This window comes from Jiangella alkaliphila (assembly GCF_900105925.1).
GTDB classification, from domain to species: Bacteria; Actinomycetota; Actinomycetes; order Jiangellales; family Jiangellaceae; genus Jiangella; species Jiangella alkaliphila.
In genome coordinates this window covers 5,296,476-5,410,574 of the sequence record NZ_LT629791.1, presented here as the reverse complement: position 1 = coordinate 5,410,574, position 114,099 = coordinate 5,296,476, and the positions used below count along the sequence as shown (strand labels likewise).

Sequence of the window (114,099 nt, the reverse complement as noted above, 5' to 3'; positions counted from 1 at the left end):
GATGTTCTTCCCGGCCACCTACCAGCTGTACGCGCTGCAGCTGGCCGAGGACGAGATCGTCGTCGTCAAGGGCCGGTTGGACCGCCGCGAAGAGGCGCCGCAGCTGATCGCGGCCGAGCTGAGCATGCCCGACCTCTCCGACGGCCCGTCCGGCCCGGTCGTGGTCACCATGCCGATGACCCGCTGCACCCCGCCGGTGGTCGAGCGGCTCAAGGACATCCTGAGCACGCACCCCGGCGTCACCCCGGTGCACCTGAAGCTCACCGGCACCGGCCGCACCACCGTCATGAAGCTCGACGACCGCCTGCGGGTCACCCCGTCGACGGCGCTCATGGGCGACCTCAAGCAGCTGCTGGGGCCGACGTGTCTGGCGTCGTAGTGACGCGGGCCGAACGGCTGGGCCACAGCGCGCCGAGCACCGTCCGCGTCGTGACCCAGATCGTCGCCGTCTCCGCCGTCGCCGGCGTCCTCATGGGCGTGCTCTGGTGGCTGCTCGCGCCCGACGCCACCGGCGTTGTGGTCAACGGCGGGCTGGGCTTCGACGCACGCGAGGGCCAGCACCTGTTCGGCCGCGACGCCGTGTTCACGCTGGTCGGCGCCGGGTTCGGGCTGGTGCTGTCGATCGTCTTCACGCTGTGGCACCGGCGCAACCCGGTCGCCGTTCTGGTGGCGATGGCCGCCATGGGCGTCGTCGGGTCCCTGATCGCCCAGGTCGTGGGCGAGTTCCTGGGGCCTGAGGGCGACGTGGCGGGGCTCGCCGACGGCGCCGAGCTGCAGATCCCGCTGCGCCTGGAGTCGGACGCGGCGCTGCTCGTGTGGTCCATGGTGGCCGTGGTCGTGGCCGCGGTGGTCGCGTTGTTCCGCGAAGACCGCACCCCCTGGACGCCGCCCGCACCCGGCGCGCCTGGCTCGACGCCCTAGCTGGTCCGCCCGATGGTGGCGGTCTTGGCCCCCGTGAGCCTGACCAGGTCGGCCGGGGTGATCTCGACATCGAGACCCCGGCGGCCGGCCGAGACGAACACCGTCGGGTAGCCGTAGGCCGACTCGTCGACGATGGTGGGCAGCCGGCGCCGCTGCCCGAACGGACTGATCCCCCCGACCACATAGCCGGTGGCCCGCTCCGCCTGCGACGTGGCGGCCATGACCGCACGCTTCCCCGAGGCGGCGCGAGCCAGCGACTTGAGATCCAGTGACCCCGACACCGGCACCACGGCGACGACGAGTTCGTCGTCGATCTCGGCCAGGAGGGTCTTGAAAACGCGCGTCGGCACGACGCCGAGGGCGCGGGCAGCCTCCAGGCCGAACGACGGCGCGGAGGAATCGTGGTGGTACGGGTGCACGGTGAACGGCACCCCCGCTCGCTCCAGCACCAGCGTTGCCGGTGTTCCTGTGCGCTGGCGTGTTGTTGTCCCCATTAGGGCAATCTAGACCCAACCCCCGTCATTCGTCATCGCACGCGCCGCGTTTCGATCTCAGCCGAAGACCTGCACCTCCGCCAGGGACAGCGCTGTGTTTCCGGCGAGTTGCACGCGGACGTACCGCCCGGTGCGCCCGACGTCGACCGGTGTCGGTGTGCCGCCCTGGCCGGCGGTGTGGTAGGACCACACACCGGGCTGGGCCAGAGTTTCGCTCAGCGAACCGGACGTGAAAGGTGTGTCGGACACGAGCACGTAGAAGTTCGTCAGCCGGTCGGCGCAGCAGTCGGTCCGGTTCCAGACGGCGATCTCGCCGATGTCCTCGACGGCGCCGAGGTCGACCTGCCACCACTGCTGCGGCTGGAACTGGGTGTGCGTGACCGAGCCGTTGCCCCAGTTGCCGCTGGTGTTGCCGTCCACCGCCCGGGCCGGCACGCCGCCGGCCTCTGTCGTCGACTGGGTGGCGGGCTTGGCGCGGGCGAGGTTCGGCCGCAGCACCTGTACGCCCAGGCGGACCGGGATGCTCCAGTCGTCCGACGTGACGTGCGCGGTGAGCTGGTAGGAGCCGTCCGGGGTGCCCTCGGGGACGGTGAGCGCCAGCTCCGCCGTCCGCGTGGTGCCGCGGGTGACCGGCGCCATCCGCAGGGTGGACGGCGTGACGGTCCAGCCGTCCGGCGCGTCGAGCGTGATCCGCGTCGACGGGATCGCCCGCTGCTCGGCCGGCGCCAGCGTCACCGTCACCGGGATGGTCGTGCCGGGGCGCTGCGTCCCCTCCGGCACCGTCGCGCCTACCCTGGCCTGCGGCACGATGCGGTACGACTCGCCGGCCTCGGTGACCAGCGTGATCCGGTCGCCGTCGGCCGTCGTGGGCACGACCCGGCCGTCGCCGTCGTAGACCCGGACCGGCCCGGCGAAGGCGGCGTTGCGCAGCACGGTCTCGCCGCCGCGGTCGGCTGTCAGCCGGATCTCGGTGGGCAGCCCGGCCGCCCAGTCGACGCCGACGGTGTACGCGCCGCGTGCACGTAGCCCGTCGAGGCTGCCGGTGGACCACGCCGACGGCAGCGCCGGGAGCACGTCGATGGTGCCGGTGTGGCTCTGCAGCAGCATCTCCGCGACGCCGGCGGTGCCGCCGAAGTTGCCGTCGATCTGGAACGGCGGGTGGGTGTCCCACAGGTTCGGCAGCGTCGAGCTGGACAGCAGCTCGCGCAGCATCAGGTGCGCGTGGTCGCCGTCGAGCAGCCGGGCCCAGAAGTTCACCTTCCACGCCTTGCTCCAGCCGGTGCCGCCGTCGCCGCGGGCCTCCAGCGACACCCGGGCCGCTTCGGTCAGCTCCGGCTCGGTGAGCGGGGCGATCTGCGCGCCCGGGTGCAGCGCGTAGAGCTGCGAGACGTGCCGGTGGTCGTTGTTGGGGTCGTCGATGTCGACCTTCCACTCCTGCAGCTGGCCCCACTCGCCGACCCGCAGGCCCGGGTCGAGCCTGGTCAGCGTGTCCTGCAGCTCGGCCCGGTAGTCTGCGTCGACGCCGAGTTCCTCGGACGCGGCGACGGTGTTCGTCAGCAGGTCCCAGACGACCTGTTGCGACATCGAGGCGCCCGCGGTGTACGGGCCGTGCTCGGGGGAGTAGCTCGGCGAGACCACCAGCGTGCCGTCGCGCGGGTCCTCGACCAGGAAGTCCAGCCAGAACTCGGTCGCCTCGCGCATGATCGGGTACGCCGTGTCGGCCAGGAACTGCTCGTCCTGCGTGAACAGCCAGTGCTCCCACAGGTGCCGTGAGAGCCAGCCGTTGGCCTCCGGGAACCAGAACGACGTCGGCCAGTCGTGCACGCCGGTGTAGCCGAACGGCGTCGTCTCGTTCTGCACCACCCAGCCGTCGGCGTTCCACATCTGCTCCGCGCTGACCCGGCCCGGCGGGCGCAGCGAGTCGATGTAGTCGAACAGCGGCGCCGTCGTCTCGGACAGGTTGGTGACCTCGGCCGGCCAGTAGTTCATCTGCAGGTTGATGTTGACGTGGTAGTCCGCGCCCCACGGGTTGTTGACGCCTTCGGCCCAGACGCCCTGCAGGTTCGCCGGCAGCGACCCCGCCCGCGACGATCCGATGAGCAGGTAGCGGCCGTACTGCGCGTAGAGGACCTCGAGGTAGCGCGCGTGCTCCGGCGGCAGCGTGCCGGCGGCGTAGGCCGTGCGCAGGTCGTCGGTCGGTGTCGACGGGGGCCACTGGCCGAGGTCGAGCGTGAACCGGTCGAACAGCTCGGTGTAGTCGGCGACGTGGGTGCCGCGCAGGTCGCCGTACGGCTTCGCCGCGGCGGCGTCGACGGTCTGGGTGACGCGCTGGTGCGGGTCGTCGCCGCGGTAGGTGGGGTAGACGTCGCTGTAGTTCGTGCCCGCGCCCAGCACGATGGTGACGGCGTCGGCGTCGGTCACCTGGACGGTGTTCGACGTGCCGCCGACGCTGCCGCCGTCCGGGATGACCTGCAGTTGCGACTCGAACCGCATCTGGTTGTCGTTGAGGTTGCCCGCGACGGTGAGCCTTCCGCCGTCGCGCGTGACCTGCGTGTTGGTGCGGCCGCTGGGGATCGTCTGCGAGACGCCGACGTCGATGGCGCCCGGCTGGTCCGCCGTCAGCCGGGTGACCAGGACGCCGTCGGGGTAGCTGGCGAAGTACTCGCGCGTGTACGTGATGCCGCCCCGCTGGTAGCTGACCGAGGCGGTGCCATCGCCGAGGTCGAGGTCGCGCCGGTAGCCGCTGACGCCGTCGCCCGCACCGGCGCCGAAGTCCAGGCGCAGCTCGCCGAACGTCGTGTACGAGCCGAAGTCGTCGCGGCCCTGGCCGAGCAGCCCGGTGATGACCTCGGGCGTCACCTCGGCCTGCTCGTCGATGAGGTCGCGGGCGTCCTGCAGGGCGGTGGGGCGCGGCGTGGTCCAGTTGCCGCCGGTGTACTGCCGGCCGGGCGCCGGGCCGCCGATCCAGAGCGTCTTCTCGTTGAACTGGATCCGCTCGGTGCCGACCTGCCCGAACACGACGCCGCCGAGCGCGCCGTTGCCGATCGGCAGGCCGTGGCTCTCCCAGGACGTCGCCGGCTCGTTGTACCAGAGCACGAGGTCGTCCGCCGCCGCCTGGGGATCCGCCGCCGGTACGGCCGCGTCGGCCGCGGCCGCCGGGTCGGCCGTCGAGGTCGTCGTCGTGAGGGACGCCACCGTGATCACCGCCGTCGCCGTCGCTCCGAGTGCCAGGCCTGCTCGTCTCCGTCGGCTCATGCCGGGCCTCCACGCGCACCGTTGGGGGAGATACGTCGGATGTGTTGGAGGATAGAGGCGGTGATCGTTCGGAATCAAGGGCATGAAGCGGGCAAATCGATCCGATCTCTCGGCGTCGATTAGGGTGGTCCGACCACACTCAACGACGCACGCGGAGGATGCCCGCCATGCCGTTGTTCGACAAGCCCCTCTCTGAGTTGCGCGACTACCGCCCGGAGCGCGACGAGCAGCCCGACTTCGACGAGTTCTGGTCCGGGACCCTGGCCGAGGCCGCGGGGTTCCCGCTCGACGCCCGGTTCATGCCGTACGACGCCGCGCTGCGGCTGGTGGACGTGTTCGACGTGCGGTATTCCGGCTGGGGCGGGCACCGCATCGCCGGCTGGCTGATCGTCCCGGCCGGAGCCACCGAGCCGCTGCCGACCGTCGTCCACTACATCGGCTACGGCGGCGGCCGCGGGTTCCCGCACGACTGGCTGACCACCGCTGTGGCCGGGTTCGCGACGTTCGTGATGGACACCCGCGGTCAGGGCTCCGGCGGCTCGCCGGGTGACACGCCGGACCCGACGGGCGGCCAGAACGCGCAGACGCCGGGGTTCATGACTCGCGGCGTGCTCGACCCGGCCGACTACTACTACCGGCGCGTGTTCACCGACGCCGTCCGCGCCCTGGACGCCGCGGTCGAGCACCCGCTCGTCGACGCGTCGCGGCTGGTGATCGCCGGGGGTAGCCAGGGTGGCGGCATCGCGACCGCGGTGGCCGGGCTGCGGCCCGGCCTGGTGGGCGCGATGATCGACGTGCCGTTCCTGACCGGCTTCCGCCGGGCGACGGAGATCGTCGAGACGCTCCCGTACTACGAGATCGCGCGGTACCTGTCGATCCACCGCGACCACGAGGAGCAGGTGTTCCGGACGCTGTCCTACTTCGACGGCATGAACTTCGCCGCCCGCGCCACCACGCCGGCCCTGTACAGCGTCGCCCTGATGGACACCACCTGCCCGCCGTCGACAGTGTTCGGGTCGTACAACCACTACGCCGGCCCGAAGGACATCAAGGTGTGGCCGTACAACAAGCACGAGGGCGGCCAGACCTTCCAGACACGGGAGCAGCTGACCTGGCTCCGCGACGTCGTCAAGGGCGACTGAGCCGTACGTGACGGGTCGGCTCGGCGTTCTGGCCGGGCCGGCCGTGGCCTTCGGCGGCGGTGGTGAGTAGACTGTGGACACCGGCCCATCGAGGTGGGAACCGGTAGTGAGCCTGGGAAGGTCCCGCTGGTCGGGGTCCCGGGCTCGCGGCATGTCAGGGGTCGATCACGAGCTCGGTGAGTTTGTGCTCCACGACCTTCCGGAAGCGGCCATCGCCGGAGTAGCTGGCCAGGACGGCCCCCGCCACGATGTCGGCGACGGCGAGTGCCGGTTCGGCCGGGCCCGGACGGTGGTCCAGTCGCAGCGTCGCCGGCACCAGGCCTTGCGCACGCAGGCCGTCGAGGAACTGCCGGTCGCGCTGGTTCTGCTTGGCCTCGCGCGCTTCAGCGGTGACCCGGCTGACGCCGAGGTCATGCAGCTCGGGCAGCAGTCGGCCCAGGCAGTGGCGACGACGCCGCTCAGGGCGTTCGGCCGGTCGCGTGGACAGCACTACTGCGACGTGCTCGATGGCGTCGAGGTCGGCGACCAGCTGAACGAGCTGCAGCCTGCGCTCGGTCGTCTCGGCATCGTGCCAGTGCAGTTTGCTGCGGTTGCGTGGCGTCAGCGCCGTCACGGCGTCGCGAACGGTGTCGAGCCGATCGGACGGGATGATGGACGCGGCGAGACTGTACGAGTGGCCCGCCCGGACCGCCTCGCACTCGTCGACCATCGCGGACAGCTCCACGCCGGCTCGCGCTCCCTTCCATGGACCGTCACCGCTCAAGTCTGCCGTCCGGCTCTGACAGTCCACCCGCTATGCTGGACTCGTCTACACAATGCGGTTGTGCAGAGCGCAACAGAAGGTGAGCCGGTGGAGCGGAACAACTCGTCGTCGCTGCGACGGGGGATCGCGCTGCTCGACGCGGTGGCGGAGGCCACGGCGGCGGGCGGGGCGACGCTGACCGAGCTGGCCGCGGCGATCGGGGTGCACAAGAGCTCCGCCCTGCGGCTGCTCGCCCCGCTCGCCGAGGCGGGGCTGGTCCGGGTCGAGGGCGGCCGGCACCTGCTCGGCCCGCGCACGGCGCAGCTCGGCCGCGACTATCTGGACTCCGTCGACCTGCGGGCGCTGGCTCAGCCGGCGCTGCGCCGCCTGGTCGACGAGTCGGGGGAGTCGGTGCATCTGGTGCTGCCCGACCTGCCCGACATGGTCTACATCGACAAGATCGACGGGCCGGGGCGGGTGCGGATGAACTCCTACGTCGGCTCTCGCCAGCCGGCCCACTCGACCGGCGTCGGCCGGGCCTACCTGGCCTTCGCGCCGGCCGAGACGGTCGAGGCCGTCGTCGCGAACGGTCTGACGCCGCGGACGGAGCGGACGGTGACCGACCCCGCCGCGTTCCGGGCCGGCCTGGCGACCATCCGCGGCCAGGGCTACGCCGTCGACGACATCGAGAACGAGCCGGACATCCGTTGCGTCGCCGGGCCGGTGTTCGACCACGACGGCGCCGTGGTCGCCGCCGTCTCCGTCGCCGGGCTGGCCACGCGCATCACCCCCGACCGGTTCGAGCGGCTCGGCGAGCTCGTCGTCGCCGCGGGACGGACGATCTCCGCCCAGCTCGGCGCCCCACCGCCCCAGAGAGGAACCACATGACCGACCGCATCCCCCCGAGTCCGCAACTGCGCGAGACCGGGGTCATGGCGATCCTGCGGGCCCGCTCCGCCGACCGGTTCGGCGAGATCAGCCGCACCCTCGTCGACGCCGGGATCACCTGCCTGGAGATCACGCTGACGTCGCCGGGCGCTGTCGACGCCATTCGGACCATTCGCAAGATGCTGCCCGACACCGTCGACGTCGGCGCGGGCACGGTCGTCGACGCGGAGCAGGCGCGGGCCGTCGTCGAGGCGGGTGCGGGGTTCGTCGTGTCGCCGTCGGTCGAGCCCGACGTCGTCGCCGTCGCGCGCGAGGCCGGCATCCCGGCGTACCCGGGCGCGTTCACGCCGACGGAGGTCCTGACGGCGTGGCGGGCCGGTGCCACGGTGGTCAAGCTGTTCCCCGGCTCGGCGGTCGGGCCGTCCTACATCACGGCGCTGCGCGGGCCGTTCCCGGACATCGCGATCATGCCCACCGGCGGCGTCAGCCTGGACAACATCGGCGAGTGGATCCGTGCCGGCGCGTCCGGCGTCGGGCTCGGCGGACCGCTGCTGGGCGACGCCGCCGACGGTGGCGACCTCGGCGCGCTGGCGGACCGGGCGGCGCGGGCGCTGGCGGCCGTGCGCGACGCGCGGGCCGGCGCATGAGCGCGGCGGGCGGGCGCGCGGGTGGCCTCGTCACGATCGGCGAGGCGATGGCGCTGGTCGCGGCCACCGAGACCGGCGGCTGGGCGCACCACCGCACGGCGCAGCTGTCCGTCGCCGGCGCGGAGCTCAACGTGGCGGTCGGCGTGCGGCGGCTCGGCCGGCCGGCGACGTGGATCAGCCGGGTCGGCGCCGACGGGTTCGGCGAGCTGATGCTGCGTGAGCTGCGCGCCGAGGGGATCACCGCCTTCGCCTCCGTCGACGACACCCGGCCCACCGGGCTGATGGTGAAGGAACGGCCGAACAGCCTGCACACTCGTGTTCGCTACTACCGGGCCGGCAGCGCGGCGTCGGCACTGACGGCGTTCGACCTGCCGCTGGAGCCGATCCAGCAGGCCGGCGTGCTGCACGTCACCGGCATCACCCCGGCGCTCGGCCCCGGCCCGGCGTCGGCCGTGCAGCTGGCCGTCGACACCGCGCGGGCCGCCGGCGTCACCGTCTCGCTGGACGTCAACTACCGATCGGCGCTGTGGAGCCGCGACGACGCGGGCGCCGCCCTCGCGCCGCTGGCCCGGCAGGCCGACGTGCTGTTCGCCGGCCCGGAGGAGGCGTCGCTGATCGTGCCCGAGCGCGACCCGGAGGACATGGCGTACGCGCTGGCCGAGCTCGGCCCGGCGCACGTGGTGATCAAGCTGGGTGCCGACGGCGCGGTGTCACTGGTCGACGGCGAGCTGCGGCGCACGCCGGCCGTCCCGGTCCAGGTGGTCGACACCGTCGGCGCCGGCGACGCGTTCGTGGCCGGCTACCTCACCGAGCTGATGGAGGGCGCCCCGGTCGACCGGCGGCTGGCGACGGCGGTCGCGGCGGGCGCGTTCGCCTGCACCGCCCTCGGCGACTGGGAGGGCCTGCCCACCCGCGCCGACCTCCCGGCGTTGCAGGCCACCGAGGCGGTGCACCGCTGACCGAGCTGGTCGCCGTCCCGGCCGGCTGGGTGGCGCTGTCGGACCGGCGCACGAAGCGGCGCTGGACGGTGGACGTCGCGGCGTTCTCGCTCGGCGCCGTGCCGGTCACGCAGGGGCTGTACGCGGAGGTCACGGGCGCGCGGCCGAGCGCGTCCGACGGCGACTCCCTGCCGGTCGAGTGCGTGTCGTGGTGGGACGCGGTCCGGTTCTGCAATGCGCTGGCACTGCGCGACGGGCTCACGCCTGCCTACGACGTCGACGAGGCGGGCGAGCGGGCCGGGTGGGACGCCGCCGCCGACGGGTACCGGCTGCCCACGGAGGCCGAGTGGGAGTACGCCTGCCGGGCCGGGACGACAGGCCCGCGGTACGGCCCGCTGGACGAGATCGCCTGGCACCGCGGCAACTCCGGCGAGCGGCCGCACGCGGTCGGCACCCGGGCGCCGAACGAGTGGGGGTTGTACGACCTGATCGGCAACGTGTGGGACTGGTGCTGGGACCTCTACGACGCCGAGGTGTACGGCACCTACCGGGTGCTGCGCGGCGGCGGCTGGTTCGACGAGCACTGGAGCTGCCGCGCCTCGGTCCGCCGCCGCAGCCACCCCACCTTCCGGGTCGACGACGTCGGCTTCCGGCTGGCGCGGTCCGGCGTGGCCGCAGGCGGGTAGACGATCGCGATCACCGCTGTGAGGAGGTCGCCACGCTCAGCTGCTCCCACCCCGCGCGCGGAACTCCGCCCGTAGTCCATTGCCGCCGACGCTCGCGTCGTCGAGTACGAACGGTGCCTCGGCGGAGTGCTGCCGGACGACGCCGCGCAGGCCGGTCTCGATGAGCTCTTGCAGCGTCGTCCCCTCACGGCGGGCGAGCTCCCGGGCCTCGCGGAGAAGCTCGTCCGGCAGATTCACCGTGGTCTTCATGCGGTCGATTATCCAGTCGAGCCAGCAGCCCTACGCAGCCTGGCTCTACAGCAGGGCGTCGTCCAGCTCGCTGAGCTGTGCGAAGGTCGCCGCGAGCTGGTCGCGCTCGGGGCCGGTCAGCTCGATGGCGCGGGCGTCGGCGATGGCGGCGCGGGCCGCTGCGGGGTCGTCCACCCGGACCCGCAGCTCGGCCAGGAAGGCCAGCGCCTCGAACCGCTCGACTGCGTCGGCTTCGCCCGCGGCCCGGCCGAGCGCCCCGCCCAGGATCTTCGCCGCCTGCGCGGGGTCGCCGTGGGAGTCGGCCAGCACGACGGCGTTCGCGTGCGCCTGCGCGAGCCGGCTCCCGTCACCGGCAGAAGTCACGGGCCCGACGGCCGCGCCGTCGCTGCCGTCGCGCATCACCCGGATCCAGTTGCCGCTCGGGTCGATGAGGCTGAACCCGCTGAGGTTGCCGGCGTTCTTGCGCCGCCGCGGCCGGGTGATGCGGGGGAAGCCGCTGAGCGGGAGCTTGCCGTAGCTGGCCCGCAGCCCCGCGGCGAAGGCCTCGAACAGCGGCTCGGTGTCCTCGACCAGCACCAGGCACGTGCTGTAGGACTCCTCCGGCACGACGCCGTCCATGCCGAAGTACTGCAGGTCGAGGTCGCCGCGGCGCAGCGCCACGCACGGGTTCGGGCGCTGCTGGTAGTAGGCGACCTCGAAGCCGAGGGGCAGGTAGAAGTCGCGGATCTCGTCGATGGAGGAGCAGGGCAGCAGCGGGACCGTCCGGGTCGGCATGCACTCATTGCACCACGTCCTGCAGGGCGCGATCGGCTGGCCGGCCGGCCGATTCGCGCAGGCCGATGCGGTCGTGCAGCCGGCGCAGCGGGCCGGGCGCCCACCAGTTCGCCCGCCCGGCGAGCCGCATCAGCGCGGGCACGAGGACGCCGCGGATCAGCGTCGCGTCGACGAGGACCGCCAGCGCCATGCCGATGCCGAGTTGCTGCAGGAACACCACCTCGCCGGTCGCGTACACCGCGAACGACACGGCCAGGATCAGCGCCGCGGCGGTGACCAGCGGTGCCGACCGGGCGATGCCGCGCGGCACCGACCCGTACACGTCGCCGGTGCGGTCGTAGTCCTCCTTGATGCGGGCCAGCAGGAACACCTCGTAGTCCATCGACAACCCGTACGCGACGCAGAACATCAGGATCGGGATGCTCGGCTCGATGGTGCCGGTCGGGGTGAAGCCGAGCAGGTCGGCCAGGCCGCCGTCCTGGAAGCCCCACACCAGCACGCCGAACATCACCGACAGGCTGAGCAGGTTGAGCACCGATGCCTTCAGTGGCGCGACCACCGACCCGGTCATGAGGAACAGCACGACGAACGACACGCCGAGGATCAGCACGCCGACCAGCGGTAATCGGTCGACGACGCCGTCGCGGTAGTCGGCCAGCTCGGCCGGGTAGCCGCCGACCAGCACGTCCGTCGGCGCGGGCAGCCCGCGCACGTCGGCGACCAGCCCGGTCGGGTTGTCGGCCAGCCGCTCGCCGGTCGGCACGACGGCGAACCAGGCGCCGGTGCCGTCGGCGTAGCGGCCGGGGTCGGGCTCGGCGGCGTCGGCGAGCCGGGCGCCGCCCGCGAACGCCCCGGCCGCGGAGTCGACCCGCTCGACGCCGTCCAGCTCGGACAGCGCCGCCGCGTACGGCGCGACCTGCGCGTCGTCGAGCACCGGCGCGACCACCTGGACGGCGTCCGCGTCCTCCGTCGCGAAGTCGGACCGGATGGTGTCGTACAGCGCGCGGACCGGCTGGCTGGCGGGGAGAATGCGGTCGTCGGGGGAGCCGAAGTCGATGCCGAGGGCGGGCGCGCCGAGCCCGAGCAGGACGACGAGCGCCGCGCCGCCGCTGACCACCGGACGGCGCATCACCGCGGTCGAGAGCCGGAACCAGAAGCCGGTCTCGTGCCCCGCCTCGACGGGCCTACGACGCGCGGCCCGGTGGCCGAGCAGCGTCAGCGCCGCCGGCAGAATCACCGTCGCACCGAACACCGCCGCCAGTACGACGGCGATGCCCGCGTAGGCGAACGACGACAGGAACGGGAACGGGAACACGAACAGCACGGCCAGCGACGCCGCCACCGTCGCGCCGCTGAACAGCACCGTCCGCCCCGCCCCGGCGACCGCCGCCCGGACTGCCTCGGGGACGGCGAGGCCGCGGGCCAGCTCTTCGCGGAACCGGTAGGTGACGAACAGCCCGTAGTCGACGCCCAGCCCGATGCCCATGACCAACGCGATGTTCGACGCGAACGTGGACACCTCGGTGAACAGCGTGACGATGCGCAGCACCGCCAGCGTCGCGACGACGGCGAACAAGCCCACGCCGAGCGTCACCAACGCCGGGCCGAGCCGCCGGTAGACCAGCCATAGCAGCACGCCGACCAGCGGGATGATGACGATCTCTGCGCGCACGAAGTCGGCCCGGGCCTGCTCGGCCACCACCCGGAACACCTCGTCGCCGCCGCCGACCGCGACCTCGATCGGGCCGTCCGCACCGGCGAACCGCTCGGTCAGGCCGGGCAGGACGTCGCCGCGGACGTGGTCGGCGTCGCCCGGGACCCAGGCCAGCACGAGCGCATGCCGGCCGTCGTCGCTGCGCAGCGTCGCGGCGCCCTCGCTCCAGTAGGACCACGCGTCGCCGACGGCGGGCTCGGCGGCCAATCGCTCGGTCAGCGCGGCGCCCGCGGCCGCGACGGAAGCGTCGTCCACCGAGCCGTCGCCGGTCGCCGTCACCAGGAGCGCGACGTTGGAGGTGCTGGTGCCGAACTGCTCGGCCAGGGCGGCGCGGGCCTGCAGCGACTCCGAACCGTGCGCCTCGTACCGGTTGAGCGCGAGCGCCTCGATGACGCTCGCGGCCAGCACCCCGGCCAGCAGGAACAGCAGGACGGACCCGGCGAGGACGCGGCGTGGCGCGCGGGTGACGTAACGGCCGAGCATGATCGGGCGGCTCCCCTCGTGGTAGCTTGAATGAAAAGGCGAGTCGAAGCTCGTGTTCGAACAATACGAGCAATCGCTCGTATTTGTCGAATCGATCCCAGGGTGGTGGTGTGACGAAACGGCAGGCGCGCGGGGAGGCGCGGATCGAGCAGATCCTCACGGCGGCTGCGGAGGCGTTCGCCGAGTCCGGCTACGAGGCGACCAGCACCAACACCATCGCCGCCAAGGCCGGCATCTCGCCCGGGTCGCTCTACCAGTTCTTCGCCAACAAACAGAACATCGCGTACGCGCTGGCCAAGCGCTACGCCGCGCAGCTGGACGAGTTGCGGACGGCGGCGTTCGACGGCGCCGACCTCGCCACACTGCCGCTGGACCAGGTGATCAGCGCCATCACCGGCCCGCTGGTCGAGTTCAACCTGGCCAACCGCGGGTTCAAGGCGCTGTTCGCCCGGCCGGACCTGCCGCCGTCGCTCACCGCCGCGGTCGCGCCGCTGCACGCCGCGCTGCTCGGGCGGGTGTCGGCGCTGCTGTCGGCGCGCGCGCCGGAGTTGGGGGCCGACGACGTGGCGCGGGCCGCGACGGTGTCGATCCAGCTGGTCCGGGCCATGATGCCGCTGATCGTCGCCGCCGAGGGCGCCGAGCGCGCCGTCCTGGAGGGCGAGCTGCGCGCCGTCCTGCACGGGTATCTCGAGCCGGTGGTCGGATGAGCCGCCGGCGCTGGATCGTCCTGGCCGCCACGGCAGCCGTCGTCGCCCTGGCCGCGCCGACGATCTGGGCGTACTCCGCGAGCGCCGGGCGCATTCTGTCCAACCCCGCCGAAGCGCCGTCGGAGGACGTGACGATGGTGATGGGCGCCGGCGTCCGGGCCGACGGCGTGCCGTCGCGGCTGCTGGCCGGGCGGCTGGACGTCGCGGCCGCGCTCTATCACTTGGGCCGGACGCGGACCCTGCTGGTCAGCGGCGGGACGGCGCCGGGCGGGTACGACGAGCCGGCGGCGATGCGGCGGTACCTCGAGTCGGCCGGGGTGCCGGCGGAGGCGATCGTCGAGGACCCGCTCGGCGTCGACACCTGGGCGTCGTGCGTCCGGGCCCGCGACGAGTTCGGGCTGTCGCGGCTGTTGGTGGTGAGCCAGCGGTTCCACCTGCCGCGCACCGTCGCGCTGTGCCGGTCGCTCGGCCTCGACGCGGTCGGCGTCGCGCACGACTCGAAGGACTCCAACCCGCCCGGGACGCGGCAGGGGTACGTGCGCGAGGTGGCGGCGTCGGTGCCGGCGATGGTGCGGGCCATCTTCGGCTAGGGCGCGTCTGCCGCCTGGGTGAGCTGCTTCGCGAACCAGTGGTGGACGTGCGGGGTGTCGCCGTACGGCTCGACGCCGGCGTAGCCGGCCGACCGATACAGCTGGACCGCCTCGGTGAGGACGGCGTGCGTGCCGAGCTTGAGGGTCGTCAGCCCGAGCGTCGTCGCGTGCGCCTCCAGTTCGCCGAGCAGGCGGCGGCCGAGGCCCTGCCCGCGGGCGTCGGGGTGCACCCACATGTGCCTGAGCTCGCCCGTCGCGGGAGCGATGGTGCGGACGGCGCCGCAGGCCAGCCCCGTCCCGCGGTCCGCGGTGGCGACGAGCAGGACGCCGCCGGGCGGGACCAGCTCGCGGGCGGCGACCAGGTCGCCGTCGTCGAAGCCCTCGGGGAAGCGCACCCGCAGCTCGTCCGCGAACGCCGACAGGCACCGCCGGGCCAGGTCCGACTCGGGGTCGGTCGCTCGGATCTCCATGCGCGATATTGTCTGACTTCGGTCAGGGATTAGCTAGAGGGTTCGAGGACGCGCCGGGTGACCGACTTCGCCATCGCGGCGACCAGTCGCCGCGGCCGCCGCGGGTTGAGGTGTGCGCCGAGCGCGTTGCCCAGGCCCGGGACGACGTAGGCGCGGTCGCGGTCGAGGCCGCGCAGGCCGGCGCGGACCACCGCCTCCGCCGTCATCATCCGGCCGCCGATCGCCGCCCGCTCGCCGGTGGCGTCGAAGAACGCCGTCCGGGTCGGGCCGGGGCAGAGGGCGAGCACGCGGACGCCGCGGCCGCGGTACTCCGCGCGCAGCGCGAGGCTGAAGTTGAGCACGAACGTCTTGCCCGCGGCGTACGTCGCGAAGTACGGCGACGGCTGGAAGCCCGCGGTCGAGCCGACGTTGACGACGGCGCCGCTGCCACGCGCGAGCATGCCCGGGATGACGCCGCGGCACAGGTCGACGAGCGCGACGACGTTGAGCATGAGCTGGTCGTGGTCGCGGCCGGCGGCGATCTGCTCGAACCGGCCGGCCGTGCCGAAGCCGGCGGCGTTCACGAGGAGGTCGACGGTTCCGTGGTGTTCGGCCGCGAGGGCGGCGGCCGCGCCGGGCTCGGCGAGGTCGCGGGCGACGACGGTGGCGGCGATGCCGTGGTCGTGGCGGAGGCCTTCGGCCTGTGCCTCGAGGCGGTCCTTCGAGCGGGCGACGAGGACGACGTCGTGGCCGCGGGCGGCGAGCTGACGGGCGAACTCGGCGCCGATGCCGGAGGACGCTCCGGTGATGAGTGCGGTGGGCATGGTTGCTCCTCTGATGTCGCTGCTCGGTAGTTAACTGCAACATAACTGTAGCAGTTAATGGCGGAGCTGTATCGTGGGGGACGTGAGTGCATCGCTGGAGCGGCCGCTGCGCGCCGACGCCGAACGCAGTGTCCGGACGATCCTCGAGGCCGCCGAGCGGGTGCTGGCCCGCGACCCCGGCGCGTCGCTGGAGCAGGTCGCCCAAGCCGCGGGCGTCGCGCGCACCACCGTCCACCGCCGGTTCGCCACTCGCCAGGCCCTGGTCGACGCGATGTCCGCCGCCGCCGTCGAGCAGTTGGCCGCCGCCATCGAGGCCGGCCGCCCCGAGACCGCGCCTCCGCTCGTCGCGCTGCACGAGATCACCGCGAACGTCCTGCGGGTCAAGGTGAGCTGGCCGTTCGCGCTGGCCAGCTCGATGCGGCCGGACTCGCCGGTGGCCGAGGCGCAGCGCCGCATCTCCCGCCGCTGCGTCGAGCTGCTCGGCAAGGCCCAGGCGGCGGGGGCGATCGACGCCGCGGTTGACCTGGACTGGGCGCGCCGCGTCTACTACGCGTTGATCGGCGAGACCCTCGCCGGCGACGACGCCTCCGACCCCGACGCTCTGGCCGCCCGCGTCGTGGACACGTTGTTGCGGGGGATAGGGCCGCGACCTGCGTAGACGCGGCCTGTGGATAACTTCACGGGCACTCCGGCCGAGCGAGGCAGACTGATCGCCTGTCCCGTGATCGGAGGTCCCTGTGGTGCTGCACGCGTTCGTCGACGAGTCGGTCGCCGGCAGGTACATCATCGCGGTCGTCCTGATTCCCGCGAGTGAGGTCGCCGCCGCTCGGCGGTTCATGCGCGGACTGCTGACCGGTGGGCAGAAGCGCATCCATTTCTCGCATGAGAGCGACCGCCGCCGCGCCAGGATCCTGACCGGCATCGAGAGCCTCGGCGCGGAGCATCGGGTGTACTCGACGAAGAATGCGAGGCCGGCGCGGTTGGCATGCCTCGAGCGGCTGGTCCCGGACCTCGCCGCGGCCGGCGTGCAGCGGCTGGTGATCGAGCGGGACGACTCGCTGGTCGAGGCGGACAGGCGGCTGCTCTACCAGGCGGGGCTCGACTACGCCCCCGAACTGGCCTACACGCATCTGCGGGCGAAGGAGGACCTGCTGCTGTGCGTGCCGGACGCGATCGCCTGGTGCTGGTCGCGCGGCGGGCAGTGGCGGGCGCGGGTGGCGGCCTACACGACGGAGATCGCGCTCTGAACAGCGCGAAGCCCCGCTCACCCACCGTCCGGTAGGCTGCAGGGCTCACTTCCGCAGGCTAGTGCCCTTGGCTGCCTTCAGCTTATCCGCACCGCGCACCGGCCCGCAACGGCAGCGGCACGCCGCAGCATCTTGCGATGCGGGCAATGCGTCCGAGGGGTGAACGCCACACCTAGACTTGGGTGAGTGATACGCCGCATCGACCTGCGGGGGAGGCTCGCCGCCGGCGAGAGCCTCGACTACCGCACGCTCGTCCCACGCGCCCCGATCGACGTCGAGGCGGCGCTCGAGGCCGTGCGGCCGATCTGCGACGACGTGCGGCAGCGGGGGCTGGCGGCGGTCAAGGAGCTGACGCTGCGGTTCGACGGGGTCGAGCTGGAGCAGGTGCGGGTCGCCCAGGGCGACATCGACGACGCGCTCGGCACCCTCGACCCCAGGGTCAGGGCAGCGCTCGAGGAGTCCATCCGCCGCGCCCGCCTCGTCCACGCCGACCAGCGCCGCACCGACACGACCACGACGGTGGTCGCCGGCGGGACGGTCACCGAGCGGTGGATCCCGGTCCGCCGTGTCGGCCTCTACGTGCCCGGCGGCTTGGCGGTCTACCCGAGCAGCGTCGTCATGAACGTCGTCCCGGCGCAGGCCGCGGGGGTGCAGAGCCTCGCCGTCGCGAGCCCGCCCCAAGCACGAGCCGGCGGCCTGCCGCACCCGACCATCCTGGCGGCCTGCGCGCTGCTCGGCGTCACCGAGGTGTACGCGGTCGGCGGCGCCCAGGCGCTCGCGATGCTCGCCTACGGCATCGACGGTGAAGTAGAGCCGGTCGACCTGGTGACGGGGCCCGGCAACGTCTACGTCGCGGCGGCGAAGCGGCTGCTGCGCGGGGTCGTGGGCATCGATGCCGAGGCGGGGCCGACGGAGATCGCCGTGCTGGCCGACGCGACGGCCGACCCCAGGCACGTCGCCGCCGACCTCGTCAGCCAGGCCGAACACGACCCGCTCGCGGCGTCGGTGCTGGTCACCGACAGCGAAGCGCTCGCCGACGCCGTCACCGCCGAGCTCGACCTGCGCGCCAAGAGCACGAAGCACGACGAACGGGTCCGGACGGCGCTGGCCGGCGAGCAGTCCGGCATCGTCCTCGTCGACGACCTCGCGCAGGGCCTGGCCGTCGTCGACGCCTACGCCGCGGAGCACCTGGAGATCCAGACCCGCGACGCGACACTGGTCGCACAACGCGTCCGCAACGCCGGCGCCGTCTTCGTCGGCCCCTGGTCACCGGTCAGCCTCGGCGACTACGCGGCCGGCTCCAACCACGTGCTCCCCACCGGCGGCAGCGCGCGGCACTCGTCCGGCCTGTCGGTGCAGACGTTCCTGCGCGGCGTCCACGTCGTCGAGTACGACGAGACCGCCCTGCGCGCCGTCGCCGACACCGTCCGGACCCTCGCCGACGCCGAGGACCTGCCCGCCCACGGCGAGGCGATCACGGCGCGGTTCGAGGACGAGACATGAGTGAGCTCCCGATCCGCGACGAGCTGCGCGGCGTCGAGCCGTACGGCGCGCCCCAGCTCGACGTGCCGGTCCGCCTGAACGTCAACGAGAACCCGTTCCCGCCGTCGGAGCGGCTGGTCGCCGACGCCGCCCGCGCGGTCGCCGACGCCGTCCGCAACCTCAACCGGTACCCCGACCGCGAGGCGACGACGCTGCGCGAGCGGCTGGCCGCCTACCTGCACAACGAGGCCGGCGTCGCGCTGGACACCGGCCAGGTGTGGGCGGCCAACGGCTCCAACGAGGTCATGCTGCAGATCCTGCAGGCCTTCGGCGGCCCGGGACGGACGGCGCTCAGCTTCGCGCCGACCTACTCGATGTACCCCGAGTACGCCCGCGACACCTCGACCCGCTGGGTGACGGCGCCGCGCGACGAGGCGACCTTCGGCATCGACCCCGACCTCGCCGCGAAGGCCGTGGCCGAGCACCAGCCGACGGTGACGTTCATCGCGTCGCCGAACAACCCGACCGGCACCGCCGTCCCGCTCGACCTGGTCAGCAGCCTGCACGAGGCCACCGACGGCGTCGTCGTGGTCGACGAGGCGTACGCGGAGTTCCGCCGCGACGGCGTCCCCAGCGCGCTCGGCCTGCTGGCCACCCACCCGCGGCTGATCGTCACCCGGACGATGAGCAAGGCGTTCGCGTTCGCCGGCGCCCGCCTCGGCTACGTCGCGGCCAGCCGGCAGATCATCGACGTCCTCCGCGTCGTCCGGCTGCCGTACCACCTGTCGTCGGTCACGCAGGCGGTCGCCGTCGTCGCGCTCGAGCACGCAGCCGAGCTGCAAGCAAGGGTCGCCCAGCTGCGCGACGAACGCGACGCGCTGGCCGCCTGGCTGCGCGACGCCGGCCTCACGACCGCCGAGTCCGACGCGAACTTCGTGCTGTTCGGCGTCTTCGAGGATCGGCACGCCGTCTGGCAAGCTCTGCTGGACCACGGGGTGCTGATCCGCGAGACCGGCCCGGACGGCTGGCTGCGGGTGTCGGTGGGCACCCCCGAGGAGACGACGGCGTTCAAGGTCGCCCTGGTCGACGTGCTGAAGGAGCAACAACGATGAGCCGCACCGCGAAGGTCGAGCGCGCGACCAGCGAGAGCAAGGTCAGCGTCGAACTGGACCTCGACGGCGAGGGCCGCCACGACATCGCCACGACGGTGCCGTTCTACGACCACATGCTGACGGCGCTGGCCCGGCACTCGCTCATCGACCTGACCGTAAGGTCCGAGGGCGACACCCACATCGACGTCCACCACACCGTCGAGGACACCGCGATCGTCATCGGCCAGGCGCTGCGCGAGGCGCTCGGCGACAAGGTCGGCATCGTCCGCTACGGCGAGGCCACCGTCCCGCTGGACGAGGCGCTGGCGCACGCCGTCGTCGACGTGTCGGGGCGCCCGTACTTCGTGCACTCCGGCGAGCCGGCCGGGCAGGAGTACGTGCTGATCGGCGGCCACTTCACCGGGTCGCTGACGGCGCACGTGCTGGAGAGCCTGGCGCACCACGGCGGCCTGACCATGCACGTGCGCGTGCTCGGCGGCCGCGACCCGCACCACATCGCCGAGGCCCAGTTCAAGGCCGTCGCGCGGGCGCTGCGCACCGCCGTCGCCATCGACCCGCGCGAGCGCGGCGTGCCGTCGACGAAGGGCGCGCTGTGACGCCCCTAGACCTGCACGGCGGCGTCGACGCTCCGCGCCGGCAGCCCGGTCAGGAACGCCGTCACCGCGGCTTCGTAGCCGGCCGGGTCCTGGTTCCAGCTGCGGACGTGCTCGGCCTCGGTGCGGACGTAGGTGACGAGGTCGGGCCGGGCCTCGGCGAACCGGTCCGACGACGTCATCGGGACGGTGGTGTCGCCGCTCCCGTGCACCAGCAGCACCGGGACGTCCAGCCGGTCGGCGTGCGCGACCTGGTCCATGGCCCAGACGTTGATGCCGGTGCGGGCCCGCACGACCGACGCCGCGACGGTGGCGCCGAACGACGGCACGCCGCGCAGCCGCGCCTGGTAGACGAGGATGTCCAGCCACGACAGCACCGGCGAGTCGTAGATGACGCCGGCGACGCCGTCGGAGCCCTGCGTGCGCAGGTGGTTGCCGACGATCGCGCCGCCCATCGAGTAGCCGGTCAGGACGAACTCGCGGGCGCCCTGCGCGCGGGCCCAGTCGAGGGCAGCGGCGAGGTCCTCGGACTCCGTCCAGCCCAGCCCGTACTCGCGGTGCGGACCCTCGGGCGCGCCGTCGTCGTTGCGGTAGGCGATGGACAGCTGCGGCAGCCCGAGCCGGTGCACCGTCGGGACCAGCCGGTACGCCTGGCCCCGGGTGGCGCCGCGGCCGTGGACGTGGATGAGCCAGCGGTCGCCGTCGGCCGGGACGTAGGTGGCCGGGTAGCGGCCGAGCGGGCCGTCGAACTCGACCGCCCGGGCGGCGCCGCCGGCGACGCGCGACAGGTCGCGCAGGTCGTCGGGCGCGGCGTAGTAGGCGACGCGGACCTTCGTACCGACGGCGGGCAGCTGCGGGTAGGGCTGGATGCTGCGCAGGACGTACTCGCCGCTGACGTCGATGTCGCGGCCGACGCGGGCGAAGCCGCCGGGCCATTCCAGGCCGACGACGCCGGGCTCGTCGGCGCCCGGGCCGGCCAGCGTGACGGTGGAGCCGACGACGGCGATGACCTCGACCGGGTGGTCCGGCGGCTCGGGGCGCACCTGCAGCAGCTCGTCGGCGTAGTACCAGCCGCCCGCACCGGTGGTCGCCAGGCCGGCCACGGCGACCGCGGCGGAGCCCACGGCGACCCGCAGCGGCCAGCGGCGCCCGAGCGCGGCGCCGGCGCGATCGTCGAGGGTCACGCTGGAAGTGTGACACGGCGAGGTGGACGATGAGTGACGTGCAACCCAACCGCAACGTCGTCGTGCTCGACTACGGATCCGGCAACGTCCGGTCGGCGACCCGCGCGCTGGAGAAGGTCGGCGCCAAGGTGACGCTGACGGCCGATCGCGACGCCGCGGCGAACGCCGACGGTCTCGTCGTCCCCGGTGTCGGCGCGTACGCCGCCTGCATGGCCGGCCTGCGCGCCGTCCGCGGCCACGAGGTGGTCGGACGGCGGCTGGCCGGCGGCCGGCCGGTGCTGGGCATCTGCGTCGGCATGCAGATCCTGTTCGAGCGCGGCGTCGAGCACGGCGTCGAGACCGAGGGCATGGGGGAGTGGCCGGGCACCGTCGAGCGGCTGCAGGCGCACCCGCTGCCGCACATGGGCTGGAACACCGTCGACGTGCCGCCCGGCTCCGTGCTGTTCGACGGCGTGGAGAAGGAACGGTTCTACTTCGTGCACTCCTACGGTGTCCGGCGGTGGGTGATGCCGCCGCCCGATCGGCTGAAACCGCCTCTGGTGACCACTTCGGACCACGGCGGCGACGAGTTCGTCGCCGCTGTCGAGAACGGGCCGCTGAGCGCGACGCAGTTCCACCCGGAGAAGTCCGGTGACGGGGGACTGCACCTACTCGAGAACTGGGTGAGAGGGTTGTGACGGTGACCAACTGGGACGCACGGGCCTACGACCGCGACTTCGCGTTCGTGGCCGCCTACGGTGCGGAACTGCTCGACTGGCTGCAGCCGCAGCCGGGCGAGTCCGTTCTCGACCTCGGCTGCGGCACCGGCGAGCTGACGCAGCGGCTGATCGACGCCGGCGCGCGGGTCATCGGCATCGACGCCGAGCCGGCGATGATCGAGGCCGCCCGCGAGCGACTGGGCGACGCCGCCGAGCTGCGGGTCGCCGACGCGCACGACTTCACCGTCGACGAGCCGGTCGACGCCGTCGTCTCCAACGCCGCGCTGCACTGGATGCCGGCGCAGGTCGAGGTGCTCGGCTGCGTGTCCGACGCGCTGCGCCAGGGCGGCCGGTTCGTCGCCGAGATGGGCGCCACCGGCAACGTCGCCAGCATCACCGCCGCCGTCGACCGCGCCTGCCGCGAGGCCGGGCTGCCCGACCGCACCTGGCCGTGGTTCTTCAACTCGCCGGCCGAGTACGCCGCGATCCTCGAGGACGCCGGGCTGGAGGTCCGCCAGCTCGACTTCTACGACCGGCCGACCAAGCTGACCGGCCCCGACGGCATGACGAAGTGGCTGGAGATGTTCGCGTCGTCGCAGGTCGAGGGGCTGCCGGCCGCGGTGCTGACGCGGGCTGAGGAGATCGCCCGGCCGGCGCTGTGGCACGACGACGCCTGGTGGGCCGACTACCGCCGGCTCCGGTTCCGGGCCGTCAAGCTCTGATGGCCGTCCTCGAACTGCTGCCGGCCGTCGACGTCGCCGACGGGCAGGCCGTACGCCTGGTCCAGGGCGAGGCCGGCTCCGAGACGTCCTACGGCGACCCGCTGGAGGCCGCGCTGGCCTGGCAGAGCGCCGGCGCGCCGTGGGTGCACCTGGTCGACCTCGACGCCGCGTTCGGGCGCGGCTCCAACCGCGAGCTGCTGGCGTCCGTCGTCGGGCGGCTGGACGTCGACGTCGAGCTGTCCGGCGGCATCCGCGACGACGCCTCGCTGGAGGCCGCGCTCGCGACCGGCTGCCGGCGGGTCAACCTGGGCACCGCCGCGCTGGAGGACCCGGAGTGGACGGCGTCGGCCATCGCCCGCCACGGCGACCGCGTGGCCGTCGGGCTGGACGTGCGCGGCACCACGCTGGCCGCCCGCGGCTGGACCCGCGAGGGCGGCGACCTGTGGGAGGTGCTGGAGCGGCTGGACCGCGACGGCTGCGCCCGCTACGTCGTCACCGACGTCACCAAGGACGGCACGCTGCGCGGGCCCAACCTCGACCTGCTCCGCGAGGTCTGCGCGCGGACATCTCGCCCCGTGGTCGCGTCGGGCGGGGTGTCCAGCCTGGACGACGTCGCGGCGCTGCGCTCGCTGGTGCCCATCGGGGTCGAGGGCGCGATCATCGGCAAGGCGTTGTACGCCGGGCAGTTCACGCTGGAGGAAGCCCTGAAGGTGGCGACCTCGTGAGCGTCGCCGTCCGCGTCATCCCCTGCCTGGACGTCGACGCCGGCCGCGTGGTCAAGGGCGTGAACTTCACCGACCTGCGCGACGCCGGCGACCCGGTCGAGCTGGCCGCCGCCTACGGCGCCGAGGGCGCCGACGAGCTGGTGTTCCTCGACATCACCGCGTCGTCGGACGACCGGTCCACCACGCTCGACGTCGTCTCGCGCACGGCCGAGCAGGTGTTCATCCCGCTGACGGTCGGCGGCGGCGTCCGTTCCGTCGACGACGTCGACCGGCTGCTGCGCGCGGGTGCGGACAAGGTCGGCGTCAACACCGCCGCCGTCGCCCGGCCCGAGCTGGTCGAGGAGATCGCGCACCGGTTCGGCAGCCAGGTCCTGGTGCTGTCGGTCGACGCGCGGCGCGGCGGCGGCACCGAGTCGGGGTTCGAGGTCACCACGCACGGCGGCCGCCGCGGCACCGGCATCGACGCCGTCGGCTGGGCGGCGAAGGCGGCCGAGCTGGGCGCCGGCGAGATCCTGCTGAACTCGATGGACGCCGACGGCACCAAGGACGGCTACGACCTCGAGCTGCTGCGCGCCGTGCGGGCCGTCGTCGACGTCCCGGTGATCGCCAGCGGCGGAGCGGGCGCGCTGGCCGACTTCGCGCCCGCCGTCGACGCGGGGGCCGACGCCGTGCTCGCGGCCAGCGTCTTCCACTTCGGCGACCTGCACATCGGCGAGGTCAAGACGGCGCTCGCCGAATCCGGTCATATCGTCCGCTAAGACGTTCTCAACACGTAGCGGGTCGAGTCACCACAAGAGCCGCCGATGCCGCTAAGCTGGCGCGCGTCCGCCGCGCGGCGGACCTGATTCGAATCATTTCCTGTTGTCTTTTTGCGGTGGCGCCTCTGCGCCGCCACGCCTTGAGGGGGCACACCTGTGAGGTCTCTGTCGTCTGCCCGCAGAACGTCCGCGCTGGCCGCGGGCGCCGTTCTGCTGATCGCCGCCGGCGCGCCGGCCGCGCTGGCCGCTGAGGACGCGCGCGGCTCGTCCGCACCGGTCTCGGCCAAGGGGGAGGGCGTCGGCGACCAGACCGTCGCCGACCTCGACACCGGCGGCCTGACCGCCGACGAGATCGTCCAGACGCTGGTCGGCGACGGCGTCACCGTCGACAACGTCGAGTACAACGGTAGCCCGCTGGCGGCCGGGCTGGCCGGCGGCTTCGACGACGTGTTCGGCGTCCCCGGCGGCGTCGCGCTGTCGTCCGGCTCCGTGGGCGGCGAGCGCAGCTCGATCCTCGGCCCGAACGTCGCCGACGACATGACCACCGAGCATGCCCTGCCCGGCGACGCCGACCTCGACCCACTGTCCACGTTCCCGACCACCGACGCCGCCGTGCTGGAGTTCGACTTCGTGCCGGAGACCGAGCAGATCCGGTTCGACTACATCTTCGGCTCCGACGAGTACAACGAGTACGTCGACTCGCAGTACAACGACGTCTTCGGCTTCTTCGTCAACGGTGAGAACTGCGCCGTCGTGGGCGAGGACGCCCAGCCGATCTCGATCAACACGATCAACGCCGGCAGCAACGCCGAGCTGTTCGTGGACAACGAGCTGCCCGGGGACGGCGGCGAGGCCGCCCACGCGACCGAGCTGGACGGGTTCACGACGGTGCTGACCTGCGCCGCCGACGTCACCGCGGGCGAGACCAACCACATCAAGCTGGCCGTCGCCGACGCGTCGGACCTCGCGCTCGACTCCACCGTCATCATCGCGGCCGGGACGTTCGAGGCCAACCACCCGCCGGTCGCCGACGACCAGGCCGTCGAGACCGTCGTCGACACCCCGGTCGACATCACCCTGACCGGCACCGACGAGGACGGCGACGAGCTCACCTACGAGCTGGCGTCCGAGCCCGAGAACGGCACGCTGAGCGGCGAGGCGCCGGACCTCACCTACACCCCGGCCGAGGGCTACACCGGCGACGACGCCTTCACCTTCACCGTCTCCGACGGCACCGCGACGTCCGAGCCGGCCACCGTCACCATCACCGTCGTCGAGGAGCCCACCCCGACCCCGACGCCGACCGAGACGGCCTCGCCGTCGCCGTCGCCGAGCGAGACCGGCGAGCCGCTGCCCGACACCGGCTCCGGCGACCTGGGCCTGCCGCTGGCGGCTGCCGTGCTGCTGGGGATCGTGGGACTCGCGTTCGTTTTGCGCGGACGTCGTACCACGGCCTGACGACGCTCTTCCTGTGCTGCCCGTCCTGCCAGGTTGGTGGGGCGGGCAGTGCCGCGTTCACCGGGGGTGTTGCCGAGTTGGGCGTCCCCCTGCTGCCCATGGTCTTAGCCTCGATCCGTGGACTGGCTGGCTGGTCGTTCGGTGTGGTGACGAAGAAAGTGCCTTCTGTGCAGGGAGGATCTGGATTGTCTAGGTCCTGATCGCCACTGCTGCGGAAGGCACTCTCGGTGCGACTATCTCACGTCTGGTCGAAGGCGATGCCGAGGTTCGATGACGAGAATCTCGTGTCGTGCGCGGGGCTGGTGCCGGTGATGGCCTTGGCCGAGCAGGCTGGCCTGTCCGAGCTGATCTCGTCCAAGGTCGCGGTCGGCTCGGTGAGGGTGAAGTCGGCCGGCGTGAACCCGGCGGGCAAGATCACCTCGATCGTGGCGGGGATGGCTGCCGGCGCGGACTGCATCGACGATCTGGACGTGGTCCGTTCCGGCGGGATGGGCCGGTTGTTCGGCGGCGTGTATGCGCCGGCCACGCTGGGGCAGTTCCTGCGGGAGTTCACCCATGGCCATGCCCTGCAGTTGGCCTCGGTCGCGCGGGCGCATCTGGTCGGCCTCGTCACGACGACGGGGCTGTTGCCCGGGATCGGGACTCGGGCGTTCGTCGACATCGATTCGCTGCTGCGCCCGGTCTACGGGCACGCCAAGCAGGGCGCCAGCTTCGGGCACACCAAGATCGCCGGGCGGCAGGTGCTCCGCAAGGGCCTGTCGCCGCTGGCCACCAGCATCAGTACCGAGCACGGTGCGCCGGTGGTGGCCGGGATCCGGCTACGGGCCGGGCGGGCCGGTTCCGGGAAGGGCGCGGCGACGATGGTCGCCGAGGCGATCCGGACCGCCCGCGCCGCCGGCGCGGCGGGTGAGATCCTGGTCCGCGGTGATTCGGCCTACGGCAACAGCGTCGTCGTCGGCGCCTGCGTGAGGGCGGGGGCCCGGTTCTCCGTGGCGCTGACCAAGAACCGGGCGTGTTGAATCTTTCGTGTAAGGCCGGGTGGGCCAGGATTGGTCCGGGCGTGTTTGCGTCGTGGCCGCGAGAGGATTCTTTGTGTCGGAGCAGGAGAAGGTTGTCGATTCCTCGGATGAGGCAGCTCGTCGGTTGGCGGCGGTGTTGCCGGATGAGGCGATTGATAATCTGTTGGCGGATGCCGAGTCGTCCGGGACACCGGTTGATGGTGTTCATGGGTTGTTGAATCGGTTGACGTCGAGAGTTCTGGAGCGGGCGTTGGAGACCGAGATGACCGATCATCTCGGTTATGAGCCCGGTGATCCGGCTGGGCGCGGATCGGGGAACTCCCGGAATGGGCGTTCGGCCAAAACGGTCGCGACGACGGCCGGCCCGGTGAACGTGACCGTGCCACGAGACCGGAATTCGACATTCGCCCCGCAGATCGTGCCGAAACACTCCCGGCGTGTCGGCGCGATCGAGGACATCATTCTGTCGTTGTATGCGCGCGGGCTATCGACCCGGGAGATCGAGGCGCACCTGAAGGAGATCTACGACATCAACACGTCGCCGGCGCTGATCTCCAAGATCACCGACGTGGTCGTGGACGAGATCACACTGTGGCAGAACCGGCCGGTCGACGAGGTCTACCCGATCGTCTACGTCGACGCCATCCGGATCCGGGTCCGCGACCGCGGCTCGGTCACGCTGAAGTCCGCACACCTGGTCGTGGGCGTCGACGTCGACGGGTTGAAGGACGTGCTGGGGATCTGGATCGCCGCGGAGGAGGGCGCGAAGTTCTGGGCGCACGTGCTCACGCAGCTGCGCAACCGGGGCCTGCGCGACGTCCTCATCCTGTGCTGCGACGGGCTCACCGGGCTGCCTGACGCCGCGCGCAGCGTGTTCGACAAGGTCACCGTGCAAACCTGTGTCGTGCACGTCATCCGCAACACGATGCGATTCATCTCCTACGGCGACCGGAAAAAGGTCGCCACGGCGATGCGTCACATCTACACCGCTCCCGGCGTCGCGGCGGCCGAGATCGCGTTGAAAGAATTCGAGCAGAATTTCGGGCAGCAGTATCCCGGCGCGATCGAGGTGTGGAAGAATGCGTGGAACGAGTTCATCCCGTTCCTGGATTACCCGGCCGAGCTACGCCGAATCGTCTACACGACGAACCTGATCGAATCAATCAACTACCAGCTGCGGAAGATCACCAAGACTCGCGGCCACTTCCCCGACGATGACGCCGCCATGAAGCTGCTCTTTCTCGGGATCCGTAACATCAGCCGGAAACGAGGAGGAGCATCAGGCACCGGAACCCATGGATGGAAGAAAGCACTCAACTTCCTGGTCGTGGAATTCCCAGGACGACTCACCTAGAAAAGTCACATCAAGGTAAAGGTTTGCCCTGTCTTACACGAAAAACTTGACAGGCCCCAAGAACCGTGCGGTGAGCAGGGCGATCGCGACCATCCCCGCCGACGCGTGGACACCGGTGCACTACCCCGGCGCGGTCGTCGACCCGGACACCGGGCAGTTGATCTCCGACGCCCACGTCGCCGAAGTACCGTTCACCGCGTTCGGCTCCAAGGCCAAGAAGCACCAGGTCACCGCCCGGCTGATCGTGCGCCGGGTCCGCGACCGCGCCAAGACCGATGAACTGTTCCCGGTCTGGCGGCACCACCCGTTCTTCACCGACAACACCGAACCGACCGCCGACGCGGACATCACCCACCGCGCGCACGCGATCATCGAGACCGTGTTCGCCGACCTCATCGACGGGCCGCTGGCCCACCTGCCGTCTGGCCGGTTCGCCGCGAACGCCGCCTGGGCGACCTGCGCCGCGATGACCCACAACCTGCTCCGCGCCGCCGGCACCCTGACCAGTCCGCGGCATGCCGTCGCGCGCGGCGCGACACTGCGCCGACAGATCGTCACCGTGCCCGCCCGGCTGGCCCGCCCGCAACGCCGCCGCGTGTTGCACCTGCCCACGCACTGGCCCTGGGCCCAGCAGTGGACCCGCCTCTGGAACCACGTGCTCGCCACCGGGCCACCCGCCGCGGCGGCCTGACCGTCGACCACCGCCCGCACCGGGCCCCGACCGGACACCGACACGTGGAAGAGCTGGGCAGACCAGCCGACCAGCCCTGCCCACGACCCCGATCAAGATCAACAGTCAGGAGCGAAGATCACCCGATAGCCCTTCCACGGATCGAGGCTTAGCCGCGAGGGTGCGCCTCAAGTCCGCGCCTCTGCTGTTCATTGTTCGCTGTGGTTGGGGGCTTGGACTTGACCCGCACCCTCGCGGTCTAAGTACTGGCAGCTATCAGGGGGACGGGGGAGGTGTGGCGACGGGTCGGGCGTCGATGCCGGCGGTCGTCTTCGATAGTGGCGACCGTCTTCGATGGGGCGCGAGGACGGTTTCTGCCATCGAGGACGACTTTCGCTGTGGAGGACGCCGGACGCTCACCAATCTGGGTGTGAGGCGCGTCCTGGGTGTGAGTCGCGGTTTCGGGCGCGAAACGGGTGTTTAGCGCGACTCAGACCCAGGACGCGCCTCAGACCCAGGAAGCCAACCACGCAAAGTCGGGCGAACTGCACGAATCCGGCGGGCTGTGCCCGGTTCTTCCCCGTCCCCCTGATAGCTGCCGGTTCTTAGGCCGCGGGCCCGCGGGTCAAGCGGTCCCGTCGGCGCGAAGCGCCTCCATAGTCCGCTTGAGGCGCGGGTGCGCGGCTGAGAAAATGGGCAGCAGGGGGACGGCCAACTCGGCAAAACCGCCGGCGAACGTCTCATCTCGCGCCCCGCTCGTGACTGGAAACCGATTACAGGTGTGTCGGCGGCTGTTGGTACCGTACAAAGCCGGGCACCCCACGGATTTCGCGCGAGCGGTCGATCACGCCTGCGCTCTGTCGGGGGCAGTCGGAGCGCAGAGAGCGAGTGACGTGAGGGACGAGCGGCAGGCCACCCTGCGCGAGGGGGTCCGGATCCTCGTCCGGGCCATGCGCGACGAGCCGGTCATCCTGGGTATCGCGGTCGCGGGCAGCGCGGTGTACGGGTTCGCGACGGTGGCGGCCGCCGAGGTCATCGGGCGGGTCACCGACCGCGTGGTGGTGCCGGCGTTCCGCGACGGCGAGACGACGACGGGCGCGCTGGTGTTGGCGGCGCTTGCGATCATGGTGACGTCGCTGGTCAAGGCCGGCGGCATCGTGGTGCGCCGGTACTTCGCCGGGCTCGGCCAGTACCGCCTCAACGCAAGGTACCGGCGCCAGGTCAGCCGCCAGTACCTGAAGCTCCCGCTGTCGTGGCACCACCAGCATTCCACCGGCAAGCTGCTGTCCAACGCGAATGCCGACGTCGAGTCGTCGTTCTGGCCCATCGCGCCGCTGCCGTTCGCGCTGGGCGTCATCGTCATGCTGGCGTTCGCGCTGGTGTCGATGTTCCTGGCCGACCCGTTGCTGGCGGTGGTCGGCGCGCTGCTGTTCCCGGCCGTGCTGCTGCTCAACTTCGTCTACCAACGCCGGCTGTCGCCGCTGGCCACGCGCGCGCAGGCGCTGCGGGCCGAGCTGTCCGGGGTGGCGCACGAATCCTTCGACGGCGCCATGGTGGTCAAGGCGCTGGGCCGCGAGGCCGCCGAGACCGCCCGGTTCGCCAAGGTCGCCGGCCAGTTGCGCGACGCCAACGCGGCGGTCGGCCGGGTGCGCGGCGCGTTCGACCCGATGCTCGACGCGCTGCCGAACCTCGGCGTGCTGGCGGTGCTGCTCATCGGCTCGGTCCGGGTGGCCGACGGCTCGCTGGCGGCCGGCACGCTCGTCCAGGTCGCCTACCTGCTCACCATCACCGCGTTCCCGATCCGCGCCATCGGCTTCGTGCTCGGCGAACTGCCGCGCGCCAGCGTCGGCTGGCGGCGGGTGCAGGCGGTGCTCGACGCCAAGGGGGCGCTGCCGCACGGCACCGACCGGCTCACGCCGGCGAACGGCGACGGCGGCAACGGCGCGGCGCACCTCGGCCTCGACGACGTCGGCTACTCCTACGTCGAGGGCACGCCGGTGCTCGACGGCGTCCACCTCGACGTCGAGCCGGGCCGCACGGTCGCCGTCGTCGGCGCGACCGGGTCGGGCAAGTCGACGCTGGCCAGCCTGCTGGTCCGGCTGGTCGACCCGGTCAGCGGGGCGGTGCTGCTCGACGGCATGGACCTGCGCCAGCTCGAACCCGGCCAGGTCGCCGGCGCCGTGTCGCTGGTGTTCCAGCAGCCGTTCATCTTCGAGGACAGCGTCCGCGACAACGTCACGCTCGGCCTGGCGGCGCCTGACGAGGATGTCTGGGCGGCGCTGCGGCTGGCCCAGGGCGACCGCTTCGTGCACGACCTCGACGGTGAGCTCGACGCCCACATCGGCGAGCGCGGCGCGACGCTGTCCGGCGGGCAGCGGCAGCGGCTGGCGCTGGCCCGCGCGCTGGTCCGCAAGCCGCGGCTGCTCGTCCTCGACGACGCCACCAGCGCGGTCGACCCCGAGGTCGAGCGGCGCATCCTGGCCGGGCTGCGCGACGCTGCGCTGCCGTCGACCGTCGTCGTGGTCGCGTACCGGCGTGCCACCATCGCGCTGGCCGACGAGGTCGTCTTCGTCGAGGACGGCCGGGTGTCCGCGCGCGGCACCCACCGGGAGCTGCTGACCACGTCGCCCGGTTACCGCGACCTCATCACCGCCTACGAGCGCGACGCCGCCGAGCGGGCCATGGCCGGCGCCAACCCGAAGGACCAGTCATGAGCCCAGTAGCCGGCCCAGGATCGCGCCTCGGCGAGGTCCGCTCCGGCACCGCATGGTCGACGTTCCGGCGCGGCCTCGCGCTGTCGCCCGAGATCACCCAGGGCCTGCGGGTGACGCTGCTGCTCGCGCTCTTCGCCACCGCCGGGCGCGTCGTGGTGCCGATCGCCGTCCAGCAGACCATCGACGACGGCCTCAACGCCGGCGGCGGCCCCGACCTCGGCTACGTCCGCTGGATGGTCGGGCTGGCCGCGGTAGGCGTCGTCATCACCGTCATCGCCGCCTACCTGATGAACCGGCGCATCTTCCGCGCCAGCGAGGCGGGCCTCGCCACGCTGCGGACCAAGGCGTTCCGGCACGTCCACGATCTCTCCGTGCTGACCCAGGACACCGAGCGGCGCGGGTCGCTGGTTTCGCGGGTCACCAGCGACGTCGACACCATCTCGCAGTTCGTCCAGTGGGGCGGGCTGATCATGCTGGTCAGCATCGGCCAGCTGATCATCGCGACCATCGTCATGGCCGTGTACTCGTGGCAGCTGACGCTGCTGGTCTGGGTCTGCTTCCTGCCGCTGTTCCTGGCGCTGCGGACGTTCCAGCGCATGCTGTCGTCGGCGTACATGGTGGTGCGCGAGCGGGTCGGCGGCATGCTCGGCGCCATTTCCGAGTCCGTCGTCGGCGCCCAGGCGGTCCGGGCGTACGCCGTCGAGGGCCGCACCCAGCAGCGCATCGACGACGCCGTCGAGTCGCACCGGGTCGCGGCCAGCCGGGCGCAGCGGCTCGCGGCGTCGGCGTTCTCCACCGGCGAGGTGGTGGCCGGGCTGACCAACGCCGCCATCGTCGTGGTCGGCGTGCTGCTCGGCGTCGCCGGCGACATCACGATCGGCAAGCTGATCGCGTTCCTGTTCCTCGTCACGCTGTTCGTCGCGCCGGTCCAGGTAGGCACCGAGGTGCTCAGCGAGGCGCAGAACGCCATCGCCGGCTGGCGGCGGGTGCTCGGCATCCTCGACACCCCGGCCGACGTCGCCGACCCGGGTGAGGACGGCGTCCGGCTGCCCCGCGGTCCCATCGACGTCCGGTTCGAGTGCGTGTCCTACGCCTACCCGAGCGGGCCGACGGTGCTGCACGACGTCGACGTCGCGATCGCCCGGCACACCCGGGTCGCGGTGGTGGGCGAGACCGGCTCCGGGAAGACGACGTTCGCCAAGCTGCTCACCCGCCTGATGGACCCGGTACAGGGCAAGGTGATGATCGACGGCACCGACCTGCGCGACGTGCGGTTCGCGTCGCTGCGCGACCGGGTCGTCATGGTGCCGCAGGAGGGGTTCCTGTTCGACGACACCCTCGCGGCCAACCTGCGCTACGGCAAGCCCGAGGCGTCCGACGAGGAGCTGCTGCTCGCCGTCACCGAGCTGGGGCTGGGGGACTGGCTGGACTCGCTGGCCTACGGGCTGGAGACGCCGGTCGGGCAGCGCGGCGAGTCGCTGTCGGCGGGCGAGCGGCAGCTGGTGGCGCTGGCCCGCGCGTACCTCTCCGACCCCGACCTGCTGGTCCTCGACGAGGCCACGAGCGCGGTCGACCCGGCGACGGAGGTGCGGCTGGCGCGGGCGCTCGAGGGCATCTCCCGCGGCCGGACGTCGGTGACCATCGCGCACCGGCTGTCCACCGCCGAGGCCGCCGACGAGGTGTTCGTGTTCGATCGCGGCCGGCTCGTGGAGTCCGGTCCGCACGTGGAGCTGGTCGAGAAGGGCGGCGTGTACGCCGCCCTGCACGCGGCCTGGATCAGCCAGTCGCGCTGATCCAGGCCGCGACGTAACCTCAGCGGTTGGCACCCTCGAGGGTGCCGGTCACCGGGCCGGCCGGGTCGTACACGGTGCAGACGAGCTCGCGGTCGCCCTGCGCCCACGACTCCTCGGTCGGCTCCAGCCACTGGATGTCCAGAACCGACTCGTTGTAGTCCATGCCGACGAACGTCATGAACTCGCCGACGCAGTCGGTCTCGACCTGCGTCTGGAAGGCCTCGCCGCCCGGGAAGTCGCCGTCCGGGACCTCGAAGACCGCGAACACCTCCTGGTCGTGCTCCTCCTCGCAGGGGATGACGGTCAGCTCCTCGACCTGCTCCTCAGCGTTGAAGCTGCTGATGCAGTCGCCCAGGCCGACGTCGAAGACGTTCTGGGTCTCACCCTCGGGGGCCTCGGTCTCGTCCTCCTCAGCCGGGGTGTCCTCCTCGGCCGGGGTGTCGTCCTCGGCGGGGGTGTCCTCCTCAGCAGGAGTCTCCTCGCTGGTGGTGGTCGAGTCGTCGCCGGCGTTGTCGTCCGACGAGTCGTCGCCACAGGCGCTCAGGCTCAGTGCCGCGACGGCGGCCAGCGCCGTGACAGCAGTACGAATCGTGGTCCGCACGATCATTGTCTCCTTCAGGTTGTACACGCCGATGGCACGGCGCATTGCGCCGTCGCCCGCTCGGACGGGCGACGGAGTTCATGGGGGGTCAGCATTCGAGCCTCAGCGGTTCGCGCCCTGCAGCGAACCCGTGACCGGGCCGGCGGGGTCGTTGACGAGGCAGACCAGCTCGCGGTCGCCCTGGTCCCACGATTCGGTGGTGGGCTGCAGCCAGGTGAAGTCGAGCGCCGACTCCGCGTAGGGGAGCCCGACGTAGGTCTCGAACTCGGCGGTGCAGACCTCTTCGGCCTGCGCACGGAGGTCGTCGTCGCTCGGCAGCTCGCCGTCGGGGACCTCGGCCGTCGCGTAGATCTCCTGCGCGTGCTCCTGGTCGCACGGGACGACGGAGACGTCCGTGACCTGCTCGGAGTCGCCGAAGTCACCGAGGCAGTCGCCGGCCCGCACGTCGAACACGTCGGCACCCGCGGATTCGGTGATGTTGCCCGACGGGTCGCGCTGCGGCTCGTCGCCGTCGTCTGAGCAACCGGCCAGCAGCAGGACCGCGGCCACAGCGGCCGACGCCGCCGCGGCAACGCGGGACGTGCGTGCCACGAGAATGCTCCTTCGTCAAGAGGTCGGTACCGTGTGGTACCCAACCACGGCACCTTAATTGGTCATCGTCTCGTCCACGATGCGATACCGAAGATCCGGCCGCGTGTCGTTCCCGCGGGAGCGGTCGGAGACAATGGGGAGATGCCCGGTCTCGACCCCACCGTAGCCGCCCGGTTGAAGCTCACGCCCGACGGCCTGCTGCCCGCCGTCGTCCAGCAGCACGACACCGGCGAGGTGCTCATGCTGGCCTGGATGGACGCCGAGGCGCTGCATCGCACGCTCACCACCGGCCGGGCCACGTACTGGAGCCGCAGCCGCGGCCGTCACTGGGTGAAGGGCGAGACGTCCGGCAACCGGCAGTGGGTGCGCGAGGTGCGCCTCGACTGCGACGGCGACACGCTGCTGCTCCAGGTCGACCAGGAGGGCCCGGCCTGCCACACCGGCACCCGCACCTGCTTCGACGACGGCCTGCTCGACTCCGTCACCGGGACGGCGGCATGACCGGCGGGCTCCCGGTCGAGCCCGACCTCGCGACCTTCCGGGTGCTGGCCAAGGAGCACCGGGTCATCCCCGTCGTGCGGCGGCTGCTGGCCGACGGCGAGACCCCGGTCGGCGTCTACCGCAAGCTGGCCGCCGACCGTCCCGGAACCTTCCTGCTCGAGTCCGCCGAGCACGGCGGTGTGTGGTCGCGCTACTCGTTCGTCGGCGCGCGGTCGGCGGCGGTGCTCAGCGAGCGCGACGGCCAGGCCGTCTGGCACGGCGCCCCGCCCGTGGGGCTGCCGTCCGGCGGCGACCCGTGGGCGGCGCTGCGCGGCACGATGCGCGCGCTGAAGAGCCGGCGGCTGCCCGGCCTGCCGCCGCTCACCGGCGGTCTGGTCGGGTTCGTCTCCTACGACGCGGTGCGGCGGCTGGAGCGGCTGCCGTCGACGACCATCGACGATCTCCAGCTGCCCGACATGTCCTTCCTGCTGGCCACCGACGTCGCCGTCCTCGACCACGACGACGGCACCATCCTGCTGGTCGCCAACGCCGTCAACTGGGACGACAGCGACGAACGGGTCGACCAGGCGTGGACCGACGCCGTCGAGCGGCTGGACCGCATGACCGCCGAGCTGGCCCGGCCGACGCCGTCGTCGGTCGCCTCGTACGACCCCGGCACGCCGCCGCGGCACGACTGCCGCACCACGAAGCCCGACTTCCTCGCCGCGGTCGAGCGGGCCAAGGAGGAGATCCGGGCCGGCGAGGCGTTCCAGATCGTGCTCTCGCAGCGGTTCCAGACCCCGACGACGGCCGACGCCCTCGACGTCTACCGGGTGCTGCGCCGCGACAACCCGAGCCCGTACATGTACCTCGTCCGCCTGCCCGGGCCGGACGGCGACGGCGAGGGCGCCTACTCCGTCGTCGGGTCCAGCCCGGAGGCGCTGGTCAAGGTCAACGGCGACCGCGCCATGACGCACCCGATCGCCGGTACGCGGTGGCGCGGCGAGACCCCGGAGGCCGACGCCGCGCTGGCCGACAAGCTGCTCGCCGACCCCAAGGAGCGGGCCGAGCACCTCATGCTGGTCGACCTGTCCCGCAACGACCTCGGCCGGGTCTGCGCGCCCGGCACCGTCGAGGTGGTCGACTTCATGACGGTGCGCCGCTACAGCCACGTCATGCACATCGAGTCGACGGTGGTCGGCCGGCTGCGCGACGACCAGGAGGCGCTCGACGTGCTGGCCGCGTGCTTCCCGGCCGGCACGCTCTCCGGTGCGCCGAAGGTCCGGGCCATGGAGATCATCGACGACCTCGAGCCGGTCCGCCGCGGGGTCTACGGCGGCGTCGTCGGCTACCTCGACTTCGCCGGCGACCTCGACGTCGCGATCGCCATCCGCACCGCGCTGATCCGCGACGGCGTCGGTTACGTCCAGGCCGGCGCGGGCATCGTCGCCGACTCCGACCCCGAAGCGGAGTGGACCGAGTCGCGCAACAAGGCCGCGGCGGCGCTGCGCGCCATTGCGGTCGCCGAGACGATGCGGCCGGTGCGATGAACCTGGAGGCCCGCCGCGAGTACTTCGGCGCGCTGCTCCTCCTGGCCGCCGGCGGCGTCCTCGGATTGGTGGCGGCGTCGCGTTCGTGGGGGACCGCCGAGCAGTCGTCGTCACTCTCCGTGACGACGGAGCCGGTGTCCGGCTCGGATCTGCTGCCGCTCGCGCCCGCCGTGGCGCTCGTGGCGCTGGCGGCCGTCGTGGCGGTCCCCGCGGTCCGGCGGCTGGGCCGGCGCGTCGTCGGGGGCGTCCTGGCCGTGCTGGGCGCCGTCCAGGCCGTCATGGCCGCCGTCGTGCTGCCGGACCTCGACGGACGGGTGTCCGACTGGCTGGCGACCGGCCCCGAGGCCACCGGCCCGGCCGAGTCCGTCTCCACCTCGCCCGCCTGGGCCGTCGCCGTCGTCCTGGCCGGCCTGCTGGTCACGGTGGCCGGCCTGCTGGTCGCCGTCCGCGGTCCGTCGTGGCCGTCCATGGGCGCCCGGTACGAGCGATCCGGCGGCCGCGGGCGGCGGCCCGCCGCTGAGCCCGCCAAGAAGCCAGCCGAAGGCAACCGCGCCACCTGGGACGCCCTCGACCGCGGCGACGACCCGACGTCCTGACACGGGCAGGCGCCATGCCGTGATCAAGAGGGAGTTGTCCCCGCGCTGGCAGGGAGAACGCCCTCTTGATCAAGGAAACGGGGCGTGAGTTCGGGTGGTGCGTATAGGTGCTCATTGCAAAAGGGCATGGAATGGACCTGCGGGGCGGGCCAGAACCGAGGTCGGCCGACCGGCGACGGCGATCATCCGGCACAATGAGCGGTGAGGACGCCGCGACGACAGGAGACGTGACCGAAGATGGCGCACAACGAGCACGGCCACACCCCGGCGGCCTGGACCACGGTCATCCTGATCCTGGCCGGTTTCGTGGTCGGTTGCATCGCCGTCATCCTGCTCAACTGGCCGCTGTTCTGGTTCGGCGGCGTCGGCCTCGTCGTGGTCGCCGGCATCGTCGGCAAGGTCATGCAGATGATGGGCCTCGGGCAGCGCGACCCGCAGGCCGCCCAGCCCCAGCACCAGCCCGCCACCGTGACGGGCGAGGACAGCATCGGGTAGGCCATGACGCGCGCCGGCAGGACGACGTCGGACCGGACCCGGGCGGGCCCGCCGGTCGTCTCCGTCGCCGGTGTGACGCTGGACGTCGACCATCGCCTGATGGCGACGCCGGGCGGCCGCGAGGTTGTGCTGACGCCGTTGCAGGCCGCGTTGCTGGCCCATCTCATGGACCGGCCGGGCCGCGTCTGCACGCGCGAAGAGCTGATGTGCCAGGCGCTGGGCTACCCCGTGCCGGTCGGCAGCCGCACTGTCGACGTGCACGTCGCGACGCTGCGCGGCAAGCTGGAGGGTGCGTTGACGATCCGCTCCGTCCGTGGCGTCGGGTACGCCCTCGACCCCGTCCCGAGGGTGTGAGCACATGATCGTCGAGCGCCCTTCACCGGGGGTATGTCGAGAGCACTCATCACTCGCCGTTACTCTGGACCATCCGGGTCGGCCGATCCGGTGGGGCGGCACCGGCGAGGGGCGGAGATGAGCGTTCTCGAAGAGATCATCGACGGGGTGCGCGCTGACCTGGCCGAACGAGAGGGCCGTTGCCCTCTCGATCAGCTGAAGGAGATGGCGGCCAAGCAGCCGCCGGCACGTGATCCGCTGCCGTTGCTCCGTTCGCCGGGTGTGTCGGTCATCGCGGAGGTGAAACGGTCGAGCCCGTCGCGCGGTTCCCTGGCCGAGATCGCCGACCCCGCTGCCCTCGCCGTCGACTACGAGTCCGGCGGCGCCGCGGCCATCAGCGTGCTCACCGAGCAGCGCCGGTTCGGCGGCACCCTCGACGACCTCAAGACCGTCCGGGCCGCCGTCGACGTGCCGGTGCTGCGCAAGGACTTCATCGTCACCAGCTACCAGCTGTGGGAGGCGCGGGCCTACGGCGCCGACCTCGCGCTGCTGATCGTCGCCGCGCTCGAGCAGATCGCGCTGGTGAGCCTCATCGAGCGGGCCGAGTCCATCGGGCTGACGCCGCTGGTCGAGGCGCACACGGCCGACGAGGTGGCGCGGGCGGCCGACGGCGGCGCGAAGCTCGTCGGCATCAACGCCCGCGACCTCAAGACCCTCGAGGTCGACACCACGACGTTCGAGCGGCTGGCCCCGCTGGTCCCGGACGGCATCGTGAAGATCGCCGAGTCCGGGGTGAAGTCGCCGCGCGACGTCATCGACCTCGCCCGCGCCGGTGCCGACGCCGTTCTGGTCGGCGAGACCCTGGTGACCGGCAAGGACCCCAGGGCCGCCGTCGCCGACCTCGTCGCCGCCGGCGCCCACCCCGCGCTCAACCGGGGCAGCCGCCAGGGCTGAGTTGAGCTAGGTCCGGACCCGCAGGCCGTCGGTGACCCGCTGGTCGGTCGACACCACGGGCGACTCCGAGCGCACCCAGGGGTCGCCGCCGAAGTACGTCGCGAAGATCTTCTCCGCGGTCCGGGTGGCCAGCGCCTGCGACGTCAGCGTCGGGTTGGGGCCGCCCAGCGCGTTGGCCAGCGCCGAGTTGTCGGCGACGAACAGCCGCTTCACCCAGCGCGCCTCCGCGTTCGCGTCCAGCACGGAGTCGGCCTCCGAGGCGCCCATCCGCATCGACGACTGCACGTGCAGCAGCAGCGGCGGCCAGTCGACGCGGACGACCTTGCGAGCGCCGGCCGCGCGCAGCGCCTCCGCCGCCCGCCGCGCGACGAACTCGCGGTTGCGCAGCGTCCGCGCCGACCGCTTGCGCTGCTTGAACGTCACCTTCGGCACCGGGCCGTGCTCGTCGGCCGGCAATGCGGACAGCGTGACGCGGTTCTGCGCCTCGACGTCGTCGTCGGTGATGACGAGGATGTTCAGCAGCCGGTCGACGCCGTTCATCAGGGCGTCCTTGAGCTCCGGGCCGATCATCCGGCCGGCCGCGCCGTCCCACGGACCCTCCGGCCCGCGGCCGTTGCCGTAGTGGCCGCGGATGCCGCTGTCGGAGAAGACGGCGGCGAACTGCTGCAGGCCAGGCGTGAGCCCGACGTTCTCCATGCCGCCGCGGCCGGGGAACTCCGCCCGCGCCGCCGACGCCGCGCCGCGGCTGGAGCCGGTGTCCTCGTCGAACAGGCCGATGACCCAGTCGAAGAAGTGGTCGGTGTAGCCGCGGCCGACCCAGTCGTTCGGGTTCGGCAGCCGGCTGTTCAGCCACAGCCGCGGGCTCTCGGTGCAGCCGGCGGCCAGCACGACGACGCGGGCGTCCTCGCGGTGCGTCTCGCCGCTCGCACCGTCTCGCCAGGTCACGCCGGACGCGATCGTCTCGCCGCCCTGCTCGGAGGTGTGGATGCGGGTCACGACGGCGTCCGCGATCAGCTCCGCGGGCCGGCCGCCCGTGGCCCACTCGGGCGCCGTCAGCGCCATCGGCACGTAGCTGTTGTCGGTGGACCGCTTGGCCGCCAGGTTCCGCGGCGCGCCGGCCGGCTTGCTGCAGCCCTGCATGCAGTAGCCGCAGAACGTGCAGCCGGTCGCCTGCGGGAACCGCAGCCGCGGGTCGTCGCGGCCCGTCACCTTGCCGGCGAACCCGCCGGGCTGCAGGATCGCGTTCTCCTGCGGCCGGAACGAGTCCTCCGTCGTCGTCTTGGTCGTCTGCACCGGCAGCCCGATGCCCTCGCAGCCGCGGAAGAACACCTGCTCCTTGGTGCCCATGGCCGCGGTCTGCACCGGCAGCGTCGCTTCGACCCACTCGAAGTACGGCACCAGCTCCTCGTAGGGGAACGGGAACAGGTGGCCGGTGTCGTAGGCGTCGCGGTCCGCGCCGTCGTAGCCCTGGAACACGCCGGGGTAGGCGCGCGGGCAGTTGCCGAAGTAGTGCTGCGTCGTGCCGCCGACGCCGGACAGCTGCCAGATGAACGAGTTCTGCGGTGTCTCGCGGTACCACGCCGGGCCCTCGCGGTCGGCGGGGCCGAACCGCAGGAACCCGGTGAGCGGGTTGTTGGCGTCGTTCTCGTAGTGCGTCCACTCGCGGTCCGGGTCGGCGTGCCGCGGCCCGGCCTCCAGGATCAGCACGTCCAGGCCGCGGGCGGCCAGCTCCTTCGCGACGACGGGGCCTCCGCCGCCCGCGCCGATGACGATGACGTCGCGCATCAGGCCTCCACCTCGGTGCGTCCCTCGTAGTAGCCGATGAAGTCGTCCCAGCCGTCGACGACGCCGTCGGGCTGGTAGCCGGACAGCTGCCAGCCGACCGGCCGGTCGGTCAGCTCGCGGGCCGCGCCGTCGTACACGCCCCACTCGTTGTAGGAGCCGAACGTGGAGAACTCGAGCAGCGCGCCGGCTAGGAACCGCAGCAGGCCGCTGATCGACGAGCGCAGCGGCTCGGGCAACCCGGCGTCCAGCAGCGCGACGAGGTCGGCGTCGGGCCCCTCCAGCAGCTCGAACGCCCGGCACTTCTCCTCCAGCGAGAGCCGCGCGAACGGGGACAGGAAGGGCCCGTTCAGCGCCAGCGGGTTCACCTGGGTCGCGACGACGTTCAGCAACAGCGCCACGACCAGCGACAGCGGCAGCGTCTCGTCGTTCTCCAGCAGCTCCTGCAGCACCTGGTCCAGCGTCCACACCGGCGGGAACAGCGGCGGCAGCAGCCCGGGCGGCAGCGGCAGGCCGATGTCGTCGACAGCGGTCGACAGCGCGGCGGCCAGGGGAGTGGCCAGCTGGTCGGGGAACGGCACGAACCCGTCCAGCGAGGCGATCATGAAGTCGTCGCCGCGCGCCTCCAGCGCGCCCGGCTCGTCGCGCGGCGTGCCCTGGGCGCGCGAGTAGGCGTCCGGGCCGGGGCAGACCATGACGACCAGGCCGCGGATGGTGTCGCGGGACAGCTCGGCGAGGACCGGCCGGAGCAGGCCGACCAGCGGGGACAGCGCCGACGGCGACGCGGCCGCGGACGGTGCGGCCAGCGCGGGGATCGCGGCGGCCGCGCCGAGCACCCCCATCCGGGCGAGGAACGCGCGACGGCCGAGGTCGCGGGCGGGCACGGGCATGGGGCCTCTTCACGGTCGACGTTGACGGTTACCCCTGGGTAACGTGCGCTGGAACGTAACGACGGCGCTGACGCAGCGTCAAGCGGTTCGGCAAAACCGAACGCGATTGGGGACGTGTCCACCCGCTGCGATACCGTCTCGGGTGACGGCGCACGTCTGCGCTCTCGTCACCTGTCAGCCATCTGAAGCAACGCAGCGAGGAGCTACTCGGGTGGACACCATGCCCGACCACGGGCACGTCCTTTCCGCCGGTCACGACGACCGGCCCGGCCGGTTCGGTCCCTACGGCGGCCGCTACGTCCCGGAGGCGCTGATCGCGGCGCTCGACGAGCTCGACCGCGAGTACACCGCCGCCAAGCAGGACCCCGCCTTCACCGCCGAGCTCGCCAACCTGCTGACCACGTACACCGGCCGGCCGACCCCGATCACCGAGGCGGCCCGGTTCGGCGCCGAGGCGGCCGGCGGCGCGCGCGTCCTGCTCAAGCGCGAGGACCTCAACCACACCGGCTCGCACAAGATCAACAACGTGCTGGGCCAGGCGCTGCTCACCAAGCGCATCGGCAAGCCGCGGGTCATCGCCGAGACCGGCGCCGGCCAGCACGGCGTCGCCACCGCCACCGCGGCCGCGCTGATGGGCCTCGAGTGCGTCATCTACATGGGCGAAGAGGACACCCGCCGGCAGGCGCTCAACGTCGCCCGCATGCGGCTGCTCGGCGCCACCGTCGTCCCGGTCACGACCGGCTCGCGGACGCTGAAGGACGCCATCAACGAGGCGCTGCGCGACTGGGTCACCAATGTCGCCACCACCAACTACGTGTTCGGCACGGTCGCCGGGCCGCACCCGTTCCCGACGCTGGTGCGCGACCTCCAGCGCATCATCGGCGACGAGGCGCGCCAGCAGGTGCTCGACCTCACTGGCAAGCTGCCCGACGCCGTCGCGGCCTGCGTCGGTGGCGGGTCCAACGCCATCGGCATCTTCCACGCGTTCATCGACGACGCCGACGTCGCCCTGTACGGCTTCGAAGCCGGCGGCGACGGCGTCAGCACCGGGCGGCACGCGGCGACGATCACCGCCGGCTCGCCCGGCGTGCTGCACGGGGCGCGGTCGTACCTGCTGCAGGACGAGATGGGGCAGACCATCGAGTCGCACTCCATCTCGGCCGGCCTCGACTACCCGGGCGTCGGGCCCGAGCACGCGTGGCTGAAGGACTCCGGCCGGGCCGCGTACGAGCCGGTCGACGACGCCGACGCGATGGAGGCGTTCGGGCTGCTCTGCCGCACCGAGGGGATCATCCCGGCCATCGAGAGCGCGCACGCGCTGGCCGGCGCCCGGCGGCTGGGCGAGCGGCTCGGCGCCGACGCCACGATCCTGGTGAACCTGTCCGGGCGCGGCGACAAGGACGTCGACACCGCCGCGAAGTGGTTCGGTCTGATGGACGAGTCCGGGGAGGTGCGGCGGTGAGCACGACGGTCGCGTTCGAGAAGGCGCGCGCCGAGGGCCGCGCCGCGCTGATCGGCTACCTGCCGGCCGGCTATCCCACGGTCGACGGCTCCATCGCGGCGCTCAAGGCCATGGTGGAGGCCGGCGTCGACGCGGTCGAGATCGGGCTGCCCTACAGCGACCCCGTCATCGACGGCCCGACCGTCCAGGCCGCGGTCGAGGCCGCGCTGAAGGCCGGCACCACCACGGCCGACGTGCTGCGCGTCGTGGAGGCGGTGGCCGCCACCGGTGCGCCCGCCGTCGTCATGTCGTATTGGAACCCGCTCCAGCGCTACGGCGCGGCCGCGTTCGCCCGCGACCTCGCCGCGGCCGGCGGGTCCGGCGTCATCACGCCCGACCTCACGCCCGACGCCGACGACTCCTGGATCCCGGCGGCCCGCGAGCACGGCCTCGACACCGTCTTCCTGGTCGCGCCGTCGTCCACCGACGAGCGCATCGCCATGACGACGGCGGCCTGCCGCGGCTTCGTCTACGCGACGTCCGTCATGGGCGTCACCGGCACCCGCGAGCAGGTCGGCGACGCCGCATCCGGGCTGGTGGCGCGGACGAAGGCGACCACGGAGCTGCCCGTCGCGGTCGGGCTGGGCGTCTCCAACGCGGCCCAGGCCGCCGAGATCGCCGCGTTCGCCGACGGCGTCGTCGTCGGGTCCGCGTTCGTCCGCCGCATGCTCGACGCCCCCGACCCCGCGTCCGGAGCGGCGTCCATCGCCGAGCTGGCCGCGGACCTCGCCAGGGGAGTGCGCGAGCGCTGATGACCAGTGACCACGACAATCGGCCGCCGGCCCGAGGCTCGAAAAAAGGACAGGCGAGGGCGCGGGCCGCGGCGTTGCGCGAGGAAGCCGAGGCGCGAGCCCTGGCCGAGCGCCGGCGCGAGCGGTTCATGCGGGCCGGCATCTCCGTCGGCGTCCTGGTCGTGATCGCCGTTATCACGATCGTGCTGGTCAACCGGTCGTCCGACGGCCCTGAGGGCACCGGCGCGATCCCGTCGGGCGCCATCGAGGGCGGCACCGGCGTGGCCGCCGGCGAGGCGTCCGCTCCCGTGACGATCGACTACTGGTTCGACTTCCAGTGCCCGTTCTGCGGCGAGTTCGAGGCCCAGAACGGGCCGGTGCTGGAGGAGCTGGTCGCCGACGGCACCGCCCAGGTGGTCTACCACCCGGCGGCGTTCCTCGGCGAGGAGTCCGATCGCGCCAGCAACGCGTTCGGCTGCGCCATCGACGCCGGCCGGCCGGTCGAGTTCCTCACCGAGCTGTTCGCGAACCAGCCCGCCGAGCGCACCGGCGGCTACACGACGGACGACCTGCTGGCGTCGGGCGAGGCGGTCGGCCTCGACGACGCGGTGTTCGAGTCGTGCGTCCGCGACGGCACCTACGCCGACTGGGGCCGGCACGTCCTCGACGCCTTCCGCGACGAGGGCCTCGAGGCGACCCCGTCGGTCCTGCTGAACGGCCAGCCGCTGGAGAACCCGGCGGCGATGAGCGCCGACGAGTTCCGGGCCGCCGTCGAAACCGCTGTGACGACATCGTGATCAATCGATGCGGAACTCACGCCACGCTCAATGAAGTTGTACCCTCGTCAATCCCCGTGAACTCACTCGTGTCGAAGGAAGCCCATCGATGAGCAGCAAGAAGGCCGAGGCCCGCGAGCGCATCAAGGCGATGCGCGAGGAGCAGGCGCGCCAGGAGAAGCGGCGCGAGCGCATGATGCGCTACGGCGTGGCGGTGGCCGTCGTGGCCGCGGTCGCGATCATCGCGGTGGCCGTAGCGGCCAGCCGCGGCGGCAGCGACGGCCCGGTCGAGGTGCCTGACGCCGTCGGGTCCGGGAACGGCCAGGCCATCGAGGGCGACGGCGGCGGCATCCTCGTCGGCGAGGCCAGCGCGCCGGTCACCATCGACTACTGGATGGACTTCCTCTGCCCGCACTGCGCGGAGTTCGAGGCGACCAACAGCACGGCGATCCAGTCGCTGGTCGACTCCGGCCAGGCGAACATCGTCTACCACCCGCTCGACTTCACCGGCGCCGTCTACTCCCGCCGCGCCAACAACGCGTTCGCCTGCGCCGCGCAGGAGGACCAGGCGTTGGAGTTCAAGGGCGCCGCGTTCGCCGCGGCCGGCACCCAGTGGTCCACCAGCTCGCTGGTCGACCTCGGTGAGCAGGTCGGCATCGGCGGCGACTACGAGAGCTGCGTCCGCGACGACGACTTCGAGGACTGGGCGGCCGCGGTGCCCGAGACGGCCCGCGACAACGAGATCACCGGCACGCCGACGGTGTTCGTCAACGGTGAGGTGCTCGACGCCGCCCAGTGGACGCCCGAGGGCCTCAACGCCGCCGTCGCGACCGTCGCCGCTGGTGGCAGCCTCGCCACCCCGGCGCCCGACGCCACGGGCACGGCGCCGGCCACCCCGCCGGTCACGCCGCCCGCGGGCGAGACGCCCGACCCGTCCGCCACCCAGTGATCTGGAGCACACCGCGATGATGACCCGGATCGACCGGTCCGGTACGGTTCGCCTGTGATCGCGACGCCGGCCGTGGTGCCCACCTCCATTCCCAGCCCGGACAGCAACGCCATCGACATCTTCGGGTTCGATCTGAGGGCGTACGCCCTGTGCATCATGGCCGGCATCGTGCTGGCGATCTGGCTCGGCAACCGGCGCTGGCTGGCCCGTGGCGGCGAGCCCGGCGTCGTCGCCGACATCGCGGTGTGGGCGGTGCCGTTCGGCATCATCGGCGGCCGCATCTACCACGTCATCACCGACAACCAGCTCTACTTCCGCGAGGGGCGCGACCCCTGGCAGGCGCTGCAGATCTGGGAGGGCGGCCTGGGCATCTGGGGCGCCATCGCCATGGGCGCCCTGGGCGTCTGGATCGCCTGCCGCCGCCGCGGCGTCCCGTTCGCGGCGATGGCCGACACCATGGCGCCGGGCATCCTGTTCGCCCAGGCCATCGGCCGGGTCGGCAACTGGTTCAACCAGGAGCTGTTCGGCCGGCCCACCGACCTGCCGTGGGGCCTGGAGATCGACCCCGCGCACCGGCCGGAGGGCTACGCCGACTTCACCACCTTCCACCCGACGTTCCTGTACGAGGCGTTGTGGGCGGTCGGGGTGGCGTTCCTGCTGCTGTGGCTGGACAAGCGCTACACCATCGGTTACGGCCGGCTGTTCGCGCTGTACGTGGCCGGCTACACGCTGGGTCGCGGCTTCTGGGAGTACCTGCGCATCGACAGCGCCAACGAGATCTTCGGCGTCCGGGTGAACCTGTGGGTGACCGGTCTGATCTTCGTGGCGGCGGTCGGCTTCTTCTTCTGGTCGCTCAAGCGGAACCCGGGGCGCGAGGACCCGGAGTCGCTGCGCGGCTTCTACGACCAGCCCGACCCGTTCGACGACAAGGGCAAGTCCGAGGACGACACCCCGATCACCCTTCCGGACGACGAGCCCGAGGACGGCGCGAAGGAACCCGCCGACGGCAAGGATCCGGCCGAGACGAAGGCCGCCGACGCCGAGAAGGTCGACGCCGAGGCGAAGCCGGCTGAAGAGAAGCCCGCTGAGGAGAAGCCGGCGGGCGAGAAGCCGGCGGACGAGAAGGTCGCGGAGCCGGCGGCTGCGGCGTCGGCGAAGACCAGCGCTGCCGCGGGCACCGCCTCGGCGACGACGGCGAAGACCACGGCCGCGAAGAAGGCGTCGACGGCCAAGAAGGCGCCCGCGAAGAAGGCCGCGACCGAGACCGCGGCGGCGAAGAAGACGGCAGCGGCGAAGAAGGCCACGACCGCCAAGAAGGCCACGGCCGCCAAGAAGGCGCCGGCGAAGAAGGCCGCAGCCGAGAAGCCGGCCGAGACGCCGGCCGGCGAGTCGACCAGTACGCCGACCGCCGGCGATTGAATCGTCGCCGGTTCTGTCGTCGGCGGGGTTCGCGTGGGCCAGATCGCCGAGTTGGCCTGCCCCCTGCTGCTTTCGATGGTCGGGGGCGCGGGAGGCCGCCTCAAGCGGACTATTGGCGCTTCGCGCGGCGATGACCGCTTGACCCGGCCTCCCGCGCGCCCGTAACAGCAGCGTCAGGGGGCTGGCCGGAAGATGGGCCTGGCCTCCAAGGCTCGCTGGGCTTCTGTCCGCTGGCCGCCTCTGGCCGTGGGTTGCGTTCTCGGCTACCGACTCCGCTCGGCTTGCCGTTCGCTGGCCGCCTCTGGCCGTGCCCACCCGGCCACCGCCCACTTCGATGATCATCCAAGAAACGGTGCGTCATGGAGCCTGTTGCTTTTTGTCTCGGCGTGGCGTCTGGCCTGGTTGATCATGGTTTGGAATGGTGCGGGTCATGGCGAAGGGATACCGGCCGGTCGATCGTGACCAGGCGTTTCTGTTGCCGCCGTCGATGACGGACTGGCTGCCCGGTGATCATCTGGTGTGGTTCGTGATCGCGGCGGTGAAGCGGATGGACACGACCGCGTTCCACGCCCGGGCCAGGCTCGGCTCGGTGGGCCGGCGGGGCTTCGACCCGGACATGCTGCTCACCTTGTTCATCTACGCGATGGCGCACGGGGTGTCCTCGTCGCGGCAGATCGAACGGTTGTGCGGCACCGATGTGGCGTTCCGGATCATCTGCGCCTCCGATGTGCCCGACCACACGGTGCTGGCCCGGTTCCGCCGCGACCACGGGCAGGCGCTGGAAGACCTGCTGACCGCGTCGCTGCTGCTGGCCACGGAACTGGGCATGGTCCGGCTCGGGACGGTGGGCCTGTCAAGTTTTTCGTGTAAGACAGGGCAAACCTTTACCTTGATGTGACTTTTCTAGGTGAGTCTTCCGGGGAATTCCACGACCAGGAAGTTTAGTGCTTTCTTCCATCCGTGGGTTCCGGTGCCTGATGCTCCTCCTCGTTTCCGGCTGATGTTACGGATCCCGAGAAAGAGCAGCTTCATGGCGGCGTCATCGTCGGGGAAGTGGCCGCGGGTCTTGGTGATCTTCCGTAGCTGGTAGTTGATTGATTCGATCAGGTTCGTCGTGTAGACGATTCGGCGTAGCTCGGCCGGGTAATCCAGGAACGGGATGAACTCGTTCCACGCATTCTTCCACACCTCGACGGCACCGGGATACTGCTGCCCGAAATTCTGCTCGAATTCTTTCAACGCGATCTCGGCCGCGGCGACGCCGGGAGCGGTGTAGAGGGCCTGTCAAGTTTTTCGTGTAAGACAGGGCAAACCTTTACCTTGATGTGACTTTTCTAGGTGAGTCGTCCTGGGAATTCCACGACCAGGAAGTTGAGTGCTTTCTTCCATCCATGGGTTCCGGTGCCTGATGCTCCTCCTCGTTTCCGGCTGATGTTACGGATCCCGAGAAAGAGCAGCTTCATGGCGGCGTCATCGTCGGGGAAGTGGCCGCGAGTCTTGGTGATCTTCCGCAGCTGGTAGTTGATTGATTCGATCAGGTTCGTCGTGTAGACGATTCGGCGTAGCTCGGCCGGGTAATCCAGGAACGGGATGAACTCGTTCCACGCATTCTTCCACACCTCGATCGCGCCGGGATACTGCTGCCCGAAATTCTGCTCGAATTCTTTCAACGCGATCTCGGCCGCCGCGACGCCGGGAGCGGTGTAGATGTGACGCATCGCCGTGGCGACCTTTTTCCGGTCGCCGTAGGAGATGAATCGCATCGTGTTGCGGATGACGTGCACGACACAGGTTTGCACGGTGACCTTGTCGAACACGCTGCGCGCGGCGTCAGGCAGCCCGGTGAGCCCGTCGCAGCACAGGATGAGGACGTCGCGCAGGCCCCGGTTGCGCAGCTGCGTGAGCACGTGCGCCCAGAACTTCGCGCCCTCCTCCGCGGCGATCCAGATCCCCAGCACGTCCTTCAACCCGTCGACGTCGACGCCCACGACCAGGTGTGCGGACTTCAGCGTGACCGAGCCGCGGTCGCGGACCCGGATCCGGATGGCGTCGACGTAGACGATCGGGTAGACCTCGTCGACCGGCCGGTTCTGCCACAGTGTGATCTCGTCCACGACCACGTCGGTGATCTTGGAGATCAGCGCCGGCGACGTGTTGATGTCGTAGATCTCCTTCAGGTGCGCCTCGATCTCCCGGGTCGATAGCCCGCGCGCATACAACGACAGAATGATGTCCTCGATCGCGCCGACACGCCGGGAGTGTTTCGGCACGATCTGCGGGGCGAATGTCGAATTCCGGTCTCGTGGCACGGTCACGTTCACCGGGCCGGCCGTCGTCGCGACCGTTTTGGCCGAACGCCCATTCCGGGAGTTCCCCGATCCGCGCCCAGCCGGATCACCGGGCTCATAACCGAGATGATCGGTCATCTCGGTCTCCAACGCCCGCTCCAGAACTCTCGACGTCAACCGATTCAACAACCCATGAACACCATCAACCGGTGTCCCGGACGACTCGGCATCCGCCAACAGATTATCAATCGCCTCATCCGGCAACACCGCCGCCAACCGACGAGCTGCCTCATCCGAGGAATCGACAACCTTCTCCTGCTCCGACACAAAGAATCCTCTCGCGGCCACGACGCAAACACGCCCGGACCAATCCTGGCCCACCCGGCCTTACACGAAAGATTCAACACGCCCGGTGTAGATGTGACGCATCGCCGTGGCGACCTTTTTCCGGTCGCCGTAGGAGATGAACCGCATCGTATTGCGGATCACGTGCACCACACAGGTTTGCACGGTGACCTTGTCGAACACGCTGCGCGCGGCGTCAGGCAGCCCGGTCAGCCCGTCGCAGCACAGGATGAGGACGTCGCGCAGGCCCCGGTTGCGCAGCTGCGTGAGCACGTGCGCCCAGAACTTCGCGCCCTCCTCCGCGGCGATCCAGATCCCCAGCACGTCCTTCAACCCGTCGACGTCGACGCCCACGACCAGGTGTGCGGACTTCAGCGTGACCGAGCCGCGGTCGCGGACCCGGATCCGGATGGCGTCGACGTAGACGATCGGGTAGACCTCGTCGACCGGCCGGTTCTGCCACAGTGTGATCTCGTCCACGACCACGTCGGTGATCTTGGAGATCAGCGCCGGCGACGTGTTGATGTCGTAGATCTCCTTCAGGTGCGCCTCGATCTCCCGGGTCGATAGCCCGCGCGCATACAACGACAGAATGATGTCCTCGATCGCGCCGACACGCCGGGAGTGTTTCGGCACGATCTGCGGGGCGAATGTCGAATTCCGGTCTCGTGGCACGGTCACGTTCACCGGGCCGGCCGTCGTCGCGACCGTCTTGGCCGAACGCCCATTCCGGGAGTTCCCCGATCCGCGCCCAGCCGGATCACCGGGCTCATAACCGAGATGATCGGTCATCTCGGTCTCCAACGCCCGCTCCAGAACTCTCGACGTCAACCGATTCAACAACCCATGAACACCATCAACCGGTGTCCCGGACGACTCGGCATCCGCCAACAGATTATCAATCGCCTCATCCGACAACACCGCCGCCAACCGACGAGCTGCCTCATCCGAGGAATCGACAACCTTCTCCTGCTCCGACACAAAGAATCCTCTCGCGGCCACGACGCAAACACGCCCGGACCAATCCTGGCCCACCCGGCCTTACACGAAAGATTCAACACGCCCGGGACGGTGGCCTTCGACGGCACCAAGATCGCCGCGAACGCGTCGATGGGAGCGAACCGGTCCGAGGCGCACCTGCGCAAACTCGCCCGGCAGTATCTGGGTCGGGCCGCGGCCACCGATGACGCCGAAGATGAGCTGTTCGGCGAGGACCAGCGCGGGGACGAGCTGCCCGAGGACCTGACCGACCACACCCGCCGCGGTGAGCGGATCAGCCAGGCGCTGGCCGAGATCGAACGACGCCGGGCCGCCGAGCAGGCCGGGACCGAGGCCGAGCGGGCCGCGGCGGCGGAATACGTCGCGAAGGCCGGTGACCCGGCCGGCCGGGCTCCGACGGGGCAGGCACCGAAGGCCGCGGACCCGGTGGCGGTGGCTCGGGCCCGCTGGCAGCGTGAACACGACCGCGCCCAGGCCCGCTTCGACGCCTACCAGGTCAAGGCCGCCGCTGCGGCCGCACGAGGACACCGGCTGCCCGGCACCCCGGCCGCGGCACCGGACGACCACCCCACGGTGATGCGGCTGCGAGCGGCCTACGACCAGGCACGCACCGCCGCCGAGCACCCCGACACCAGCAGCGGCCCGGACACCACCACCAGCGCTCACCGGGCGAACCTGACCGACCCGGACTCCCGGCTGCTCAAGACCCGCAACGGCTGGATGCAGGGCTACAACTGCCAGACCGCGACCAGCGCCGACGGGTTCATCATCTCCGCCCGCGCGACCCAGGACGCCAACGACGTGCACCAGTTCGTCCCGACCATGAACGACGTCACCGCCACCGCCGGCATGCTGGCCGAGCACACCGGCCGTGACGACCTCGCCGTGGGCACCATGATCGGCGACGCCGGCTACGACAGCCACGCCAACCTGACCGCGCCCGGCCCGGACCGGCTCATCGCCAACGCCACCCGACGCGACCTGAACCAGGCCGCCGCCACCGACCCGGCCACCGGCCCACCACCACCCGACGCCACCACCCGCGAACAGATGGACCACCGGCTGCGCACCGACGACGGGCACGCCCTCTACGCCCGCCGCGCCCCGATGGTCGAAGCCCCCAACGGCTGGCTCAAAGACCGCCGCGGACTACGACGTGGCTTCGCCCGCCGCGGCATCGACGCCGTCCAAGCCGAACTCTCCCTCGCCGCAGCCGTCACCAACCTGCTCAAGATCGCCACCAACGGCATCACCACCGCCCAGCTTGCCACCGCCTGACAGGCCACCAGCACCGACCCGACACGCCCACGAAGCCGCGCCCATCAGCCAGAACCACGCCCGCCACCCACAACCCGCAAAGAGCAACGGGCTCCATGACACACCGAAACGTTGATGATCATGGACTTCTCCATGATCAACGCGCGTCGACGGGGCCTGCCACCAGGGCGGCGCGCAACAAAGCGCCGTGTTACGTCACGAAACGGCCACGAACCGCGCCCGCCACGCCGGATGCGGCGCCGGCGTCAACTACATGGACGTCAACGTAGTTGTACGGTCCGACAGTCCGCTGACCTGACGATCTGCGGCAACGGACGGTCATCGGTGGAGAATCCGATGATCAACAGCGGGTTCGTGCCTGTGCCGACCGGCACGGTCGTCGATATCATGGAGAGACGCGACAACACACGACGGCCGAAGTGTTGTAATCTCCACGAAACTTCACGCACGGGCCATCGCCGTCCCTGCACCCGCCGCCAGTCTGACGACGACGGGAGTGCCATGCGCCTCACGCCTCACCCCCCGGGCTTTCCCAGCCAGGGTCTGTACGACCCACGGTTCGAGCACGACGCCTGCGGCGTGGCCTTCGTGGCCACGCTCGACGGCGTGGCCAGTCGCGCCATCGTCGATCGCGGACTGACCGCCCTGAGCAACCTCGACCACCGGGGCGCCTCGGGCGCCGAGCCCGACTCCGGCGACGGTGCCGGCATCCTGCTGCAGGTCCCCGACGCGTTCTGCCGGGCGGTCGCGGGCGTCGAGCTGCCGTCCGCCGGGCACTACGCCACCGGGCTCGCCTTCATCCCCGACGACGACGCGCAGGACGCAGAGATCGTCGCGACCACCGAACGCATCGCGGCCGAGGAGGGCCTGACGGTGCTGACGTGGCGCGACGTGCCCACGACGCCGGGGCTGCTGGGCCGGACGGCGCGCTCGACGCTGCCGCGCGTGCGCCAGCTGTTCGTCGCTGACAGCAGCGGCGCCCAGGCCCAAGGCATCGAGCTGGACCGGAAGGCGTTCGCCCTGCGCAAGCGGCTCGAGCGCACCACCGGCGTGTACTTCCCGAGCCTGTCGGCGCGCACCATCGTCTACAAGGGCATGCTGACGACCGGCCAGCTGGAACCGTTCTTCCCCGACCTGTCCGACCAGCGGCTGGCCAGCGCCATCGCCGTCGTGCACTCGCGGTTCTCGACGAACACGTTCCCGAGCTGGCCGCTGGCGCACCCGTACCGCTTCGTCGCGCACAACGGCGAGATCAACACCGTCCAGGGCAACCGCAACTGGATGCGCGCCCGCGAGTCGCAGCTGGCCAGCGACGTCATCGGCGGAGAGCTGTCGCGGCTGTACCCGGTCATCTCGCCCGAGGCCAGCGACTCCGCCAGCTTCGACGAGGTGCTCGAGCTGCTGCACCTGGGCGGACGGAGCCTGCCGCACGCGGTGCGCATGATGATCCCCGAGGCGTGGGAGAACCATCAGGGCATCTCGAAGGCGCGACGCGACTTCTTCGAGTTCCACAGCACGATCATGGAGCCGTGGGACGGCCCGGCCGCGGTCGTCTTCACCGACGGCAGCCTGGTCGGCGCCGTGCTCGACCGCAACGGCCTGCGCCCGGGCCGGTACTGGATCACCGACGACGGCCTGGTCGTGCTCGCGTCCGAGGCGGGCGTCCTCGACCTCGACCCGGCGACGGTGGTGCGCAAGGGCCGCCTCGAGCCGGGCCGCATGTTCCTCGTCGACGTCGCCGGCCACAAGGTCATGGACGACGACGAGGTCATGGACAAGCTGGCCGTGCAGGAGCCGTACGGCGAGTGGCTGCACGCCGGCCTGATCCGCCTCGGCGACCTGCCGCAGCGCGAGCACGTCGTGCACACGCACGCCAGCGTCAGCCGCCGCCAGCAGACCTTCGGCTACACCGAAGAGGAACTGCGCCTGCTGCTCGCGCCGATGGCCAAGGCCGGCGCCGAGCCGATCGGATCGATGGGCACCGATACGCCCATCGCGGCGCTGTCGACCCGCCCGCGGCTGCTGTTCGACTACTTCTCGCAGCTGTTCGCGCAGGTCACGAACCCGCCGCTGGACGCCATCAGGGAAGAGCTGGTCACGTCGCTGGCCGGCACCATCGGCCCGGAGGGCAACCTGCTCGACCCCGGCCCGGCGTCGTGCCGCCAGCTGGTGCTGCCGTTCCCGGTCATCGACAACGATCAACTCGCCAAGGTCATCCACACCAACCGCGACGGCGACCTCCCCGGCTACGCGACCCACGTCATCCGCGGCCTGTTCGACGTCGCCGGCGGGGGAGCGGCGCTGGGCCGGCGCCTGGCCGAGATCTGCGCCGAGGCGTCGAAGGCGATCGAGTCGGGCGCGCGCATCATCGTGCTGTCCGACCGCAACTCCGACACCACGCTGGCGCCCATCCCGTCGCTGCTGCTCATCTCCGCGGTGCACCACCACCTCATCCGCGAGAAGAGCCGCACCAAGGTCGGCCTGGTCATCGAGGCCGGCGACGTGCGCGAGGTGCACCACGTCGCGCTGCTGATCGGCTACGGCGCCGGCGCGGTGAACCCGTACCTCGCCATGGAGAGCGTCGAGGACCTCGTCCGCCAGGGCACGCTGCTGCCCGGCGTCAGCCCCGAGAAGGCGGTCGCCAACCTCATCAAGGCGCTCGGCAAGGGCGTGCTCAAGGTGATGAGCAAGATGGGTGTCTCGACGGTCGCGTCGTACACCGGCGCGCAGATCTTCGAGGCGGTCGGCCTGTCCCGCGAGGTCGTCGACCGGTACTTCACCGGCACGACGTCGCGGCTCGGCGGCATCGGCCTCGACGTCGTCGCCGAGGAGGTGCGCCGCCGGCACGCCCAGGCCTACCCGCGCGGCGGCAGCGCCACCCGGCACCGCAAGCTGGAGGTCGGCGGCGAGTACCAGTGGCGGCGCGAGGGCGAGCCGCATCTGTTCGACCCCGAGACGGTGTTCCGCCTGCAGCACTCGACCCGGGCCGGCCGCTACGACGTCTTCAAGCAGTACACCGAGCAGGTGAACGAGCAGTCGAAGCGGCTGATGACCCTGCGCGGCCTGTTCAGCCTGAAGACCGGCGAGCGCCCGTCCATCCCGATCGACGAGGTCGAGAGCGTCGAGAGCATCGTCCGGCGGTTCTCCACCGGCGCCATGTCGTACGGCTCCATCAGCAAGGAGGCGCACGAGACCCTCGCCATCGCGATGAACCGCCTCGGCGGCAAGTCGAACACCGGCGAGGGCGGCGAGGACACCGACCGCCTGTACGACCCCGAGCGGCGCAGCTCCATCAAGCAGGTCGCCAGCGGCCGGTTCGGCGTGACGTCTGACTACCTGAGCAACGCCGACGACATCCAGATCAAGATGGCGCAGGGCGCGAAGCCCGGCGAGGGCGGCCAGCTGCCCGGGCACAAGGTGTACCCGTGGGTGGCGCGCACCCGGCACTCCACGCCGGGCGTCGGCCTCATCTCGCCGCCGCCGCACCACGACATCTACTCGATCGAGGACCTCAAGCAGCTCATCCACGACCTCAAGAACGCCAACCCGCAGGCCCGCATCCACGTGAAGCTGGTCGCCGAGGTCGGCGTCGGCACGGTCGCGGCGGGCGTCTCGAAGGCGCACGCCGACGTCGTGCTGATCTCCGGTCACGACGGCGGCACCGGCGCGGCGCCGCTGACCAGCCTCAAGCACGCCGGCGGCCCGTGGGAGCTGGGGCTGGCCGAGACCCAGCAGACGCTGCTGCTCAACGGCCTGCGCGACCGCATCGTCGTGCAGACCGACGGCCAGCTCAAGACCGGCCGCGACGTCATCGTCGCCGCGCTGCTGGGCGCCGAGGAGTACGGGTTCGCGACGGCGCCGCTGGTGGTGTCGGGCTGCATCATGATGCGGGTCTGCCACCTCGACACCTGCCCGGTGGGCGTCGCGACGCAGAACCCCGAGCTGCGCAAGAAGTTCACCGGCCGGCCGGAGTTCGTCGTCACGTTCTTCGAGTACATCGCCCAGGAGGTGCGCGAGTACCTCGCCGAGCTGGGCTTCCGCAGTCTCGACGAGGTCATCGGCCGGGCCGACCTGCTCGACACCGAGGCCGCCGTCGGGCACTGGAAGGCCGCGGGCCTGGACCTCTCGCCGATCCTGCACGTGCCCGAGCTGCCCGACGGCGCCGCCCGGCGCCAGGTGGTCGGCCAGGACCACGGGCTGGAGAAGGCGCTCGACAACCAGCTGATCGCGCTGGCCACCGACGCGCTGGAGCACAGCGAGCCGGTGCAGATCAAGCTCGAGGTGCGCAACGTCAACCGCACCGTCGGCACCATGCTCGGCCACGAGGTCACCAAGCGCACCGGCGGCGCCGGCCTGCCCGACGACACCGTCGACGTCACGTTCACCGGCTCGGCCGGGCAGTCCTTCGGCGCGTTCCTGCCGGCCGGCGTCACGCTGCGGCTGGAGGGCGACGTCAACGACTACCTCGCCAAGGGGCTGTCCGGCGGCCGCGTCATCGTCCGCCCCGACCGCAACGCGCCGTTCGCCGCCGAAGAGAACATCATCGCCGGCAACGTCGCGGCCTACGGCGCCACCGGCGGCGACCTGTTCGTCCGCGGCCTCGTGGGCGAGCGGTTCTGCGTGCGCAACTCCGGCGCCACGGCGGTCGTCGAGGGCGTCGGCGACCACGCGCTGGAGTACATGACCGGCGGCACCGTCGTGATCCTCGGCCGCACCGGCCGCAACGTCGCGGCCGGCATGTCCGGCGGCACGGCGTTCGTGCTCGACCTCGACACCAGCCTGGTCAACCCCGACATGGTCGAGATCGAGACGCCTGACGCGGGCGAGCTGGCCCGGCTGCACACCATCATCGGGAACTACCGCGACGAGACCGGCTCGGTGGTCGCCGAGGCGCTGCTGGCCGACTGGCCGGCGTCGATGGCCCGGTTCTCGCTCATCATGCCCACGGACTACAAGCGAGTGCTCGCCGCCATGGCCGCCGCCGAGCTCGAGGGACGCGACGTGGACGTCGCGATCATGGAGGCGGCGCATGGCTGACCCACGAGGCTTCCTCAAGACCCCACGCCAGGGCGCCACGCCCCGGCCGGTCGAGGAGCGGCTGCGCGACTGGAACGAGGTCTACCCCGCACCGGGCATCGGCCGCACGTTGCTGCCGATCATCGTCGAGCAGGCCGGACGCTGCATGGACTGCGGCATCCCGTTCTGCCACCACGGCTGCCCGCTGGGCAACCTGATCCCCGAGTGGAACGACCTCGTCTGGCGCGACGACTGGAAGGTGGCGGCCGAGCGGCTGCACGCCACCAACAACTTCCCCGAGTTCACCGGACGGCTGTGCCCGGCGCCGTGCGAGGCGGCCTGCGTCGTCGCCATCGCCGACGACGCCGTCACCATCAAGAACGTCGAGGTCTCGATCATCGACCGCGCGTTCGACGAGGGCTGGGTGGCGCCGCTGCCGCCCGAGCGGCTGACCGACCGGACGGTGGCCGTCATCGGCTCCGGCCCGGCCGGCCTGGCCGTCGCCCAGCAACTGACCCGCGCCGGTCACACCGTCGCCGTCTACGAGCGGGCCGACCGCGCCGGGGGGCTGCTGCGCTACGGCATCCCCGAGTTCAAGATGGAGAAGCGCCACCTCGACCGCCGGCTGGACCAGATGCGCGCCGAGGGCACCATCTTCCGCACCGGCGTCGAGGTCGGCGTCGCCGTCACCGGCAAGGACCTGCGGTCGCGCTACGACGCCGTCGTACTGGCCGTCGGCGCCACCGACTGGCGTGACCTCCCCATCCCGGGCCGCGAGCTCGACGGCGTCCACCAGGCCATGGAGTACCTGCCGCAGGCCAACCGCAGCTCGCTCGGCGAGACCGTCCCCGGCCAGATCACCGCCGAGGGCAAGCACGTCATCATCATCGGCGGCGGCGACACCGGCGCCGACTGCCTGGGCACCGCCCACCGGCAGGGCGCGGCGTCGGTGACGCAGCTGGAGATCATGCCGGAGCCCCCGGGCACCCGGCACACGTCGACGCCGTGGCCCATGTGGCCGCTGATGCTGCGCACGTCCAGCGCCCACGAGGAGGGCGGCGACCGCGTCTACGCCGTCTCCACGCTGGAGTTCACCGGCGACGACGGCAAGGTGACGGCGCTGCGGCTTGTTGAAGTCGAGCGCACGCCGTCGGGCTTCGAGCCGGTACCCGGCAGCGAGCGCGACCTCCCCGCCGACCTCGTCCTGCTGGCCATGGGGTTCGTCGGCCCGGAGAAGTCGGCGCTGATCGAGCAGCTCGGCGTCGAGCTCGACGCGCGCGGCACCATCGTCCGCGACGGCTCGTTCGAGACGACGATCCCCGGCGTGTTCGTGGCCGGCGACGCCGGGCGCGGGCAGTCGCTGATCGTGTGGGCCATCGCCGAGGGCCGGTCGGTCGCGGCGGCCGTCGACCGGAAGCTGACGGGGGTCGACCGGCTCCCGTCGCCGGTCTCGCCCACCGACCGTCCGCTCGCGGTCTGAGCCCAGAGAAGACTAGTGTTGGCGGACGTGCGTAGAGCGAAGATTGTTTGCACTCTTGGTCCAGCGACCGACTCGCCGGAGCGGCTGCGGGAACTGATCGACGTCGGCATGGACGTCGCCCGGTTCAACCTCAGCCACGGCAGCCACGCGGAGCACGAGGAACGGTATCTGCGAGTGCGCAAGGCGGCCACCGAGGCCGAGCGCAACGTGGGCGTCCTCGTCGACCTGCAGGGCCCGAAGATCCGCCTCGGCGAGTTCGCCGGCGGGTCGGCCGAGCTGGAGGTCGGCCAGACGTTCACCATCACGGTCGAGGACGTCGAGGGCACGGCCGAGCGTGCGTCCACCACCTACAAGGGCCTTCCCGGCGACGTCGCGGCCGGCGACAGCGTGCTCATCGACGACGGCCGGCTCGCGCTGGACGTCACCGAGGTCACCGACACCGACGTCGTGACCACCGTCGTCATCGGCGGCAAGGTCTCCAACCACAAGGGCCTCAACCTGCCCGGCACCGCGGTCAGCGTGCCGGCGCTGTCCGAGAAGGACATCGAGGATCTGCGCTGGGGGCTGCGCATCGGCGCCGACATGATCGCGCTGTCGTTCGTCCGGTCCGCGTCCGACGTCGACGACGTCCACCGCATCATGGCCGAAGAGGGCGTGCGGCTGCCGGTCATCGCGAAGGTCGAGAAGCCGCAGGCGGTCGAGAACCTCGCCGACATCGTCGACGCGTTCGACGGCGTCATGGTCGCCCGCGGCGACCTCGGCGTCGAGCTGCCGCTGTGGGACGTCCCGCTGGTGCAGAAGACCGCCGTCGAGATGTGCCGCCGGCGGGCCAAGCCGGTCATCGTCGCCACCCAGATGCTCGACTCCATGATCACCAACCCGCGGCCCACCCGCGCCGAGACCTCCGACGTCGCCAACGCGGTGCTCGACGGCGCCGACGCCGTCATGCTGTCCGGCGAGACCAGCGTGGGGGCCTATCCCATCGAGACCGTCCGGACCATGGCGAAGATCGTCGAGACCGTCGAGGAACACGGCCTCGAGCGCATCCCGCCGCTGGGCACCAAGCCGCGCACCAAGGGCGGCGCCATCACCAAGGCCGCGGTCGAGACCGGCGTCCTGCTGGGCGCGAAGTACCTGGTCGCGTTCACCCAGAGCGGCGACTCCGCGCGCCGGATGGCCCGGCTGCGGCCCGGTATCCCGCTGCTGGCGTTCAGCCCGCTGAGCGCCACCAGGCACCAGCTGGCGCTGTCGTGGGGCATCGAGGCGTTCACCGCCGAGCACGTCGACCACACCGACGAGATGGTCAAGCAGGTCGACCGCATGCTGCTCGAGCAGGAGCGCTGCCGCCGCGGCGACCTCGTCATCATCGTCGCCGGCTCGCCCCCCGGCATCCCCGGCTCCACCAACGCCATGCGGGTGCACCGCATCGGCGACGCCGTCGGCAAGGTCGCGCCGGCGTACCACTGACGCGGACGGGTGTGCGGCCGGCCGGCGTCGTCAGGCGTTGGCCGGCTGCAGCACCTCGTCGAGCTGGCCCTCCTTGGCCGACTCGACGATGATCCGGAACTGGGCCAGGCTCATTTGCACGCGCTGGCCGAAGTCGTCGGTGATGACGACCCGGCGCTCGGGCGGTGCGTTGTGGTCCAGGAACAACTCCGGACACCCGCAGTCGCAGTTGCCGCAGAACGTCACGATGTGCTGCAGACGGTCCATGGGCGGCCTCGTTTCTCGCGTTCGAAAGTCCAGCAGCTCCGATTCGGACGGTAACCGAAGCGGCCGATCATGAACAGTCTTGTTCGCGATTGTCACGACGAGTAAAATCACGCGGGGCCGATAGCGGGGAATCCGTCCGAGTTCGCCCCGGGTTAGGCTGGTCCGTGACCATCAGCCAGGCTTTGTTGTCGTTCTCCGTCGTCGCCGCGCTGCTCACCGTCATCCCCGGCATCGACACCGCGCTGGTGCTGCGCGCCGCCGTCAGCCGCGGCCGCGCGCACGCCGTCGCCGCCGCGCTGTTCTTCTTTTCCCTTGTGGGTCTCGCCGCCGTCTAGGACCTGGCGGTGGCCATTGGCTAGTCCCGGCGCCGGCTGCCTGGCGTGGGGCGTCGCCGCCGCCGTGGGCGCGTCGGCATTGCTGGTCGCGTCGGAGACGGCGTACCGGGTGCTCACGCTGGCCGGCGCGGTGTACCTGATCTGGCTCGGCGTCCACCTGCTGTGGACGAGCCTCCGGCGGCGCGGCGACTCCGAGGACGCGGTGCTGCCGGAGGAACCGTCCGGCCGCGGCTCGCTGTGGGTCTCGTGGCTGACCGGACTGGGCACGAACATCCTGAATCCGAAGATCGGCGTCTTCTATGTCGCGACCATTCCGCAGTTCATTCCGGACGGCACGTCGCCGCTGCTGATGGGAATTGCGCTGGCGGTCGTGCACAACCTCATCGGAATGCTCTGGTTCGCGTTCGTCATCACCGGCGCCGGATTCATGGCGCGCACCCTCGGCCGGTCCCGGTTCGCCCGCGTGGCCGACCGCGTGACGGGCGTCGTGCTGGTCGGCTTCGGGTTGCGGCTGGCGCTGCAGCACCGCTGACGCCGTCATTCGGCCCGCACACGACCTATTCGGACGCGGTATAGCGCTGGCGCAGCGCCGACGGCAGCCGCGCCGCCACGGTCAGGCCCCAGAGGGCGGCCAGCACCGCGACGACCGCCGAGATGAAGGCCGCTTCGGTGCCGGGCACGCCGTCGAGCGCCTGGCGCACGCCTTCGGCTCGGTCGGGGCCGAGCGCGAGGGCAGCCCCGGCACCCGCACCCGTGGTGATGCCGGCGAGTAGCGGCGCCCGGCAGGTCAACCAGGCCGCTCGGCGCTGCCCGAAGCGCTCTCGCGCGTGTTCGGCCAGGTCGATCGTGACGTGGAGAGTCAGGTAGCCGACGACGAGTACGCCACAGACGAGCCACCCCGTGCCGACGCCCGCGGAGCAGTCGGCGGACGACGCGCTGCACAGCGACGCCGAGCCGAGCAGCGTCACGGCGGCCCAGGTCGTGAAGGTCAGCAACGCTGACACCAGCAGACGTGGCGTGAGGCGTCCTGGAGCCCGGCCCGGAGCGAGCCCGGTGATCCGGGATCCCTTGTCGGCCACGTGGTCCGTGGGTGTCGGTGGACGCCGCTACGGTAGGTGCGGTGAGAGTCGCCACGTGGAACGTCAACTCCGTCAAGCAGCGCATGCCGCGGCTGTTGCCCTGGCTCGACCAGCGCCAACCCGATGTCGTCTGCCTGCAGGAGACCAAGCTCGCCGACGACCTCGTCGAGGAACTGCTCGGCGCCGAGCTGGAGAAGCGCGGCTACCAGGCGGCCTACCACGGTGAGGCGCGCTGGAACGGCGTCGCGCTGTTCTCCAAGGTCGGCCTCGACGACGTCGTGCTGGGGCTGCCGGGCGGGCCGGGCTTCCCGCATCAGGAGGCCCGCGCCGTCTCCGCCACGTGCGGGGGAGTGCGGGTGCACTCCGTCTACGTGCCCAACGGCCGCGAGCCCGACTCCGAGCACTACGCGTACAAGCTGGAGTGGCTGGCGGCGCTGCGCGCCCAGGTCGTGGCCGGCCCCGACGCCGTCATGGTGTGCGGCGACATGAACATCGCCCCCGCCGGCGCCGACGTGTTCGACCCCGACGCCTACGCCGGGCAGACCCACGTCACCGAGCCCGAGCGGGCCGCCCTGGCCGGCCTCCAGTCCGCCGGCCTCCACGACGTTGTCCGCGACCGGTGGCCGACGCAGCGGGTGTTCACGTACTGGGACTACCGCGCCGGCATGTTCCACAAGGACCTCGGCATGCGCATCGACCTCATACTCGCCAGCGCCCCGGTCGCCGACCGGGTCGCCGCCGCCTGGGTCGACCGCCACGCCCGCAAGGGCACCGGCCCCAGCGACCACGCTCCGCTCATCGTCGACCTCGACACCGCCCCTGACGGCGACATCGGCCCGGTCGTGCCCCCGCCCTCCGCCGCCGTCCCTCGTCGCGGCTCGGTCAAGCTGCCCCAGTCGAAGTGACCGGTCGCCCTGCTGCGCGCAGATCCAGCGTCCGGCTCGGTTTCGAGTTGTGGCGAATACATGTTCGAAATATAATGATGGAGTGCCGTTGAACGTGTTGAGGCGCCTCTAGATCGTCGCCTGCGCTTGAGAAGGGTCCGCTGCCGTGTCGCCTGTGAACACCCTCGAAGCGGTCCCCGCCGGGCTGGCGACGATGCGGCCGGGTGCCGAGCTGAGTGCGGTGCTGGCGGAGATCCCGGTGCGGCGGGTCAGTGGGCACGACACGGTGGACGTGATGGCCGCGGCGTATCGGCAGGTGTGTCATGCGCAGGGGGTGTTCCTGCGGGCGCTGCTGGAGACTGGGATGCGCCGGCCGCATACTCCGGAGGGTGTGTCGCGGCTGGAGAGCCCTGGCGAGTTCGCCGCTGAGGAGGCCAGGGCGGCGCTGATGTGGTCGCGCCGCCGCGCCGACAGCACGTTCGAGTTCGCCTGGCAGGTGCACGAGCGGCTGCCGATGCTGGGTGAGGCGATGGAGGCCGGCGTCCTGGACGAGCCGCGGGCACGTGCGTTCGTCCACTGGACCATCGGACTGGACGACGACCACGCCGCTCAGGTGATCGCCGCCCTGCTGCCGGTCGCGGCCGGGTTGCTGGTCGGTGTGCTGATCGACCGGATCAAGCGGGCGGCGATCGCGATCGACCCCGGCTGGGCCGAGCGCCGTTACCGGGCCGCGGTCAAGGGCCGCCGAGTCGAGGGATCGCGCAACGACGACGGCACCGCGAACCTGCACGGGCTGGACCTGCCGATCGATCGGGCCGCCGCGGCGTGCGACCGCATCGACACGCTGGCACGGGCCTGCAAACACGCCGGTGACGCCCGGCCGATCGACCACATCCGCGCCGACCTCTATCTCGGCATGCTCGACGGCACCTTCGACGCGCTCGCCGAGAACCAGATCATCGACCACGTCCTCGCCCACCCCGTCGTCGACTCGGCGGAGCGGGAGCAGGGCACCACCGCTGGCGGCCACTCCTGTGACGGCGATCGCGGCGACGGTGGCCGCCCGGCGGCTGAGACCGCGCTGGACCGGCGAGCAGCCGATGGGGCGGTGACAGCGGGCACGACGGACACGACTATGACCCCTGGACCGGGTGGCCCGGCCGCTGCCGGCGCTGCGCCGAGCGGGTGGTGCGTTCGGGAGCTGCGCGTCGAGGTCGCCGCCATGCTCGGGTTGAACGAGCATCCCGCCGAGATCGTCGGCTGGGACTTCGTTCCGGCATCACAGGCCCGGCCCCTCCTCGCGTCGATGCGCGGTGCGGAGTGGCGCTGGGTGATCTGCGATCACGACGGCCGCCCGATCGACGGCGGCGTCACGCGCCTCCGACCGACCCCTGCCGGCAGCGGAGCGCCGACGCTGGCAGGCGTGCCCGGCCGCGGCCGTTCCGCGATCGTCGAGCTGCAGCTGAAGGCCGGCGAACTGCCTGAGCTCATCGCGGTCGGCCTCGAGCGCGGCTGGGACGCCGTGCTCGCCGATGTCGCCGCACAGCACGCCACCGGCGAAGCCGACGACGTCCCGCCGGACGACCCGCTCCGGCGTCGCGCGCGATCCCGGCTGCGACGGACGGTGCAGATCCGCGACCGGTACTGCACCCACCCGGCCTGCCGGGCTCCGGCCACGCGCGGCGACCAGGACCATGCTCTCGACCACGCAGCCGGCGGGCCGACGGACGAGGCGAATCTCGGCTCGTGTTGCCGCCACGATCACCGGCTCAAGCACGACGGAGGCTGGGGGCTCACCCGATCTGCGCCGGAGCTCACGGTGTGGACGAGTCCGCTCAGGCATACCTACACGAACCGGCCTCCGCCGGTCATGCCCACGCTGCCCGGCGCCGCCGACCCGGCGGAGATCCCGCCATTCTGACGGACGCGGTCGTGCGGCCTGGCACGGCAGTGGGTATCGTCGCGGTGCGTGACGACACCGACAACCCTGCCGATCGCGCTGCGGCCGGTCGTCAGTGAGGTCTCCGAGATCACGGACGCGTTCTGCGCTGATCATCTTGACGACGATTATGCGCAGCTGAGTCGCCGCCTCGTCGAGACCCTCGCGCGGAAGCGGCCGTCGCCGCTGGCGCGCGGCGATCGGCGGATCTGGGCGGCGGGCGTGGTGTACACGATCGGACGGGTGAACTTCCTGTCCGACCCCGCCCAGCGTCCGCACCTGCGCACCGACGAACTGGCCCGGCTGTTCGGCGTGAAGCAGGCGACCATGGGCAACAAGGGACGTCTGATCATGGACCTGCTCCGGATCGGGGTGATGGATCCGCAGTGGACGAGACACGACATGATCGAGAAGAACCCCATGGCCTGGCTGGTCCAGCTGAGCAACGGTTTCGTCGTCGACGCTCGGACCTTGCCACAGGACCTCCAAGAGGAGGCAGCACGGCTGGGCCTGATCCCTTACGTTCCTGGGCAGGCGTGATCACCCGTCCAGTTGCCAGCCGGCGTCGACGGCGATGGTCTGGCCGGTGACGGCGCGGGCGGCGGGGCCGCAGAGGAAGGCGATCAGCGCGCCGACGTCGTCGGGCTCGAGCAGGTCGCCGAGCAGCGGTTGCTTGGCCGCCACCCACTCCGCCAGCGCCGGGTCCTCGCTGACCCGGCGGGCCAGCGGCGTGCGCACCAGCCCGGGCGCGACGCAGTTGGCCCGCAGTCCGCTGGCCGCACCGGCCGCGGCCAGCGCCTTCGTCAGCGACACCAGGCCGCCCTTGGCCGCCACGTAGGCGTGGCTGCGGAACGGCCCGCCGCCGCCGGTGAGGCCGAGCACGCTCGACACCGTCACGATCGCCGCGCCTGGTTGCGCGGTCAGCGCCGCCCAGGCGGCCCCCGCGGCCAGGAACGCGCCGCGCAGGTTCACCGCCAGGACGGCGTCGAAGGCGGCCGCGTCGGCCGCCTCGACCGGGCCGTCGCCGGCGGAGCTGCCGGAGATCCCGGCCGAGCAGACCAGCGCCCGCAAGGGGCCGGCCGACGCGACGGCGGCGCGCAGCCCGGCCTCGTCGGTGACGTCGGCGATCACGGAGCGGACCCCGGTCAGGGGCGACGGGCGCAGGTCGAGGCTGGTCACCATCCAGCCGTCGGCCAGCAGGGCGGCGCACGTGGCCGCGCCGATACCGGACGCGCCGCCGGTGACGAGGGCCTGTGGCTCAGCCACGGGTGGCGGCGTAGAGGCGCTGGAGCCGCTCGAGGCGCTGGCCGGCTCGGTCGTGCTCGCTGGGGTCGGGTTCATGCCGCCGTCCTGTCCGCAGGTGCTCGATGGCGAGGACGCGTGCCTCGCCGCTGTCCTCGCCCGCCGCCAGCATCGCGTCGCCCACCGCGGCCCCGGCAGCGCCGTCGCCGGACGCCACGGTGACGGGCAGCCCGGTCGCGTCGGCGATCGCCTGACACCACAGAGCCGACCGGGCCGGCCCGCCGACCGCCACCAGCGCGTCCGGCGTCGCCCCGGCCGACCGCGCGGCGGCGAGGTTGTGCGCGATCGCCGACGCCGTGCCCTCGACGACGGCGCGGGCCAGCGTGCCCGGCCCGGCCGCCAGCGACAGCCCCGCGAACACCCCGCGCGCCGCCGGGTCGGCGACCGGGTGCAGCTCGCCGGCCAGGTAGGGCAGGAAGTCGACGCCGTCGGCGCCGGCGGGTTCCGCCGCGGCCAGCGCCAGCAGCTCGTCCACCGGGCGCCCGAGCAGCCCGGCCAGCCACCGCAGCGCCGCGCCGGCCGTCGCGTTCGAGCCGGACAGCAGGTCGAGTCCGTCCAGCACGTGCGGGAACCGCAGCACCGGCACCGGCCCGTCGCCGCCGGCCGGGACCGCCACGCCCAGCACCGCCGCCGACCCCAGGCTGAGGAAGCCGTCCGCCGGGCCGGTCACCCCAGCGGCCAGCGCCGCGCTCGACGTGTCCTCGCCACCGGCCACGACCAGGCAGGACGTGCTCAGCCCCAGGTCCGCGGCCGGTCCCGGCCGCAGCGACCCGACGACCGACGTCGACGACGCGAGCTGCGGCAGGCGGTCCTGGTCCACCCCGGCCGCCGCCAGCCCGCGGGCGGACCACCCCCGTGCTGCCACGTCGTACAGGTCGGCGATCCCGGCGTCGGAATGCGACTGCCACGCTTCGCCGGTCAGCCGACGCAGCAGATACCCGCTGGCAGAGGTGAACACGGCGGCCGCCTCGGACGCCGCCGGAGCCTCGGCCCGCAGCCAGCCCAGCTTCGCCGCCACGTTCCACGCCCCGTGCGCCGCATCCGAGCGCCACGCGACGGAGGGAACAGCCGCGCGCTGGTCGAGGTGGATGAGGGCCGGGAACACCGGCACCCCCGCGCCGTCCAGGGCGACCAGCGCGGCGCCCTGTCCGCTGACCGCGATCGCCGTCACGTCACGCCCGGCCACCCCGGCCGAGGCCACCGCCGCGCGCACGGCCGCCATCACGGACGTCCACCATGCCGCCGGGTCCTGCTCGGCCCAGCCCGGCCGCGGCACCCTGGTCGGGTGCTCCGCCGAGCCTGACCCCAGCACCCCGGAACCCGGCGCGAACACCACCGCCTTCGCCGAACTGGTGCCGACGTCGACGCCGATGACGGGGCCGGAGCGCATCAGGCTCCCGGCCGCGCCGTGCGCCGGCGGAACTCGGCGTAGTACTCGCGCAGGTTGGCCCGGGCCGACTCCTGGTCGGTGAAGTGCGGGCTGCCCAGCACCAGCGGCTTCGCGCCGCGCGCCACGATGCCCTCGGCCACCAGGTAGTTGAGGTTGTGCACGATGGTCGTGGTGGCCAGCGTCGACGTCGGCGAGACCGGGTAGTCCGCACCCTCGACCTGGATCGACGCGTCGCCGGGCGGGGTGCAGTTGTCGATGACGATGTCGGCCACCTCATAGAGATGCTGCCCGGACGGGTGCCGCGACGGCACGGACGAGGAGTGCCCGACGCTGGTGATGGCCACGACTCGAAGCCCCCGCGTCTGCAGCCCCAGCGCCACCTCCACCGGCACGTTGTTGATCCCCGTGGACGAGATGACCAGCGCGGCATCGCGCGCAGGGTCGAACACGTAGTTGTCCAGCAGCACCTCGCCGAAGCCGTCCATCCGCTCCAGGAACAGCGACTGCGCGAGGCCCATCGTGCCGACGACGTTGGTGTAGTACGACAGCGACATCTCCACGATCGGGTGGTAGCCGACGATCGACCCGATGCGCGGGAAGATCTCCTCGACGCCCATGCGGGAGTGGCCGGCGCCGAACAGGTGCACCAGCCCGCCCGCGGCGATCGAGCCGGCGAACAGGTCGGCCGCGGCCCGGATCGGCTCCTCCTGCGTCTGCTCGATGCGGTCGATGATCTCGCGGGCGACGGCGGCGTAGCGAAGGCTCATGCGGGTGGTGTCTCCATCCGGTCCAGTACACGGCGTGGGTTGCCGACCAGCACCTGGTCGATGTGGTCGTCGGTGAGCCCGGCCTTGCGGAGCAACGCCGGGAACGATTCCATCAGATTCGCCAGCCCCGGGCCGCCCCCATAGGCATGCCAGTAGGTGCGGCGGGCGAGATCCTGGCCGAGCACGACGTGCTCGAGATGACCGCGCGAGGCCAGCGAGGCCACCAGGTCGGCGATGTACTCGTCGGGACGGCGGTCGTGCCGGCCCATCCAGTCCAGGCAGACCGACGCCCCCGCGGCGCAGAGCTCGGCGAGCGCGGACACAGACGCGTGCCGGTCCATGTGCCCGAACACGATCGACGACGGCGGCACGCCGCACCCGGCGAGGATCGACAGCTGGACGTCGGCCGAGCCGGCGTCGTCGGTGTGCGTCAGCACCGGCAGCCCGGTGCGCACCTGCGCGTATCCCGCGGCCTCGACCAGCCGCAGCTCGGTCGGCGTCGGCACCGGCCCGCTGGTGGCCACCTTGATCGCCCCGGGCCGCGCCTCGAGACGCTGCACCAGCGGCCCGCCGTACCCGGAGACCTCCAGGCCCTCGGTGAACTCGGAGACCAGCAACTCCACGATCGACTCGACGGAGTACGTGTGCACCCAGTGGTCGGCGGCGTAGTAGCGGTCCTTGTGGAACCCGGTCGTCGCGATGACGACGGCGCCGGTCCGACGCGCGATCTCGACCAAGCCCCGCGCGTCGCGGCCCACGCCCAGCGGCATGCAGTCGACCAGCGCGGCGCCGCCGGCGGCGAGGAACTCGCCCACCTCGGCGACCGCGGCGTCGACGGAGTCCAGCGCGAAGTCAGGCTCCAGCACGATCGGCAGCCCGCCGCGGATCAGCAGGTGCTCGTGGCAGTCGGTGCGGCCCAGCTCGGCGGCCGGGATCTCGCCCAGGACGGTGACGATCAACTCGGAACTCTCCCAGCGACGGACGGACGTCAGAACCGGACCGGCTCGTGCACCTTGCGCTCGACCAGCGGCCGGACGAGGTCGGCGCGCAGCACGGCGCGGGCCGCCTCGGCCGGCACGTCGCGCGCGTCGAACGTCGTGCGCAGCAGTAGCAGCGCCGGCGACCCGGCCGGACGCTCCAGCGACTCGGCCTCGTACGTGGTGAGCAGCACCGGCTCGAACGACTCGACCGCACGCTCCAGCACGACGCCGTACTCCGTGCGCAGCGCCTCGTACAGGCTGCGCTCGGTGAGGTCGAGCGCGTCGAGGCCGGGCAGCCGGGTCAGCGGCAGCCAGGTGCGCTCGACCATGAACGGGACGCGGTCGGCCAGCCTGAGCCGCTCGATGTGCAACACGTCGGCGCCGACCTCGACGTCGAGGTCGCGGGCGGTCGACGGCGACGCCGGGACGACCCGCTCGTCCAGCAGCCGGGTCGAGACCGCCTTGCCGGACGCGCGCAGCGACTCGACGATCGAGAAGTGGCCGAGCAGCGACTGCTCCAGCCGGCGCGGTGCGACGAAGGTGCCGCGGCCCTGGTGCCGGAGGATCAGCCCGGACCGCTCGAGGTCCTCCAGGGCCTCGCGGACCACCGTCCGGCTCACCTGGTGCTGACCGGCGAGGTCCCGTTCGGGTGGCAGCCGGTCGCCGACCTTCCAGCGGCCGTCGAGGATCTGCGCCTCCAGGGTGGCCGCGAGCTGTTGTGCCAGCCGGGTCAGCAACCCTCACCTCCGAACGACTAGACCAATTGTCTGGCCGCGAACATTACGCCCGGGAAACTGCTCCGTCAAGAGAGAACCAATTGAGCTGCGACAATATCGATCTGTAACGGTTCAGAAATGTGTCCTTGACCACGTTCACCCTCCCGCGTACAGTCGCCGCCACAACCAATCGAACCACTGCGCAACCAATCGAGGGCAGGCGATGACGGATCGGGAACTGACCGCCGAGGTGGTGGTCGCCGGCGGCGGGTCGGCCGGCGCCACGGCGGCGACGGCGGCGGCCCGGGCGGGGGCGGACGTGCTGCTGATCGACGCCAACGGCTTCCTGGGCGGCACCGGTGCGGCCGTGCTCGACACGTTCTACGGCTTCTTCACCCCGGGTGCGACGTCGCGGAAGGTGGTCGGCGGCATCGGCGACGACGTGCTGGCCGGCCTGGCCGCCGTCAGCCGGACGATCTACCGGCCGAACTCGTTCGGCGCCGGCACCGGCGTCACCTACCACCCCGAGTACCTCAAGGTCGTCTGGGAGCGCCTGGTCTCCCGAGCGGGCGCCCGCATCCTGCTGCACGCGCGCATCGTCGACGCCGACGTCACCGACGGCGTGGTCCGCGCGGTCACCGTCGCCACCAAGCAGGGGCTGCTGCGCGTGCGCGGCGACGTCTTCGTCGACGCGTCCGGCGACGCCGACCTGTGCCACTTCGCCGGCTTCGGCTACGAGCTGGCCGGCGTGCAGAGCCCGGCGCAGACGCTCACCACCACGTTCAAGATGGTCAACGTCGACCTCGCCCGCCGCGCCACCGTCAGCCGCTCCGACCTGGAGGCGCTGATGCGGACCGCCGCCGCGAGCGACGACTACGCGCTGCCGCGGCTGGAGGGCAGCGACCACCGCGCCGCCGTCGAGGGCATGACCGCGACCATCATGACCCGGCTGCCGTCCGCCGAGGAACGGGCCGGCGCTGTCGTCACCGCCACCGACCCCGAGCTGCTCTCCGAACGGGAGCGGCAGGGCCGCGAGCAGGCGCTGGAGTACGTCCGGTTCCTGCGCGACCGCGTCCCCGGCTACGAGCGCGCCGAGCTGGCGTCGTTCAGCAGCCAGATCGGCGTCCGCGAGACCCGCCGGATCCACGGCGACTATCGGCTCGACCGGGCCGACGTCCTCGCGGCCACCCAGTTCGACGATCAGATCGGGCTGTGCGGGGCCCCGATCGAGGACCACCACGACGGCGCCGACACCGCGTGGCAGCACATCCCGGACGGGGGAGTCGTCGGCATTCCCGTCCGGACCCTCGTTCCCCGGGACGCCGTCAACGTCCTCGTCGCCGGGCGCTGCTTCTCCGCGACGCACGCCGCCCACGCGGCCGTGCGCTCGATGGCGCAGTGCATGGCGATGGGGCAGGCGGCGGGCGAGGCGGCGGCCGCCGCCCGCGACCACGGCGAGGTCCGGAAGGTCGACGCGGCGTGGCTGCGCGGCCGGCTCCGCGACCAGGGCGCGATCGTCGACTCCGACGGTGCGGTCGCCGTGGACCACAACCTTTCCTACGAACGGAGTTGGAGATGAGTCGCACGACGAGGCGGGTGTACGCGCTGCTGGCCGGCGCGGTCCTGCTGACGGCCGCCGCATGTTCCGGCGGTGGCGGCGAGGGGGACGACGACGGGGGCGACGAGGCCCAGAGCGCGGACAGCCTGACGCTGCTGACGCCGGCCGCGCCGAGCTCGGCCGGTGGTCAGGTGCTGCGCGAGGTCATCGAGCAGTTCACCGACGAGACCGGCATCGAGGTGCAGGTCGAGGTGGCCGGCGAGGACCTGCCGACGGTGTTCGAGACCTCCGTCGCGGCCGGCCAGCAGGCCGACATCGTCCACATCAACCCGGTCGACAAGCCGCTGACCTGGATCGACAACGAGGTGGTGGTCCCGGTGGGCGACTACCTCGACGAGTGGGGGCTGACGAATCGGCTGTCGCCCGGCGCGATCGAGGAGTGGACCCGCGAGGACGGCCAGATCCAGGGCTTCCCGTTCGAGGGCTACCAGTGGCCGGTCTGGTACAACACCGCGCTGCTCGACCAGGCCGGCGTCACCGAGATCCCGGAGACGACGGACGACCTGATCGCCGCGGCCGAGGCGCTGCGCGCGGCCGGCATCCAGCCGTTCGCCATCGGCGGCAACGACTGGAGCGGGCAGAAGCTGTTCTTCCAGGTCGCCCAGGCCTACCTCGACCCCGACGCCGCCCGCGAGCTGTTCACCAACGGCGGCTGGTGCGCCAGCCCTGAAACCATGCAGGGCATCGAGCTGTTCACCCAGCTGCGTGACGCCGGCGTGTTCGTCGACGACGCCGAGGGGTTCGAGGCGCAGAGCATGGTGGCCCAGTTCATCTCCGGCGAGGCGGCCATCATGTCGGCCGGCTCGTGGGAGTTCGCCCAGGTCCCGCCCGAGCTTGTCGACAGCATCCAGCTGGCCGGCCTGCCGGTCCCCGACGGTGGCGCCTACGAGCGGCCGACGGCCTACCAGGGCACCTCGAACGGCTTCTGGATCAGCCAGAACGGCGCGGACAAGATCGACGCCGTCCGCCAGTTCATCGAGTTCATGTACCGGCCCGAGACGGTGACGGCGTTCGTCGACGAGGCCCAGACCACCACGGCACTCGTCACCGATGCCGCCGACCTCGGCGACGGCCAGCCGCTGCTCACCCAGGTGCAGGCCGACCTGCCCGCGTCGGTCGACTACGCGGTGCTGCCGGACCGCTGGATCCCCGGCGCGATCAGCCAGAGCGTCATCCGCGAGACGGCGGTCGCGTTCACCGACGGCACGTCGGCGGACGACATCTGCGCCGCGCTGGACACCACCTACGGGAGCTGAGCGTGACCACGCTGGTACAGGCGCCGCCGGGCGCGCCAGGTCCGGCCCGCGAGACCGCGCGGAGGTCCCGGCACAGGGACACCCCGATGGTCCTCGCGCTGCCGGCGTTCCTCTGGTACCTGGTGTTCCTCGTCGGGCCACTGGCCAGCGTCTTCGTCGTCAGTCTCACCAACGCGACCACCCTGATCGCGCCGCGCGAGTTCGTCGGCCTGGAGAACTTCCAGACGATGTTCGCCGACGACGTGTTCTGGACGGCGGTGCGCAACACCGCCGTCCAGATCGGCGTGGTCGTGCCGGTCATGGTGGTGCTCGGGTTCATGCTCGGCTACTACCTGTTCCTGCGGCCGCCGCTGGCCGGGCTGCTGCGGATCCTGTTCTTCACGTCCGCGCTGCTGTCGGTGGCCACCAAGGCGATGGTGTTCTACGCGATCCTCGCGCCGGACGGGCTGGTCAACCAGGGTCTGGACGCGATCGGCCTGGACACGCTGGCGCGCAACTGGCTGGCCGACCCGTCGACGACCCTGCCGGTGATCATGGCGGTTGACCTGTGGTCCGGCGTCGGGTTCCTGGCCGTCCTGTTCGGTGCGCAGCTCACCGCGTTGCCGTCCGACGTCATCGAGGCCTCCCGCATCGACGGGTGCGGCCACTGGAGGTCGATGTGGCACGTCGCGTTCGGGATGATCCGCGGCTTCGTCGGGATCGTCGCGATGCTGCAGTTCCTGTGGACGCTGTTCCTGTCGGCGGCGACGGTGCTGCTGCTGACGTCCGGCGGGCCGGGCACCAGCTCGGTGACGCTGTCGTACCTGGTGTACGTCAAGGCGTTCCAGCAGTCCGACATCGGCTACAGCCAGGCGGTCGGCGTGGTGCTGTTCGTCGCCGGCCTGGCCGGGGCGGTCGCGATCCGCTCGGCGCTGCGGAGCCGGGTATGAGGCGCGCGAGTCCCGGGCTGTTGGTCAGCCACGTGCTGGTGTGGGTGTACGCGCTGCTCCTGGCGCTGCCGCTCTACTACCTGCTGATGTCGTCGTTCAAGGACAACACCGAGATCTTCACCAACGCGTTCGGCCTGCCGGAGAGCTGGTCGTTCGAGAACTACCGGCTGGCCTGGGAGTACGTGTCGCTCGGCCAGGGCCTGACGAACTCGCTGCTGGTGACGCTGGCCGCCGAGGTGCTGGCGCTGCTGGTCGTGGTGCCGGCGGCGTACGCGCTGGCGACGAACTCCGGGCGGCTGGGGCGGCTGGTGGAGCGGTCGCTGGCGCTGGGCTTCCTGATCCCCGGGTTCGCCGCGCTGGTGCCGACGGTGCTGCTGGCGATCTGGCTGGACCTCTACCAGACCCGCACGTTCCTCGTCCTGTACTACGTCGGCACGTCGGTGCCGCTGTCGGTCGTGCTGATCACGCAGTACATGCGCACGATCCCGCGCGAGCTGGAGGAGAGCGCCCGGCTCGACGGCGCCAACCGGCTGCAAGTGCTGGGCCGCATCTACGCGCCGCTGGCGATGCCGGCCATCGCGACCGTCATGCTGCTGACCTTCATCAACATCTGGAACGAGTACCTGATCGCGCTGGTCGTGGCCGGTCCGTCGACGGACGTGCGGACGGCGCAGGTGGCGCTGCCGACGCTGGTGACGAACGTGTCGGCCGAGTACGGCCTGCTGACCGCCGGCACGGTGAACACGCTGCTGCCGATCTACGCCGTCTATCTGCTGCTGCGCCGCCGCATGGAGAACGCGCTGGTGGCAGGGGCGATGAAGGGATGAGGGTGGACCACTCGCTCACGGTGGGCCAGACATTGACGGTGGCTCGGCACAGCCACGCCCTGTCCGTCGACCTGGCGACCGGGGCGGCGCGCCTCGGCCCAGCGGATCGGTCGGTCTGGTCCGGGACGCTGTACCCGTCGCTGTGGGCGGTGCTGCCGGACGGGTCGCGCGCGCTGCTCCCGGTGCGGGGAACCTCGGTGTCCGACGGCGGCCGGGTCGCACTCTCGCTGGGGCCGGCCGGTTCCGGGGAGGCCGTCTGGGCCGAGACCGACGATGGGCTCGACCTCGCGACGTTGTCCCTCGACCTGGCCGAGGGCGTGCGGATCGTCGACCTGTGGTTCGGCGCGTCGCCTCTGACGGACGACCAGCGGGTGGCGGCGCCGGCGGACCTGCCGTTCTGGCCGGACTGGCGGGCCGGCGGCGTGTGTGTGCCGAGCGGCCGGCCGGCCCCGGCGGCCAGCTTCTTCCGCAGCTGGGACCTCGGCCAGGCGACGGTGCCGCTGGGCGCGTTCGGCCCGGCCGTCGGCAGCCCGTACGCGGCGGCGTTCCCGCGCCCCTTGTACGCGGCGGCGTTCGGCGACGACCGCGGCTGGCTGCTGGCCGGCGCGGGGTCGGTCCCCGACGCGGCGCTGACGCTGGAGGCGCGCTCGGCGAACTTCGGGCTGCGCTGGTCGTACCGCGAGGACCTCTGGGGGGCCGTCTCCGGGCCGCGAAGCTGGGTCAACCCGTTGCGGCTGACCTGGGGCGACACCGCCTGGGACGCGTACGACCGGTACTTCGCGTCGTTCGCCGGCGACGCGCCGGACCGGGAGCGGTCGCCGCACGCGGCGCTGAGCGTCTGGAACACCTGGGGCGACTTCCGCTCCGGCACGCACGACCTGCCGGCCGCCGCGAAGGCCGCCGCCGACCTCGAGTGCGCGGCGCTGGTGCTCGACGACCAGTGGGAGAGCATGGTCTCCAGCGGCGTCCCGCACACCGGGCGGTTCCCGAACTTCGCCGCCGACCTCGACGCCTCCCGCTCGGCCGGTCTGGCCGTGGGCTTCTGGCAGTCGGTCGGCTGGATCGACGACCCGGGCGCCGTCGGCCTCACCGACGACGACCTGCTGCGCGGCGCCGACGGCCGGCCACGCCGGGCGAACTGGGCACAGGACCCGCGCGACCCCGCGCAGCACTGGTGCCTCGACCCCAGCTCGCCGCGGACCCGGGCGTTCCTCGCCGAGCGGACCGAGGCGCTGGTCCGCGAGCACCGTCCGGCCGTGCTCAAGCTGGACTTCGGCTACGGCCTGCCCGGCCCCGACGTCGCCGTCCCGGCCGACCCCAGGCTGCGCGGCGAGCGGCTCAGCCAGGAGCTGCACCGCATCGTCGCCGAGGCCGCCCGCCGCGCCGACCCCGACGTCGCGATCCTGGTCTACGGGCTGCACCCGCTGCACCTGGCGCTGGCCGACGTCGTCGCGCTGGACGACATGGGCGATCACGGCGCCGCCCACGAGGGCGCCGGGCACCGGCACTGGAGCGTCTGGGCCGCGCTGGCCGGGACCGGCGGCGTCACCGTCAACGGCTCCAGCGGCTACGACTGGGCGCAGGACGACGAGGTGCTGCTGGACACCGCCGTGCTGGGGGCGCCGGGCGCGGTGCTGCCATTGCTCTCGTCGAACCCATCGCCGGCCGCACGACAGCTGGCCCGGCGGCGGGCGCTGAACCGCTGGCACCGTCGCACCCGGACGTGGCGGCCGCTGTGGCTGAGCTCGTCCGTCGGGTCGCTGACGGCCGAGCCGGACGTGCGCAGCTGGGGCCGGCTCGAGAACGGCGTGCTCACGGCGCTGTGCCTGCGCGACGGCGCCGCGCCGCCGGAGCTCGCCTACACCGGCCGCTGGGCGCTGATCGCTCAGGACGACGCCGACCTCCGCTCGGGCATGGGCCGGGCCGCCGCCGTTTCCGTCGCCGCCGGCACGCTGCGGCTGCCGTGCCCCCGTCCGCCCGCCGCCGTGGCGCGCTGGGCCGAGGGCCGCGCGGCCGCCGCCGACCCCGTCTGGCACGACGGCGTCCTCGAGCTGACCGCCACCGACGACGACCTCGACTCCGGACTGGAGGGCTGGACCGTTGACCACGCCTGAGACCACCTCCACGCGGGGAGGACGTCGCGGCCCCTTTTGCAATGAGCACCAATACGCACCACCCCGGCCCGGTGCGTATAGGTGCTCATTGCAAAAAGGCGCAGAAAGTGACGGTGACCTGCGATGACGGACGGGACGATCGGCCGGCCGAACCCGCGCCTGGACGGGGCCACCTGGCTGGGCGCCAACTACTGGTCGGCGGCCGGCGGGCCGTTCATGTGGCGGACGTACGACGACGCCGTCGTGCGCCGCGAGCTGCGGGTGCTGCGCGACCACGGATTGGAGCTGACCAGGTCGTTCCTGTTCTGGCCGGACTTCCAGCCTGCGCCGGACGTCGTCGACGACGTCTTCTGTGAGCGCTATCAACGCTTCCTCGACGCGTGCATGGAGGAGGGCGTGCGGACCATCCCGACGTTCCTCGTCGGGCACATGTCCGGCGAGGACTGGGACGTCGTGTGGCGGCACGGGCGCGACCTCTACACCGACGGGTTCATGCTCGGTCAGCAGGCGTTCTTCATCGCCGAGACGGTGCGCCGGTTCGGCGCCTCGCCGGCGGTCGCGGGCTGGCTGATCTCCAACGAGTTCACCAACTACGCCGGCACCGCCGCGCCCGACGACGTCCGCGCGTGGGCGATCGTGTGCACGCAGGCTGTCCGGGCCGGCGGGTCGGACCTGCCGGTGTCGCTGGGCGACGGCGCATGGACGAAGGAGCTGTACGGCACCGACAACGGGTTCCGGCTGCGCCGCCAGCTCGACCTCGTCGACTTCGCCGGGCCGCACAGCTACCCGATGGGCGACGACCAGGCGCGGGTGCACTGGGCGGCGGCGCTGGCCTGCGAGCTGTCGCACTTCGGCCCGCCGGTCGTGCTGGAGGAGTTCGGGGTGCCCAACGCGCTCAGCTCCGAGGCCAACGCCGCGCACTTCTACCGGCAGGCGCTGCACGCGTCGCTGCTGGCCGGCGCGACCGGCTGGATCGCCTGGAACAACACCGACTTCGACCTGCCCGAGCAGGACCCGTACCGGCACCACCCGTTCGAGCTGGGCTTCGGGCTGACCACGCCCGACGGCACGCCGAAGGCGCCGCTGCTCGAGCTGCGCGACTTCCGGGCCGCGCTCGACGCCGTCGACGTCGCGCGCTGCCGCCGCACCGACACGGCGACGGCGATCGTCGTGCCGTCGTACCTCGACCTGCACCCGCGCATCCCCGACGCCGACCGCCGCTGCATCACTCCGATCACCGAGCACGCCTACCTCGCGGCCAAGGTCGCCGGCCTCGCGCCCGCCGTCGTCCGCGAGGAGTCGCTGGACCCGGCCGACCGCCCGCGGCTGGTGCTCGTCCCGTCGAACAAGCTGCTGACGGCGCCGACGTTCGACCTGCTGGACGAGTGGGCGGGGCGGGGGAGCCATGTGTACCTGTCCTGGTTCGCCGGCGTCAGCGGGGCGCACCGCGGCTCGTGGTGGCCGGACGTCGACGGCGTCACCGGCGCGCGGCACACGCTGCGGTACGGGCTGCGCGAGCCGGTCGACGACGTCGTGCGGTGGCAGGTCGAGGAGCCGTTCGGCGACCTCGTCGCGGGGGAGACACTGACGTTCCCCGTCGCCGGCACCGACCAGGCCCGGGCGATGTTGCCCTTGGCGGAGCCGGAGGGCGGCGGCACCGTCGTCCTCGCCCGCGACCAGCGCGGCCGCCCCGCGCTGCTGCGTCGCACCGTCGGCGTAGGGGCCGTCTACGTCGGCACCTACCCCGTCGAGTACTTCGGCTCGGCCCGCCCCGACGCCCACCGCGACGACCACGTCCACCGGCTGTACCGCGCGCTCGCGCACGCGGCCGGTGCCAGACCCGAGGTCAGCGTCGACGACTCGCGCGTGGTCGTCGACGGCCTGACCCACGAGACCGGCCGGCGCTTCGTCTGGCTGGTCAACCTCTCGCCCGACGACGTCACGGCCGAGCCCGTGGTGCCCGCGAGCCACCGGCTGACCGGCGTCCTGGACCAGGCGGACCTCACCACCACGGTGACGCTGCCGCCGTTCGGGGTGGTGATAGCCGAGCTCTTGACGCCGTAGGGAGAGCGGGGGAATCGGATCTCGACACACAGTGAGGTGAGGATCGATGAGGCTCAGATCCCTCATGACCACCGTGCTGCTGGTGGTCACCACCCTGCTCGCGGCGCCCGTCGCGACGCAGTCCGCCAACGCGAACACGTTGGAGACGTTCACGCTCCCCGGAGCGGACGCCAACGGCGACATCAACCACGCGAACATCGTCACGGCCTTCCCGTCCGTCGACTGGGAGACCCTCGACCGGCTCTACATCCCGGCCGGTCAGTACCGCTCCATCCACCTCGGCGGGTTACCGGACCGCGACGCCGACCGGCCGCTGGTCATCACGAACAGCGGCGGCCAGGTCCGCGTCGGCGGCGAGAACCACCCGTACGTCTTCGCCGTCAACGGCGGCCGGAACTGGGTCCTGACCGGCCGCTACGACGCGGCCGCGCAGACCGGCCACACGAGCTACCGCGGCCACGCCGACGGCGACTGGGCCGACAGCCAGGACACCTACGGCATCGTCGTCGACGACGAGTTCAGCCGCCAGGGCGGCATCGGGCTGTCCGTCAGCAGCGGCGCCAGCCACTTCGAGCTGGACATGATCGAGATCCGGCGGCTCGAGTTCGCCGGGCTGATGATGAAGACCGACAACACCGGCGCGGCGACGATGCGCAGCGTCCGGGTGCACGACCTCTACATCCACGACACCGGCGCCGAGGGCATCTACATGGGCAGCACGCAGGCCCAGCCGCAGCACATCTTCGAGAACGTCGAGATCTACAACAACCGCGTGCTGCGCACCGGCACCGAGGCGCTGCAGGTGGGGCAGGCGGGCGACCAGATCGCCGTCCACCACAACGTGTTCGGCCCGGCCGCGACGCGGTGGCGCTCGGCGTTCAGCCACTGGCAGGACGGCAACATCCAGTGGGGACAGCGCTACGGCAGCGCGGCCTTCCACGACAACGTCGTCATCGGCACCGGCGACCTGTTCATCGAGTTCTTCCCGACGACGGTGAGCGGCGACCCGTACTGCCCGTCGGACACCGTCACGTTCGAGGACAACTACTTCGCCGACACCTCGTACGGCGGCGTCTTCACCCACGCCGGCGGCACCGGCGTCGACGTGGAGTTCACCGGCAACACGTGGCGCGGCTTCAACTTCAATTACAACGAGGTCTACCCGAACGTGACGGCGCCGGCGGACATGTTCAGCCCGGGCGACACCACCTCCGTCACGCATCGCTGGACCGACAACGTCATCGACGGGCCGCCGCTGCAGGCGACGTCGCGGCCGAACGTCACCGACACGAACACCACCTACGCGACGGTGCCGCGGGTGCAGTTCCGCGACTTCATGGGCAGCTACCTCGACCAGGACTACCGCCGGCTGGAGTGGTGGACCGACCGCGAGACGCTGCAGGACGGCCAGCCCGTCATGGTCTACGACGAGGGCGACGTCGTCGTGCACGGCGGCACCCTCTACGAAGCGCTGGAGGACAACCAGGAGGTCCCGCCTGGTTCAAGCACGGCTGTCTGGCAAGCGCTTCCCCAACCGTCTGACGACGTCAGGCTCACCGCGGCGTCGCCGCACGCGGGCGTCGGGGTCGGCGACAACGTGACCGGCTACCTGGTGCCCGACCCGGATCCCGTCGTGCCGTCCGGCCAGATCGTCGGCATCGCCAGCAAGTGCGTCACCGTCGAGAACGGCAACACCGCGAACACCACGCCGATCGAGCTGGAGCCTTGCGGCGCCGGCGCGTCGCAGACCTGGTCGCTGCCCGGCGACGGCTCGATCAGGGCGCTGGGCAAGTGCCTGGACGTGCAGTGGGGCCTCACGCCCAACGGCACGGTCATCCAGCTCTACGACTGCATCGGCAGCGGGTCGCAGCAGTGGGTCGAGCAGACCGACGGCGAGCTGTTGAACCCGCAGTCAGGCAGGTGCCTGTCCACCACCGGCGGCTCGTCCGCGAACGGCACCCGGCTGATCATCTGGGACTGCCTGACGAGGGCCGACCAGGTCTGGGCGCTGCCGTAGCTCTCACCGTCCGTCCCGACATTCACGAGGAGGTGCGATGACCACCTGGGACCGCTTGAGGCGGGACCGAGCGCTGCTGCTGATGGCGGTCCCAGGCATCGGCCTGCTGCTGGTCTTCTGGTACCTGCCGCTGCTGGGCAACGTGGTCGCGTTCCAGGACTACCTGCCCTACATCGGCATCGCCGACAGCCCGTTCACCGGGCTGGAGAACTTCCGCCGGCTGTTCGAGGACCCGCGGTTCTGGGACGCCCTGCAGAACACCCTGGTGCTCGCGTTCTGCCAGCTGGTGCTGCTGTTCCCGGTGCCGATCGCGCTGGCGCTGCTGCTGAACTCGGTGCTCTCGCCCGGCGTGCGCAAGCTGGTGCAGAGCGTGCTCTACCTGCCGCACTTCGTGTCGTGGGTCATCGTCGTGGCGCTGTTCCAGCAGGTGCTCGGCAACGCCGGCGTCGTCAACCAGTTCCTGCGCCAGCACGACCTCGGCACGTTCGAGCTGATGACCAACCCGGACCTGTTCGCCTTCCTCGTCACCTCGCAGGTGATCTGGAAGGAGGCCGGCTGGGGCACGATCATCTTCCTCGCGGCGCTGTCGACCATCGACGAGTCGCGGTACGAGTCCGCGGCGGTCGACGGCGCCGGGCCGTGGCGGCGGCTGTGGCACATCACGCTGCCGGGGATCCGGCCGATCATCGTCCTGCTGCTGATCCTGCGGCTCGGCGAGGTGCTGTCGGTCGGGTTCGAGCAGATCCTGCTGCAGCGCGACGCCGTCGGCGCGGCCGCCGCCGAGGTGCTGGACACGTACTCGTACTTCTACGGCGTCGTCGGCGGCGAGTGGGGCGTCGCGGCCGCCGCCGGCCTGTTCAAGGGGGTCGTCGGGCTGGCGCTGATCCTGGCCGCGAACCGGGTCGCGCACGCCCTCGGAGAGCAGGGGGTGTACTCCCGTGAGCGGTAGCCGCATCATGCGCCCGATCTGGATGGAGCGGCCGTCCGTCGCCGGGCAGGTGTCGAAGGCGGCCGTCCTGGTCGCGGTCTGCCTGCTGGTGGCGTTCCCGTTCCTGGTCATCGTCTCGACCAGCCTGTCCAGCGCGGAGACGCTGGACCAGACCGGCGGCTACGTCGTGTTCCCGACGTCGCTGGACTTCTCCGCCTACGAGGCGATCCTCAGCGGCGGCATCGTCACCCGGGCCGTGCTGGTGAGCGTCGGTGTCACCGTCGCCGGGACGGCGGTCAGCCTGGTGGCCACTGTCCTGCTGGCGTACGGGCTGAGCCGGCGCGGCTCGTTCGCGCACCGGACGCTGCTGGCGATCGTCCTGCTGACATTCCTGTTTCCGCCCGGCGTCATCCCGAGCTACCTGGTGGTCAAGGAGCTCGGCCTGCTCGACACGTACGCGTCGCTGGTGCTGCCGACCGCGGTCAGCGCGTTCAACGTCGTCATCATGCGCGGGTTCTTCATGAACGTGCCGCAGGAGCTGCTCGACAGCGCCCGCATCGACGGCGCCGGCGAGTGGCGGGTGCTGCTGACCATCGTGCTGCCGCTGTCCAAGGCCGTCCTGGCGGTCATCGGGCTGTTCTACGCCGTCGCGTACTGGAACGCCTTCTTCACCGCGATGCTCTACCTCAACGACACGGCCAAGTGGCCGTTGCAGCTGCTGCTGCGGACCTACGTGCTGGGCGGCTCGACGCTCGGCGGGTCCAGCTCGTTCGACCCCGGCGGGGCGGCGTCGCTGCCGCCCGTGCAGTCGGTGCAGATGGCGGTCGTCGTCATCGCGCTCGTCCCCATCCTCTGCGTCTACCCCTTCCTGCAGCGGCACTTCGCCACGGGCGTCCTCACCGGCGCCGTCAAGGGCTGAGCCGCTTCTCTCGTTCCTGGAGGACCTCATGAACCAGTCGATCAGCCGCAGGTCGATCCTGCGCAGCGCCCTCTTCGGCGCCTCGGCGGCCGCGTTGGGCGGGCCGTTCCTGGCCGCCTGCGGATCATCCGACTCCGGGTCGGGCTCCGGCTCCGGCTCCGGCGACGGGTCCAGCGCCGGCAGCGGCCCCGTCGACCTGCCGTCGTACCGGCCGGCCCGCTACGTCGAGCCGGACCTGCCCGGCAGCGCCGACGGCGTCCAGGACGGCTACCTGCGCTTCCCGACGCAGCTGCAGCGGTCGGCCGAGGACCTGCCGACCGGCTGGAACACGCTGACGTCGCTGGTGCTGACGTACGACCCACCGCCGCCCCGCCGCCGGCGACAACGCCTACTGGACGGCGGTCAACGAGCGCATCGGCGGCGAGCTGGCGCCGACGATCGTCCCGCAGGCGGACTACCGGGAGAAGTTCAACGCCGTCATGGCCGGCAACGACATCCCCGACACCGTCCTGCTGACCGGCGACCAGTTGACCATGCCGCGGCTGCCGGACCTGCTGGACGCCCGGTTCGCCGACCTGTCCGAGTACCTGTCCGGCGACGCCGTCGAGGCCTACCCGAACCTCGCGAACATCCCGACCTACGCCTGGCGCGGCGCCCGCGTCGACGGCCGGCTGTGGGGCGTCCCCGTCGAGCAGCAGGTGCTGACGAACGTGATGATGGCGCGGGTCGACCTGCTGTCGTCGATCGGGGTGGCGCCGGCCGACGTCAAGACCACCGACGACTTCACCGACCTGTGTGCGGAGCTGACGGCGCCGTCGTCCGGCCGCTGGGCGATGGGCCCGTTCGGGCCGACGATGATGCTGCTGTTCTGGGCCGCGTTCGGGGTGCCGAACAACTGGCGGCAGGAGCCGGACGGCACGCTGACGAAGGACTGGGAGACCGACGAGTACTTCGCCGCCGTCGAGTACCACCTCGAGCTGTCCAAGCAGGGCTACTTCCACCCCGACTTCACCGGGTACACGGTCACGCAGGCCAAGCAGGCGTTCTCGTCCGGGACGACGGCGCTGTACATGGACGGGCTCGCGGCCTGGCGCGGCTTCGTCGAGCAGGAGCGGCGCAGCGTCGACGAGATCGGCGTCATGCTGCCGTTCGCGCTGCCCGGCGCGGACCCCGTCTTCCACGTCGCCTCGGGGATCTTCGGCATCACCGCGCTGCGCCAGGACGATCCCGCCGTCGTGCAGGACCGGCTGAAGCTGCTGGACTTCCTCGCCGCGCCGTTCGGGACGGAGGAGTGGTTCCTGCTCAACTACGGCGTCGACGGCGTGGACCACGAGATGACCGGCGGGCTGCCGGTGCTGACGGACAAGGGGATCGAGGAGATCCGGACCATGTTCAAGTTCATCGGCGCGCCGCCCGGGGTGATGTTCAGCGGGCAGTCGCCGCAGTGGGTCGAGGCCCAGCACGCGTGGGAGTCCGCGGTCATCCCGGCGACCATCCCGGACCCGACCGTCGGCGTCTACATCGAGCCGGTCGAGGACACCACGGGCGCGCTGCAGGCCGTCTACGACGCGGTCGCCGACGTCACGGCCGAGCGGATCTCGATCGACGACTTCCGCGCGATCACCGAGAACTGGACCGAGAAGATCGGCAACGAGACCCGCGAGCGGCTGCAGGAGGCGATGGGGTGACGGCGCGCGGGCCGCGGAAAGTTGTCGTAGGAACGGCCGTGTTCGGCGGCGGCCGGCCGTTCCCGGGCGTGGCTGAGCGGGCGGCGGAGGTGTCGTCCCTCGTCGCCGAGATGGCGGCGGCCGCGGCGTCGGGGACCACGCGGGGCGGGCTGGACCTCGTCGTACTGCCGGAGCTGGTGGCGAGCCCGCCCGGCCCGGTCGCGTCGTTGCGGGCGTTGTCGCTGGACGACCCCGTGTTCGAGGTCTACCGCGCGGTGGCGCGGCGGCACGGGACGTACCTCGTCGTCACCCTGGACCTGGCCGAGGACGGCGTTGTCTCGAACGCGGCCGTCCTGCTGGACCGGGCCGGCGCGGTGGGGGCGTGTACCGCAAGGCGCACCCCGTCGCCGCCGCCGGGTCGTCCTCGTTCGAGGGCGGGGTGACGCCCGGCTCGTCGTTCCCGGTGTTCGCTTGCGACTTCGGCGCCGTCGGCATCCAGATCTGCTGGGACGTCATGTACGACGACGGCTGGCGGGCGCTGGCCGAGGGCGGCGCGGAGGTCGTCGCGTTCCCGTCCGCCTCGCCAGCGACGGTGCGGACCGCCGCCCATGCCGCGCGGCACCGGTACTACGTCGTGTCCGGCACGCCGCGCGACAACGCCGCCGTCTACGAGCCGTCCGGCCTGATGGCCGCCCGGGTGCTCGGGGCCGGGATCCTGGTGCACGAGCTGGACCTCAGCTACGTCGTGCTCGGCTGGTCGGAGGCGCTGCGCGACGGCCTGGCGTTCCGCGACGCGTTCGGCGACCGCGCCGGCTACCACTACTCCGCACGCGAGGACGTCGGCCTGTTCTGGTCCGACGACCCCGCGACGCCGATCGACGTCATGGCCGCCCGCCTCGGCGTCGAGGACCTGCGCGACCAGGTGGCGCGCAACGCGTCGCACGCCTGATCCGTGCGGATCGGTTGACATCGGCCGGGAAATGCGAGCCGCCCGGCTGTCAGGCGCCGATCGTCAGCGCGCCCCCGACGACGTCATCATCCGCAACCTCGGTCTGGCCGAGGCGATCAGCCGGCGCTACGCCGGGCGCGGCATCGACGCCGAGGACCTGCACCAGGTGGCCAGCGCGGCCTCACCCAGCAGGAGATCGGCGAGGTTGCGTGATCTTGGTGCACAGTTGGCCGGTTCGTCGGCCCCCTGCTGTTCGATTGTCGAGGGCGCGGCGGCGCGCCTCAAGCGGACTGATGGGCGCTTCGCGCCATCGATGACCGCTTGACCCGCGCCGCCGCGCCCTCGTTCTCACAGCATCAGGGAGCCTTCCGGAAAGTGGACCGGGCTTTCAGGACCGCTGACTGTTCGCCCTCCGCCGGCCTCTCACGGTTACCACCCCTCTTGGCAACCGACTCCGCTGTGGGTGACGGGTCCGCTGGCCTCCTCTGGCCCCGCCCGTTCCATGATCATCAAAGTTTTGGGGCGTCGGGGCGCACCGTTTCTTTGATGATCATGGAACGGAGGCGTGGGTGAGCGCTTTCCGGCGGGGTTGGCGGGGCACCTCACTCGCTGGGGGTGCTCCTCACTCGCCTGGGGGTCGTACTGGACTCGTCTCGGGGCCGGGTGCGCACTTCTGGCGGGTGAGGTACACCTGCGGCGGGTGAAGAGGCCAGCGGAGGGCGACCAACAGCGGAGTCGGTCGCCATTTGCCACTCACGGCCAGTGAGCGGCCAGCGGAGCCAAAGAAGCGCGGGGACAAGGCTGGACCAAACCGCGATCACCAGAGATCCAACGCACGAGACGACACCCGCTCAGCGATCCTGCCAACCACCTCGCCAACCGGCAGCGGATCGAGCCGGCGGCCGTCCCGGAGCCGCAGGGCAACCGCGTCCGCACCGGCCTCGCGCGCCCCGATCACGGCCACATACGGCACCGGCCCGGCGGCATGGATACGCGCGCCGACGCTGCCCTGGTCGGCCCAGGCGACCTCCACCCGCAGCCCGGCGTCGAGGCAGCGCGACAGAACGGACCGAGCGGCAACGGACTGCTCCTCGCCGATCGGCACCAGCACCACCTGCACCGGCGCCAGCCAGGGCGGGAACGCGCCGCCGTGCACCTCGATCAGCTGCGCCAAGGCCCGTTCCAGGCTGCCGATGACGCTGCGGTGCACCATGACCGGCCGGTGCCGCTCGCCGTCGGCGCCGACGTACTCGAGGCCGAACCGCTCGGGCTGGTGGAAGTCGATCTGGACGGTCGACAGGGTCGACTCGCGGCCGGCGGAGTCGACGATCTGCACGTCGATCTTGGGACCGTAGAACGCCGCCTCACCCTCCTCCGCCTCGTACGACAACCCCGACAACGACAACGCCTCCCGTAGCAGCGCGGCCGCTCGCGACCACAGCGGCGGCGCGCCTGCGTACTTCCCGCCGGCGCCGGGCAGCGACAGCCGCACACGGGCCGGCTCGATGCCCATCGCGGCGTACGCGTCGCGGATCATCGCCAGCGCGTCGGCGGCCTCGGCGGCCGCGTCGTCGACGTCGCAGAAGATGTGCGCGTCGTTGAGCTGGATCGCGCGCACGCGGGTCAGCCCGCCGAGCACGCCGGACGCCTCGGAGCGGTACATGCCGCCGAGCTCGGCCAGCCGCAGCGGCAGCTCCCGGTAGGACCGGCCGCGGGACTTGTAGATCAGGGCGTGGTGCGGGCACAGGCTGGGCCGCAGCACGAACTCCTCCCCGCCGACGGACATCGGCGGGAACATGTCGTCGCGGTAGTGCGACCAGTGGCCGGACAGCTCGTACAGCTCGCGTTTGGCCAGCACGGGGGAGTGGACGTGCTGGTAGCCGGCCCGCCGCTCGACGTCGTGGACGTATTGCTCGAGCGCATGGCGGACGGCGGCACCGGCCGGCAGCCAGTACGGCAGGCCGGCGCCGATCAGCGGATCGGAGCCGAACAGGTCCAGCTCGCGGCCGAGCTTGCGGTGGTCATGCATGGCGGTCTCCTCGAAGGACAGGCGAGGCGAGTGACCACGGCGGCGCTCCGGGGCTCTCGCCCCGGGCATCGTGAACAGGAATCAGCGCGCCGGGACGGTCTCCGGCGTCGTCGTCACGTAGGCGCGCTGCATGCCGTGGACCCTAGCATCCGGCCGACGGCGCACGCGCGGGGATTTCCGGCCCCTCCACCAAATCCTAGTGAATTGATAGGATAAAGAGCCGACCGTGATCAGAGGAGCCCGCCATGCCGGCTGAGCAGCACGATCGCCCCGTCGACCTGGTGGTGCTGACGGCGGGGACGGCGCCGTCGTCGCGCATCAGGGCGGTCGCGGCGGCGTTCGCGGTCGAGCTGGCCGGACGGCTGCCGCGCACGCCGGTCTGGCGCGACGTCGTCGACCTCACGACGTACGTGCCCGACCTCGTCGGCGTGCCGTCGGCGGGGGTGGCGCAGCTGGTCGACGCGGTCCTGGACGCCGACGTCGTCGTGCTCGCGACGCCGGTGAGCCGGGCGTCCTACACCGGCGTGCTCAAGCTGTTCCTCGACCGGCTGCCCGACGACGCGTTCGCGGGCACCGTCGTGGTCCCGGTGACGCTGGCCCGCGACCCGGCCGAGCGGCAGGCCGCGGACCTGCAGCTGCGCCCCGTCCTCGGCAGCCTCGGCGCGGCCCTGCCGGTCGCGTCGTTCGTCGTCGACGAGGGCGAGCTGGCCGACGTCGCGGCGCTGGCCGACGGGTGGGCGCGGCGCCACGCCGGGCTGCTGGCGGCAGCGGTCGACGAGCTCAGGCGGCCGTCAGCTCGCTGCGATACCGACCCGGCGGCCGGGCGTACTCGCGCTTGAACGCGGCGGCGAACGCGAACTCCGACGTGTAGCCGACCCGCCGCGCGACGGCGCCGATCGGGAGGTCGGTCTCGGCCAGCAGCCGCGCGGCCGTCGTCATGCGCCACCAGGTCAGATATGCCAGCGGCGCGCTGCCGACGAGCGCGGAGAACCGGCGCGCGAACGCCGCCCGCGACAGCCCGGCTACCGCGCCCAGCGACTCCACCGTCCACGGCCGCTCCGGGCTCGCGTGCATGGCGGCGAGCGCGGCGGCGACGGCGTCGTCGGTCAGCGCCGCGCCCCACCCGGTGGGGTGCGCGCCCGCGCAGCCGTCGTCGCTGAACCACGCCCGCAGCACATACAGCAGCAGCACGTCGAGCAGCGCCGGCACGACGGCGTCGGAACCGGCCGCGGGCGCGTCGACCTCGCGGCCGAGCAGCTCCACGGCGGCGTGCAGCGACGGGTGCCGGCCGAGCCGGTTCGGCAGGTGCACGACGTCGGGCAGCGCGGCCAGCATCGGGTGCGGCCGATCGCGGTCGACGAGGTACTGGCCGCACAGCGCCACCAGGTCAGGCGCCGCCGCCTGTGCGCCGGCGGACAGCACGCGGTGGCCGGGGTCGCCGGCGCACAGCTCGACGAGCGGGGTATCGGGCCCGTCGGCCAGCCCGTGCCCGGTACCGTGCGGGAACAGGACGACGTCGCCGGCGCTCAGCGCGATCGGCTCGCCCGACTCGGGCAGCAGCCAGCACGACCCCTGCAACACGACGTGGAAGGCGGCGCCGCGCACCGGCGGGTACCGCCAGCCCCACGGCCCGGCCGCGCGCAGCCGGAACGAGCGCGGCCGCCCGGTGCGCATGACGGCGACGACCTGGCTCAACGGGTCCATACCGCCAGCCTATGGCGATCGTCTCGCCCGGCGCCCGGCCGCGAGACGATCGCGTAGGACGACGAGACGCCCGCCCATGGCCGCGGCGCGGGTGCGTCCCTAGCGTCGAGGACATGACACGCATCGCGATCATCATCGGCAGCACGCGACCGGACCGGCTCGGCCCGGCCGTCGCCCAGTGGATCCTCGACCTGGCCAAACAGCGCGGCGACGCCGACTACGAGCTGGTCGACCTCGCCGACTTCGACCTCCCGCATCTCGACGAGCCGCTGCCCGCGTCGTCCGGCCAGTACACCCGCCCGCACACCCTGCGGCTGGCCGAGACCGTCGCCGCCTTCGACGGCTTCGTCTTCGTCACGCCGGAGTACAACCACTCCTTCCCGGGCGTCCTGAAGACCGCGATCGACCTCGTCTACGCCGAGTGGCACCACAAGGCGGCCGGCTTCGTCGGCTACGGCGCCGATGGCGGCATCCGCGCGGTCGAGCAGTTGCGCGGCGTCATGGGCATGCTGCTCGTCGCGGACGTCCGGGCGCAGGTGGCGCTGTCGCTGTACGACGACTTCGCCGACTTCGTCCGGCCAGAGCCGCGGGAGCGGCACGCGGCGCTGGCGGGGACGATGCTGGACGAGCTGGTGAGCTGGGCCGGCGCGCTCGCTCAGGTCCGCAGCGCGGGGACGGCGGCCAGGAGCTCGCGGGTGTAGGGGTGTGGAGCGCTCGGTGATCTCGGGACCACCGTGCGTCGCACCGGCACCGGCGTGATTCACCCCGACGGGGTGAATATCGGCTGCGGCCGGCGTCGGCCGTCGCCGCGCGAGCACGAACTCCACGGGGACCGAAGGCCGCCGCCCAGCGGGGTGGACCTCAGCTCACCGGACGATCAACGCCTCCGGCAACGGCTTGCGGGTCAGGTCGGGAACTTCGCAGTTGTCGGCCGGATAGCCGACCGGGAACAGGATGAACGGGCGCTCGGCCGACGGCCGGTCGAAGACCTCACTCAGGAACGACATGGGATTCGGTGTGTGGGTCAAGGTCGCAAGGCCCATGCTGTGCAACGCGGCGATGAAGAAGCCGCAGGCGATGCCGACGCTCTCGGTGACGTAGTAGTTCTTGCGCACGATGCCGTCGGGCAGGCGCGTGTGCTTCTGGGCGAACGCGACCACCAGCCATGGTGCGACATCAAGGAATTCCTTGTGCTCGTCCGTCTCCAGTGGAGCGAGGGCGGAGTGCCAGGCCGGCAGGTCGCGATCGTGGTAGAACGTCCGCTCCTCGGCTTCCGCGGCCGCCCTGACCCGGCTCTTGATGGCTGGGTCGCTGGTCGCGACGAAGGTCCACGGCTGGTGGTGCGCACCGCTGGGCGCCGTGTTCGCCGCACGGACGGCGATCTCGATGGCCGCCAGCGGTACCGGGTCCGGCGAGAACCATCGCACTGACCGGCGCTGATCGAGGTGGCGGTAGAACTCTTCGCCCCGGCGCAGCCCGTCCTCGATGGGCACGCGGGCGGGGGTGTACGGGACGAACGGATACGTGTGGGCGCGGGGTGTCTGCTGCACAGAGTCGACCATGACATCAGCTCAGCCATCAGGCCAGCTTGAAAAACTCCGCTGACCCATATGATGAGCTGATGAGGCCGAACGTCACGGTGCGGCAGCTCGAGTACCTGGTCGCGATCGCCGAGACCGGCGGCATGACCGCCGCGGCGAAGCTGTGCCACGTATCGCAATCCGCGGTGTCCCTGGCGATGGCCGAACTGGAACGAGCCCTGGACGTCCGGCTGTTCATCCGCGGCTCCCGCCGCGGCGCAGTGCTGACCGACGCGGGCCGTCAGGTGACGGCCGATGCCAGGAAGGTCATCACCGCCATGTCCGAACTCGGCGCCAGTGCCCGCTCCCTCGGCCAGGATCTCAGCGGACGCCTGGACATCGGCTGCTACGCGCCCATCGCGCCGTTCCATGTCCCCGCCGCGATCGCCACGTTCGGGACAGTGCGTCCGGAGGTGGATGTCCAGTTCGTCGAAGGCACTCTGCCGGAGATCCAGAACTACCTGCTGGACGGCCGGTGCGAACTGGCGTTCCTCTACCAGCAGGACCTGGTGGCCGACATCGACACCGTGGTCCTGCACGACCGGCAGCCCTCGGTCCTGCTGCCCGGGCATCACCGGCTGGCCCGGCGCCGCTCGGTCGCGCTGGCCGAGCTCAACGACGAACCCTTTGTGCTGCTCGACGTTCCGCCAAGCGAACACTACTTCCAGACCGTCTTCGACGCGGCCGGCCTGGAGATGAGACCCGCCTACCGCGCGTCGAGCTTCGAACTGGCCCGCGCCCTGGTCGCCCGCGGACTCGGCTACTCGATGGCCGTGCAACAGCCGGCGGTGGACCAGTCCCTCGAAGGGCTCGAGGTGGTCACCCGCCCGCTGTCAGGCACGGTGCCCACGACACCAGTGGTGATGGGCTGGGCCGCGGGCGGGCGCCTCACCCGGCGTGCCGAGGCATTCCTGGCCCACTGCCGGACGACGTTCGCCATGACCGAGCAGAGTCAGCCGACCGCCCGAGCCACCAGCGTGGCGCCAGGCGGTCGTGCAGCCAGAGGAACCCGATCGCGAATCCTGGGCCGATGAAGGCGAAGGCTGCCGTGGCAAACGCTCGTTCCCGTGATGTTCCAGCCCAGCCCGCTTCGGTCACGGGTCTGAGCCGGGGCGACGCGATGGCGGCGGCGTGACCGCCCGGCTGCGGAGAGACGACGGCTCCGTGCGCGCGGGAACATCCGCGCGACCCGGGGTGTTATGAGAAGCGTTCTCAGAAGGAAGGTGTCGTGATGAAGGTCCGCAACTCGCTCAGGTCGTTGAAGAACCGGCCCGGCTCGCAGGTCGTCCGCCGGCGCGGCCGGGTGTTCGTCATCAACCGGCAGAACCCGCGGCTGAAGGCCCGCCAGGGCTGACGACCGCTCACGCTCGAACCGAAGGACCGAAGAACCGAAGGAGGGCCACCATGGCACGCACCGATCTGCGCCCCGTCGTGAAGCTGCGGTCGACGGCTGGCACCGGGTACACGTACGTGACCCGGAAGAACCGCCGCAACGACCCCGACCGGCTGGTGCTGCGCAAGTACGACCCGCTGGCGAAGCGGCACGTGGAGTTCCGCGAGGACCGCTGACCGGCGGCCGTAAGATCGCCGTCATGGCCGATGACGAGGTGGCCCGGCGTGCGCTCCAGCGGGTGTCCGACGCCGACCGGGACAAGGTGGCCGAGCGCATCCGCACGGCCGCCGCCGACGGCCGGCTGGGCCTGGACGAGCTGGACGACCGACTGGGGTCGGCCCTGGCCGCGCGCACGCGCCGCGACCTCGACGCCGTCGTCGCCGATCTGGACGACGACGGCGTCGCCGCGCGTCCGGCGCCCGAGGCGGCGGTGATCCGCGCCGACGGCTCGTCCGTGCAGCGCGTCGGCCGCTGGGCGGTACCTGAGCGGCTCACCGTCAAGGGCTCGATGTCGTCGGTGCGGCTCGACTTCACCGAGGCCGTGTTCGCGGCGTCCGCCCACCGCATCGAGGTGGAGCTGTCGGCGTCGTCGCTGCAGTTGGTGGTGCCCGACGACGTCCTCGTCGAGGTCGACGTCGAGACCCGGTTCTCCAGTGTCGACGTCAAGGTGCCGGAGCCGCCGGCCGCGCCGCGCGCCGTCGTCCACGTCGTCGGCTCGGCCAGCATGGGCAGCGTCAGCGTGCGCCGGCCCGGCTGGCGACGTCGTCGGCAGCTGCGCAAGGCGCTAAGGCTTCGTCAAGACCCTTGACGCCGACGTCCGCGCGGGACGTTGATGGAGGCGTGAGGACCCGGTCCCTCCCGATCCTGGCGCTGGCGTTCGTCGTGCCGCTGGCGGCGTGCGCGCTGCTGGCCCTGTTCCGCGACGACATCGCGAACACGAACGCGGCGCTCGTGCTGGTCCTGCTGGTGGTCGCCGCCGCCGCGACCGGCAGTCGGTCCGCCGGCATCGTCGCGGCGCTGTCCAGCGCCGCCTGGTTCGACTTCTTCCTCACCCGGCCGTACCAGACGTTCGCGATCGACGACCGCGACGACATCGAGACCGCCGTCCTGCTGACGCTGGTCGGGCTCGCCGTCACGGAGATCGCGCTGTGGGGACGGCGGCAGCAGGCCGGCGCCAGCGTCCGCGCGGGCTACCTGTCCGGCGTGGTGTCGGCGGCCGAGCTGGTCGCGTCCGGCTCCGCGCCGGCGCCGGCCATCGTCGAGCACGTCGGACGGCAGATCACCGCGGTCCTGGACATCGACGGCGCCAGGTTCGAGGCCGGCACCGGCCGTGGCCGCGAGTACCCCCGGCTGAACCGCGACGGCACCGTCACCCGCAACGGCGTGCCAGTCGACGTCGCCCGCGACGGGCTGCCGGTCAACGACGAGATCGAGCTGCCGGTGGAGTTCGGCGGCACCGTCCGCGGCCGGTTCTACCTGACCGCGGCGACCGGGGTCGCCCGGCCGACCCTGGAGCAGCGGCTGGTCGCCGTCACCCTCGCCGAGCAGGTCGGCGCCGTCGCGGGCGTCAGCCCAGAGTCAGGACCAGGTGCGGGCGGCTCCAGCCGATCCGCCCGTACGGCTCGATGACGGCGACGTCGCGGAAGCCGCAGCCGCGGTAGAACCCGGCCGACGGCGGGTGCGACACGGCGTGCAGCCGGTGCAGGCCCAGCGCCGCCGCCTGCTCGACGAGATCCTCGATCAGCAGCCGGCCGATGCCGCGCCCCTGCGCGTCGTCGGCGACGAACATGAAGTCGACCTCGCCCTCGCCCGGCCCGCCGCGCCCGGGCACCTGCAGCGTGACGAACCCCAGCAGCTCGCCGTCGGGCCCGTGCGCGACGCGGGTCAGGTGTTGCGCGATATAGGCGGCGTCGATGGTCTGGTTGGCGACCATCACCCGGTATTCGCCGGTGTACGCGGCCGAGGTGCGCACCATGGTGGTCAGCGCCCCGGTCTCCTCGACCGTCGCCGGCGCGATCTCGACCCGCAGCGTGCTCGTCATGTCGTCTCCTCCTTATACGGATACCCCGTGGGGGTAACAGTAGATACGGGGGAGGGGTATCCGCAAGCCCTCCAGTAGTCACTGCTCGCGGAGGAACCGCAGCACCGCCAGCACCCGGCGGTTCCCGCGCTGGTCGGGCGCGAGGTCGAGCTTGGTGAAGATGCTGCTCACGTAGCCCTCGACCGTCTTCGCGCTGAGGTGCAGCTCCGCGGAGAGGGCGGCGTTGGACAGGCCCTGCGCCATCAGGCCGAGCACCTCGCGCTCCCGCTCGGACAGCCGGTCCAGCGGGTCGTCCCGGCGGCGCCGCCCGACGAGCAGGGCGACCAGCTCCGGGTCGACGACGACCTCGCCGGCCGCGACGCGGCGCACGTCGGCGGCGAACGCGCCGAGGTCGGAGACGCGGTCCTTGAGCAGGTACCCGACGCCGCCGGCGAACTCGTTCATCAGGCGCAGCGCATGGTGCGCCTCGACGTACTGCGAGAGCAGCATCAGCCCGACCTCGGGCGCGAACGACCGGATCGCGGCGGCGGCCTCGATGCCCTCGTCGGCGAAGCCGGGCGGCATCCGCAGGTCGGTGATCACGACGTCGGGCGGGTCGGCCCGCACCCGCTCCACCAGCGCGGCGCCGTCGCGCACCTGGTCGACGATGGTGAACCCGACGTCGGCGAGGATCCGGGCCATGCCCTCGCGGAAGAGGACGGCGTCGTCGGCGAGCGTCACGCGCACGGGATCACCGTCCGCAGCCGGGTCCCGCCGCCGGGCGGGCTGTCGACGTCGAGGCGCGCGCCGAGCGCGGCCAGCCGGTCGGCGAGCCCCTGCAGGCCGCTGCCGTCGCCGTCGCCGTCCCCGAGCCGCGCGCCGCCGGCGCCGTCGTCGGCCACCTCGACCCGCAGCCCCTGCTCGTCGCGCGCGAGTGTGACGGTGACGAGCGTCGCCCCGGCGTGCCTCGCCGCGTTCGTCAGCGCCTCGCTGACCAGGAAGTACGCCGTCGCCTCCACCTCGGCCGGCGGCCGGGCCGCGAGGTCGGCGTCGAGCCGCACCGGCACCGCGGACCGGTCGGCGAGCGTCCGCAGCGCGTCCGGCAGGCCGGCCTGCGTGAGCACGGACGGATGCAGGCCGCGGGCCAGTTCGCGCAGCTCGGACGTCGCCTCGAGCAGCTGGGTGCGCGCGGCCTGGACGCCGCCGGCCAGCTCCCCGTCGCCGGACGCCTTCGCGTGCGCGGCCAGCACGCCCAGTTCGAGGCCGAGGGTGACCAGCCGCTGCTGCGCGCCGTCGTGCAGGTCGCGCTCGATCCGCTGCCGGGCCTCGTCCTGGGCGGTGACGATGCGCCGGGCGGTCGACTGCAGTTCGGCCCGCTGCGCCTCGTGCACGATGACCATGCCGGTCTGCGCGGCGAGGTCACCGAGCAACTGCTCCTCGCCGGCCAGCAGCGGCTCGCCGGGCGGCTTGCGCAGCGTAATGGCCCCGCGGAGGAGGCCGTCGTGGCGCACCGGGCGGACGTGCACGCCCGGCCCGCCGAGGCCGTCGAGCGAGGACGGCTCCGACCCGACCGGCGCCGGCCAGGCGGCCGCCGGGACGAGGCGCGCCTCGTCGCCGACCCAGACGACCACCTCACGGGCGCCGACCGCGCCGCCGACCGTCGCGGCGACGCCGTCGAGCAGCTCGTCGGGCGCCGCGCTGAGCTGCGTGGACAGCGTCGAGAGCGCCTCGTACGGCGTGACGCGGTGGCCGTAGACGATCCGGTCGGCGAGCCGTTGCGCCCGCCGCCGCAGCGGCTCGAACGCGACCGCCACGAGCGCCGTCGCGACGACCGACAGCAGGCCGTCCGGCGCCGGCACCAGCGCGCCCACGCCCACGACGACGGCGACGTACCCGCCGGTGACGACCGCCAGCATGGCGCCGATGACGATCGTCTTGCCGAGCAGCGGGTCGATGTCGTAGAGCCGGTACTTGAGGATCGCGACGCCCGCGGCCAGCGGCACCAGCGGGACGCCGAGCAGACCGGGCACCGGGCTGCCGAGCAGCGCCAGGCCGGCCACCAGGAGGGCGAGGTCCAGCACGACCGCGTAGCCGAGCCAGTAGAGCTGGCGTCGCTCGTCGCCGCGGGCCCGGCGGACGCGGACCACGAGCGCCACCGTCCACAGCACCTGGAAGAGCAGGTAGGCGAACCGGACGTACGGCCAGGCCGCGGTGGCGGCGTCCGCGCCGGGCAGGTCCAGCGGGTGGCCGGCCAGCCCGGTCCGCTCGTACTCCACCGGCCACAGCGCCGACACGACGGACATCGCCGTCGCGACCGCCATCATGACGCCGAGCGGGACCCGCCACCGCGGCGACAGCAGCCGGCCGTCCGGGAAGGCCATCAGGGCCCAGCCGCTGACCGCGATCGCCAGCGGCAGCGGCCACACGCCGATCCAGCCGACCCAGGCCGCGCCCGGCAGCGGGTCGTCGTGCAGGCCGTACTGGCGGCCGAAGAACATGACGACGTGCAGGAGGCCGACGGCCAGGAACAGCCGGCCCTCGCGGTGCCGCGGGCGCATGCGCAGGACGTACAGGCCGACCGCCGTGAACGAGGCGCCGATCAGCCCGTTGTGGGCGTTGTCCAGGTGGAAGCCCAGCGACCAGCCGTACCCGAGCAGGCCGGTGACCAGCAGCGCGAGCACCGCGACGGCCGCCTTGGACATGGACGCATCGTGGCACAGGAACGGCGGGCGGGTGATGCGGGTTTTCCCGGAAGAACCTCCAGGGTCTGCCCTCCTGTGGCGGACGGTCCGGGTGGCCGACGGTGGGCGCACCCATTCCCGTCGTCCATCCAGGAGCCGGACATGACCACCTCCAGCCTCACCCCTGCGACCGCCCGCGCGGGCGGTCCCGACCGCCTCGGGCCGGCCTTCCTCGTGGCCGGCGGCGTCTTGTTCGTCGCCGGGGGAGCGACCCATCCCAGCGACAGCGGCCAGGGCAGCAAGGTCCACCAGTTGCACGAGATGCTCGTCGACCCGATGTGGTACCCGTCGCACCTGCTCATGCTGCTCGCGCTGGCCGGCTTCGCCGCCGGGATCCTGCGGCTGCGCCGGAGCCGGCACCGTGCGTTCGGACCGGCGATGGCCCGGCTGGTGACGGTGGTCGCGGTGGTCGCGTGCGTCGCGACCGTCGCGATGCTGTTCCACCTGCTGGCCGCCCTCGACGCCGACGCGCTCGCGGACGGCGATCAGTCGTTCGTCTCGCGTCTGCAGACCGTGAACGAGACCGTCGCCGACGCGTCCTGGGGGCTGGCGATCGCCGCACTGGCGCTGGCCGGCGGCCTGACCCGGACGGTGGGGAACCGGTACACGCTGCCGCTCGGCCTGGTGGGCGGGCTGGCCTTCGCGCTGGCCTCGGCGACGATCGCCTTCACCGACCGGTTCGACCCGCTCTTCCCGGTGTCCGCGCTGGCCGGCCTCTGGGCCGTGGCTGTCGGCCTGCTGGACCTGCGGGCCCGCCCCTGACCGTAGTGCGCCGCCAACAGCTGTTGATCATGGAGAAGGTCGGCTCAAAACCGCGATGGGAGCCGACCTTCTCCATGATCAACGGCGAGGGGCACGCCCTAGATGACCTATTCCAAGGGGTCAGTGGTCGTATGCGAGAAGGGATCGTTTGATCGGTTGGCCGGTGCGGTCGTTGTGCCAGATCGCCGCGGTCAGTGCCAGGACGCGTTGCGCGACGCGGACCCAGACCCCGGTCGGGGTGTGCCCGCCGTGTCGTTCCAGGTCCAGTTGGCCCTTGAACGTGTCGTTGATCGACTCGATGACCTGCCGCAACGGTTTGAAGAAGCGGACTCCGGCGCGTGGGCGTTCGCCCTTGCGGGCCGGGCGCAGCAGGTCCAGGCCGGCCTCGGCAAGCGCTGCTTCGAACTGGCGGCCGTAGTAGTTCTTGTCCGCGATCACGACCTGCCCGACGCGGGCGGTGCTCAGGTCGGGATCGGCGCCGAGCATGCCCAGCAGGGTCTGGCGTTCGTCGGCCTTCGCGCCGGTCAGGGCGAACCCGACCGGCAGCCCGTGCAGCGTGCACAGCAGGTGCAGCCGCAGTCCCCAGAAGAACCTGGAATGGGAGGCGCAGTAGCCGTACTCTGCCCACCCGGCCAGGTCCGAACGCTGCACCGTCTCCTTCGACCGGCCGCATTCGACCGGGGTGGAATCGACCACCCAGACGTCATCGGTCCACAAGCTGGTGTCGCGGGCCAGCGCCCCGACCAGCCAGCCGATCGTGTCGGCCAGCCGCCGCAGCCGCTTGTTGTAGCCGGGCTGCTGCGGCAAGCACGGGAACAAATGCCGCAGGTGAGCGCGCGCATGACGCAGCCAGCGCGCTTCGGAGGTGAAGCCCAGCAGCGCCTGCATCACCGCCAACGTGACCAGCTCAGCGTCGCTGATCTTCGGTTCGATCCCCACCCGCGGCCGCCACGGCAACCGGTGCGGAGATTCGATCAACAGGTCATCGACCGTCACGTACAGTGCAGTCGCGAGGGTGTCCAGGTCTGTCTTCACAAACCGATCTTGGACACCCTCGCCCATGCCACTGCCTCACGACACGCACCCGACCCCTTGGAATAGGTCATCTAGGCGATGAGCGGGCCGGGGCCGCGGCGGGCGGACAGCCACCAGAGGGCGATGGCGACGACACCGAGGACGGCGCTCAGAACGAACGGCGCCTGCAGGCCCTGCCAGGACGCGACCGCGCCGCCGCCGAGCGCGCCCACCGCGCCGGCGCCGAACACCACCGTCCGCCAGGCCGCGGTGACCCGTCCGAGCAGCCCCGGCGGCGTCAGCCGCTGCCGCACCGAGGAGGCGGCGACGTTGAGCACGGTGAAGCCGCCGCTGGTCGCCACCATGACGACGACCGCTGCCCACGTCGTCGGCGCGGCCAGCAGCAGTGCCGGTGTCACGGCGATGACGGCGATGCTGCCCAGCAGGACGGCCCGGTGCCGCCGCCGGCCGATGAGGCGGTCGGCGAGCAGGGCGCCGGTCAGGCCGCCGGCCGCGCCGATCGCGAGGAACACGCCGAAGCCGAGCGCGCCCGCGTCGAGCTGCGCGTCCAGGTAGAGCACGAACACCGCGAACCAGGCGGCGTCGGCGAGCATCACCATCGCGACCGCGCCCATCAGCCCGCGAAGCACCTGCTGCCGCGCCAGCCAGCCGAGCCCGGCTCGCACCCCGTCCGCCACCGGAGGCCCGCCGGCCTCGCCGCGCCGGGCGGTCGCGGCCAGCAGCGACGCGGGCAGCGACAGGACGAGCAGGACGGCGATCGCCAGCGTCGCGCTGTTGGCCGCGAACGGCAGCGCCATGCCGGCCGAGAACAGCGCGGCGCCGATCAGCGGTCCGGCGAACTCGTTGGCGGTCACCTCGCCGGCGACCAGCCGCCCGTTGGCCCGTTCCAGCAGTTGCGACGGCACCAGCCGCGGCACGACGGTCTGGGCGGCGGTGTCGCGGACGGTCTCGGCGACGCCCAGCGCGAACGCGGCGACGGCGACCAGCGGCAGCGTCGCGGTGTTCGTCAGCAGCGCCGCGACCAGGCCGAGCAGCACCACGATGCGGCCGATGTCGGCGGCGGTGAGCAGCGTGCGGGCGCTGCGGCGGTCCGCCAGCGACCCGGCGGCCAGCCCGGTGAGCAGCCACGGCAGCGCCGTCGCCGCGCCGATCGCGGCCACCGCGAACGGGTCGTCGGTCAGCGACGCGGCCAGCAGCGGGAACGCGGCCAGCCGGATGCCGTCGCCGAGGTTCGCGAGCGTGGCGGCGGTCCAGAACCGCCAGAACGAGTTGCCCAGGCGCATGCCGGCCATGGTACGGACCTTGTCGGACCCCGCAGCGATACTCGAGCTCGACGGAAGGGGAGTGAGGCGCGTGACGCAAGAGGCCGCCATCCGGGCGTTCTGGGACGACGCGGCAGGAGCGTTCGACGACGAGGCCGATCACGGATTGCGGGCCGAACCGACCCGCGAGGCGTGGCGACGGCGGCTGAGCGAGTGGATGCCGGCCGGGCCTCTCGACGTCCTCGACGCCGGGTGCGGGACGGGCTCACTCTCGCTGCTGCTGGCCGAGGCCGGACACCGCGTGACGGGCGTCGACCTGGCGCCGCGCATGGTCGACCTGGCCCGCGCCAAGCTCGCGGCGGCCGGTCGGCTCGGCCGGTTCCTGGTCGGCGACGCCGCCTCACCGCCCACCGGCGACGAGCGTTTCGACGTCGTGCTGGCGCGCCACGTCGTGTGGACGCTGCCCGACCCGCCGGCCGCGCTGCGCGACTGGTGTGGCCGGCTGCGCCCCGGCGGCCGGCTCGTGCTCGTCGAGGGACGCTGGGCCGGGGCGGGGGAGTCCATGCCCTACGCCGTCGAGCCGGCGCGGCTGCCGTGGGACGGCGGCGTCCGGGCGGACGAGCTGATGGCAGCGGTGCGGCCGCTCGCCCGGGAGGTGCGGGTCGACGTGCTCAGCGGCGAGGCCGCGCTGTGGGGCCGGCCGGTCGCGGACGAGCGCTACGCCCTCGTCGCCACCGTCGGGTTGACAGGAGCGGATGGCGGGCGATAATCAACCTATCGGTTTATCAACCGGAAGGTTGAGTAGGACGTCGATGGACGAGACGACTGACACGTTGAGCCGGGTCTTCGGCGCGCTGGCCGACCCGACCCGCCGGGCGATCCTGGCCCGGCTGGCCGAAGGCCCCGCGCCGGTCACCGAGCTCGGCCGGCCGTTCGACATGAGCGCCCAGGCGATCTCCAAGCACCTCAAGGTGCTGGAGCGGGCCGGCCTGATCAGCCGCAGCCGGCAGGGCCAGTGGCGCCCGTGCCGGCTCGAGGTCGCGCCGCTCGACAGCGCGGGCGGCTGGATCGAGCAGTACCGCGCGGTCTGGGACGACTCCCTGGGCCGCCTCGAGCAGGAGATCGTCCGTATCCAGGGGAGGCACGACCATGCGCACGACTGAGGTGCTCTTCGAGCCCGGGCGGCAGGACATCGTCGTCACCAGGGAGTTCGCCGCGCCGCCGGCGGTGGTGTTCGCCGCGATGACCGACCCGGAGCTGATCCCGCGCTGGTGGGGCTCGCGCCGGTTCGAGACCACCGTCGAGGCGATGGACGTCCGCCGCGGCGGGCTCTGGCGGTTCGTCACCCGGCACCGCGACCCGGCGGACGGCGCCGGCACGCCCTACGCCTTCTGGGGCGTCTACCACGACGTCGTCCCGGGCGAGCTGGTCGTGTCGACGCTGGAGTTCGCCATGGGCGGGCCGGGCCGGTTGCAGCTGGTCACGGACGCGTTCGAGCCCACCGGCGACGGCGGCACGCGCTATACGAACGTCTCGCTCTTCCAGTCGCCCGACGACCGCGACGGCTGGATCCCGACGGACATGGACACGGGCATCCGCGAGTCGCACGACCTGCTCGACGGCCTGCTCGAGGCGGTGCGCTGATGGACCTCACCGTCACCCGGACGTACGACGCGCCGCCCGAGCGGGTGTGGGCGGCCCTGACCGACGGCGAGCTGGTCCGGCGCTGGTGGGATCCCGACGGGTTCACCGCACCGCTCGCCCGCATGGACGTCCGCCCCGGCGGCGCGTCGCTGGTGTCGATGCGCTCGCCGGACGGGTTCGAGCTCTACAACACCTGGACGTACGGCGTGGTCGATGCGCCGCGGCGGCTCGAGTACGTCCTGCGGTTCTGCGACGCGTCCGGCCGGCCGGTGCCGCCGTCGTCGCTCGGCCTGCCCGCGGACATCCCCGCGGACGGTGTGCCGCACGAGCTGACGCTGACCCCGTCCGGCGGCGGTACGGAGCTGACGGTGACCGAGCGCGGCTACGGGACGGCCGAGACCGTCCAGCTGTCCCGGCTGGGGCTGGAGCAGACGCTGGCCAAGCTCGCCGCCGTCCTCTGACCGTCGCCGGTCGTCAGGTCGCGGGATCGCCGTCGCGCTCCAGCTTCTCCTCCAGCGCGATCAGCACGTAGGACGCCATCGCCAGGCGCTGCGCCCCGGCGGCCTGCTGGGCTCGCTCCCAGAGGGGCAGATCCTTCTCTTGAACGTACACACCCTTCACAGTCCCTGCCATGGGAAGATGCTGTCACTTCAACGTCCCGATACAGCTATGGGGTAGGTATGCATAGACACAGTGCATAGTTGGGGTATAGCGTCGACGGCGTCGGCCGCCCGCTGGACACGGTCCCTGCCAGGATCCGTGCAGCCTGCACACTCCCGCGGGTGGCTGACTCAAGCGTTGGGGGGCCCATGCGCAGGAGGGCACCGGGTGGATCAAGGGGAGGCGTCGAGCGAGCTCTGGTATCGGGCCCGGTGCTGCGACTGTCCCAGCCAGGGCCAGTTGGTCCGCCGGTTGCGCATCGCCGAGGCGGCCGCCCGCCGCCACGCCGACGACAAGAGCCACACCGTCTACGTCGGCGACGACCGCGGCAACCGCATCTACGGCACGACGTACCACCCGGGGCGGGAGCGCCCATGAGGCACGGGCGCGCCAAACCATCACGGCCGCTGGCTGGCTCGACTTAACAGCCGGGCCTGAGCTGGCTCTACAGATATGCCGATCGAGCAGCGTTGCCTTGCACCTCATGGTGTTGCTGTCGTGCTGGAACGGTCTCAAGCCCGCGCCACTGCGTTCCTGGCGACCATTGATCACTCACGCTCGCGGTTCTGTCCGAGCCCCTACGTAGGCTGCGCCAGCAGCGAGTTGGGCCCTTTCTAGGGGCGTCGCCTTCGGATGGCATGCCTCAAACAGGCGACTCGACATCGAGGAGTGAGCATTCGTGGAGTCATCGAGTCATGTGCTTGACGAGTACTGCCTTGCTGACAACGACTGGTTCGAGGCCAGCCGACAGCCCGAGATCAAGGTCTGGCTGGCACCGGCTTGGAGCGAGTGACCGTGGGCCGTCGACCTGTCGCTGGTGGCCTTAAGGTCACCAAGGCGCTCTCGGTCTGGGCGCTGCTAGCCGCTGTGGCGGCGTTCCTTACCCCATGGACCGCCGCCGTCGTGATCCTCGGGTGCGCTTCCATCGTGCTGGCCTTGACGGCTCTGATCCTTGGACAGGCCCGCGCGGACCCCCACACGAGAGTGAGGGACGAGCCGTCTGCGGCGCTCGCGGTTGTCGTTGCGGTGGGCAGTGGGCTTGCGGCCATGGCGGCGATGGGGAGGCTGGCGGGATGATCCATGAGCAGAAGGCAGCCGAGGTGCTCTCAGGTCATGCCCGCTCGACCACACGAACTTGCAGGTGAGGGGATGTAGCCCGGGTGGGACTCGAACCCACAGGCACCGCATTTTGAGTGCGGCGGCTTTGCCAATTTGCCTACCGGGCCGCTCGCTCGGCGGCGACAGGTGCCCAGCCTACCGTCATCCGTAACATGCGCCGAGTAGGCTTCGCGGGTGACCGAAACGCCTACTCCAGCCGCGCCCGCCCGACGTGTTCTCGTGGCCGAGGACGAGTCGCTCATCCGCCTCGATCTCATCGAGATGCTGGGTGAGGAGGGCTACGAGGTCGTGGGAGAGGCCGCCGACGGCGCGAGTGCCGTCAGGCTGGCCGAGGAGCACCGCCCCGACCTCGTCGTCATGGACGTGAAGATGCCGGTGCTCGACGGCATCTCGGCCGCGGCCCGCATCGTCGAGCAGCGCATCGCGCCCGTGCTGATCCTGACCGCCTTCTCCCAGCGCGACCTCGTCGAGCGCGCCCGCGACGCGGGCGCCATGGCGTACCTGGTGAAGCCGTTCAGCAAGGCCGACCTCGTGCCGGCCATCGAGATGGCGCTGTCGCGGCACGAAGAGATCACTCAGCTCGAGAACGAGGTCGCCGACCTCAACGAGCGGCTCGAGACGCGCAAGCTGGTCGACCGCGCGAAGGGGCTCCTGCAGACGAAGTACGGGCTGAGCGAGCCCGACGCGTTCCGGTGGATCCAGAAGGCCGCCATGGACAAGCGCACGTCCATGCGCGACGTCGCGAAGGTCGTCCTGTCCGACACCGAGGGCGAGTCGAAGGCCTAACCCGTGGAGTGCCGTGCACGCCGGCGGCGACTGGGGGCCGGAGGCTCCCACGAGTCGTCGGCCCGTCACCGATGGAGGGCCGGACAGGCAGGATGTGCACGGCGCGACACATGGAGAGTTGAATGGTTCGTGCGTCGTGGCGCGGGGTGGGCCGCGCTGACGGCGGTCGCCGCGTTGCTCTCGTCCTGCGGGCTGGTCGGCGCCCTGGGCGACGACGACGCCGGGGCGCAGACGGCGACGGTCGGCGTGCTGGTGCCGGCCGAGGGCTGGCAGCAGGCCGACGGCGAGGCCGTGCTGGCGGCGGTCCGTGCGGCCGTCGAGGAGAGGGCGGGCGACATCGGCGGCTGGACGGTCGAGGTCGTCGCGGTCGACGAAGGTGAGAAGGGCGAGGCGACCGCCGACGCCATGACGCAGCTGGTCGACGGCGACGCGGTCGCGGTGGTCGGCGGGCTGAACACGGCGGCTGTGCGGGCGGCGCAGCCGATCCTCGACGACGAGGACGTGCTGTTCGTGTCGCCGGCCGACGTGGTGCCCGAGCACACGCTGGGCGCCGACCCGAGCGCGCCGCTGCGTCCGTACCGCTCCTACTTCCGGACGGCCGTCGGCGCCGAGCCGCCGGCTGCGGCGCTGGCCCGGTACGCCGTCAGCGGGCTGGGTGCCGAGGCGGTCGCCGTCGTCGACGGGGGAGACCCGGCCGAGGTGCGCGCGTTCACCGAGGCCGTCGACGACCTCGGCGGCGCGGTCGTGGCCAGCGGCAGCGACGTCGGCACCGTCATCTCCACGGCACGGACCGAGGGCGCGACCGCCGTGTTCGTAGCCGGCGACCCGGACGTCGCGGTCCAGGTGGACCGCCAGGTCCGTAGCGCCGGGCTGGAGGCGACCCTGCTGGGCGCGACGGCGTTCGGCGGCGACTTCGGCGACGACGCGGCCGACGGCGCCGTGCGGGCGCAGCCGGCCGAGCTCGACGCGACGGCGGGGGTGCGGTCCGGGCGGCTGGCCGACGAGATCGGCGTCGCGCTGGGGGAGTTCGGCGCGGCCGCGCACGACGCCGGGACGGCCGTCGGCACGGTGCTGGCGCGCTGCCTGCCGCCGGCCAGCTCGGCGTCGTCGGCCCGCCGCGGCTGCCTGGGCGAGATGAGCCAGCTGGACTTCGCCGGCGCCACCGGGGAGGTCTCGTTCGACGAGTACGGCGACCGCGCGGGCGGAAGCGTGCGGTTCAGCGTTCTACAGGAAGAAGCCTGGGAAGTCGCGGGTGTAGAGGCTGGTAGCTGACCGCAAGGTCTGACGTCAGTCGCCCATGTAGCCGCATGATGTCCAAGGTCACAGTGTCCTAACAAGATGATCCTGGTTGGCCACGACCACTACGTTTAGCTCTCTTCACGGCATAGGTTTCGGAAATCATCGCAGACCCAACCGGCGGCCGGTCACGGCAGCCGGCTCGGCGAAGGAGACATCTCATGACCCGCACATCGCGACTGTGGCGGTCTCTTGCCGTCGCCGGAGCGGCCTCGCTCGTGCTGGCCGCTTGTGGCGGCGACGACGACGGCGGCACGGACGACGAGTCGCCCGGAGCCGGCGGCAACGGTGGTACGGCGACCAGCGAGGACCCGCTGCGGCTCGGCACGCTGCTGCCCGAGACCGGCAACCTCGCCTTCCTGGGCCCGCCTGAGTTCGCCGGCGTCGACCTCGCGATCCAGGAGATCAACGAGGGCGGCGGCGTCCTCGGCCATGACGTCGAGGTCACGCACACCGACTCCAGCGACGCCAGCAACTCGGCGGTCACCCAGCAGTCGACGGACTCGCTGCTCAACGAGGGGGTTGCGGCCATCATCGGCGCCGCGTCGTCCGGCGTGTCGTTCACCGTGCTCGACCGCATCGTCCAGGACGAGACCATCATGTTCTCGCCGGCGAACACCTCGCCCGACTTCACCACGTACGAGGACGACGGCCTGTACTTCCGCACGGCGCCGTCCGACGTGTTGCAGGGCCAGGTGCTCGGCGACACCATCCTCGGTGACGGCCACGCCAACGTCGCGATCCTGAACCTCGACGACGCCTACGGCAACGGCCTCGGCGACTACCTCGCCGAGACGATCGAGAGCGGCGGCGGCACCGTCGCGGCGCGCATCGTCTACGACCCGCAGGCCTCGAACTACTCGGCCGAGGTGACCCAGCTCGTCGGCGCGGCGCCCGACGCCATCGCGCTGATCGGCTTCGAGGAGACCGTCACGATCATCCCCGAGCTGGTCACGCAGGGCATCGGCCCGCAGACGATCCCGCTGTACTTCGTCGACGGAAACCTCTCCAACTACGGCGACCAGCTGCCGGCCGGCACGCTCGACGGTAACAAGGGCACGCTGCCGGGCGCCGAGACCGGTGAAGACTTCCAGGGGCGGATGCTCGAGATCGACCCCGAACTGCAGGACTTCAGCTACGGCCCGGAGTCGTACGACGCGACGATGCTGCTGGCGCTGGCCTCCATCCAGGCCGGTTCGGTCGAGAGCCGCGAGATCGCCGACAACCTCGTCGCCGTCTCCCGCGAGGGCACCGAGTGCTCCGGCTTCACGGAGTGCGCCGACCTGCTGGCCGACGGCGAGGACATCGACTACCAGGGCGTGTCGGGCCCGGTCGAGTTCACCGAGGCCGGCGACCCCGAGACGGCCACCATCGGCGTCTACCAGTACGGCCCGGACAACACCTACACCTCGCTGGAATTCGTCGAGCGGACCATGGAGTAGACCTGGCCTGAGTTCAGCGACCGGCCCCGCCGGGTACGCCCGGCGGGGCCTTTTCGCGCGCTCCGACCCTGCGTGATACGACCGTTGACATTTTATCCATCACGCTAGTACGTTCCTCATTCAAGGCGCCGAATCATCTCCAAGTCGACTATTTCGACATCCGTCATGCCTATGTGCGACTGCTCTGGTCGCGTCCAGGTAGCGGTTTCTGGCGACGGCGCCATGCCGCTCATCTCCGCAGCTCAGGCGTCTGTCCGGCCCATGGCGGCCGCAGTGAGGAGCGATTGCGATGTGCGACACCGATCACAACGAACCCGTCAGCAGGCCGCAGTTCAGCCGGCGCCAGGCCATTGGCCTGGGCGCCGCCGCCGCGGCCGCCGCCACCGTCGTCCCGGGGTTGACCGGCCGGCAGGCGGCGTACGCCGCGGCGGAGGTGAGCCCGGACAACTACGAGGCGCCCACCGGCCTGGCGCTGGACAGCAACGCCAAGGACACCGCGCTCGGCGTCATCGACCGGAACGCCGACTCGATCACCGGCCTCAGCGACACCATCTGGGAGTACGCCGAGCCGTCGCTGGCCGAGTGGAACTCGTCGATCGCCGAGGCGGACTTCCTGCGCCGGAACGGGTTCCGCATCCAGTGGGCCGTCGGCGGCCTGCCGACGACGTTCGTCGCGACGTTCAGCAACGGGACCGGCAGCCCCGTCATCGGGTTCAGCGGCGAGTACGACGCGCTGCCCGGCGTCTCGCAGAAGAAGGGGTCCACCGAGCACGACCCGCTGGTCTACGAGGACGACCCGTACTCGCCGAACTACGGCTACGGGCACGGCTGCGGCCACTCGGCGCTGGGCGCGGCGGCGGCCGGCGCGGCGGTCGCGGTTGCCAGCGCGCTGCGCCGGCACCGGCTCGACGGCACCGTCAAGTTCTTCGGGTCGACGGCGGAGGAGCAGCTGGTCGGCAAGTCCTTCGACGTCATGAAGGGCGTCTACGACGGCTGCGACGTGTTCGTCGACTGGCACCCCGGCCGCAACACGAGCACCGGCTTCGGCTCGAACAACGCGCTCAAGGCGATGGCGTTCAACTACAGCGGCACGCACGGCCACGGCGGCAGCCCGCTGGGCAACAAGAACGCGCAGAACGCCGTCCGGGCCCTGACGATGCTCACCGACATGCTGCGCGAGCACCACGTCGCACCGGCGGGGCGGATCCACCACGCGATCCGGCACTCGGCCGAGGCGCCGAACGTGCACGCGGCGATGGCCGGCGCCTGGTACTTCGTCCGCGAGGCGACGCCGGAGCGGGTGTCGATTCTTGCCGACAAGGTGACCGACTGTGCGCGGGCGGCCGGCCTCGCGATGCGCATGGAGGTGCACGAGCGCACCGTCGCGAACATCTGGAACATGCTCCCGAACAAGCGCGGCGCCGAGCTCGTCCACGACAACATGGTCCAGATCGGCGCGCCGGAGTTCACCGAGGAGGACCAGGCGTACGGGAAGGGGCTGCAGGCCGCGGCCGGCATCGCCGAGAACGGCTTCAGCACCGGCGTCGCGGACCTGCGCCCGCCGGACGAGACGTTCCTCGGCGGCGGCTCCACCGACGTCTCCGACATCAGCTGGATCATCCCGACGCTCAGCCTCGGCACCCCGGTCAGCCCGTCGGGGACGGCCAACCACAGCTGGCTGACGACCGGCTCGACGGTGTCGCACGCGGGCCACGTGGCCCTCCTGGCCGCCGCCCGCTACCTCGCCGCCGTCGCCGTCGACCTGTTCACGCAGCCGGCCCTGGTGACGGAGATCAAGGAGGAGCACGCCGCCCGCACCGCGAACGTCTCGTGGGCGAGCCTGCTGCCGGCCGACTTCCAGCCGCCGGCCGTCGCGCCGCCCGACTGGTTCCTCAAGCGGACCGGGCAGACGTGGCCCAACGGGCAGATCACCTGGCCGCCCGAGCGGATCGTCGGCCACACCAAGTGGGAGAGCATCGGCCCGCCCATCCCGCCGGGCAACGTCCAGCCCTACGAGTGACGGACGAGGGCGGGGGCTCGCGTCGGCGAGTCCCCGCCTCTTCGCTGCCGTAGGTGGACCCCGCCCCGTGAGGGAGGGCCCCCACCCTAGGGCGGGCACCGACACTCGCCGCCGCGCTCTCTGGTGAACCGGCTGGCCTGATCGGTTCGTTCGCCGGGGATCGCGACCGTTGGCCGTCCCCCTGCTGCCCATGGTCTTAGCCGCGAGGGTGCGCCTCAAGTCGGCGCCCGCTGTGGTGATTGTTCGCTGTGCTTGCGGGGCTTGGACTTGACCCGCACCCTCGCGGTCTAAGCCTCGATCCACCGACAGGTGGAGTGTCGTGGTAGGGCGTGGGAGCGTGAGAATGCGCTTCTGAGCTGGGAGGATACGACTTGTCTAAGGCACGTATCGCCAGCTCAAGAAGGGCATCTCGTAGATGCAACTCTCTCACACCCGACCGGTCGTCTCGGCGGCCTTCGATGAGCCCAACCTCGTGTCGTCGGCGGGCCTGGTCCCGGCGATGGCCCTGGCCGGCGAGGCACGGCTGCGCGAGCTGGGCGATGAGCACCTGAGCGTGCCGACGGACAAGGGCGCCAACGCCGGGCTGAAGCTGTCGGGCCTGGTCGCCGGCATGACCGCCGGCGCGGACAGCATCGACGACATGGCCCTGCTACGCCACGGCGCGATGGGGAAGGTCTTCGCCGGCATCTACGCCCCCTCCACACTTGGCTCGTTCCTGCGCGCCTTCACCTTCGGCCATGTCCGCCAAGCCGACGCGATCGCCTCTCGGTTTCTGATCAACCTGACCCAGCGCACGGCCCTGCTGGGCGAGACCGCAGACACCGCGACGGTGATGGTCGACATCGACGACACCATCGTGGAGGTACACGGCTATCAGAAGCAGGGCGCGGGGTTCGGGTACTCCGGGGTGCGGGGCCTGAACGCCGTGCTGGCCACCGTTTCCAGCCAGACCTTCGCGCCGGTGATCGCCGCCCAGCGCCTGCGCAACGGCTCGGCCGGGTCCCCACGCGGGGCGACGCGTCTGGCCACCGACGCCCTCGCCCTGATCCGCCGCACCCACCTGGCCGGCCGAGACGTGCTGGTCCGGGCGGACTCGGCGTTCTACTCCCACGCCCTGGTCACCGCAGCGTTGAAGGCCGGCGCGAACGTCTCGATCACCGTGCGGATGGACCCGGCGGTCAAACGCGCCATCGCCGGCATCGCCGAGACCGCCTGGACCACGATCAAATACACCGACGCCGTCTACGACGAGACCACCAGAACATGGAACTCTCGTGCCGAGGTCGCCGAGGTTCCCTTCACCGCGTTCACCTCCAAGAACAAGACCGACCAGGTCCCCGGCCGGCTCGTGGTCCGCCGTATCCCCGATCTCAACCCCCGCAACAGCGAAGGCCAGGACACGTTGTTCGATTCCTGGCGCTTCCACGCCTTCTTCACCACCACCGACACCACCGAGATGGACACCGTCGCCGCGGACCAGACCCACCGGGCCCACGCGGTCATCGAGAACGTCCACGCCGACCTCAAGGCCTCCGCGCTGGCCCACCTGCCCTCCGGGGTGTTCAACGCCAACGCGGCCTGGCTCGTCTGCGCGGTCATGGCGTTCAACCTCACCCGCGCCGCCGCGACCCTGACCAAGACCCCCACTCTGACCAGGGCGACCACCGCGACGATCCGCCGCAAACTCATCACCGTCCCCGCCCGGATCGCCACCTCCGCCCGGCGTCTGACCCTGCACCTGCCGACCAACTGGCCCTGGCAGACCGCGTGGTCCACGCTCTACAACGCCCTCTTCCCCCGGCCCGCCACGACACACACCTGACCACCAGCCCCCGCCGGCACGAGAAGGAACCCCAGTGGAAAGCCGGGCAGACCGGCAACTCACTCACACCCAACGTGATCACAACCACCTCGCCTGAAACCAGACGACGTCACCAAGCTGGTCGGTGGATCGAGGCTAAGAGGGCGTCTGGTCTAGATCTGTGGGGGTGCGCCTGAGTTGGCTGGTTCGTCGCGCCAGGTTTGGATGGTTTCGCCGGTGATCCGGCGGCTCATGTTGTCGATCATCGCCCAGTGGATCATGGTGCGGGAACGTTCTGGGAGCGTCTCGTAATCTCGGACTAATCGACGATGCAGCATCAGCCAGCCGAAGGTGCGCTCCACGGGCCAGCGCAGAGTCGGGTGGAAGCCCTTCAGCCCGGGGTCTTTCTGGACGACCTGAACGTCGATACCGCGATCGACACCACGCTGGGCGACGCTGGCGCGGTAGCCGCGGTCCACCCAAGCCTTGGACACGCCCGCGTGGCGATCGGCGAGGCGATCAACCGGGCGTGTTGAATCTTTCGTGTAAGGCCGGGTGGGCCAGGATTGGTCCGGGCGTGTTTGCGTCGTGGCCGCGAGAGGATTCTTTGTGTCGGAGCAGGAGAAGGTTGTCGATTCCTCGGATGAGGCAGCTCGTCGGTTGGCGGCGGTGTTGCCGGATGAGGCGATTGATAATCTGTTGGCGGATGCCGAGTCGTCCGGGACACCGGTTGATGGTGTTCATGGGTTGTTGAATCGGTTGACGTCGAGAGTTCTGGAGCGGGCGTTGGAGACCGAGATGACCGATCATCTCGGTTATGAGCCCGGTGATCCGGCTGGGCGCGGATCGGGGAACTCCCGGAATGGGCGTTCGGCCAAAACGGTCGCGACGACGGCCGGCCCGGTGAACGTGACCGTGCCACGAGACCGGAATTCGACATTCGCCCCGCAGATCGTGCCGAAACACTCCCGGCGTGTCGGCGCGATCGAGGACATCATTCTGTCGTTGTATGCGCGCGGGCTATCGACCCGGGAGATCGAGGCGCACCTGAAGGAGATCTACGACATCAACACGTCGCCGGCGCTGATCTCCAAGATCACCGACGTGGTCGTGGACGAGATCACACTGTGGCAGAACCGGCCGGTCGACGAGGTCTACCCGATCGTCTACGTCGACGCCATCCGGATCCGGGTCCGCGACCGCGGCTCGGTCACGCTGAAGTCCGCACACCTGGTCGTGGGCGTCGACGTCGACGGGTTGAAGGACGTGCTGGGGATCTGGATCGCCGCGGAGGAGGGCGCGAAGTTCTGGGCGCACGTGCTCACGCAGCTGCGCAACCGGGGCCTGCGCGACGTCCTCATCCTGTGCTGCGACGGGCTCACCGGGCTGCCTGACGCCGCGCGCAGCGTGTTCGACAAGGTCACCGTGCAAACCTGTGTCGTGCACGTCATCCGCAACACGATGCGATTCATCTCCTACGGCGACCGGAAAAAGGTCGCCACGGCGATGCGTCACATCTACACCGCTCCCGGCGTCGCGGCGGCCGAGATCGCGTTGAAAGAATTCGAGCAGAATTTCGGGCAGCAGTATCCCGGCGCGATCGAGGTGTGGAAGAATGCGTGGAACGAGTTCATCCCGTTCCTGGATTACCCGGCCGAGCTACGCCGAATCGTCTACACGACGAACCTGATCGAATCAATCAACTACCAGCTGCGGAAGATCACCAAGACTCGCGGCCACTTCCCCGACGATGACGCCGCCATGAAGCTGCTCTTTCTCGGGATCCGTAACATCAGCCGGAAACGAGGAGGAGCATCAGGCACCGGAACCCATGGATGGAAGAAAGCACTCAACTTCCTGGTCGTGGAATTCCCAGGACGACTCACCTAGAAAAGTCACATCAAGGTAAAGGTTTGCCCTGTCTTACACGAAAAACTTGACAGGCCCGATCAACCAGGTCACGCCCACCTGCGGTGTCGTGCACGCTGGCCGCGGTGATCAACACCACCAGCAGCAGCCCCAGCGTGTCGGTGGCGATATGCCGCTTGCGTCCCTTGATCTTCTTGCCCGCATCGATGCCCTGATCGGACTCGGCCACATTCGACGACGTCTTCACCGACTGCGCGTCCAGGATCGCCGCGCTGGGCTCACTGGCCCGCCCGGCCGCTGCGCGCGCCGTGCCGCGCAGCAGGTCATGGATCTTCTCCGTCGTCCCGTCCTTCTCCCACTTGGCGTAGTAGTCATAGACGGTCTTGAACGGCGGGAAATCGTGCGGCAAGTACTCCCAGGCGATGCCGGTCCGGTTCACGTACAAGATCGCGTTGACGATCTCTCGCAGGTCATGGACGGGCTCACTGATCCCCAGCCCGCGCCGGGCCGCACGCCACCCGGACATGACCGGCTCGATCAGCGCCCACCGGGCATCGGACAGATCGCTACGGTACGGCGCCCTGGACATCACAACGACGAGCCCTACCACACCACCCGCCCAAGAACGAGGACCCGAACACCAGCCAACCTCACAACCAGAACATCAACGGATCAGACGCCCTCTAAGGACTCGGCAGCTACAGGGGGACGGCGAAAGAGCGGGCACAGCCCGCGTGGTGTGCCGTTCGCCGGGTGGTGGGCGGAGCCGACTGCAATAGCCGGAACCGTGCTCGGGGGGCCGGTCGGCGTCCTGAGCGCCGTTCTGGCTATCGATTTCGGTCGTCGTTGGCGTCAGGCGCGGGCGAGCGACCCGAGGTAGAGCTCGATGACCTTGGGGTCGTTGATCAGTTCGCGCCCGGTGCCGGTGTAGGCGTTGCGGCCCTGGTCGAGGACGTAGCCGCGGTGGCAGATCTGCAGGCAGCGCCGGGCGTTCTGCTCGACGATGACGACGGAGACGCCGGCCTTGTTGATCTCGCGGGTGCGGATGAACACCTCGTCCTGGAGGACGGGGGAGAGGCCGGCGGACGGCTCGTCGAGGAGGATGACGCTGGGGTCGGCCATGAGGGCGCGGCCCATGGCCACCATCTGCCGCTCGCCGCCGGACAGCGAGCCGGCCCGCTGCTTGCGGCGGTCGCCGAGGGCGGGGAAGAGGTCGGTGACGAACGCGAACCGGCTGGCGAACGTCTTCGGTGCCTGGTAGACGCCCATCTCGAGGTTCTCCTCGACCGTCAGGCCGGGGAAGACGTTGTTCGTCTGCGGCACGAAGCTGACGCCGCGCGACACCAGCTGGTTGGCCGGCAGGTTGGTGATGTCCTCGCCCTTGAGGTGCACCGAGCCCTCGCGCACCTTCACCAGCCCGAACAGCCCCTTCAGCAGCGTCGACTTGCCGGCGCCGTTGGGGCCGATGATGCCGACGATCTCGCCCTGCTGGCAGTAGAGGTCGCAGCCGGTGAGGATGTTGACGCCCTCGACGTACCCGGCGACGATCTCGTCGGCCCGCAGGACGGCGCCCTCGGCGGCGGCCACGTGGACCGAGCGGTCGGCCGTGGTGGTGCTCTCGTTCTGGGTCATCGTCCGTCCTTCGTGTCGCCGCCGTCGACCACCACGGGCTCGGCCGGCTTCTGGCCGAGCTCGGCGGCGACCTCCTCGGCCAGCGCGCCGCTCTCGAGCTGTTCCTCCAGCTCGGCCAGCGACTGGTCGTGGTGGGCGCCGAGGTAGGCGTCGATGACCTTGTGGTCGGACATGACGGCCTCGGGCGGGCCCTCGGCGAGGATCCGGCCCTGGCCCATGACGACCACCCAGTCGGCGATGTCGCGGACCATGTCCATGTCGTGCTCGACGAACAGCACGGTCATGCCCTGCTCGCGCAGGTTGGAGACGTGCTGCAGCAGCGACTGGGTGAGCGCCGGGTTGACGCCGGCCATCGGCTCGTCGAGCATGACGAGCTCGGGCCCGACCATGAGCGCGCGGGCCATCTCGAGCAGCTTGCGCTGGCCGCCGGAGAGCGAGCCGGCGAAGTCGTCGCGCTTGGTGTCGAGCGTGAACCGGGTCAGCAGCTCCTCGGCCCGGACGGTGATGGCGTCCTCCTGGCTGCGCCACATGAACGGCAGCATGGCCCGCCAGAAGCTCTCGCCGCGCTGCTCGGTGGCGCCCAGCCGCATGTTCTCGATGACCGTCAGCTTCGACAGCGCCTTGGTCAGCTGGAACGTGCGCACCATGCCGGCCCGGGCCACCTTGAACGGCGGCGTGCCGTGCAGCGACCGCCCGTTGAACGACCAGGAGCCGGAGTTGGCGCGGTCGAACCCGGTGAGCAGGTTGAAGAACGTCGTCTTCCCGGCGCCGTTGGGTCCGATCAGCGCGGTGATGGAGCCGCGCTGCACCTCGACGTGGTCGACG

General features: G+C 71.6%; 106 protein-coding genes, 1 tRNA gene and 6 pseudogenes (2 of these 113 running past the window's edge). 76 read left to right on the top strand and 37 right to left on the bottom strand.

All coding sequences use genetic code 11. From position 1 onward, the window contains the following. Both dnaE and BLV05_RS24770 read left to right on the top strand, forming a co-directional pair. On the top strand, positions 1-379 hold the final stretch of the coding sequence (gene dnaE, locus BLV05_RS24775; protein WP_231948600.1) for a DNA polymerase III subunit alpha. Its footprint begins 3,182 nt before the window's first position; the window shows 379 of its 3,561 coding nt (coding positions 3,183-3,561); its start codon lies beyond the left edge, outside the window; it ends in the stop codon at positions 377-379. Further along, positions 364-921: a DUF2567 domain-containing protein gene (locus BLV05_RS24770; protein ID WP_157524302.1), complete on the top strand. Its 558-nt coding sequence runs from the start codon at positions 364-366 to the stop codon at positions 919-921. Before dnaE ends, BLV05_RS24770 begins: the two co-directional genes overlap by 16 nt. Here the strand turns inward: BLV05_RS24770 and ybaK are convergent. Further along, positions 918-1,415 carry a Cys-tRNA(Pro) deacylase gene (ybaK, locus tag BLV05_RS24765; protein WP_046767687.1) on the bottom strand — a complete coding sequence of 166 codons (498 nt, stop codon included), beginning with the start codon at positions 1,413-1,415 and terminating at the stop codon, positions 918-920. The two genes, BLV05_RS24770 and ybaK, sit on opposite strands and share 4 nt — an antisense overlap. 57 nt (positions 1,416-1,472) lie before the next feature. Next, complete coding sequence (locus tag BLV05_RS24760; protein ID WP_082155060.1) at positions 1,473-4,670, bottom strand: glycosyl hydrolase family 95 catalytic domain-containing protein; 3,198 nt, start codon at positions 4,668-4,670, stop codon at positions 1,473-1,475. 167 nt (positions 4,671-4,837) lie between these two features. Between BLV05_RS24760 and BLV05_RS24755 the strand changes: the two genes are divergently transcribed. Then, the gene (locus BLV05_RS24755) at positions 4,838-5,812 is read left to right on the top strand and encodes an acetylxylan esterase (RefSeq protein ID WP_046767688.1); all 975 of its coding nucleotides are present in this window, start codon (positions 4,838-4,840) and stop codon (positions 5,810-5,812) included. Between the two features lie 154 nt (positions 5,813-5,966). Here the strand turns inward: BLV05_RS24755 and BLV05_RS37140 are convergent, their stop codons facing one another. After that, positions 5,967-6,536: a hypothetical protein gene (locus tag BLV05_RS37140; RefSeq protein WP_052762270.1), complete on the bottom strand. Its 570-nt coding sequence runs from the start codon at positions 6,534-6,536 to the stop codon at positions 5,967-5,969. A gap of 126 nt (positions 6,537-6,662) precedes the next feature. Between BLV05_RS37140 and BLV05_RS37135 the strand changes: the two genes are divergently transcribed. Genes BLV05_RS37135 through BLV05_RS24735 form a run of 4 tightly spaced genes read left to right on the top strand, consistent with a single transcriptional unit; the run spans position 6,663 to position 9,713 of the window. Further along, positions 6,663-7,442 (top strand): IclR family transcriptional regulator, encoded by a 780-nt coding sequence (locus tag BLV05_RS37135; protein ID WP_052762271.1) that lies wholly within the window; start codon positions 6,663-6,665, stop codon positions 7,440-7,442. Continuing rightward, complete coding sequence (locus tag BLV05_RS24745; RefSeq protein ID WP_046767690.1) at positions 7,439-8,089, top strand: bifunctional 4-hydroxy-2-oxoglutarate aldolase/2-dehydro-3-deoxy-phosphogluconate aldolase; 651 nt, start codon at positions 7,439-7,441, stop codon at positions 8,087-8,089. The genes BLV05_RS37135 and BLV05_RS24745 overlap by 4 nt, the downstream gene beginning before the upstream one ends. Then, positions 8,086-9,048, top strand: a complete 963-nt coding sequence (locus BLV05_RS24740) for a sugar kinase (RefSeq protein ID WP_046767691.1) — start codon at positions 8,086-8,088, stop codon at positions 9,046-9,048. The genes BLV05_RS24745 and BLV05_RS24740 overlap by 4 nt, the downstream gene beginning before the upstream one ends. Before the next feature lie 5 nt (positions 9,049-9,053). Beyond that, positions 9,054-9,713, top strand: a complete 660-nt coding sequence (locus BLV05_RS24735; protein ID WP_046767760.1) for a formylglycine-generating enzyme family protein — start codon at positions 9,054-9,056, stop codon at positions 9,711-9,713. 36 nt (positions 9,714-9,749) lie between these two features. Here the strand turns inward: BLV05_RS24735 and BLV05_RS24730 are convergent, their stop codons facing one another. Genes BLV05_RS24730 through BLV05_RS24720 form a run of 3 tightly spaced genes read right to left on the bottom strand, consistent with a single transcriptional unit; the run spans position 9,750 to position 12,933 of the window. After that, positions 9,750-9,962 carry a type II toxin-antitoxin system VapB family antitoxin gene (locus BLV05_RS24730; RefSeq protein ID WP_197683303.1) on the bottom strand — a complete coding sequence of 71 codons (213 nt, stop codon included), beginning with the start codon at positions 9,960-9,962 and terminating at the stop codon, positions 9,750-9,752. A gap of 45 nt (positions 9,963-10,007) precedes the next feature. After that, on the bottom strand, positions 10,008-10,736 hold the full coding sequence (locus BLV05_RS24725; RefSeq protein WP_046767693.1) for a VOC family protein: 729 nt from the start codon (positions 10,734-10,736) through the stop codon (positions 10,008-10,010). 4 nt (positions 10,737-10,740) lie between these two features. After that, complete coding sequence (locus BLV05_RS24720; protein WP_052762272.1) at positions 10,741-12,933, bottom strand: MMPL family transporter; 2,193 nt, start codon at positions 12,931-12,933, stop codon at positions 10,741-10,743. A 110-nt stretch (positions 12,934-13,043) separates the two neighbouring features. Between BLV05_RS24720 and BLV05_RS24715 the strand changes: the two genes are divergently transcribed. Together BLV05_RS24715 and BLV05_RS24710 are read left to right on the top strand one after the other, a co-directional pair. Further along, the gene (locus BLV05_RS24715) at positions 13,044-13,640 is read left to right on the top strand and encodes a TetR/AcrR family transcriptional regulator (protein WP_197683302.1); all 597 of its coding nucleotides are present in this window, start codon (positions 13,044-13,046) and stop codon (positions 13,638-13,640) included. Then, complete coding sequence (locus tag BLV05_RS24710) at positions 13,637-14,230, top strand: SanA/YdcF family protein (RefSeq protein WP_052762273.1); 594 nt, start codon at positions 13,637-13,639, stop codon at positions 14,228-14,230. Before BLV05_RS24715 ends, BLV05_RS24710 begins: the two co-directional genes overlap by 4 nt. Here the strand turns inward: BLV05_RS24710 and BLV05_RS24705 are convergent. Both BLV05_RS24705 and BLV05_RS24700 read right to left on the bottom strand, forming a co-directional pair. Then, positions 14,227-14,700: a GNAT family N-acetyltransferase gene (locus BLV05_RS24705; RefSeq protein WP_052762274.1), complete on the bottom strand. Its 474-nt coding sequence runs from the start codon at positions 14,698-14,700 to the stop codon at positions 14,227-14,229. The two genes, BLV05_RS24710 and BLV05_RS24705, sit on opposite strands and share 4 nt — an antisense overlap. A gap of 29 nt (positions 14,701-14,729) precedes the next feature. Beyond that, the gene (locus BLV05_RS24700) at positions 14,730-15,503 is read right to left on the bottom strand and encodes an SDR family NAD(P)-dependent oxidoreductase (RefSeq protein WP_046767696.1); all 774 of its coding nucleotides are present in this window, start codon (positions 15,501-15,503) and stop codon (positions 14,730-14,732) included. An 82-nt stretch (positions 15,504-15,585) separates the two neighbouring features. Between BLV05_RS24700 and BLV05_RS24695 the strand changes: the two genes are divergently transcribed. The 5 genes from BLV05_RS24695 to hisB all read left to right on the top strand — a co-directional run bounded on the left by BLV05_RS24695 (position 15,586) and on the right by hisB (position 19,940). Next, positions 15,586-16,161: a TetR/AcrR family transcriptional regulator gene (locus tag BLV05_RS24695; protein ID WP_197683301.1), complete on the top strand. Its 576-nt coding sequence runs from the start codon at positions 15,586-15,588 to the stop codon at positions 16,159-16,161. Between the two features lie 79 nt (positions 16,162-16,240). Then, a complete protein-coding gene (locus tag BLV05_RS24690) occupies positions 16,241-16,750 on the top strand; it encodes a hypothetical protein (RefSeq protein ID WP_052762275.1) in 510 nt (169 codons plus the stop codon). A 186-nt stretch (positions 16,751-16,936) separates the two neighbouring features. Beyond that, positions 16,937-18,253 (top strand): histidinol dehydrogenase, encoded by a 1,317-nt coding sequence (gene hisD, locus BLV05_RS24685; RefSeq protein WP_046767698.1) that lies wholly within the window; start codon positions 16,937-16,939, stop codon positions 18,251-18,253. Further along, a complete protein-coding gene (locus BLV05_RS24680; RefSeq protein ID WP_046767699.1) occupies positions 18,250-19,344 on the top strand; it encodes a histidinol-phosphate transaminase in 1,095 nt (364 codons plus the stop codon). Before hisD ends, BLV05_RS24680 begins: the two co-directional genes overlap by 4 nt. Continuing rightward, positions 19,341-19,940, top strand: coding sequence for an imidazoleglycerol-phosphate dehydratase HisB (hisB, locus tag BLV05_RS24675; RefSeq protein WP_046767700.1), 600 nt, complete (start codon positions 19,341-19,343; stop codon positions 19,938-19,940). The genes BLV05_RS24680 and hisB overlap by 4 nt, the downstream gene beginning before the upstream one ends. A 5-nt stretch (positions 19,941-19,945) precedes the next feature. On the opposite strand, the gene BLV05_RS24670 is transcribed toward hisB, so the two are convergent. After that, positions 19,946-21,121 (bottom strand): alpha/beta hydrolase, encoded by a 1,176-nt coding sequence (locus tag BLV05_RS24670; RefSeq protein WP_052762276.1) that lies wholly within the window; start codon positions 21,119-21,121, stop codon positions 19,946-19,948. Positions 21,122-21,150: 29 nt separating this feature from the next. On the opposite strand from BLV05_RS24670, the gene hisH reads away from it, so the two are divergent. The 10 genes and pseudogenes from hisH (at position 21,151) to BLV05_RS24620 (ending at position 33,032) form a co-directional block, all read left to right on the top strand. Continuing rightward, positions 21,151-21,798, top strand: a complete 648-nt coding sequence (hisH, locus tag BLV05_RS24665; RefSeq protein ID WP_046767701.1) for an imidazole glycerol phosphate synthase subunit HisH — start codon at positions 21,151-21,153, stop codon at positions 21,796-21,798. A gap of 2 nt (positions 21,799-21,800) precedes the next feature. Further along, the gene (locus BLV05_RS24660; protein WP_152690648.1) at positions 21,801-22,541 is read left to right on the top strand and encodes a class I SAM-dependent methyltransferase; all 741 of its coding nucleotides are present in this window, start codon (positions 21,801-21,803) and stop codon (positions 22,539-22,541) included. Continuing rightward, positions 22,541-23,266 carry a bifunctional 1-(5-phosphoribosyl)-5-((5-phosphoribosylamino)methylideneamino)imidazole-4-carboxamide isomerase/phosphoribosylanthranilate isomerase PriA gene (gene priA, locus BLV05_RS24655; protein ID WP_046767703.1) on the top strand — a complete coding sequence of 242 codons (726 nt, stop codon included), beginning with the start codon at positions 22,541-22,543 and terminating at the stop codon, positions 23,264-23,266. The genes BLV05_RS24660 and priA overlap by 1 nt, the downstream gene beginning before the upstream one ends. Continuing rightward, the gene (gene hisF / locus BLV05_RS24650; RefSeq protein ID WP_046767704.1) at positions 23,263-24,024 is read left to right on the top strand and encodes an imidazole glycerol phosphate synthase subunit HisF; all 762 of its coding nucleotides are present in this window, start codon (positions 23,263-23,265) and stop codon (positions 24,022-24,024) included. Before priA ends, hisF begins: the two co-directional genes overlap by 4 nt. A 156-nt stretch (positions 24,025-24,180) precedes the next feature. Further along, the gene (locus tag BLV05_RS24645; RefSeq protein WP_052762277.1) at positions 24,181-25,482 is read left to right on the top strand and encodes a choice-of-anchor L domain-containing protein; all 1,302 of its coding nucleotides are present in this window, start codon (positions 24,181-24,183) and stop codon (positions 25,480-25,482) included. A gap of 227 nt (positions 25,483-25,709) precedes the next feature. Beyond that, a pseudogene (locus tag BLV05_RS24640) lies at positions 25,710-26,495 on the top strand (transposase); the annotation flags it as partial. Positions 26,496-26,625: 130 nt separating this feature from the next. Next, entirely contained in the window at positions 26,626-27,855 is a 1,230-nt protein-coding gene (locus BLV05_RS24635; RefSeq protein WP_083421475.1) for an IS256 family transposase, read from the top strand. 58 nt (positions 27,856-27,913) lie between these two features. Further along, positions 27,914-28,546, top strand: a pseudogene (locus BLV05_RS24630) (IS1380 family transposase); the annotation flags it as partial. A 929-nt stretch (positions 28,547-29,475) separates the two neighbouring features. Beyond that, positions 29,476-31,239: an ABC transporter ATP-binding protein gene (locus BLV05_RS24625; RefSeq protein ID WP_052763219.1), complete on the top strand. Its 1,764-nt coding sequence runs from the start codon at positions 29,476-29,478 to the stop codon at positions 31,237-31,239. Continuing rightward, a complete protein-coding gene (locus BLV05_RS24620) occupies positions 31,236-33,032 on the top strand; it encodes an ABC transporter ATP-binding protein (RefSeq protein ID WP_046773003.1) in 1,797 nt (598 codons plus the stop codon). Before BLV05_RS24625 ends, BLV05_RS24620 begins: the two co-directional genes overlap by 4 nt. Before the next feature lie 19 nt (positions 33,033-33,051). Here the strand turns inward: BLV05_RS24620 and BLV05_RS24615 are convergent, their stop codons facing one another. Both BLV05_RS24615 and BLV05_RS24610 read right to left on the bottom strand, forming a co-directional pair. Beyond that, positions 33,052-33,633: a septum formation family protein gene (locus BLV05_RS24615; RefSeq protein WP_160312845.1), complete on the bottom strand. Its 582-nt coding sequence runs from the start codon at positions 33,631-33,633 to the stop codon at positions 33,052-33,054. A 102-nt stretch (positions 33,634-33,735) separates the two neighbouring features. Next, positions 33,736-34,224 carry a septum formation family protein gene (locus BLV05_RS24610; protein WP_160312846.1) on the bottom strand — a complete coding sequence of 163 codons (489 nt, stop codon included), beginning with the start codon at positions 34,222-34,224 and terminating at the stop codon, positions 33,736-33,738. A gap of 141 nt (positions 34,225-34,365) precedes the next feature. Here BLV05_RS24610 and hisI point away from each other — a divergent pair, with 141 nt between their 5' ends. The 6 genes from hisI to trpC all read left to right on the top strand — a co-directional run bounded on the left by hisI (position 34,366) and on the right by trpC (position 38,632). Continuing rightward, positions 34,366-34,725 (top strand): phosphoribosyl-AMP cyclohydrolase, encoded by a 360-nt coding sequence (gene hisI / locus BLV05_RS24605; RefSeq protein ID WP_046773005.1) that lies wholly within the window; start codon positions 34,366-34,368, stop codon positions 34,723-34,725. Beyond that, positions 34,722-36,254 carry an anthranilate synthase component I gene (locus tag BLV05_RS24600; protein ID WP_046773006.1) on the top strand — a complete coding sequence of 511 codons (1,533 nt, stop codon included), beginning with the start codon at positions 34,722-34,724 and terminating at the stop codon, positions 36,252-36,254. Before hisI ends, BLV05_RS24600 begins: the two co-directional genes overlap by 4 nt. Then, complete coding sequence (locus tag BLV05_RS24595; protein ID WP_046773007.1) at positions 36,251-36,850, top strand: TIGR02234 family membrane protein; 600 nt, start codon at positions 36,251-36,253, stop codon at positions 36,848-36,850. Before BLV05_RS24600 ends, BLV05_RS24595 begins: the two co-directional genes overlap by 4 nt. A gap of 237 nt (positions 36,851-37,087) precedes the next feature. Then, a complete protein-coding gene (locus BLV05_RS24590; protein ID WP_046773008.1) occupies positions 37,088-37,345 on the top strand; it encodes an HGxxPAAW family protein in 258 nt (85 codons plus the stop codon). A 3-nt stretch (positions 37,346-37,348) separates the two neighbouring features. Beyond that, the gene (locus BLV05_RS24585) at positions 37,349-37,699 is read left to right on the top strand and encodes a winged helix-turn-helix domain-containing protein (RefSeq protein ID WP_052763216.1); all 351 of its coding nucleotides are present in this window, start codon (positions 37,349-37,351) and stop codon (positions 37,697-37,699) included. Positions 37,700-37,816: 117 nt separating this feature from the next. Then, complete coding sequence (gene trpC / locus BLV05_RS24580) at positions 37,817-38,632, top strand: indole-3-glycerol phosphate synthase TrpC (protein WP_046773009.1); 816 nt, start codon at positions 37,817-37,819, stop codon at positions 38,630-38,632. Between the two features lie 6 nt (positions 38,633-38,638). Here trpC and BLV05_RS24575 read toward each other — a convergent pair whose 3' ends face one another. Both BLV05_RS24575 and BLV05_RS24570 read right to left on the bottom strand, forming a co-directional pair. Then, a complete protein-coding gene (locus BLV05_RS24575; protein WP_046773010.1) occupies positions 38,639-40,417 on the bottom strand; it encodes a GMC family oxidoreductase N-terminal domain-containing protein in 1,779 nt (592 codons plus the stop codon). Next, the gene (locus BLV05_RS24570; RefSeq protein WP_046773011.1) at positions 40,417-41,304 is read right to left on the bottom strand and encodes a hypothetical protein; all 888 of its coding nucleotides are present in this window, start codon (positions 41,302-41,304) and stop codon (positions 40,417-40,419) included. The genes BLV05_RS24575 and BLV05_RS24570 overlap by 1 nt, the downstream gene beginning before the upstream one ends. Before the next feature lie 220 nt (positions 41,305-41,524). Between BLV05_RS24570 and trpB the strand changes: the two genes are divergently transcribed. The 6 genes from trpB (at position 41,525) to BLV05_RS24540 (ending at position 47,578) form a co-directional block, all read left to right on the top strand. Then, positions 41,525-42,766, top strand: coding sequence for a tryptophan synthase subunit beta (gene trpB, locus BLV05_RS24565; RefSeq protein WP_046773016.1), 1,242 nt, complete (start codon positions 41,525-41,527; stop codon positions 42,764-42,766). Then, positions 42,763-43,557, top strand: a complete 795-nt coding sequence (gene trpA / locus BLV05_RS24560; RefSeq protein WP_046773012.1) for a tryptophan synthase subunit alpha — start codon at positions 42,763-42,765, stop codon at positions 43,555-43,557. Before trpB ends, trpA begins: the two co-directional genes overlap by 4 nt. After that, entirely contained in the window at positions 43,557-44,333 is a 777-nt protein-coding gene (locus BLV05_RS24555; RefSeq protein ID WP_046773013.1) for a DsbA family protein, read from the top strand. The genes trpA and BLV05_RS24555 overlap by 1 nt, the downstream gene beginning before the upstream one ends. Before the next feature lie 88 nt (positions 44,334-44,421). Beyond that, on the top strand, positions 44,422-45,261 hold the full coding sequence (locus BLV05_RS24550; protein ID WP_052763218.1) for a DsbA family protein: 840 nt from the start codon (positions 44,422-44,424) through the stop codon (positions 45,259-45,261). 54 nt (positions 45,262-45,315) lie between these two features. After that, positions 45,316-46,680, top strand: coding sequence for a prolipoprotein diacylglyceryl transferase (gene lgt, locus BLV05_RS24545; protein ID WP_063932665.1), 1,365 nt, complete (start codon positions 45,316-45,318; stop codon positions 46,678-46,680). A gap of 430 nt (positions 46,681-47,110) precedes the next feature. Next, complete coding sequence (locus BLV05_RS24540) at positions 47,111-47,578, top strand: transposase (RefSeq protein WP_197683300.1); 468 nt, start codon at positions 47,111-47,113, stop codon at positions 47,576-47,578. 5 nt (positions 47,579-47,583) lie between these two features. On the opposite strand, the pseudogene BLV05_RS24535 reads toward BLV05_RS24540, so the two are convergent. The 3 genes and pseudogenes from BLV05_RS24535 to BLV05_RS24525 all read right to left on the bottom strand — a co-directional run. Next, a pseudogene (locus BLV05_RS24535) lies at positions 47,584-47,958 on the bottom strand (transposase); the annotation flags it as partial. Positions 47,959-48,014: 56 nt separating this feature from the next. Beyond that, positions 48,015-49,244 carry an IS256 family transposase gene (locus BLV05_RS24530; protein WP_083421475.1) on the bottom strand — a complete coding sequence of 410 codons (1,230 nt, stop codon included), beginning with the start codon at positions 49,242-49,244 and terminating at the stop codon, positions 48,015-48,017. A 62-nt stretch (positions 49,245-49,306) separates the two neighbouring features. Next, a pseudogene (locus BLV05_RS24525) lies at positions 49,307-50,243 on the bottom strand (IS256 family transposase); the annotation flags it as partial. 141 nt (positions 50,244-50,384) lie between these two features. Between BLV05_RS24525 and BLV05_RS24520 the strand changes: the two are divergent. The 4 genes from BLV05_RS24520 (at position 50,385) to pyk (ending at position 59,553) form a co-directional block, all read left to right on the top strand. Continuing rightward, positions 50,385-51,590 (top strand): transposase, encoded by a 1,206-nt coding sequence (locus BLV05_RS24520; protein WP_172860691.1) that lies wholly within the window; start codon positions 50,385-50,387, stop codon positions 51,588-51,590. Between the two features lie 501 nt (positions 51,591-52,091). Then, on the top strand, positions 52,092-56,627 hold the full coding sequence (gltB, locus tag BLV05_RS24515) for a glutamate synthase large subunit (protein WP_046772776.1): 4,536 nt from the start codon (positions 52,092-52,094) through the stop codon (positions 56,625-56,627). Then, the gene (locus tag BLV05_RS24510) at positions 56,620-58,086 is read left to right on the top strand and encodes a glutamate synthase subunit beta (RefSeq protein WP_046772777.1); all 1,467 of its coding nucleotides are present in this window, start codon (positions 56,620-56,622) and stop codon (positions 58,084-58,086) included. The genes gltB and BLV05_RS24510 overlap by 8 nt, the downstream gene beginning before the upstream one ends. A gap of 27 nt (positions 58,087-58,113) precedes the next feature. Further along, a complete protein-coding gene (gene pyk / locus BLV05_RS24505; RefSeq protein WP_046772804.1) occupies positions 58,114-59,553 on the top strand; it encodes a pyruvate kinase in 1,440 nt (479 codons plus the stop codon). A gap of 30 nt (positions 59,554-59,583) precedes the next feature. On the opposite strand, the gene BLV05_RS24500 is transcribed toward pyk, so the two are convergent. Next, positions 59,584-59,799 (bottom strand): hypothetical protein, encoded by a 216-nt coding sequence (locus BLV05_RS24500; RefSeq protein WP_046772778.1) that lies wholly within the window; start codon positions 59,797-59,799, stop codon positions 59,584-59,586. Between the two features lie 164 nt (positions 59,800-59,963). Here BLV05_RS24500 and BLV05_RS37130 point away from each other — a divergent pair, with 164 nt between their 5' ends. Together BLV05_RS37130 and BLV05_RS24495 are read left to right on the top strand one after the other, a co-directional pair. Then, positions 59,964-60,134 carry a hypothetical protein gene (locus BLV05_RS37130; protein WP_197683298.1) on the top strand — a complete coding sequence of 57 codons (171 nt, stop codon included), beginning with the start codon at positions 59,964-59,966 and terminating at the stop codon, positions 60,132-60,134. A gap of 16 nt (positions 60,135-60,150) precedes the next feature. After that, positions 60,151-60,666: a LysE family translocator gene (locus BLV05_RS24495; RefSeq protein ID WP_197683297.1), complete on the top strand. Its 516-nt coding sequence runs from the start codon at positions 60,151-60,153 to the stop codon at positions 60,664-60,666. A gap of 25 nt (positions 60,667-60,691) precedes the next feature. On the opposite strand, the gene BLV05_RS24490 is transcribed toward BLV05_RS24495, so the two are convergent. Then, entirely contained in the window at positions 60,692-61,213 is a 522-nt protein-coding gene (locus BLV05_RS24490; RefSeq protein ID WP_152691122.1) for a hypothetical protein, read from the bottom strand. A gap of 41 nt (positions 61,214-61,254) precedes the next feature. Between BLV05_RS24490 and BLV05_RS24485 the strand changes: the two genes are divergently transcribed. From BLV05_RS24485 to BLV05_RS24475, 3 genes are all read left to right on the top strand, one after another. Further along, positions 61,255-62,118 (top strand): exodeoxyribonuclease III, encoded by an 864-nt coding sequence (locus tag BLV05_RS24485; RefSeq protein WP_082155833.1) that lies wholly within the window; start codon positions 61,255-61,257, stop codon positions 62,116-62,118. 154 nt (positions 62,119-62,272) lie between these two features. After that, positions 62,273-64,018 (top strand): HNH endonuclease signature motif containing protein, encoded by a 1,746-nt coding sequence (locus tag BLV05_RS24480; RefSeq protein WP_052763171.1) that lies wholly within the window; start codon positions 62,273-62,275, stop codon positions 64,016-64,018. Between the two features lie 48 nt (positions 64,019-64,066). Further along, positions 64,067-64,576 (top strand): DUF6398 domain-containing protein, encoded by a 510-nt coding sequence (locus BLV05_RS24475; RefSeq protein WP_046772780.1) that lies wholly within the window; start codon positions 64,067-64,069, stop codon positions 64,574-64,576. Here BLV05_RS24475 and BLV05_RS24470 read toward each other — a convergent pair whose 3' ends face one another. The 5 genes from BLV05_RS24470 to BLV05_RS24450 are packed head-to-tail and all read right to left on the bottom strand — an operon-like array spanning position 64,577 to position 69,212. Next, a complete protein-coding gene (locus BLV05_RS24470) occupies positions 64,577-65,302 on the bottom strand; it encodes an SDR family NAD(P)-dependent oxidoreductase (RefSeq protein ID WP_046772781.1) in 726 nt (241 codons plus the stop codon). Continuing rightward, a complete protein-coding gene (locus BLV05_RS24465) occupies positions 65,295-66,728 on the bottom strand; it encodes a xylulokinase (RefSeq protein WP_052763172.1) in 1,434 nt (477 codons plus the stop codon). Before BLV05_RS24465 ends, BLV05_RS24470 begins: the two co-directional genes overlap by 8 nt. Continuing rightward, positions 66,728-67,495, bottom strand: a complete 768-nt coding sequence (locus BLV05_RS24460) for a sugar isomerase domain-containing protein (RefSeq protein ID WP_046772782.1) — start codon at positions 67,493-67,495, stop codon at positions 66,728-66,730. The genes BLV05_RS24465 and BLV05_RS24460 overlap by 1 nt, the downstream gene beginning before the upstream one ends. Continuing rightward, the gene (locus BLV05_RS24455) at positions 67,492-68,454 is read right to left on the bottom strand and encodes a phosphotriesterase family protein (RefSeq protein WP_046772783.1); all 963 of its coding nucleotides are present in this window, start codon (positions 68,452-68,454) and stop codon (positions 67,492-67,494) included. The genes BLV05_RS24460 and BLV05_RS24455 overlap by 4 nt, the downstream gene beginning before the upstream one ends. 29 nt (positions 68,455-68,483) lie before the next feature. Next, complete coding sequence (locus tag BLV05_RS24450) at positions 68,484-69,212, bottom strand: GntR family transcriptional regulator (protein ID WP_052763173.1); 729 nt, start codon at positions 69,210-69,212, stop codon at positions 68,484-68,486. 202 nt (positions 69,213-69,414) lie between these two features. On the opposite strand from BLV05_RS24450, the gene BLV05_RS24445 reads away from it, so the two are divergent. The 12 genes and pseudogenes from BLV05_RS24445 to BLV05_RS24385 all read left to right on the top strand — a co-directional run bounded on the left by BLV05_RS24445 (position 69,415) and on the right by BLV05_RS24385 (position 84,804). Next, a complete protein-coding gene (locus BLV05_RS24445; protein ID WP_046772784.1) occupies positions 69,415-70,770 on the top strand; it encodes an FAD-dependent oxidoreductase in 1,356 nt (451 codons plus the stop codon). Then, positions 70,767-72,065: an ABC transporter substrate-binding protein gene (locus BLV05_RS24440; protein WP_046772785.1), complete on the top strand. Its 1,299-nt coding sequence runs from the start codon at positions 70,767-70,769 to the stop codon at positions 72,063-72,065. The genes BLV05_RS24445 and BLV05_RS24440 overlap by 4 nt, the downstream gene beginning before the upstream one ends. Positions 72,066-72,067: 2 nt before the next feature. Beyond that, positions 72,068-72,994 carry a carbohydrate ABC transporter permease gene (locus BLV05_RS24435; RefSeq protein WP_046772786.1) on the top strand — a complete coding sequence of 309 codons (927 nt, stop codon included), beginning with the start codon at positions 72,068-72,070 and terminating at the stop codon, positions 72,992-72,994. Beyond that, on the top strand, positions 72,991-73,821 hold the full coding sequence (locus BLV05_RS24430) for a carbohydrate ABC transporter permease (protein ID WP_046772787.1): 831 nt from the start codon (positions 72,991-72,993) through the stop codon (positions 73,819-73,821). Before BLV05_RS24435 ends, BLV05_RS24430 begins: the two co-directional genes overlap by 4 nt. 2 nt (positions 73,822-73,823) lie before the next feature. Further along, a complete protein-coding gene (locus BLV05_RS24425) occupies positions 73,824-75,935 on the top strand; it encodes an alpha-galactosidase (protein WP_046772788.1) in 2,112 nt (703 codons plus the stop codon). 123 nt (positions 75,936-76,058) lie between these two features. Then, entirely contained in the window at positions 76,059-77,999 is a 1,941-nt protein-coding gene (locus BLV05_RS24420) for a glycoside hydrolase 5 family protein (protein WP_046772789.1), read from the top strand. Between the two features lie 46 nt (positions 78,000-78,045). Next, complete coding sequence (locus BLV05_RS36670; protein ID WP_152691123.1) at positions 78,046-80,016, top strand: ricin-type beta-trefoil lectin domain protein; 1,971 nt, start codon at positions 78,046-78,048, stop codon at positions 80,014-80,016. A gap of 37 nt (positions 80,017-80,053) precedes the next feature. Continuing rightward, positions 80,054-80,965: an ABC transporter permease gene (locus BLV05_RS24410; RefSeq protein ID WP_082155836.1), complete on the top strand. Its 912-nt coding sequence runs from the start codon at positions 80,054-80,056 to the stop codon at positions 80,963-80,965. A gap of 7 nt (positions 80,966-80,972) precedes the next feature. Next, a complete protein-coding gene (locus BLV05_RS24405) occupies positions 80,973-81,863 on the top strand; it encodes a carbohydrate ABC transporter permease (protein WP_046772790.1) in 891 nt (296 codons plus the stop codon). 413 nt (positions 81,864-82,276) lie between these two features. Then, complete coding sequence (locus BLV05_RS24400) at positions 82,277-83,551, top strand: extracellular solute-binding protein (RefSeq protein ID WP_082155837.1); 1,275 nt, start codon at positions 82,277-82,279, stop codon at positions 83,549-83,551. Between the two features lie 110 nt (positions 83,552-83,661). Then, positions 83,662-84,479: pseudogene (locus BLV05_RS24390) on the top strand (carbon-nitrogen hydrolase family protein). 31 nt (positions 84,480-84,510) lie between these two features. After that, entirely contained in the window at positions 84,511-84,804 is a 294-nt protein-coding gene (locus BLV05_RS24385) for a hypothetical protein (protein WP_046772792.1), read from the top strand. 492 nt (positions 84,805-85,296) lie between these two features. Here BLV05_RS24385 and thrS read toward each other — a convergent pair whose 3' ends face one another. Further along, on the bottom strand, positions 85,297-86,577 hold the full coding sequence (gene thrS / locus BLV05_RS24380; RefSeq protein ID WP_267884930.1) for a threonine--tRNA ligase: 1,281 nt from the start codon (positions 86,575-86,577) through the stop codon (positions 85,297-85,299). Between the two features lie 176 nt (positions 86,578-86,753). Here thrS and BLV05_RS24375 point away from each other — a divergent pair, with 176 nt between their 5' ends. Beyond that, positions 86,754-87,347 carry an NADPH-dependent FMN reductase gene (locus BLV05_RS24375; RefSeq protein ID WP_052763177.1) on the top strand — a complete coding sequence of 198 codons (594 nt, stop codon included), beginning with the start codon at positions 86,754-86,756 and terminating at the stop codon, positions 87,345-87,347. On the opposite strand, the gene BLV05_RS24370 is transcribed toward BLV05_RS24375, so the two are convergent. Further along, entirely contained in the window at positions 87,289-88,212 is a 924-nt protein-coding gene (locus tag BLV05_RS24370) for an AraC family transcriptional regulator (protein ID WP_046772794.1), read from the bottom strand. The two genes, BLV05_RS24375 and BLV05_RS24370, sit on opposite strands and share 59 nt — an antisense overlap. Before the next feature lie 113 nt (positions 88,213-88,325). Between BLV05_RS24370 and BLV05_RS24365 the strand changes: the two genes are divergently transcribed. Next, entirely contained in the window at positions 88,326-88,913 is a 588-nt protein-coding gene (locus tag BLV05_RS24365; protein WP_046772795.1) for an NADPH-dependent FMN reductase, read from the top strand. 165 nt (positions 88,914-89,078) lie between these two features. Here BLV05_RS24365 and BLV05_RS24360 read toward each other — a convergent pair whose 3' ends face one another. Next, complete coding sequence (locus tag BLV05_RS24360) at positions 89,079-89,774, bottom strand: nitroreductase family protein (RefSeq protein WP_046772796.1); 696 nt, start codon at positions 89,772-89,774, stop codon at positions 89,079-89,081. Between the two features lie 59 nt (positions 89,775-89,833). Here BLV05_RS24360 and BLV05_RS24355 point away from each other — a divergent pair, with 59 nt between their 5' ends. From BLV05_RS24355 to BLV05_RS24335, 5 genes are all read left to right on the top strand, one after another. After that, complete coding sequence (locus BLV05_RS24355) at positions 89,834-90,826, top strand: LysR family transcriptional regulator (RefSeq protein ID WP_082155838.1); 993 nt, start codon at positions 89,834-89,836, stop codon at positions 90,824-90,826. A 197-nt stretch (positions 90,827-91,023) separates the two neighbouring features. Continuing rightward, on the top strand, positions 91,024-91,146 hold the full coding sequence (ykgO, locus tag BLV05_RS24350) for a type B 50S ribosomal protein L36 (RefSeq protein ID WP_046772797.1): 123 nt from the start codon (positions 91,024-91,026) through the stop codon (positions 91,144-91,146). A gap of 50 nt (positions 91,147-91,196) precedes the next feature. Continuing rightward, on the top strand, positions 91,197-91,361 hold the full coding sequence (gene rpmG, locus BLV05_RS24345; RefSeq protein WP_046772798.1) for a 50S ribosomal protein L33: 165 nt from the start codon (positions 91,197-91,199) through the stop codon (positions 91,359-91,361). A 23-nt stretch (positions 91,362-91,384) separates the two neighbouring features. Continuing rightward, positions 91,385-91,993, top strand: coding sequence for a DUF1707 SHOCT-like domain-containing protein (locus BLV05_RS24340; protein WP_046772799.1), 609 nt, complete (start codon positions 91,385-91,387; stop codon positions 91,991-91,993). A 32-nt stretch (positions 91,994-92,025) separates the two neighbouring features. Beyond that, positions 92,026-92,814 carry a DUF4118 domain-containing protein gene (locus BLV05_RS24335; protein ID WP_052763178.1) on the top strand — a complete coding sequence of 263 codons (789 nt, stop codon included), beginning with the start codon at positions 92,026-92,028 and terminating at the stop codon, positions 92,812-92,814. Here BLV05_RS24335 and BLV05_RS24330 read toward each other — a convergent pair. The 3 genes from BLV05_RS24330 to BLV05_RS24320 all read right to left on the bottom strand — a co-directional run bounded on the left by BLV05_RS24330 (position 92,753) and on the right by BLV05_RS24320 (position 95,907). Beyond that, complete coding sequence (locus BLV05_RS24330; protein WP_046772800.1) at positions 92,753-93,226, bottom strand: GNAT family N-acetyltransferase; 474 nt, start codon at positions 93,224-93,226, stop codon at positions 92,753-92,755. The two genes, BLV05_RS24335 and BLV05_RS24330, sit on opposite strands and share 62 nt — an antisense overlap. Before the next feature lie 78 nt (positions 93,227-93,304). Beyond that, positions 93,305-93,952, bottom strand: a complete 648-nt coding sequence (locus BLV05_RS24325; RefSeq protein WP_046772801.1) for a response regulator transcription factor — start codon at positions 93,950-93,952, stop codon at positions 93,305-93,307. Then, positions 93,943-95,907, bottom strand: a complete 1,965-nt coding sequence (locus BLV05_RS24320) for a sensor histidine kinase (protein WP_046772802.1) — start codon at positions 95,905-95,907, stop codon at positions 93,943-93,945. Before BLV05_RS24320 ends, BLV05_RS24325 begins: the two co-directional genes overlap by 10 nt. 141 nt (positions 95,908-96,048) lie before the next feature. On the opposite strand from BLV05_RS24320, the gene BLV05_RS24315 reads away from it, so the two are divergent. After that, positions 96,049-96,708, top strand: a complete 660-nt coding sequence (locus BLV05_RS24315) for a hypothetical protein (protein ID WP_046772803.1) — start codon at positions 96,049-96,051, stop codon at positions 96,706-96,708. 120 nt (positions 96,709-96,828) lie between these two features. Here the strand turns inward: BLV05_RS24315 and BLV05_RS24310 are convergent, their stop codons facing one another. Beyond that, entirely contained in the window at positions 96,829-97,743 is a 915-nt protein-coding gene (locus tag BLV05_RS24310) for an IS982 family transposase (RefSeq protein WP_157524382.1), read from the bottom strand. A 71-nt stretch (positions 97,744-97,814) separates the two neighbouring features. Continuing rightward, positions 97,815-99,026, bottom strand: a complete 1,212-nt coding sequence (locus tag BLV05_RS24305; RefSeq protein ID WP_046773100.1) for an MFS transporter — start codon at positions 99,024-99,026, stop codon at positions 97,815-97,817. Positions 99,027-99,096: 70 nt separating this feature from the next. Between BLV05_RS24305 and BLV05_RS24300 the strand changes: the two genes are divergently transcribed. The 4 genes from BLV05_RS24300 to BLV05_RS24285 are packed head-to-tail and all read left to right on the top strand — an operon-like array spanning position 99,097 to position 101,110. Continuing rightward, a complete protein-coding gene (locus tag BLV05_RS24300; RefSeq protein ID WP_046773099.1) occupies positions 99,097-99,774 on the top strand; it encodes a class I SAM-dependent methyltransferase in 678 nt (225 codons plus the stop codon). Positions 99,775-99,817: 43 nt separating this feature from the next. Next, complete coding sequence (locus BLV05_RS24295; protein ID WP_046773098.1) at positions 99,818-100,168, top strand: ArsR/SmtB family transcription factor; 351 nt, start codon at positions 99,818-99,820, stop codon at positions 100,166-100,168. Then, complete coding sequence (locus tag BLV05_RS24290) at positions 100,155-100,649, top strand: SRPBCC domain-containing protein (RefSeq protein WP_046773097.1); 495 nt, start codon at positions 100,155-100,157, stop codon at positions 100,647-100,649. The genes BLV05_RS24295 and BLV05_RS24290 overlap by 14 nt, the downstream gene beginning before the upstream one ends. Further along, on the top strand, positions 100,649-101,110 hold the full coding sequence (locus tag BLV05_RS24285; RefSeq protein WP_046773096.1) for an SRPBCC family protein: 462 nt from the start codon (positions 100,649-100,651) through the stop codon (positions 101,108-101,110). Before BLV05_RS24290 ends, BLV05_RS24285 begins: the two co-directional genes overlap by 1 nt. A gap of 13 nt (positions 101,111-101,123) precedes the next feature. Here the strand turns inward: BLV05_RS24285 and BLV05_RS36010 are convergent, their stop codons facing one another. After that, positions 101,124-101,282, bottom strand: a complete 159-nt coding sequence (locus BLV05_RS36010) for a hypothetical protein (protein WP_157524298.1) — start codon at positions 101,280-101,282, stop codon at positions 101,124-101,126. Positions 101,283-101,477: 195 nt separating this feature from the next. Here BLV05_RS36010 and BLV05_RS36005 point away from each other — a divergent pair, with 195 nt between their 5' ends. Continuing rightward, entirely contained in the window at positions 101,478-101,687 is a 210-nt protein-coding gene (locus BLV05_RS36005; protein WP_152691161.1) for a hypothetical protein, read from the top strand. Between the two features lie 774 nt (positions 101,688-102,461). Here BLV05_RS36005 and BLV05_RS24275 read toward each other — a convergent pair. Further along, positions 102,462-102,535 (bottom strand) — tRNA-Leu (locus tag BLV05_RS24275). A 67-nt stretch (positions 102,536-102,602) separates the two neighbouring features. Here BLV05_RS24275 and BLV05_RS24270 point away from each other — a divergent pair. From BLV05_RS24270 to BLV05_RS24250, 5 genes are all read left to right on the top strand, one after another. After that, a complete protein-coding gene (locus BLV05_RS24270) occupies positions 102,603-103,214 on the top strand; it encodes an ANTAR domain-containing response regulator (RefSeq protein WP_046773094.1) in 612 nt (203 codons plus the stop codon). 129 nt (positions 103,215-103,343) lie between these two features. Further along, on the top strand, positions 103,344-104,486 hold the full coding sequence (locus BLV05_RS24265; RefSeq protein ID WP_046773093.1) for an ABC transporter substrate-binding protein: 1,143 nt from the start codon (positions 103,344-103,346) through the stop codon (positions 104,484-104,486). A gap of 185 nt (positions 104,487-104,671) precedes the next feature. Next, positions 104,672-105,952: an ABC transporter substrate-binding protein gene (locus tag BLV05_RS24260; RefSeq protein WP_046773092.1), complete on the top strand. Its 1,281-nt coding sequence runs from the start codon at positions 104,672-104,674 to the stop codon at positions 105,950-105,952. 289 nt (positions 105,953-106,241) lie between these two features. After that, positions 106,242-107,972 (top strand): amidohydrolase, encoded by a 1,731-nt coding sequence (locus tag BLV05_RS24255; RefSeq protein ID WP_046773091.1) that lies wholly within the window; start codon positions 106,242-106,244, stop codon positions 107,970-107,972. Between the two features lie 415 nt (positions 107,973-108,387). Next, complete coding sequence (locus BLV05_RS24250; protein ID WP_083421320.1) at positions 108,388-109,794, top strand: IS1380 family transposase; 1,407 nt, start codon at positions 108,388-108,390, stop codon at positions 109,792-109,794. A 152-nt stretch (positions 109,795-109,946) separates the two neighbouring features. On the opposite strand, the gene BLV05_RS36000 is transcribed toward BLV05_RS24250, so the two are convergent. After that, entirely contained in the window at positions 109,947-110,252 is a 306-nt protein-coding gene (locus BLV05_RS36000; protein ID WP_197683293.1) for a transposase, read from the bottom strand. A 181-nt stretch (positions 110,253-110,433) separates the two neighbouring features. Between BLV05_RS36000 and BLV05_RS24240 the strand changes: the two genes are divergently transcribed. After that, a complete protein-coding gene (locus BLV05_RS24240) occupies positions 110,434-111,663 on the top strand; it encodes an IS256 family transposase (protein ID WP_083421475.1) in 1,230 nt (409 codons plus the stop codon). A 61-nt stretch (positions 111,664-111,724) separates the two neighbouring features. Here BLV05_RS24240 and BLV05_RS24235 read toward each other — a convergent pair. From BLV05_RS24235 to BLV05_RS24225, 3 genes and pseudogenes are all read right to left on the bottom strand, one after another. Beyond that, positions 111,725-112,231: pseudogene (locus BLV05_RS24235) on the bottom strand (IS5 family transposase); the annotation flags it as partial. A gap of 263 nt (positions 112,232-112,494) precedes the next feature. After that, on the bottom strand, positions 112,495-113,274 hold the full coding sequence (locus BLV05_RS24230) for an ABC transporter ATP-binding protein (protein WP_046772658.1): 780 nt from the start codon (positions 113,272-113,274) through the stop codon (positions 112,495-112,497). Then, on the bottom strand, positions 113,271-114,099 hold the 3' portion of the coding sequence (locus tag BLV05_RS24225; protein WP_046772659.1) for an ABC transporter ATP-binding protein. Its footprint extends 155 nt past the window's final position; only the last 829 of its 984 coding nucleotides appear in the window; its start codon lies beyond the right edge, outside the window; the stop codon is at positions 113,271-113,273. The genes BLV05_RS24230 and BLV05_RS24225 overlap by 4 nt, the downstream gene beginning before the upstream one ends.

Excerpts from the sequence above, each read along its gene's own strand:
- trpC (WP_046773009.1), top strand. The coding sequence starts at position 37,817 with ATGAGCGTTCTCGAAGAGATCATCGACGGGGTGCGCGCTGACCTGGCC.
- ybaK (WP_046767687.1), bottom strand. The coding sequence starts at position 1,415 with ATGGGGACAACAACACGCCAGCGCACAGGAACACCGGCAACGCTGGTG.
- BLV05_RS24285 (WP_046773096.1), top strand. The coding sequence starts at position 100,649 with ATGGACCTCACCGTCACCCGGACGTACGACGCGCCGCCCGAGCGGGTG.
- BLV05_RS24575 (WP_046773010.1), bottom strand. The coding sequence starts at position 40,417 with ATGCGCGACGTCATCGTCATCGGCGCGGGCGGCGGAGGCCCCGTCGTC.
- BLV05_RS24260 (WP_046773092.1), top strand. The coding sequence starts at position 104,672 with ATGACCCGCACATCGCGACTGTGGCGGTCTCTTGCCGTCGCCGGAGCG.
- hisB (WP_046767700.1), top strand. The coding sequence starts at position 19,341 with ATGAGCCGCACCGCGAAGGTCGAGCGCGCGACCAGCGAGAGCAAGGTC.
- BLV05_RS24745 (WP_046767690.1), top strand. The coding sequence starts at position 7,439 with ATGACCGACCGCATCCCCCCGAGTCCGCAACTGCGCGAGACCGGGGTC.
- BLV05_RS24355 (WP_082155838.1), top strand. The coding sequence starts at position 89,834 with ATGAGGCCGAACGTCACGGTGCGGCAGCTCGAGTACCTGGTCGCGATC.
- BLV05_RS24700 (WP_046767696.1), bottom strand. The coding sequence starts at position 15,503 with ATGCCCACCGCACTCATCACCGGAGCGTCCTCCGGCATCGGCGCCGAG.
- BLV05_RS24465 (WP_052763172.1), bottom strand. The coding sequence starts at position 66,728 with ATGCGCTCCGGCCCCGTCATCGGCGTCGACGTCGGCACCAGTTCGGCG.
- BLV05_RS24570 (WP_046773011.1), bottom strand. The coding sequence starts at position 41,304 with ATGCCCGTGCCCGCCCGCGACCTCGGCCGTCGCGCGTTCCTCGCCCGG.
- BLV05_RS24460 (WP_046772782.1), bottom strand. The coding sequence starts at position 67,495 with ATGAGCCTTCGCTACGCCGCCGTCGCCCGCGAGATCATCGACCGCATC.
- hisI (WP_046773005.1), top strand. The coding sequence starts at position 34,366 with ATGCCCGGTCTCGACCCCACCGTAGCCGCCCGGTTGAAGCTCACGCCC.
- BLV05_RS24500 (WP_046772778.1), bottom strand. The coding sequence starts at position 59,799 with ATGGACCGTCTGCAGCACATCGTGACGTTCTGCGGCAACTGCGACTGC.
- ykgO (WP_046772797.1), top strand. The coding sequence starts at position 91,024 with ATGAAGGTCCGCAACTCGCTCAGGTCGTTGAAGAACCGGCCCGGCTCG.
- rpmG (WP_046772798.1), top strand. The coding sequence starts at position 91,197 with ATGGCACGCACCGATCTGCGCCCCGTCGTGAAGCTGCGGTCGACGGCT.
- BLV05_RS24330 (WP_046772800.1), bottom strand. The coding sequence starts at position 93,226 with ATGACGAGCACGCTGCGGGTCGAGATCGCGCCGGCGACGGTCGAGGAG.
- BLV05_RS24705 (WP_052762274.1), bottom strand. The coding sequence starts at position 14,700 with ATGGAGATCCGAGCGACCGACCCCGAGTCGGACCTGGCCCGGCGGTGC.
- BLV05_RS24510 (WP_046772777.1), top strand. The coding sequence starts at position 56,620 with ATGGCTGACCCACGAGGCTTCCTCAAGACCCCACGCCAGGGCGCCACG.
- BLV05_RS24440 (WP_046772785.1), top strand. The coding sequence starts at position 70,767 with ATGAGTCGCACGACGAGGCGGGTGTACGCGCTGCTGGCCGGCGCGGTC.
- gltB (WP_046772776.1), top strand. The coding sequence starts at position 52,092 with ATGCGCCTCACGCCTCACCCCCCGGGCTTTCCCAGCCAGGGTCTGTAC.
- BLV05_RS24360 (WP_046772796.1), bottom strand. The coding sequence starts at position 89,774 with ATGGTCGACTCTGTGCAGCAGACACCCCGCGCCCACACGTATCCGTTC.
- BLV05_RS24385 (WP_046772792.1), top strand. The coding sequence starts at position 84,511 with ATGCGAGCCGCCCGGCTGTCAGGCGCCGATCGTCAGCGCGCCCCCGAC.
- BLV05_RS24625 (WP_052763219.1), top strand. The coding sequence starts at position 29,476 with ATGCGCGACGAGCCGGTCATCCTGGGTATCGCGGTCGCGGGCAGCGCG.
- BLV05_RS24295 (WP_046773098.1), top strand. The coding sequence starts at position 99,818 with ATGGACGAGACGACTGACACGTTGAGCCGGGTCTTCGGCGCGCTGGCC.
- thrS (WP_267884930.1), bottom strand. The coding sequence starts at position 86,577 with ATGCCCGGGGCGAGAGCCCCGGAGCGCCGCCGTGGTCACTCGCCTCGC.
- BLV05_RS24320 (WP_046772802.1), bottom strand. The coding sequence starts at position 95,907 with ATGTCCAAGGCGGCCGTCGCGGTGCTCGCGCTGCTGGTCACCGGCCTG.
- BLV05_RS24555 (WP_046773013.1), top strand. The coding sequence starts at position 43,557 with ATGACCAGTGACCACGACAATCGGCCGCCGGCCCGAGGCTCGAAAAAA.
- BLV05_RS24595 (WP_046773007.1), top strand. The coding sequence starts at position 36,251 with ATGAACCTGGAGGCCCGCCGCGAGTACTTCGGCGCGCTGCTCCTCCTG.
- BLV05_RS24290 (WP_046773097.1), top strand. The coding sequence starts at position 100,155 with ATGCGCACGACTGAGGTGCTCTTCGAGCCCGGGCGGCAGGACATCGTC.
- BLV05_RS24710 (WP_052762273.1), top strand. The coding sequence starts at position 13,637 with ATGAGCCGCCGGCGCTGGATCGTCCTGGCCGCCACGGCAGCCGTCGTC.
- BLV05_RS24315 (WP_046772803.1), top strand. The coding sequence starts at position 96,049 with ATGACCACCTCCAGCCTCACCCCTGCGACCGCCCGCGCGGGCGGTCCC.
- BLV05_RS24760 (WP_082155060.1), bottom strand. The coding sequence starts at position 4,670 with ATGAGCCGACGGAGACGAGCAGGCCTGGCACTCGGAGCGACGGCGACG.
- BLV05_RS24550 (WP_052763218.1), top strand. The coding sequence starts at position 44,422 with ATGAGCAGCAAGAAGGCCGAGGCCCGCGAGCGCATCAAGGCGATGCGC.
- BLV05_RS24730 (WP_197683303.1), bottom strand. The coding sequence starts at position 9,962 with ATGAAGACCACGGTGAATCTGCCGGACGAGCTTCTCCGCGAGGCCCGG.
- BLV05_RS24365 (WP_046772795.1), top strand. The coding sequence starts at position 88,326 with ATGACACGCATCGCGATCATCATCGGCAGCACGCGACCGGACCGGCTC.
- BLV05_RS24725 (WP_046767693.1), bottom strand. The coding sequence starts at position 10,736 with ATGCCGACCCGGACGGTCCCGCTGCTGCCCTGCTCCTCCATCGACGAG.
- BLV05_RS24540 (WP_197683300.1), top strand. The coding sequence starts at position 47,111 with ATGGCGAAGGGATACCGGCCGGTCGATCGTGACCAGGCGTTTCTGTTG.
- BLV05_RS24430 (WP_046772787.1), top strand. The coding sequence starts at position 72,991 with ATGAGGCGCGCGAGTCCCGGGCTGTTGGTCAGCCACGTGCTGGTGTGG.
- hisH (WP_046767701.1), top strand. The coding sequence starts at position 21,151 with ATGAGTGACGTGCAACCCAACCGCAACGTCGTCGTGCTCGACTACGGA.
- BLV05_RS36670 (WP_152691123.1), top strand. The coding sequence starts at position 78,046 with ATGAGGCTCAGATCCCTCATGACCACCGTGCTGCTGGTGGTCACCACC.
- BLV05_RS24230 (WP_046772658.1), bottom strand. The coding sequence starts at position 113,274 with ATGACCCAGAACGAGAGCACCACCACGGCCGACCGCTCGGTCCACGTG.
- BLV05_RS24585 (WP_052763216.1), top strand. The coding sequence starts at position 37,349 with ATGACGCGCGCCGGCAGGACGACGTCGGACCGGACCCGGGCGGGCCCG.
- BLV05_RS24445 (WP_046772784.1), top strand. The coding sequence starts at position 69,415 with ATGACGGATCGGGAACTGACCGCCGAGGTGGTGGTCGCCGGCGGCGGG.
- BLV05_RS24755 (WP_046767688.1), top strand. The coding sequence starts at position 4,838 with ATGCCGTTGTTCGACAAGCCCCTCTCTGAGTTGCGCGACTACCGCCCG.
- BLV05_RS24620 (WP_046773003.1), top strand. The coding sequence starts at position 31,236 with ATGAGCCCAGTAGCCGGCCCAGGATCGCGCCTCGGCGAGGTCCGCTCC.
- BLV05_RS24680 (WP_046767699.1), top strand. The coding sequence starts at position 18,250 with ATGAGTGAGCTCCCGATCCGCGACGAGCTGCGCGGCGTCGAGCCGTAC.
- BLV05_RS24370 (WP_046772794.1), bottom strand. The coding sequence starts at position 88,212 with ATGGACCCGTTGAGCCAGGTCGTCGCCGTCATGCGCACCGGGCGGCCG.
- BLV05_RS24255 (WP_046773091.1), top strand. The coding sequence starts at position 106,242 with ATGTGCGACACCGATCACAACGAACCCGTCAGCAGGCCGCAGTTCAGC.
- BLV05_RS24590 (WP_046773008.1), top strand. The coding sequence starts at position 37,088 with ATGGCGCACAACGAGCACGGCCACACCCCGGCGGCCTGGACCACGGTC.
- BLV05_RS36010 (WP_157524298.1), bottom strand. The coding sequence starts at position 101,282 with ATGGCAGGGACTGTGAAGGGTGTGTACGTTCAAGAGAAGGATCTGCCC.
- BLV05_RS24340 (WP_046772799.1), top strand. The coding sequence starts at position 91,385 with ATGGCCGATGACGAGGTGGCCCGGCGTGCGCTCCAGCGGGTGTCCGAC.
- BLV05_RS24410 (WP_082155836.1), top strand. The coding sequence starts at position 80,054 with ATGACCACCTGGGACCGCTTGAGGCGGGACCGAGCGCTGCTGCTGATG.
- priA (WP_046767703.1), top strand. The coding sequence starts at position 22,541 with ATGGCCGTCCTCGAACTGCTGCCGGCCGTCGACGTCGCCGACGGGCAG.
- BLV05_RS24405 (WP_046772790.1), top strand. The coding sequence starts at position 80,973 with ATGCGCCCGATCTGGATGGAGCGGCCGTCCGTCGCCGGGCAGGTGTCG.
- BLV05_RS24375 (WP_052763177.1), top strand. The coding sequence starts at position 86,754 with ATGCCGGCTGAGCAGCACGATCGCCCCGTCGACCTGGTGGTGCTGACG.
- BLV05_RS24600 (WP_046773006.1), top strand. The coding sequence starts at position 34,722 with ATGACCGGCGGGCTCCCGGTCGAGCCCGACCTCGCGACCTTCCGGGTG.
- BLV05_RS24250 (WP_083421320.1), top strand. The coding sequence starts at position 108,388 with ATGCAACTCTCTCACACCCGACCGGTCGTCTCGGCGGCCTTCGATGAG.
- BLV05_RS24720 (WP_052762272.1), bottom strand. The coding sequence starts at position 12,933 with ATGCTCGGCCGTTACGTCACCCGCGCGCCACGCCGCGTCCTCGCCGGG.
- BLV05_RS24305 (WP_046773100.1), bottom strand. The coding sequence starts at position 99,026 with ATGCGCCTGGGCAACTCGTTCTGGCGGTTCTGGACCGCCGCCACGCTC.
- BLV05_RS24420 (WP_046772789.1), top strand. The coding sequence starts at position 76,059 with ATGACGGACGGGACGATCGGCCGGCCGAACCCGCGCCTGGACGGGGCC.
- BLV05_RS24740 (WP_046767691.1), top strand. The coding sequence starts at position 8,086 with ATGAGCGCGGCGGGCGGGCGCGCGGGTGGCCTCGTCACGATCGGCGAG.
- trpB (WP_046773016.1), top strand. The coding sequence starts at position 41,525 with ATGCCCGACCACGGGCACGTCCTTTCCGCCGGTCACGACGACCGGCCC.